The sequence below is a fragment of the Paenibacillus herberti genome (genome assembly GCF_002233675.1).
In the GTDB taxonomy this organism is placed as follows: domain Bacteria; phylum Bacillota; class Bacilli; order Paenibacillales; family Paenibacillaceae; genus Paenibacillus_O; species Paenibacillus_O herberti.
In genome coordinates, this window is the sequence record NZ_NMUQ01000003.1 from 94,698 (window position 1) to 204,095 (window position 109,398).

Genomic DNA, 109,398 nt, shown 5'->3' on the forward strand with positions numbered 1-109,398 from the left:
AGCTGTACAGCTGAAGCTGTTGCCAGACGCGCGGAACGGCGGGCCGTAATCCATAAAGGAACGCTTGTTTCAGGAGAAATTTAAACCTTTTTGCATGTTAAGTTTTCGCATGAATTATTGTCAAACGGGGATTTACATATTATAATGAACCATAGATAAGATGTAAGCGGTACCATGAAAGTTTTCTTTCTGGTACCGATACCATTATTCCGATTCCTTTATAGTAGAATAGAAATAGGCTCAAATTTTTTTATCGACTTATGGTATCGATACCAGAAATCTACCAAGCTTGAAGGCAGGGGGACGATGATGGCGCCAAAGATTAAAGATGTCGCTAAACACGCGGGTGTATCCGTTACGACGGTTTCGAGGGTGTTAAACGGCGAGAAATACGTCAAAGACGATTTGAAAGCCAGGGTTCAACGGGCGATCGACGAGCTCGGTTACACGCCGAGTCATATTGCAAGAAGTCTTGTACGGCAAAAAACGAACCTGATCGGTGTTATTGTCCCTGATGTTACTTCTAGCTTTTATTCCACGATTCTAAGCACGATTGAGAGAACCGCGAGTCTTAACGACTATAATCTGCTGGTTTGCAATATCATCGAGGATACGGACAAAGAACTCAAGTATTTACAAGTGTTTCAGCAGATGCGCGTAGACGGAATTATTATCATGCATGAAAAAATAAACGATGATATTCGCGATTTAATTCTCAAGCTTGATATCCCGATCATTTTTTCCAGCGTTAAACCCGTGGATCAAAAATTCATATCCGTTATTATTGATGACTATGCTGCGGCCTATGAAGCAACGCGCCATTTGATCCGTTTGGGTCATACACGAATCGGGTTTATCGGTGGAGATATGAGGGACGTCACCTCAGGACAAAACCGGTATATCGGTTACAGCCAAGCCCTTGCCGACTGTGGAGTGGATCAAGTGGACGATTATATCCGATTTGGCGATTACAAAACGCAAAGCGGATACGACAAGATGAAGGAAATACTGAGTGGCGAAACCTATCCTACAGCTGTATTTGCGGTTAGTGATGATATGGCGGTTGGAGCTATGAATTACATCCATGACCATGGGCTGAAGGTTCCGAATGATATAGCCGTAGTTGGATTCGACGGGAGCCAGTTGACCGAGCAGGTACGTCCACGATTGTCGTCGATGGAGCAGCCGATTTTAGAAATGGGTAAGGTGACGGTCGAGAAACTTCTCGATTTAATTACAGACAGCGAGGCTCCGCAGAGTGAGGATGTCATTCTTAAGCATAAGCTGGTCGTCCGGGACAGCTGCACGGCAGGGATCAAGAGCCAGAAAGCTTAATCATCTAGCAATCGGAAGAGGGAGAAGACATTGAGAATTTATGATGCGGTTGTAATCGGGGATGCCAATATCGATCTTGTGGTGGAAGGTTTCAGTCAAGTTCCTCAGCCGGGCCAGGAAATTTTCGTGGATAGAATGACGATGCATGTTGGTGGGGGAGCTGCTCTTTTTGCAGTCTCTCTCGCTAAGCTCGGCATTCGTGTTGCATTCAACGGAGTGCTGGGCGATGACAATTACGGACACTATATTCGGGAACGTTTTGAGCAATATGGTATCGATACCAGGATGATCCGAAATAGCGATATTAATAACACGGGCATCTCAATCGCATTTAATCCTGAAACGGATCGATCCTTCATCACTTATGCCGGATCGAATGCTGAGCTTCGGATGGACACCTTGGATTTTGATGAAATCGCTCAAGGCAGACATGTCCATATTACCGGTTATAGGGGCAGGAGAAATCATGATCAATACGTAGAAATGACGAAAGAGCTGAAAGAAAGAGGGGTCAGCCTCTCTTGTGACGTGGGCTGGGACGATTCCGGTGAATGGGACAATAGCGTATTTCAATTGATGCAAGATATCGACGTCTTTTTGATGAACGAAACGGAGGCTCAACATTACACGGGAATGAGCAACATTGAAGACTGTATTAGGCATATGGGGAAATATTGCGATCATGTGGTCATCAAGCTGGGAGCGGAAGGCGCGATAGCGCTAAAGGATGATGTACTGACTCGCCTGCCTGGGTACTCCGTCGTAGCGGTTGATACAACCGGAGCTGGCGACTCCTTCAATGCGGGGTATTTGTTCGGCTTTTTGAATGGAATGGACGTCGAAACGAGCTTGCAGTACGGTAATGCATGCGGTGCTCTATCCGTTGGCTCTCTGGGCGGAAGCACGGGAACGCCGGATTTGGAAGGCTTAAAAGCCTTTCTCCGAGAGCATGAAGATGAGCATGAAGTTCGGACTTAAGCCACCAGGAGAGGTGATGATCAAGCGATGAGGCTTCCACAATCGGTATCGACATTGCTGCAAGAGGCCGAGACTACGCTAACGGCTCATCCGCAGCTGCTGGATATGTTCAATAAATGTTATCCTAATACGCTGGAAACGACGGTAAAGCTTTTGCAGGATGAATCGGTATTCGTCATAACGGGCGACATTCCGGCAATGTGGTTAAGGGATTCCAGCGCACAGGTCAGACATTACCTGCCCCTTGCAGCCGGGGATGAGGATCTGCAGCACCTATTGGAAGGCTTGATCCGCCGACAAATCGCTTTTATTCATATTGATCCTTATGCCAATGCGTTCAACGAGGCGGCGAATGACAATCGCTTTGATTGGGATTTAACCGAGCTTAATGCTTGGGTATGGGAACGCAAATACGAAATCGATTCGTTATGTTATCCCATTCAGCTCGCTTACCTCTACTGGAAAGAGACCGGAGTGATGCGTCAGTTCGACGATTCTTTCCGCGCGGCAGTTCATACCATTTTATCTCTATGGAAAACGGAGCAGAGGCATGCTGAGCAATCGCCCTACCGTTTCGCCCGAGTGGATTGTCCGCCAAGCGACACTTTGCGCAACAACAGAATGGGAATGCCGGTCAATTATACGGGAATGACATGGTCCGCATTTCGCCCGAGCGACGATGCTTGTACATTCGGCTACCTGATCCCTTCTAATATGTTCGCTGTCGTCGCGCTCCGTTACATCGAGGAGATTGCCGAGGAAGTATGGGAGGACGCGGAGTTGGTTCGACTGGCGGCCGAGCTGCGGGAGGAAATCGACTTCGGGATTCAAACTTACGGCACTTATCTTCATCCTAAATACGGCAGAATCTATGCTTACGAAACGGACGGTTTAGGCAATTACAATCTGATGGATGATGCCAATGTGCCAAGCCTGTTGTCGATTCCTTATCTCGGTTACACGACTCATGATGATCCCATTTACCAGAACACCCGCAATTTCGTGCTGAGCAGCGACAACCCTTATTTCTATGAGGGCAAATACGCCAAAGGAATCGGAAGTCCGCATACTCCACCCGGTTACATTTGGCATATCAGCTTGTCCATGCAGGCGCTCACCTCACAGGATGATGCCGAAATCGCGGAACTGCTGAATATGCTTCAACGGACGGATGCAGGTACGGGATATATGCACGAAGGGTTCGATCCGAACCGTCCGGAGAACTATACTCGTCCTTGGTTTGCTTGGGCAAATAGTTTATTCGCTGAGCTGATTCACCGTTTGATGGGCAAAGGATTTTTCAGCTAAGGCATTCAGGCATTCGGGAGGTATAAAGATGAAATATATTGAAATCCAAGGTGTCGAGAAAAAGATTTCCCGGTTGTTCATGGGCACGGGGGACTTACGGAAGCTGGAAGAGCCGCATCGGATCATGCTGGAAGCGTACATCGAGGCAGGTGGCAATGCGTTTGACACTGCCCATCAATACCGTGGCAGAGAGCAAGTTCTTGGCGAGTGGCTAGCGGAAACCAACCTTCGTGAAAAGGTTGTCATCATGACCAAAGGCGCCCATCATGACGATGGAAGTCCCGGTCCACGCGTGAATCCTCAGGCGATCCGCCAGGATTTGACCGAGAGTCTAGAGCGGCTCGGCACCGAGTATGTCGATCTATATGCGCTCCATCGCGATGATCCAACCGTTGCGGTCGGACCCATTATGGAAGAGCTGAACGAGCATCTTCAAGCTAAGAGAATTCACGCCATCGGAGCTTCGAACTGGTCCCACCAAAGAATAAGAGAAGCTAACGAATACGCAGCAGCCCATGGCTTAACCGGATTTGCTTTCAATAGCCCGAATCTAAGCTTGGCCAAGCCGAAAGAACCTAGATGGGAAGGAACTGTCTCGGCAGATGGGGAAACTTGCCAGTGGCATGTCGGAACAGGGCTGCCGCTCCTCTCCTGGTCGGCGCAGGCAGGCGGTTTCTTCTCGGGTAACTTTGCTCCAGACATACAGACGGACCCAGAAATGGTCCGCGTTTATTACAGTGACAACAACTGGGAGCGGTATCGTCGCGCCGTACAACTGGCAGAAGAGAAAGGTGTTACAGCGATTCAAATTGCGTTGTCTTACGTTCTTTATCAGCCATTCCCGACATGTGCGATTATCGGACCTCGCAATCCGGAGGAGCTTCAATCATCGGTTGAAGCGATGAATCTAGAGCTGACCGCTGAAGAAGTTGCATGGTTGGATACAGCTGATAAAGCTTGATTAGGTGCTGTGAATCGACATTTGGGGAAAAGGTGAGGATAACATGTTGTTCACAGAAAAAAAGCTGGAAGCGAGACTGCGCGAGTTAAGCGAAGCTCGTTATCGCGACACCATTCCGTTTGACAGCTTCTTCGCCATCGAGGACGAAGCCGGCGCTACGGGAGCGCGGCCACCTGTGGGCTCTCCCGAGTTCGAATTGAAAACGGGCGAAACCTGGAAAGGACGCGACCGCTATATCTGGTTATCCCGCCAGGTTGAGGTTCCTCAGGAATGGGCGGGCAGATCCGTGCTCGGACGGTTTGATTTTGGCGAGACGGGCGGGGGCAATAACGACGGTTTTGAGTCTTTGCTTTACTGGAACGGTGCTCCTTATCAAGGCGTTGATTCCAATCACCAAGAGGTGTTTCTGCCGGATGAAGTCCCAGGCACTTCGGGCCGGATGGACATCCGTTTATGGTCGGGTCTGAGCGGCGGCGGCAAGCCGCGCGAAATGAAACATACCGTGAATCGAGCCGAGCTCTGCTGGCTGGACGAGAAAATAGATGATTTTTATTACACAGGCCGTGCCGTGCTGGGAACAATTGAAGTGCTTGAGGGCAACCATCCTGATCGGGCGGGTCTCTTAAAGGCGCTCGACCGAGCCTTACTGAAGGTGGATTGGTCCCAGATGGGCTCCGATTCGTACTACGAATCGATCTACGAAGCTCGCGAGTTACTGTTGTCGGAGCTTGATCGTTTCGAGAAGCATCATCCCGTAACGGTAACTGCTATCGGTCATACCCATATCGACGTGGCATGGCTGTGGAGACTGAAGCATACACGCGAGAAATGTGCTCGCTCGTTCTCTACCGTGCTGCGCTTAATGGAACGATTCCCGGACTATGTATTCCTGCAGACGCAACCGCAGCTGTACGCGTACATTAAGCAGGATTATCCGGAGATTTATGAGCAAATCCGCGAGCGCGTGCGCGAAGGACGCTGGGAGATCGGCGGCGGCATGTGGCTGGAAGCGGATTGCAATCTGCCCTCTGGGGAATCGCTCGTCCGGCAGTTCCTGTTCGGAACTCGGTTTATGCGTGAGGAATTCGGCGTGGAGAGCAAGTATTTGTGGTTGCCTGATGTGTTCGGATACAGCTGGGCATTACCGCAGATTTTGCAAAAATCTGGCTTTGATACGTTCATGACAACGAAGATTAGCTGGAATCAGTTCAACCGGATGCCGCATGATACATTCAAATGGCGGGGCATCGACGGGTCGGAAGTGCTGACTCACTTCATTACAACGCCTGACGATTGGGAAGAAGCTAACTCTTTCTTTTATACCTACAACGGTCTCGTGTCGGCTAAGACGGTCCAGGGAGCTTGGGAAGGTTATCAGGAAAAAGAAGTGAATCAGGAGCTGCTCCTATCCTACGGTTATGGTGACGGTGGCGGCGGAGTGAATCGGGAAATGCTCGAAATGCGCCGCAGGCTGGATAACATGCCTGGCTTGCCGAATGTGAAAACCGGTCGCGCGGATGAATACTTTGGGCGGTTGCAAGAAACGTTCAAGGAGACGGATCGCTACGTTCACACCTGGGATGGCGAGCTGTACCTGGAGTACCATCGGGGAACTTATACGAGCCAGGCTTACAATAAACGGATGAATCGCAAGCTGGAGCTGCTCTATCGGGAGACGGAATGGGTGAGCACTCTAGCCAGCGTGCTACACGGTAATTGGAGCCAGTATCGTCAAGAGCAGCTGAATCAAGGCTGGACGATTATTTTGCGCAATCAGTTCCACGATATTATACCTGGCTCCTCAATCAAGGAAGTTTACGAGGATAGCCGCGAGGAGTATGCCGAGGCGCTGTCGATCGCAACGGAAGCTTGGAGCGAAGCAGCTGCCGTTGTTGGTGGTATTGAAGTGGCGGCGGGGACGAATGCGCAGGGGACTTATACCGTGTTTAATAGCTCACCATGGGAGCGCGATGATCTGCTCGAAGTAGTGGCGGATGGCGTTGTTGCAGGAAGCGTCTGGACGGACGCAGAGGGCAACACTCTCGCTTCGCAGCAGCGTTCGGATGGCCGCTGGATCGTGGCGGTTCCGCATTTGCCTTCGCTAGGAATGGTTGCCCTTCATAATAAGGATGGAGCAGGGGCAGCTTCTGGGGCAGTGATTCCTTTCGAACAAGAGGGCCGTGTTCTGAAAACACCTCACTACGAGATCGAGTGGAATGAAGCCGGGCAGCTATCCCGGATTTACGATCTTGATCATCGCAGGAATGTTCTTGCGCCGGATAGTCGCGGTAACGTTTTACAAGTATTCGAAGACAAACCGCTCAACTTCGAAGCTTGGGATATCGATATTTTCTATCAAGAAAAAATGCGAGAAATTTCTGAGCTTGAATCCGTGCAGCTTGTAGATGCAGGCTCACTAAGTGCCGCTGTTGAATTCAAGTGGCGCTACGCCAAGTCTGTCATCACACAGACAATGACGGTGTACAAGGACAGCAGAAGAATTGATTTCTGCACTCATATTGATTGGCAGGAGCGTCAGCAGCTGTTGAAGGTCGCTTTCCCGGTTGACGTTCGTTCCACGGAAGCGACCTACGATATTCAATTCGGCAACGTGAAACGTCCGACGCATTGGAACACGAGCTGGGATTGGGCGCGATTCGAGACCGTTGGGCATCAGTGGGCCGATCTGTCTGAACGCGGCTACGGTGTTAGTTTGCTGAACGATTGTAAGTACGGGTATGACATCAAGGATAATGTGATGCGCTTGTCGCTGCTGAAGTCCGCTATTGATCCAGATCCAGATGCGGATATTGGGGAGCATGAATTCGTTTATGCGCTCCTTCCTCATGGGGGCGAATGGTATACTGGCGGCACCGTGCAGGAAGCGTGGTCGCTTAACAATCCTTTGACCTATTGCCAAGGGGCTCCGGTTAGAGAGGGCTTCTCGTTGTTCCGCTTATCCGTCCCTAATGTAATGGTAGATTCGATCAAAAAAGCGGAGGACGGAGATTATCTCGTGCTGCGTGTCCATGAATTTGCCGGCATTCGTTCATCGGTAGAGCTGAGCAGCGACTTGGAAATTGGATCCCTGCAGGAATGCAATCTGATGGAGCAGCCTCTCGGAGTTTTCCTATCGCCAGATGCAAGTTTTGAGCTGAAGCCTTATGAAGTTAAAACGTTTATGATTCAGCTTTAAAGCGGATTCGGCTGCTTCTACGGCTAGAGCTAGGGATACAGTGCCTTATACTACTATCAGTAAGACGGGAGGAGACTGAGCCCAAGCTCAGCTTCCTCCCGTTTTTTTGTGAAAGAAAGTTCCTATTGATTCTCCTCAACACTAGGGAAGCTCAGAGAACATCTGCCTCAAAACAGGGTTCGAGATAGCTAACGGGCCTGAGAAGCGTTATTTGGTTCAGAAATGATAATATTACGCGAAATTCCTTGAATAACATCTCTCAGTTCCGTTACGCTTCGAACCCCCTCCATTTTACCCGAATAAGGCTTCTCAGTTCCGTTACGTATGGAGGGAGGTGTAAGGACGACTTAGGGATGGCCTTTTTTTGCTTCCATTAGGGATCGATCTAAAATAAAGCTATGGAATCCAAAATGTATCTATTTTTTCAAACCATGCGAGAGGCTATATTGTCTTTAGGAATCGCTTACATCATTAGAGCGGGTTCCTATCCAAATCGTAGGGGAGAGATAGTTATGATCCGAAAGTTTTCGATCATGGTCTCAACAATCCTCATCATGGCAATATGCACAGCCGGCATAGGACCGGCAAGAGTCGCTTCGGCGGCGCCGCCTACAGGTGCTTGGACGTCGGACTGGCGGGTCAACGTGTTTCAGGACACTCCAATGCCGGCAACGTTACCAACTTCTATTGGTATTGTATCTGCTAAAAACGCTATCGAGCCGTTTCAAATTCTGTATCGCTCCAATCAAAGCTCGACCATAACCGGGGTTACATTCTCCAATTTTAAGTCGGGCAATAAGACGTTACCCAGCTCTAATTTAAACTATCATTTTGTCGACTATATCCTCACCGATCACAACTCGCAAAATGTGTCTGGTCCTGTCCGCACGGTGACAGCAGGCTCAACCGTCAATTTCCCCGAAATTCTGTTGAACGATCCCACAGTAGCAGTTGCAGCGAATACGACCCAACCTATCTGGGTTCGAGTCAAAGTGCCAACCGGAACGGTTAGCGGAACCTATACAGGAACAGCGACCGTTAAAACGACAAAAGGCAATTTTCCAATCAGCGTCAGCATCGAGGTGGCGAACGTAACTCTGCCTGATGCAAGCTCCCCCTCGGCATATAGCACCGAGCTGTGGTCACAGCTTGTAGGCAATTTTGATACGAATGCTAATCCGATCAATGATGCGTACGGGACGACAACGGGCTCCACGGCTTGGTGGAACATCATGGGCGAGTTCGCTAAGCTGATGAAAGAAAATCGGCTTAATGTGCTGAAGCTGAACCAAGCGGATCTGCTGCTCCAAGGACCGAACACAAAAGTGGATGCTGCCGGCAATGTGACGTTTGATTGGAGCTTCTTTGATTCCTTTATTCAATATTTTAAAGATAATGGGGGCATTCAAAAATTCGTTGGCGGGCCGCTATCCAAATATAAGGCGGACAGTGACGCAGCTAACAACGATTTCTCGAATACTTATGTGGAGACACTGGCACAGAACCCTGCAAACCCATCAGGCCCACCGATCACGAAGCTCATTCGTTATGATGTTGATCCTGCAGCGGTTACCAATTATTTGACTCAATATTTAACTTCCCTGAATCAACATTTAACGAGTAAAGGCTGGAACAGCATTTTTGAGCATCATGTCATCGACGAGCCTGGTCAACCGTTTCAACAAAGTTTGTATCCGATTCTAAGCAATATGATTGATACGTACAGCCCCGGCATGAAAAAGGAAGAAGCGGTTGTGGCGTGGAGCATGCAACCTTTGCAAGGAATGGTGGATACGTTCGCGGTTATGTTGGATAACTACCAAAACAACACAGCCGAAGTTGAAAGCTACCGAACGCCTGGGGATAAACTATGGTTTTATACATCCCTCCATCCTACCGGCGATAATTATTTGAATACGCTCATTGATCGGCCTGTATGGCACGGTGAGCTGTTTGGCTGGCTTGCTTCCAAATGGAATATGTCGGGATATTTGAATTGGGGCCTCAATCAATGGAATACGTGGAGGGCGCCATTCCCGGATTATCCGGCAGGTGACATGATGTATTCCACTGTGCTTGGAGACGGCAACTATGTGTACCCGGATAAGGCGAACATGAAGATTAGAAGCTCTATCCGACTTGAGTCGCTTCGTCAGGCTTCCCAGGAGTTTGAATTGCTGAAGTTGTTAAAAGCTAGCAACCCGACTGCAGCGAATAACTTGTTGAACAGCATCATCCGTTCCGGCAATGACTACGAAGCCGATTACACGGTTATCTCTGCAGCTCAGAAGCAGCTTGTCCGTGCTGCTGCGGGTGCATCCGGCCCCCAGTTGTGCAAGCCGGATAAGGATGACGATCGAGACGACGATAAGGGACGGAGTGACAACGGGAAAGGCAAAGGTAACGGCAACGGCAACGGCAATGGTCATGGCAATGGCAACGGCAATGGGAACGGTAATGGCAACGGCAACGGTAACGGCAATGGCAATGGCAATGGAGGCTGGAACAACTGCGGGAATAATGACGATGATGATGACGATCACGACGACGATCATGACGACGATGATGATCACGACGATGACGATCGATAAAATGGGAAATCATCATCTCTCCTGAAGGAAACGAACCAATTTTACAAAATGGGAAATAATCATCCACATTGAAAGCAAATGAATAAGTTAAGCCAGCAAGGCGCTGCCTTGCTGGCTTTCTTTTTGCCCAGTAGTATAGAAGAAGATGGTGGAAAGGGAGGTCGAGAGAGTGTTTATTAGAGCGCTTAAGGGGCAGGACAACGCAGAGATGGCCGGTATTACGCACAGTGTTATCTGGAGACATTGACGAGCATGGTAGCCGCTGCGCGCTTTTATGAGAAAAATGGCTTCCAACCGCTAGATGCTCCGCTTGCTGGATCAGAGCATTATGCTTGCGATGCTTGGTATATCATGAAGTTGCAGCGGCATGAATATCAAGTCGGATAAATACTTGAGCTGCCTTTTCCAATAGAGGGTACTTGCTCATTGCTCTCCCGCAGACTGGTCGCGATTAAAAATTGCGCCGAATAGTAAGTGAGCATGATGAGAGCATGCGAATAAGCAATTTCGCTGACAAACATATTCCAAGAGAGAATCGAGTCCGATAGGACGAACAACAGGCCGCCAGCGATGACGGTCTTATTGCCTGTCATGATAGCGGACCATGCCATCAAGGAGATGACGATAATATAAGCCATGACCGGAGCGATCAGCTCGGAGCGGCCATCCTCCAGCAGCGCTTCCACCAGCCGGGAGCCCATGAAGGCGGAATAAACACCAATTGGCAATATAGTTGCTAGTCGCAACGGGGAGAAGCGGAAGCGGCTGAAAAAGGCCGGAATATAAAACAGATGGCCGATTAGGAATGCGGATAGTCCGATTACGAACCAGCGTATAGTGCCATCGCCAATCGAGCAAATGAACAAACCAGCGAGCAAGATCCAATGCCATGGCTTGCGCTGCTTCGGCATCCGCAGCCAGCCATAAGTAATAATCAATGCCATAGGAATTAGCTTGAATACTAGCTTGATACCTTCCGGTTCCGCCGGAATCGCGAAAATGTAGATCAGCCCCATGAGGGCAATAAGCAGGGGAAGCATATACTTTGGCAAAGTTGAATTCCTCCGTTTCATCAGCATGCTGAACTTAGCAAACGCTTCCAGCAGAGCTCTATTATACAGCCGAAAGCCTGGCCCGGAATAGAGGAACGGGGGGATTATGCCAAGTTTATAGGCATTCCGGTCAGTTTCTAGCCTGTATCTGTGCGTCCACAAATGATTGTGCTAAACTCCTTGTTAATCTACCAGAATGCATATGCGCTGGACATCCAAATATGCTCGGCTCAGGAGGATAATCTATGTTCACGATACAGGCGGGACAACTGGCTATTCATATTAACGACAAAGGGATCATCGATGGCTTAATCGGTTCCACCGACAGTCTTCGTTACGAATCTTCTGCTCATTCATCACCGCTGCTTCGTTTGGTCGCTGACGGCGAATTGCATGCACCGGTCCGAGCTACGGAAGAGTCATCAGGAAAAATAAGGCTCGGTTTCCAAGGCGGTACGGAAGTGGTCGTCGCGGCGGCAAGCCAGAGCAGCTATATGACGTTTGAGGTGCTTCAGATAGAAAATGGCCGTCCAGACGCCGTTATTTGGGGACCCTATCTAACGACGATCGACAGCTCGATCGGGGAATCGGTCGGCGTCGTTCATGACGGACAATTCGCGATCGGCCTTCAGGTGCTTAATCCCAAGACGGTCGGCGGATGGCCGCTCGAAATCGCCAGGCATGAAGCGATGCCGAAATCGTACAGCCAGGGCGGTAAGCCGGATTCGAACAGTCCGGAAATGGGAGATAATAAATTTGAGCATCATGTCAGTACCGCCTGGCCGACTCTGAATGGAGGAAGCGGATTGCAGGCTTTTGCCCGCGACCGTTCAAAACGGGCAACCCGCCCGGTATGGAATGTACGGGCTGCCGAGGTTACTCCGATCGGCGGCGAAGATGCTGAGATTGTCGGCACACGAATTGCCCTATTCGGCTGCCCGGTTGATCGGGTTCTCGATACGATCGAGGCAATTGAGCTTGGCGAGCATTTGCCGCATCCCATAATAGAAGGCGTGTGGGGAAAGAGATCCCCGGCTGCCAATCAATCTTATCTCATTACCGATTTTACAGAATCGACCATTTCGGAAGCGCTTAAATACGCCAAAATGGCCGGTGTGAATTATATTTATCATCCAGACCCATTTGTGCAGTGGGGCCATTTCAAGCTGAAGCCAAGCAACTTTCCAAGTGGCGACGAAGGTCTCAAGGCTTGCTCCGAGCTCGCGGCGAGCGAAGGCATTCATGTAGGCATTCATACACTGAGCAATTTCACCACGTTAAATGACCCCTATGTAACTCCGATTCCTGACGAGCGTCTGCAGCCAGTCGGAACGTCAACGCTCACAGGATCGATGAGCGCGGATGACACAGTCATCGGGATCGGTGAGCCATTGGCTTTCACAGCCGCGCTATTCCGCAGAACGGCCAAAATCGGCGATGAGCTGATCGAATATGAGGCTGTGTCCGAAGCTGCGCCTTGGACCTTGCTTGGTGTTAAGCGAGGAGTGAACGGAACGTCCGCGGCAGCTCATGAAGAGGGTTCCGCAATTGCCCGTCTGTGGGATCATCCCTATGATGTTGTATTTCCAGGGATTGAACTGCAGGATGAATACGCCGATCGCATCACCGATCTGATGAACGGTGCGCAGCTCAAGCAAATCTCGTTTGACGGGTTGGAAGGAGTTTACGCAGCGGGACAGGATGATTACGGTGTTGTCCGTTTCGTGGAGAAGCAATTCAGAAGCTGGCAGCAAGAAGTAATTAACGATGCGAGCTTTGTTGTACCAAACTATTTATGGCATGTATTCACTCGCTTCAATTGGGGCGAGCCATGGGGAGCGGAAACAAGGGAAGGGCAGATGGAATCGCGGCTCAGCAACCAGCGTTACTTTGCACGTAATTTTATCCCGCCGATGCTTGGTTGGTTCCTCATTCGTTCGGCTTCCGACCGCTTTGAAGCGACAGCGCTTGATGAGATCGAGTGGGTGTTGTCGAAGGCTTCCGGATTCGGAGCGGGATTCGCGCTTGTTAGTGATTTTGTCGTGCTGAAGAGGAATGGGAATATCGATATTTTGCTGGAAGCAGTCCACCAATGGGAAGCGGCGCGTAGAGCCGGAGCGTTCACCGCCGAGCAGCGGGAGCGGATGTCCGATCCGAAGGGAGACTGGCATCTGGAGCCAGCGGGGCCAGGCGAATGGACCCTTTATCCTGTTCAGGTGACAAAGCCGTTCGTATGCAGTCCATCGGAGCTGCAGCCTGGTCAGCCAGGTGGCTCGGACTGGGCGATGTTCAACAAATTTGAGCCGCAGCCGCTGCGGTTCACTATGCGCGTTCGGCCGGTCTACGGCAATGAGGATGCATCGGTAAAGAGACCGACTTTTTATACCGACGGCGCTTATATGACCTTTGATACGGAGATCAAGGCCAATCAATATTTAACCTGTGACGGTGACCGAATCGGCCGGGTATATGATGCCAACTGGAACCTGCTGCATACCGTAGAAGCATCGGCAGACGCGCCAACCGTACGCCATGGCGGGCAAAGCCTTTCGTTCAGCTGCAAGTTCGAGGGTGATCCCAAGCCGGATGTTAACGTTAAAGTGTTCCTGCGTGGCATGCCGGAAACGGCAAGCGCAAATAGGTCCCGGTAATAGAAGAAGACGAGTAAACACATAAAATCGGATATCTTTACCAATCCTATCTGCATCAGACAGGAGGGAAGATTTTCCGATGGATCATGTTCAACTCGCTCGCTCCCTTTTTGGCTCTTCAATGGCCTTCCACATTATTTTCGCTACGCTGGGTGTAGGATTGCCCGTGATGATTATTGCTGCAGAGGTGCTATTCCACATCCGTAAGGATTCGGATTACGCAACGATGGCGATGCGCTGGACAAAAGGATTCGCCATCCTGCTTGGTGTGGCGATCCCATCCGGCACGATTGTCGGCGTCATGCTGGCGCTGTTATGGCCTGGTTTCATGGAAATTGTCGGCCAAGTGATTGCGCTGCCGTTCCAGATTGAGATTTGGGCATTTTTCCTGGAAGCTCTGTTCATGTCCATCTATGTGTATGCTGCCGACAGGCTGAAGCCCTGGATGCGCATTGTCAGTGTGATTTTTGTCTCGGTAGGGGCTACGGCTTCGGCCGTACTCATTACGGATGCGCATGCTTGGATGAATACGCCGCGCGGCTTTACTTTCAAGGATGGCGTTATTTCCAGTGTCGACCCTTGGGCAGCCGTATTCAACCCTAGCTTTTACACGACGGCGATGCATGTGGCCCTCTCCGGGTTCATGACCGGAGCATTCGCGGTTGCTTCTATTGCAGCATGGAAGCTGCTGAAGCGGGGAATCGATCCACGGGAAGCGGCCTATCATCGCAAAGGGCTGATGCTCGCGCTCATCATCGGCGGTGTCATGTCGCTGGCAACGGCATTCAACGGACATGGGACGGCTCAAATGCTGCAAACCTACGAGCCAGAGAAGCTGGCTGCAGCCGAAGGTCTGTTCGAGACTCAAGCCTATGCGCCTTTGTCCATTGGAGGAATCGTAGACGAGGAAAGGCAAGAGGTTCGCGGAGGGATCGAGATTCCTTGGGCGCTCAGCTTTTTGGCCGGTAATAGCTTTGACACGGTCGTGAAAGGACTGAACGAGTTCCCCAGAGAGAACTGGCCGCCGCTATTCGTGCATACGCTGTTTAATCTCATGGTCATACTCGGCTCGCTGCTGATTCTGATGTCATTCGGCGCGCTGATCTATTGGTGGAGAAGTAAAAAGCCACTGCCCAAATGGATGCTGCGGACACTTATGCTCAGCGGCCCGATGTCGCTCATCGGCATTGAAACGGGCTGGATTTTCAGCTGCAGCGCCCGCCAGCCTTGGACGATATACCACATTCAGCGCACCAGCGATGCGGCGACTTCCGCAAGCAATCTCGGTACGCTGTTTGTGCTTTTTATTGGCCTCTATGTGTTGCTGATGTGCGTAACAATTCTGGTGATGTGGTCTTACTTTAAGCGCAATCCTGTCAGCCGCGACCTGGCCGCGATGAATCAGGGGGCCTGATGCGATGAGCGACTCCAGCCTTGGCATCCTAATCATCTGGGTGTTTGTGTTTGTTTATTCCGTCCTAGGCTCGATCGACTTCGGCGCCGGTTTCTGGTCCATGGTATTCGCGGGGCAAAAGGGAATCAAGGCCGCCGACATCGCCAATCGCTATCTATCTCCAACCTGGAAAGTGACCAACGTTTTCCTCGTCCTGCTCGTCGTCGCTTTTGTCGGTTTTTTTCCTTTTGCGATGCCGATGCTCAGCTCATTGCTCGTCGTTCCGGTCAGTCTCGTGTTGCTGCTGCTCGCGCTGAGGAGCACGTTCATGGTGTATTCGCAAATGTCTTCCCGCTTCGTGCCGCAGCTGCGCATCGTATCGGGCATAACGGGGCTGCTCATTCCCGGCTTGCTTATCACCGTGCTGCCGGTTACGCTGGGCGGATTCGTCGAGCTGCGCGACGGGCATCTGTATGTACTCACTGCCGAGCTGCTGACAAGCCGCACCTTGTATGCTCATCTTGGCTTCGGAGTTGCCAGCGAGCTGTTCCTCTCTGCTGTGTTTCTCGCTGATTACGCTAGAGAGGCAGAGGATCGCGAGGCGTACAGAATCTACCGTATGATCGCGGTAACGATCGGTCCGCTCACGCTGCTGACGGGCATGCTGGCCGCCGTCGCCATGCATCCGGAAGCGCAGTGGATCGTGGAGCGGATGAAGGAAAACTGGATTTGGTTTGCACTGTCGGGTATTAGCTTCGTCGTCGGATTCAGTGCGCTGTGGTGGAAGGGGAAAGGCGGATGGACCGGAGTTCCGCGGGCAGCGGTCGTGCTGATCATCATTCAGTACGGCTTGGCTAGCTTTGGTTATGGAAGCGCCCATCTCCCGTATTTGATCTACCCCCATTTGACGGTGGAGCAGGGGTTCACGAACCATGCGATGTTCGTCTCACTGCTGATTGGCTACATCGTCAGCACGCTTGTTCTTGTGCCCGTGTTTATCTGGTTCTGGCTGCTTTTCCTCAAGGACAAGCGTTATTTGAAGCCTTGAACGCTATTAATGGGATTTCAGGTAAATCATCATTTTTGACTCAAATAACGCTAAAGCAATGCAATAGAACGTTTACAAAAAGATGGGAAGAAGCTGAGCTTGCTCAGTCTCTTCCCGTTTTGCTGTGCTGCAACATCGCAACGCTGAGCGGCGTTATGGAGGATACCAATTAAAATGAGGCTGCTTCAAACAAAAAGGCAGCAATCAAAAGGGGGATTGGTATGTTTAGAAACACAGCAGCAGTCAAAGAGTCGGATTGCCGGAAAAATACGTTTCAGCCCGGCGCAACAGCGAGAGTTGAAACAAAATCAACCTTTTTCATGAGCCCAATTTCTCTCGGCCTTGTTGCAGCTCTCTTACTTTTGACGGCAGGCTGCGGCTCAAATCCTGTGGCAGGCCCAGCCCCTGCGAAGAAGGGCGCGCTTACCGAGGAACAGGTAAAACAACAGGAGGACAAACGCCGCGCGGCTGCGGCCAAGCTTGACCCCGCTTATGTTGGGGCGTCCAATTCATTTGGGCTGGAACTTTACCGCATTATGGGGCAGAGGGATGATGCGGACAACCTCCTCCTGTCTCCCTGGAGCATCAGCGAAGCGCTTGGCATGGCCTGGCAAGGGAGCCGTGGAACAACTGCGGATGAGATTGCGGGAGCAGCCGGCTGGAAAGGAATAAGCCAAGCCGAAGGCGCCAAGACTGCCGGGGGCTGGCGCTCCTTTCTGGAGCTGCCTTCGGACGGCGCTGAGCTTAACATTGCCAACTCGGTCTGGTTCCGAGAGGGACTGCAGCCTTTGCCATCCTATCGGAAGCTGTTAGAGGAGAACTATGACGGCGAGGTCAAACAAGTCGACTTTGCTGGAAACGGCAGGGATCCACGAAACGGTGCTTGAGGTTGACGAAAAAGGCACGGAGGCTGCAGCTGCAACGATGATAGCCGTGGAATCTTCCGGTGGGACAAAGTCTAACGAGTTCAAGGCGGATCGGCCTTTTTTCCTGGCCATCGAGGATTCCGTAAGCGGTGGCTGGCTGTTCCTCGGCAGCATCAGCAAGCCGGAGGCGCTGGACTAGCGCCTCTTTTTCTTGCGGAGTTATAGCGGCTGGAACAGTAGCTTTACCTCTTCGCTTGCGGAATTATTTCCGCTGTATAACGATCAAGCTTCTGAAGCAGTGGGCAATCGCGAAGCGTAACTGCGGCAGCAGTCAGCTTTTAACCGCTCCAGCGGCAATATCCGAAATAAACTGTTTGCTGATGAACAGGAACAAGATGATTAGCGGCATAACAGCGAGCAGCGCCCCCGTAATGACCATGGAATAATCCGTGACGTAAATTCCATTAAGCGAAGATAAAGCTACCTGCAGCGTGAATTTGCTCTCGTCATTCAGAATAATAAGTGGCCAGAGATAATCATTCCATGCCCCGATGAAAGTTAATGCACCGAGGAAGGATAGCGCAGGCCGCAATATCGGCAAAGCTATATTCCAATAGAGTCGGAAAAAGCTGCAGCCGTCGATCCGGCCTGCATCCAGCAGCTCATTAGGTACAGATTCCTCCGCGTATTGGCGGATCCAGAAAATTCCGAAGGCATTGGCCATTCCCGGAATGATCAGCGCCTTGAACGTACCAACCCAGCCGAAGCCGGCCATGATGACAAAGGATGGCACCAACGACAGCTGAGCGGGAGCCATCATCGTGGCCAGCAGGAGGACGAACAACCACTTTTTCCCGGGAAAGTTGAATTTGGCGAACGTGAATCCGGCAAGTGAATCGAAGAACAGAATTAAGATGGTGCTGCAAGAAGCAACGAACAAGGTGTTCAAAAAAGCGCCGAAGAAATCGATATTGTCCATTACTCGTGAAATATTGTCCATCAGATTGGTGCCGAACCAGAATTGAGGCGGGAAGCTGTAAATTTCGGAGGTCGTCCGTGTGGCCATGACCACCAGCCAGTAGAAAGGAAAAACGGATATAAGTAGTCCAATGATCAGCCCTGCATAGAGTAGAATCGACTTATGTTTAGCCATTCCGTTCACCTCTTTTATTGATCTTTTGCGCCGCCGCCTTGAACGACTCGCCAATTGATGATCGAGAACAGGGCAATCAGAACAAACATCCCCCAGCCGACAGCAGAGCCATAACCAAAGTAATTATTCAAAAAAGCTTCCCGATACAAGTAGAGGACGATGGTCAATCCGCCTCCGCTAGGGCCTCCGTCGTTTCCAGCTAACACCTGCGGCTCGGTGAATACTTGCATACCGCCAATGGTGGATGTAATGACAGTGAACAAAATGATAGGACGCAAAGCGGGAATCGTGATGCGGAAGAAGGATTGGACGCTGGATGCGCCGTCCATTTTGGCTGCTTCGTACAGGACAGTTGGGATGCTCTGCAAACCTGCCAAATAAATGATGGCGTTGTAGCCAGCCCAGCGCCAGACGATCATCAAGGATACGGCAAGCTGCACGCCCCATGGTTTATTGAGCCATTCCACAGGCGACACGCCAATCAGGGAGAGCAAGTAATTCAACACTCTTAGTGTCAGGATTCTCCCGTCCTCTATAGGCGGGGGATGAATGACATGCTTGTAGGATAAGCTCCTCTTCCTTTGACTGTTCGCCTATGTTGCTGCTCTGAATATTCGGAGCAGGGCACTCGTCAGCGAGCCCCGGACACGGCGGGCAAAGCATTCGTGAACGGATAACGGTTCGTAAGGCTCAGCGTCGAAACCAGCATGCTTGGGCATTTGCACAGCTCTCTTTGGCAATGTGCCCGCACTGTGGACATTCTCGGCTTGTGTTGCGTGGATCAACGAGAACGACTGGCACGCCTGCAATCAAAGCTTGCCCGCTGCAAAATAATCCTCCCATGTCACCATCGCTGCATGAACCTCGTCGGGTTCACTCGGAAGTCCGGCTTGCTGGAACAGATCCGCTCTGTAAAACAAAGCGGTCGGTCCTGTGTCGATCGGCAGCGCGATCATCTTTCCGTCCGGTGCAACTCCAAGCTGCCATTTCCAGTCAAGAAAATCGGGCTCGATCTCTTTGGCGCCAAGCTCGTACAGATCATAAAATCGGTCGGAGTTCGGAAACATCTCCGCCACCCAGTCATTCATCGCAATGATATCCGGGCCTCCGGTGCCTGCGGCCAGCGTTGTTTTCAGCTTGGATTTAAAATCTCCACCGATCTTTTGGGCGTTGATACGGATGTTTGGAAATTGCTTTTGAACTGACTGAATCAGATTTTCATCTAGTGCCCGGTTCCAATACCATAAGGTAAGCGTTTTCATTTCATTGGGAGATTCATTGGAATCACCGCTGGAACATCCGCTGACTACGAGAACTACAAGCATCAACAACGTGAGCCTAATCCTGAGCTTTACCATCGTTTCGGCCTCCTATAGGAAATAAGAATCGATAACCCAAAGGATGCTTTTTGAAACTTTTTTCCACATAATGGAGTCATCAATGAAGGAGTCCAACAAAGGAGTAGGGGGAACTATTTTGTCCAATAAGTCAATGGGTGCAGCAGCAGTTATACTGGATTCGGAAGGACGCATTTTGTTGGTCAAACACAGCTATGGCAAGAACAATTGGGATCTTCCAGGTGGGAAATCGGAGGCGGATGAGTCCGCACAGGGCACCGCTAAGCGAGAGGTTTTGGAAGAAGTAGGACTGAGCGTTGAGATCGGGCAATTAACGGGCATTTATTATGACCCGAACTATGACATGCATCACTTTGTTTTTATTTCAACTAACGATGAGGATCAAAAACCTGAACCGAGCTCACCTGAGATTTTAGAATGTGGATATTACTGGATTGAGGATCTACCCAAACCGGTAAGCGACTTTACGTATAAGCGTATTCAGGATGCATTAAATCCGGATAGGGATGGGCTGTTCCAAACGATAGGACCGAGGCAGTGGATGGAGTAGAAGCTAGCTAACGAGCAACACGAACAGGCCGATGCCGGGAAATTCCCTGCATCGGCCTGTTCGATTCATCGGACTAGTTTCTCGCAGAAGCTATTAGCTCCGGGCTGCCAAATACTCTTCCAGACGATCCCAGGTTTGACGAATGCCTTCCTCCATGCCCATATCAAGCACGGTTTGCAGCTCCTCAGGTGATCCGTAGCGGGAGCGGTTGAGCACTTTTGTGGCGCCGTCCTGTTCTTTGAATGTCGTCATGATGAAGCTTGAAGGAAGCTCCTTATTGACCATGCCCTCGGCATCAGAGAAGTAGTCGGTGTAGGAGAAATACTCCTCTGGACGAACCTCCTCATAAACACCTTTGCCCCAGGATTCCATACCGAAGAAGTCTCCCAGGTTCTCATCAACGCACTTCATACAGTAATGCCAGAAGCCACCGGGCTGCAGGTCCAACGTACATTCCGTCACCGTCCAACCACGAGGGCCCCACCATTGCTTCAACTGCTCCGGTTCCGTGAAGGCTTTGAAAACGAGACTTTTTGGCGCTTGAAAAGTACGCTCCAATACTAACTCATTTCCTTCAACGCGCATTATCATGTTTGATGTCATCCTTATTTCCTCCTCAGGGTTGGTTGAGTTTCATGAACTGGTTTATGAAGATAATATATCTTATTATGAATATTCCTGTCAAGGAATATTCATAATAGAGTTAGATAAAGTGCAACACGGCATCTTGCCGGACGAACGAAAAACCGCGTCTCCGATCCTACCTGTACTCACGAGAAAGAACCGATCGATAGCTGCCTTGATCGGTCCTCTTAAGGTTGTTCCGAGGAGATCAGAGAGGTACATAGCCGCCCACCGTTGGGGCGGGTGGCTCTAGACCAGCTCCTTCAACACTCGCCGGAGCGTTTTGCCGGAGCTGTTTTTCGGCAGCTCCGTGAGAAACTCCACCTGGGTGGGCAGCTTGTATTTAACGAGACTGTTCCGGCAAAAGGCAATAAGCTCCTCGGCGGTCAGCGATTCGTCTTTCCGTACGACAAACGCCTTGACCGCCTCGCCGAGCGATTCATCAGGAACGCCGACGACCGCCGCTTCGAACACGCCGGGGTGCTGGTACAGCACTTCCTCAACCTCGCGCGGATACACATTGAAGCCGCCCACATTGATCATGTCCTTTATACGGTCTACGATGTAAATGTAACCTTCCTCGTCCATCTGAGCGATGTCGCCCGTATAAAGCCAGCCGTCCCTCAGTGCGGCTGCAGTCGCCTCCGGCATGTTGAAGTAGCCCTGCATGACGTTCGGGCCCTGAACGATGAGCTCACCGGCAACTCCCGGCGGCAAGTCGTTGCCATCATGATCGACGATCCGATTTTTAACCTGCGGAATGTCTACGCCTACGGAGCCCGGCTTGCGAACTCCGCCAAGCGGATTGAACGCTGTGACAGGGGAAGCCTCCGACAAGCCGTAGCCCTCGTAGATGACAACCTGAAACCTCTCCTCAAACTTCTGCAGTATTTCTACCGGGAGTGATGCTCCACCTGAGGAGCAGAGCCGGACCGTGGTAAAATCGGCAGCCGAAACTCCAGGAACCTGCAGCATATACGTATACATAGTGGGTACGCCGGAGAACATCGTCGCTTTCTGTTCGCGAATCGCCGTTATGATCTCCACCGGATGGAAACGAGGATGAATGAGAATTGCAGCTCCTACAGCCAGCAGGGCGTTCAGACAAACGGTCAGGGAGTAAATGTGGAACATCGGCAGCACGGCTACTGCGCGATCTTCCTTGGTCACTTGGAACATGGAGTGAACAGACTCCGCATTAGTGGCAAGGTTGCGGTGAGACAGCATCGCGCCCTTTGGCTTACCGGTTGTACCGGAAGTATAGAGAATGACGGCAGTGTCGTCCCCCTTAATGTAAGCGGATTCAATAAATCCCGTCCCACTTTGCAAAAGCTGCTCGAAAGAGTTGTCTCCTCCACCAGCGCCGCAATAGATCGAGCCTTGCAGCTCCGGCAACCGTGGTTGCAGCGCAGCAAACAGTGGCTGTAGCGGTGCCGCAGCGATGGCTGTTTTAGCTCCGCAATTGCCGATAATATAAGCGATTTCGTCCGCTGTGTAGGTCGGATTGACCGGGACGACAACTGCGCCAAGACGAAGCGCGCCGTACAAGGCAATAATAAATTCCGGGCAATTGCCGAGCAAAAGCACGATTTTGTCGCCTTTGCCAATGTTCCGCGCAGACAGCCCGGAGGCGAATTGCTCTACCTGATTCATTAGTTCAGTGTAGGTTGTGCTGTTGCCCTGGAATACATACGCTTCACGGTCAGGATAGCTGGCCGCGCTGTTTTCCAGTACTTCCACCAGATTCCAGCTCATGCATGGTCATCTCCTTTTCCTAAGTTAGGTGCGGGGGCCATGATGATTCACTATCCATCCTATTCGTGGAATCTGCAGCAAATCCCTACTGGTAATATATAGAAAATAAAAATAAGCGAATGGCTGACGCCATCCGCTTATCGGCTGAACTGGTCGCGATGAATACGATGATTAAGGCTAGACTATGCGGAAACCTGCTGGGAGTACGCCTGTGAGGCGAATCAAGCGGACCTGCGCAACGCTCAGGCGTTGGTTGGAGGAGATAAGGGACTCGACATCTTCGCCGCGAAGCAGATCTTCTAGCTCAGGCAAATTGCGGGCGGGGCCAAGGTAGATGCGGAAGTTGCCGCGAAAGGCCGTGCGGGTAAACAGGACGAGACAGGCGTTACGATTATCGGATAAGAAGCGGAGGCTTTCAGGGCCATCAAAAATGTTTTCGAGGTTGCGGATACCAAGGTTTCCACGTCCAATAACGAATTGTCCATTAAAAGATTCATCGGAGAAGAGGGTTAAGCGGGGAAATAAAACTTGGCTTACTTTTGCTTGTTCCATGCGGGGTATCTTCCTTTCAGATGGGTTATTTCAAAAGAAGTGGTTCAAAGTGATAGACTTCGGGATAGGGAGCTAAATCTCCCTGTCACCTTCAGGAAGCCGTCCTGTGCGGCCAATTTCGCGGACCTGCGCCTGAGTCAGGGGCTGATTGGTGGAAATTAAGGATCTGGCACGATCTCCGGCGATCAAATCGTTCAGATCAGCTACATTGTGAACGCCCCCCCGATAGATGCGATAATGGCCGCGGAATCCGGGCTCGGTGAAGACAACGAGCGTAGCACTGGAGCTCATAGAGAGAAATTGAAGGCTCCTTATATCATCCACGCCATCGCTCGTGTTCTCGATACCGATAGTTCCGCGCATAATACGGCTTTCTCCCGTGTAGAAAGCGCCGGAATAAACAGTCAGGCGAGGGGAAATTTGATTGGTTTGAATTGGTTTGATTCGGGGTCCCTCCTTTCATCAGGGGGTTGCTATATTCTATGAAGCTATTGAAGAAAGGTTCGTAGTTGCGAGTCACGGAGTTAGGAACGGATGGAAAAATAGACTCGCCTGCGAGGGATGCCATTCTTTACAGACGCAAAAAAAGCTGTCCGCATATGCGAACAGCCCTCCAAGTTAGGTCATTATTCCGCTTCGCCGACGACGGAGAAACGCTCGTTCCGATGTGCGGCCTGCTCGGCCTCATCTACAATTGCAATTGCATAATCGGCGTAGCTGATGTAGCTCTGGCCTTTGCTGTTGACGATTAGGCGGTCGCCACCCTTCGTATAGGAACCGGTGCGTTTGCCAGCAGGATCGAAAAATGCTGCAGGGCTGAGGAAGGTCCAACTGATGCCCTCTTCCTGCTGCAAGTCAGTCAGATTTTGTCCCTGGCTGGAAGCGGTATGGAGATACTCTTTCGGGAATTCCGCCGTATCCATAACACGAACGCTTTTTGCCTCATCTACATACAGGCTGCCAGCTCCTCCAACGACGATTAACCGAGTTTCCGGTGCTTCCTTGAGCGCTTTGATCAGCAGACGTCCGGCTTCGATATGCTTCTGCTCCTGTCCGTAAACGGCGCCGAAGGCGTTCACGATTACGTCGAATGGCTTCAGATCCGCTCCTGTGAGCTGGAACACTTCCTTCTCAAGGATGTTCAGCGAAAGATTCTTCACTTTGGATGAATCCCGCACAATCGCTGTTACATGGTGGCCGCGACGCTCAGCCTCATCTGCGATTAAGCTGCCCGCCTTGCCGGTTGCTCCAATAATTCCTATTCTCATGTTTGATTGCCTCCTTATAGTTTCAAAACTATTATTCCCAAAGCGACATTAAAAAAAGCCTTTGTTGTAACCATTATGATTACAACAAAAGCTTTTGTCAAACAAATAGAATATCAGCTCACCCGAATAACCGTATCTCCCACAGCAATTGTTCCTGGCTCCAACACGGAGGCATACAGCCCGAACTTCAAGCCAAATGATTCATTCACGGATCGCAGCAGCGATGGATCACGCTCCAGGCTTTCTGGATCGCAGGTAATCATCGAGCAGCGCTCGCAAAAGGAATTCACCTGAACCAAGGCATTGCCGATCCGCAGCTGCGCGCCGATCAGATCGTTTTCGTCCAACTGTGGATCATCCGTTCCAATAAACAGATTCGGTCTGAATCGTAAGGGGTCTACTTCCTTGCCCCATTTTTCTTTCAGGCGGCGCAGTGAAGCATCGGTTATGAGCAAAATGCTGGCTGCATCGACAGATTTAAGACTATTATCCTCACGTCCGGCCTCGCCTTCAACGCTCATAGACATGCGAATACCTGTGACCTGCTCCAGCTCTTCCTGCAGCTGACTATCCCAGGAGAAGGAGCCTCCATGAGGCGATTTTACCTTGATGCCTTCGTCCGTATAGGAGGCTTGATAAAGCAATAGCCCAGGCAGTTTACGGGCTGTATGATAGCTATTCCAGCCTTGCTTGGCCTCATCATAAAAAGAGCAAAATCGGTCACCGAGCAAGCCGTAGCTTTCTACAGCTACCTGTTCCAGGCGTTCTCCTCCCATCGATTTGACCGGATAGCGCCAAATCGCTTCCGTTACTCCAATCTTCATCTGTTGTCCACCTCTTTTTGGCTCAGTATACCGCGAAATATCTCTCGTTGACATTCTATAACGGGATGTTATAATTTGAATAAATTATTCCAGCCATATCCAGATAAGCTATGGAAGGGTGTAGTAACCTGCGGGAGTTGTCTCAGCGAGCCGGCGTTTGGTGTGAGGTCCGGCACAATCGATGCAGGCCAATGGTCCCTTCCGCTTCAGTCCGAACCCGGCATCCGCCGGCAGTAGGCGCTGACGGGTCGTTCTGCCGTTATCACGGGAACCGCGTTAGTCGTTTTGACGCGGATTCAAGGAGCGGCGCATAGCCGAATTTGGGTGGTATCGCGGAGTTACGCACTTCGTCCCTTTGGGGATGAAGTGCGTTTTTTGCGTTTTCTGGAATTTATATTTATATCTTGAGGGAGGGTTAACAATGGCAAACAGAATTGTGTCAGGCATCAAACCAAGTGGCGACCTGAATATTGGTGGATATGGAGGGGCGCTCAGTCAGTTCATCCAGCTTCAGCAGGACTATGACTGCTTTTTCTTCATCCCGGATCTCCATGCGATCACGGTGCCGCAGCCGCCGGATGTGCTTCAGCGTCGGACTCGTGATATAGCCGCACTATACCTTGCAGCGGGAATTGATCCCGGCAAATCAGTTCTTTTCCTGCAGTCCCAAGTGCCGGCCCATGCCGAGCTGGGCTACTTGCTGCAGACGTTAGCGGTTATGGGCGAGCTAGGACGGATGACGCAGTATAAGGACAAATCGGATGGGAAAAGCTCCGTCAGCTCCGCACTATTCACGTATCCGGTGTTAATGGCGGCTGACGTTCTGCTCTATCGTACTACCCATGTACCGGTCGGCGACGATCAGCTGCAGCATCTTGAGCTGGCACGAGACTTGGCGAGACGCTTTAACCAGCGCTTTGGAGTGGAGCTTTTTCTGGCGCCGGAGCCTATTATCGGAATGATCGGCAGCCGCATCATGGGGCTGGATGATCCTTCGGCCAAGATGAGCAAAAGCAATCCTAACACCAACAGCTGTGTCATGCTGATGGATTCTCCCGAGCTGATCCGCCGAAAATTCGCAAAGGCAGTCACAGATTCTGAAGGAATTGTTCGTTATGATTGGGAGAGCAAACCTGCGGTAAGCAATCTGGTCGAGATCTATGCTGTGTTCAGCGGATTGAGCGTAGAGGAAATTGAACGTCGTTACGATGGCAAAGGCTACAGCAGCTTCAAGAGTGAACTGGTCGATGTAGTTATAGAGAAGCTTGTGCCGCTGCAGGCTCGGTACCATGAATGGATCGGTTCCCCGGAGCTAGATCGGATTCTGAAGGAGGGAGCACAGCGGGCCGCTGCGGAGGCGGCCCCGGTGCTTGCTGAAGCCAAACGAGCAATGGGATTTGCGTCGTTTTGAGTTCGATTACGGGTAGCGCTCATTTTCCGTGTTATTTTGCTGAGCCGGACTGCAGATTTCCCGCTTAATAGGCTATAATGGGAGAAAAGGGCTTAACCAATGCAATGTGCGGGAGGGAACGACAAAATAATGACGGATAAAGTGAAAATTTTCAGTGGATCTTCCAATATTCCGCTTGCCAAGAGCATTAGCGATCAACTCGGTATTCCACTTGGCGAGGTGACGCTGAGCCAGTTCGACAACGGGGAGCTGTACGTTTCCTACGGTGAGCCGATCCGTACCTGCCATATCTTCATCGTGCAGTCATTGTCCGATCCGGTCAACGAGCACTTCATGGAGCTGCTCATTATGATCGATGCTGCGAAACGTGCTTCGGCGAAGACGATTAACATTATCATGCCGTATTATGGCTATGCTCGGCAGGAGCGCAAGCGTCATCCACGCGAGGCGATTTCGGCTAAGCTGGTCGCAGACCTGCTGGATACCGCAGGTGCTTCTAGGATCATTACGCTTGATCTGCATACTGCGGCGATTCAGGGCTTTTTCAACTTCCCAGTGGATCATCTGACCGCGCTTGACGAGCTGACTGAATACATCCGCAGCAAAAACATTGAGAACCCTGTTATCGTGTCTCCGGACGCTGGCCGGGCCTCCACGGCGGAAAAGCTGGCCAACTATCTCCAAGCTCCGTTCGCGATGGTGGTGAGCAATCACGACAACCATACCGGCGAGGAGAAAATGCATGTTATCGGTGATGTGAAGGACAAAACCCCGATCGTAATCGAGGATATCATCGATACGGGTCGTACGTTGTTCAACGTCGTTGAGAAGCTGGTCGAGAAGGGCAGCCGCGACGTTGTTGTTGCCGCTACACACGGTCTCTTTTCTCAGGATGCGCTGGAAGGCCGCTTGAACCATCCGCATATTCGAGAAATTATCGTGACCGACTCGATCCTTCAACAAGCGAGCCGGTCGGAGAAGCTGACCGTCATCCCGATGGCCAATCTGTTCACCGAAGCGATTCGCTCCAACATCTACGGCGGCTCTATCGCCACGTTGTTTAAGAACCGCGGGATTTAGATATTGTGGAAGTCTGCGTGCCCCGGGGGGCCGCAGTGAACGGAATAAACTCCGTTGACATCACATCAGAGAAGGAATAAAATAATGGTAATAGATCCCACCCGCGCCTCTTAACAATGCGAAAATAGGGTGGGACATTTTATTTTAGGGAGACTTTATATGACTAACTCGCCCCCAACCATTTTAGTAATTCTAATAAACATTTAAACTTCATAAAACCTCATAAAAGATTTGAATAAGATTATTGATAAATCGTTACTACTTAGGTACCTCTAAATTTAGCTAGGGCGCACTATTCGGATGACCGGATCCCGTTTGACAACAACAAGCGAAGCAAGAAATCAAGCGAAGCGAGAAACTAAGTGAAGCGAGAACCCAAGCGAAGCGAGACTTGTGATTGGCTGTTGTCAAACAGAAGGTTTCCGGGAGTTTTCGAACGACGGAAGGAGCCCGGCAATTCGCTCGAATGCGCAGTTTGGTTTCGACGATCATGAAGCAGTATCAGGAGCTGCTCCCTTCGCTTGTCTCAGCGATCATGAAGCAGTAGCAAGGAGCTGCTCCCTTCGCCTGTTTCAGCCTTGTCGGGGCAACTGCGGCTTAAATAGGCCTAAGTCGTAACCAAGTCAGTCTCCTATTGATGTGGTCATGCACAATTTGTATGATTTTTCACTCAACATGCATTCGGGCCGTGCTGATTTCTTGGATTTTGTACGATAAATCATTCAAAATGGCTGGGCATAGGCGACGAAAGCTGAGCTTTGTATGTTTTATCACACAAAGTATTGAAAAGAGGCGGCTATAAACCGAATTTTATACGATAAATCGTACAAAAAAAGTTGCGTTGCGCACGAAAGCCGAGTTCAAACCCTATTTAATTCAAATCGAGAGGAGAAGCACGCCCCGATAAATCTAAAGATCTATTTATACAAAACCGCTGTGCTCATTACAGTCGCCTTTATGACCATCCATTGAGTATTAAGCCCAAATTGTTTCATAAAGGCTCAATAACACGTGAAGATTGGACAGGTTGGGTAATAAAACTTGCAGCACTTGAAAAATATCCAGAAGTGGACGTCAATAGAATTGGTTTCCCATCGAATTAGGAAAAACTTTTGCTCAAACCCTAACTTGTTTAGGGTTTTTCTTTTAGGCTAGTAACAGCTTAGTCAAAAAAAGAAGGGAGACGAGGCCATGCTCATTTATTTTCTCATGCTGTTTTTGGCGGGCCTTGCCGCTTTACTTGGAAGGCCGAAGGAACCGATCAACCGCTGGGCAACTGCGTTTCTTTGGTTAGCCTCGATCGGCGGGATCGCGCCATGGGCGGAACAGAAGGGGTGGACGGACGCGGCCTCCGTGTTGGAGCTGCTCAATACTTGTTTGACGCCTTGGGCGGCGCTCATGTTCTGCCTGGCCTATAGCAGTTTGCTTCGCACAACCCGTGGTTGGTGGCTGGCTGCGCTCGGGATGCTTGTTCTGCCTGTGGTTTCGATGATGGAAGCGTGGAGGAGTGGGCATGAACCGAATTATATGCTGCTGCTACTATGGACAGCTCCATACTATATTGGAGCTTGTGCGAGTTTAATCCTCTCATTGAAGCGGGAACAGGACAGGTATAAACGGCGCTCTCGCATGATCATGGCGGTCATTATTGTACCGACGCTGCTGGCTGTTCTCATTTTGTTCAACATTGGGCGGACGGTGTCGCCGGAGTTTGATTTTTTCCGCTATGTATCGTTCTTCATCTTCTTCTCGATGGGGGCGGCGGTTGTCGGGTTGTTCCTATATGGTGTGCTTGGCATTCGGCTGAAGCTTGAGCGAGATCCTCTGGAGAGCGCAATACGGACGGCGAGTATGGGGGCATCAATGCTGAATCATTCTCTCAAAAATGAAATCGGCAAAATCAGTCTCGCCTCCGACCTGCTTCGGCGGCAGTTGGATCGGCTGGAATCGGCGCGTGAAGCGCCTGAGCTTCCAGGGAAGCCGGTGTCACAGATGGCTGCGTATGAAGCTGCCGAGCTTTCAGGGAAGCCAGTGTCGCAGATGGCTGCGCATGAAGCGAGTGAGCTTCCAGGGAAATCAGTTTCGCAGATGGTTGCGTATGAAGCGAGTGAGCTTCCAGGGAAATCAGTGTCGCAGATGGTTGCGTATGAAGCGAGTGAGTTTTCAGGGAAGTTAGTGTCGCAAGCGGCTGCGCATGAAGCTGCCGAGGAGCAGCTGGAACAGATCGCCCGCTCGACCGGGCGAATGTTGGAAACGGTGGGCCGCATCCAGTCGCAGATGAAGGAAATTATCTGGCAGGAGGAGCCACTGCAATTGCCTGAGCTACTGCAGCGGGCAATGGAACGGAGCAACCCGCTGGCTGAGGCGCGAGGTGTACGGCTGCAGCTGGAGCTGGCGGAATGCCCGGAGTGGCTGGCTGCGGATGCGTTTCATTTGGAGGAGACGCTTGTCAATGTGCTTACCAATGCCATAGAAGCGACACCGCCAGAAGGGCAGGTGCTACTGGACGCATTCCGGGGGCCGCGGTATGCGGTCATCCGAGTGTTGGATACGGGGAGCGGCATTTCGACGGATCGGCTTGCGCATGTATTTGATCCTTTTTTCAGTACCAAAAGCGGAAGGCTCAACTACGGCATCGGTCTGTCCTATGCTCATCAGGCGATGCGAATGGCCGGAGGCAAAATCAAGCTAGCACCCCGGGAAGATGGAGGCACGCAGGCCGAACTGCTGCTGTCGGTTCGCAAGCTGTTGACGGCTGAGTCGCCGGAAGAGGAGGCAGGGCAATGATGAAGGATAGCGCAAGGGAGTCCGGTGCTAGAGGTGGAAACGGAGAGTGCGGGGAAAACGGGGAGCATGGAGAACACGGAGCAAAAGGAGAGGATGGGGAGCAAGCTAGGCTCAAAGAGCACGGAGAGCACGGAGAGCACGGAGAGCACGGGGAGCACGGAGAGCATGGAGAGCACCAAGAGCACGGTGCAGACGGGAAACAACGAGAACATGGAGCAACGGTGGAGCGTCTAGAACAAAGAACACCCAGGGAGCGCCTAGAACACGAAACAACCGGAGAGCGCCGAGAACAAGGAACACCTGGGGAGCGCCGAGAACACGAAACAACCGGAGAGCAACGAGAACAAGGAACACCTGGATTGCCTTTACAACATAACTCGTCCAACATTCTGCAATCGAACCTTTCGCCGATCCGTGTGCTCGTCGTTGAGGATGATCCAGAGTGGGTTCGCTCATTAAGCCTCTATCTTGATGTGGAGCCCGATCTGCTGGTCGCCGGGTGGGCTCCTGGACCGGAGCAGGCGCTGGCAGCAGCTCGCTCGCTGGAATATGACGTAGTGTTGATGGATATTCAGCTTGGCGATGGGGTGCAGGATGGCATCGCAACGGCGGCTGACCTTCTGGAAATCCGGGAGGTTCCAGTCATCATGCTGACTTCCGTTGGGGAAGAGAAGGCAATGACGAGATCTTTTAGCGCGGGAGCGGTCAGCTATGTGGAAAAAAGCCGCTATGCCGACCTCCCGGCGGCAATTCGTATGGCAGTACATCAGCCGGTGCCGATGCAGGCGTTGCTCAAAGAATTTCGCCGGCTGAAACGGGAAGAGAAGCTCCAACCGCTTACCGCTGCGGAGAGGGAAGTGTTCGAGCTGATCGAGGAAGGACGCACCCAGCCAGAGATCGTCCGTCGCCTGTTCAAAAGCGAAAGCACGCTCAAAAACCAGGTGAACCGCATCCTCAAAAAGCTCGGCGCACGCAGCAGCCGGGAAGCGGTACGCCAGGTTCGGCGCGGTGATACGGACAGTGAGGCGGGTCATAGTGGAGATTTTAAGGAAGATGGAAAATCCTAATTTGTTCTACTCCAGTGTGAACTAATGGATGAATTGAATGATGACTCAAGTAGCCAAAGTTACTTGAGCGCGTCAAAAGCGGCTCCGACGAGTAAAGCAAGTAGTCGAAGTTACTTGAGCGCGTCAAAAGCGGCCCCGACGAGCCAAGCAAGTAGTCGAAGTTACTTGAGCGCGTCAAAAGCGGCCCCAATGAGTAAAGCAAGTAGTCGAAGTTACTTGAGCGCGTCAAAAGCGGCTCCGACGAGTAAAGCAAGTAGTCAAAGCTACTTGAGCGCGTCAAAAGCGGCCCCGACGAGTAAAGCAAGTAGTCGAAGTTACTTGAGCGCGTCAAAAGCGGCCCCGACGAGCCAAGCAAGTAGTCGAAGTTACTTGAGCGCGTCAAAAGCGGCCCCGACGAGCCAAGCAAGTAGTCGAAGTTACTTGAGCGCGTCAAAAGCGGCCCCGACGAGCCAAGCAAGTAGTCAAAGCTACTTGAGCGCGTCAAAAGCGGCTTCGACCAGCAAAGCAAGTAGTCGAAGTTACTTGAGCGCTCCGGAAGCGGCCCTGACGAGTAAAGCAAGTAGTGGAAGCTACTTGAGCGCGTCAAAAGTGGCCCCGACGAGTAAAGCAAGTAGTGGAAGTTACTTGAGTGCGTCAAAAGTGGCCCCGACGAGTAAAGCAAGTAGTCGAAGTTACTTAAAAGACGGCTCGCATCCACCTAAGGCTTACCCCACATCCCGGATGAAAGCTTCATCATCCCTTTCCCGACACTGTTAGGCCTACAACAGGTAGGCCTTTTTGGCGTTTCCAGGCCTACAAAAGAGGGGCCTGCCGCTAAATGCCTCTCAGAGTTACGATGAAAGCAGAACAAAGGCCTGGAGCAATTTCGAACAGTTTCGAGCAACTTAGAGGATCTCGGAGCATCCAAGCCGACAGGAGTTGAGAGGCCATGAACCATTCCATAAAAGCAGTTGCGTTAGTAGACGGAACTTGTGCGTTATGTAGCGGGCTGACTCGTTTCGCGGCGCGACGGGACCCGGAAAAGCAGCTGCGTTTTGCTGCCCTACAGTCGGAGGAAGGACAGTTGTTGCTGAAGAAGAGCGGTTTAGACCCGGATCGCCGGGACACCTTTGTACTGCTGAAAAACGGCCGAGGATACACGCGCTCCTCCGCTGCGCTGGAGCTAATGGGCCTGCTGCATGGAGGCTGGCCTCTGCTGCGCATGCTCAAAATCGTCCCGCTAAATCTTCGAGACGCAGTTTACAAGCTTATCGCAGCTTCGCGTCATAAGCTAGTTCCCAACTCGGCAAATGAGGGACACAGCTGTCAAATAACAGATGCTCGATTGCTTCAGGAACGCGTCCTCGACGGCGAACAGGCAACGAGAGAGTTTTGGCAGCAACAGGAAGCGTTAGCGGCGCATGAGCTAGAGGATGACCAAGGTAGGCGGTGACGAAAATGACGATTAGTATAGGCCGCCCCAAACCTATTTACGTAGAGCAATCCATGCGCTGCTCCATGGAACAGCTATGGCTCCATACCCAGCAGCCGGAGCTGCATGAGCGCTGGGATTTGCGATTCAGCTCTATTCGTTATTTGCCCCGAAAAGAAGGGGAGGCCCAGCGCTTTCACTATACAACGCGGATTGGTTTCGGATTGTCCATCAGCGGTAGCGGGGCCACCCGTGACCATGAGGAGCCCGACGGCTGCAAGGTTTCCGCCCTTCAATTTGCCTCGCCGCAGCCCATTTCACTAATTCGCAGCGGAGCCGGGTTCTGGCGGTATGAGCCATCCGATGATGATGGAATCCGCTTTTTGACTCGGTACACCTACACCAATCGGTTCGGCTTTGTTGGTTCGCTGTTGGACCATATTGTGTTTCGGCCGCTGATGGGCTGGGCAACTGCCTGGAGCTTCGATCGTCTTCGCCTCTGGCTGGAAAAAGGCTGGTCCCCGGAGCTAACGCTGCGAATGGCGCTGCTGAACGCGATTTCCCTCCTGCTGCTCTCTGGCTTATGGCTTTACGAGGGCCTGGTGCCAAAGCTGTTTCTGCCATCCCGCACTGAACTGGAGCTGCTCGCTAATCTCGGCTTCTCCCCAGAGGGCTCGATCTTCGCTCTGACAGGTTTAGGCCTGCTGGAGGCAGCAATCGGCGTCTCCTTACTTCTCATCCGCTCTACCATGTTGATTCGCCTTCAAGGACTGATGCTTCTGCTGTTGGTTGCCGGAGCTTTTATTTCAAGCCCAGAACAGCTTGCGGAGCCGTTTAACGCTTTGACGCTCACCGTTCCGATGCTTGGGCTGACGGCTGTCTGCTTGCTGGCACGGCCCTTTGCTCCTCAGGCGGGTCGCTGTCTCAGGAAGCCAGCTTCGCGCAGAACTTCGTGATAATTCCACCGATCCTTTTTTATTTGAAAGGAGAGTTTTATATGCAAAGTCTATTTGTTAGTGCTCCAGCCATGAAACCCGTGGAAGTCCCGTCCCCTCGGAACTCTTTGCTTCGGTTGTTGAATCAGCAATCCATTTATGAAAAAGCTCTTGGTTCACGCTTTAACGAGCTGCATCCGCTTATCCGCGAAAGATTCTCGCTCCACAGCGGTTCCGGTCTCGCCGCCAGAGGCGAGGGAATTATGCATTCGATCTGGTACAGCAAGCTTGCCGCGCTGCCGCTCCAGATCGGGACGTATCGCAATATTATGTTCCCGGAGAGCGGGACAGAGATTCCTTTTTCCATCGAAAACTACGCCTACCGCGACACTGTCGGCCGGGAAACGGTCACATGGGTTCGCAAGTTTCGCTTCCCGCATCGGGTTCGCCGCTTCGATGCTACGATGATATACAGCCGCGAGCGCGGCTGTATCGTTGATTACCTTGGCAACAGGCAGCATTTGGCGGTCGATATCGAGGCCGAGCCTTCATCGGAAGGTGGCATTCGTATCCGCTCGGGCTCTCAGCGGTTTTATGAAGGGTGGCTGGGGTTCCGTTTTCCCGATTCGTTCACGGGCCGGGCTGATGTGCATGAATGGTATGATGAGCGGCTGGAGCGCTTCCGTATTGAAGTAAGGGTGCGCAGCCCGCTAATCGGGGACGTTTTCCGGTATGAAGGCAGCTTCCGCAACACGATGTTGGTGCTAGGTTCGGCGGCTCCACCGGCAGATGTGCTGCCCCTGCGCATCGAGCGCCGGGAGTAGCGAACGGTCTTGCTGTTCGGAACAAAACGGTACTCCCTCCGATTAGATAGGCTCCAGGACGGCACGCCGCAAAGCTCAGCTCTTACCGTCCCCCGTGCCAGGCCCTCCTCTCAAGAGAAGGGCCATCTTCTATGTTCTATTCCTAATTACAAGTCGTAAATAGTCAATAGTGGCTCGAGTAGGGGGAACGATGACGACGTATCGAACGCTCCATTGGTAATGACGTCACTGAAATAAGTATTGATTCCTGCAAAACTCACCATCGAAAATCTGAGTCCGCCCACGTATTGGTTATTTACACTTGCGATGTAAGTAACGGTACCGGTGCTTCTAGTGAATGAAGAGGTCAAATTGAAGTGGATCTCGACACCGGGAGGAATCAGGCTCATGGGATAAGGTTGTGCCACGCTCCCCTCAATACTTACGCGGTCGAACGTTATATTTTGCGTGTTGTTGAGAATATCGAAACCTCTCGTGGCTGTAATGGAAGACGAGCCGTCGTCTGGCGGGGGTATGTTTACAGTATTTACAGCACAGGTAACAATGACCAGTAAAATAAACAGAACTAGAATGATCCCCATGTTGGATCCTTTTAACTTGTTGACTCCTTCGCGTTCATAACTCATGTCTATGTCTCCCCCAATAAAAGATTCTCGTAACATAGTATGAGAATGGAAGAGAAACGGACTATGGCAGATGCCCTGGTCGTTTTGATCAAGCCTTCATATGAATATGAGAGATCTCTTCTTCATCGTACAAAGACGAAAGTTTACAACTCTTTCCTGCGATAGCTTTCATAGAGCTAAAGAGAAGAAGTATGTATGATTGATGAGGGAGTTTTTATCTCATGACCGGAGGTCAGAGAACAATTTGTTTTATCCGGAAGGAGCGTGCCACTTGGAAAAGGTTTATTTTCAAAACGCTCCGTCTGTTTACGAGAAAGCCCATCAGCTTTATCTGACTGAATCCGCCCGCATCCGAGCGCTGCTGCCCGAAGCCGATTTGCAGCATATAGGTAGCACGGCCGTGACGGGAAGCTGGACCAAAGGGGATCTCGACATTCAGGTTCGGGTGACGAAAGATCAGTTCGACAATGCCGCGAGCATGCTCTTTCGCATGTATGACATTAATGAAGGCAGCGACTCAACCGACAGTTTCAGATCGTTCAAGGATGATGAGATGAACCCGCCTCTTGGTGTGCAGCTAACGGTCATCGGATCAGAAGTTGATTTTTTCTATAAAATACGTGACGTGATGCGCATCAACGACAGCTACAGACAGCAGTACGATGATCTGAAGCAGCGCTTCCAGGGCGGAGACATGGAGGCATATCGCGCTGAGAAGAATGAGTTTTTTGCTTGGCTGATGGAAACGCCGGAATATAGCAAGCTCGACGCAAAAAGGGATACGGGAGCGTAGAGGCAGGGACGGTAGATTTAAATCAAGATGGTAGACTTTCGGGTTATGATCAAGCGGAATCGTCGCTCTTTATTACGCCGACCAACTGAATCCGCTGCGCATCGAGCGCAGGGAACGAATGTCAAAGAACCGCCCTGGCAGCAGGGCGGCTTTAGGTTTTTACTCCAACGGAACCTGAACGGTGATGTCATAAGGCTTTTTGAAGTAGACTTCCTCGATATACAAATATTCCGGTTCTTCCTTCGTATCAAAGATAAGCGTCTTCTCGTAAAGGGATTTTCCATCCGATTGTTTGACATAATTTCCAGGCTTGGATGTTTTCACAGGCACAAGCCCGGATTTCGTTCCAAGGGATATGCCCTTTGGTATAATTTCAAACGTATCATAAGTAAGAGTCAACTGGACGTCGGCAGATGTTCGAGATAGATCCTTTACTCTTATTTGCTTACCTCCAACGTCAAATACCTGATCTTTAGACGAGGTGAGAGGAATGTTGCGTTCGATTCGCTTGTAGCTAGGCAGCTCCTTCACTTTAATTTCCAGCGAATGTAGCGGCTGTGGCAGCTCCTCGTATATCAGACTAATTCCGATTTTGTTATCCTTCAGTAAATTATTGATTTGCCTACTTGTGGAACTTACTGGAATCCCGTTGGCGATAAGCTCCATGCCATCTAGAGTACCGTCTACCATCATGAAATGATCCGTATCCTCGATAGCGGTGAAAGTTCCCTTGATTTCTGTCATGGTCGGAGTGGCAATAATGGATTCAATAGAAAGCGTCCCTATATCCGTCAGGAAATCTTTATTAAACGTCTGCTCAATATTTGATTTCAAAGCTTTATTGGGATCGTAAGTGAAGGTTATATTTTCTAATTTCCTTGTACCATCGTTGAATTCAATCCAGAATTGCATCGTAAGTTTTTTGGAGAATGGACTTACAGGGGTAAATTCATGATAACCCTTGTATTCCGTTTTATTTTCATTAAATCTGGAAGAGCCCCCTGTCGAGTCGGAATCCGTCAAAAGGCCCTTAACACGGGTAGGATGAAAATCGATACTATCAGGGGCATGGTCCTCTACCTTCAACCCATCCGAATTACGCAGCGTATAATACACAATCAATTGATTGGCGTCCGACATCAGCCTGTTAATCGTCAACGTAGTACCGTCCTCATAGGTTTTGCTTTCATTAAGGGACTGCCCCAGACCCTCTTCGTTCAGCTCCTTCAAGCTGCCGCCCACAATCCCGTCAAATCCGAGGAGCAGCTTCCCATAATAGGAGAATGCATTATATTGATTGCCCGACACGAGAAATACAATCAGCACAACTGCGACGATTTTCCAGAGCGATCCAATTCGTCTCGGCCTTACCGGAGCAGCTCGGTTCACTCTCCTGGTCAGGCTGCCACTCATCAACCAACACCAGCTTGTTTCGCTTATGTAACATGCTCTTGCAGCCATTCGCTAAGATCGTTTTGCTCCAGCTGTAAAAAACCTCTGGGTCTCTAAGCTGATCAATCTTTTCATAAACTCTTACAATCATGTCCTCCATGGCATCCATGGCGTCATTGGCGTTGCCCATATAGCTGAAAGCCAGCTTATAATAAGATTCCTTTTCCAAAAGGATTAAATGAAGAAGTGCTTCCTTATCTCCCTTTTTTGCTTTTTTTACGTAACGCATCAGGCTCATTCCTTAGCCTCCTTCCTCTATAAGAGTCATGCCCCCAAGGAAAAGTTCATTTCTCTGCGGTGATTTATTGCATATGGCGGTTGCGCGTAAGTACCTTTTATTTCATCGATAGAGTTGGGTTATACTAGAAAAAGATTGTTCAAGTAATTACATCTTCCGGGAGGTGCTCGGGTCAACTCATGGAAAAGGTTCTAACGTCTCTGGGCAAATTCCGGCTGGCGGCCGGGGTTGCCCTCTTCATGATGCTGCTGGAGCTAGCCGTAGAGCTATCTCAGCCTTACATCATCTCCCGCATCATCGACGACGGCATCCGCGAGGGAAACATATCCGTTGTCTGGTTATGGGGCGGCATCCTGACGGGAGGCGCGTTCCTGGCATTCGCCGCCGGAATCGTCGGCTCCTATTATGCGGCCTATGCTAGCCAAGGCTTTGGCTACGATCTGCGCGAAAGGCTGTATACGAAGGTGCAAAACTTCTCCTACGAGGTATTCAGCCGCTTCGCTTCCTCCTCACTCATCACTCGCCTGACGGGCGACGTGAGTCAGGTGCAGGAAACGATTTTCATGGGGCTGCGCTTTATGACTCGGATTCCGCTGCTCGTGGCGGGCAGCGTCATCATGGCGATGATGATCAACCTCAAGCTTGGACTTATTCTCGGAGCATCCGTCCCGCCGCTGCTGTTGTTCGTTTGGTGGATGATCCGCCGGGCGGGTAAGGTGTTCCGTATGGTGCAGCAGCGGCTCGACAAGGTCAATGGCGTCATTAGCGAAAATCTGACCGGCATCCGCCTTATCCGCGTGTTTGTGCGAATGGGCCACGAGAATCGCCGTTTCCAGGAAGCAAGCTCCAATCTCATGCGCGGCACAGTAGGGGCGCTGAAGCTGACCGAGTCGACGCTGCCTTTCATCATGCTGCTCGTCAATGCCGCGGTTATTCTCATCCTCGCGTTCGGGAGGATCGACATTGCCGCAGGCGCGGCTACCGAGGGCGAGACAGTCGCCGTCGTCAATTATGCGCTGCGCACTATTGGCGCGATGAGCATGCTGGCGTGGATCGCGGCGATGTTCTCGCGTGCAGGAGCTTCAGCGCAGCGCATCCGCGAGGTGCTGAATGCGGACGCCGACGGACCGCAGGGAGAAACATCCGGCGACGGGCCGCTGACTGGCTCCAGCGTGGAGTTTCGCGGGGTATCGTTTTCCTACCCCGAGAGCGATCGTGCTGTTCTGGAGGAGATCAGCTTCCGCGTCGGGGCGGGGCAGCGCATCGCCATCATGGGAGCGACCGGCTCCGGCAAGTCATCGCTTGTGCAACTGATGCTGCGTTTGTACGATCCGGATGAAGGGCAGATGCTCATCGGAGGCGTCGATGCCCAGCAGTTGGATGTCCGCTCGCTGCGCGGGGCGATCGGTTATGTTCCGCAGGAAGCAGTCCTTTTTTCCGGTACGGTTCGTGAAAATATCGCTTGGGGCCGACCCGACGCGACCGACGAAATGATCGCGCAAGCAGCCCACGCTGCTCAGCTGCATGAAACTATTCTCGGGCTGCCGCAAGGGTATGACACCCGGCTTGGACAACGCGGCGTCAATCTGTCCGGTGGACAGAAGCAGCGACTGTCGATTGCTCGTGCGCTTGTGCGCGAGCCGCAAATTCTCATCCTCGATGATAGCACGAGTGCGCTGGATGTGAAGACCGAGGCTGCGCTGCTGCAGGCGTTGGAGGGAATGAACTGCACCACCTTCCTCATTACGCAGAAGATCAGTTCAACCGCCTCCGCCGATATCATCCTGCTGCTTGAAGAAGGGCGATTGACGGAGTCCGGGCGGCATGAGGAGCTGCTGCGAGAATCCGGGCTCTATCGCCGCATCTATGAGTCGCAGTATGGAAAGGAGGCGCGCCATGCTTAAGGGACTTCTAGAGCCTTTCCGCGTTCCTAAGCCGGATACGGATAGTGTGGCCGCGTTGCCGGAAGTGGCGCAGGGCGGAGGGCATAAGGGGGGCAAACGCCCCAAGCAAAGGGCCAAAAACATGTCCGGCACACTGGAGCGCCTATGGGGCTATCTCGCTAAACGTAAGCTAAAGCTGTTTGCGGTGCTGGCGCTCGTTGCGATCAGCTCTGGCCTGGCCCTGCTCGGGCCGTACTTGATCGGTCAGGCGGTTGACCTTTACCTGAAGATGGGGGACAGCGCGCCGGGGATTCCTTGGGGCTGGTTCCTGGCTGCGCTTGGCGCGGTGTATGTACTGACTTCCGTTGTGTCCTGGACACATAATATCTGGATGATTTCGATCGCTCAGGAGACGGTTTATCGGCTGCGGACGGATCTTTTTGCGCATCTGCATCGACTTCCGATTCCCTTCTACGGGCGCAGGCAGCAGGGCGAGATCATGAGCCGTTTAACCAATGACGTCGAAAATGTCAGCTCAACCCTGAATAGCTCGGCGATTCAAATTTTTTCCAGCGTGCTGACACTAGTTGGCACCGTCTCGGTTATGCTGTGGCTAAGCCCGTTAATGACGCTCGTTACTTTCACGGTCGTGCCAATCATGGTCTTCGGGATGCGCTGGATCACCAAGCGGACCGGTCCGTTATTCAAAGTGCGTCAGCGCAGCCTCGGCGAGCTGAACGGATATATTGAAGAGACGCTTTCCGGGCAGCGCATCATTAAGGCTTTTTCACAGGAAGAACGGGTGCAGGGCGAGTTCCGCGAACGCAATGAGAGCATCCGAGTTGCCGGTTTCTGGGCGCAAACGATCTCCGGTTTCATTCCTAAATTGATGAACAACCTCAATAACCTTAGCTTCGCTCTCATCGCTGGCGTTGGCGGTATCCTTGCGGTGCGTGATGTCATTACAGTCGGCACGATTATCGTGTTCGCCGAGTATTCCCGCCAGTTCACCCGGCCGCTCAACGATCTCGCCAACCAATGGAATACGCTGCTGTCGGCTATCGCCGGTGCGGAGCGGGTATTCGAGATTATGGACGAGGAGCCTGAGGAGCGCGAGAACAGCGGAGCGGTGGCCTTGGAGCGTGTAGAGGGAGAAGTCCATTTTGAAAATGTCGGCTTCGCCTACGAAGAGGGCCGCCCGATTTTGTCAGGCGTAACCTTCCAGGCTAAGCCTGGCGAGATGATCGCCCTTGTTGGTCCCACTGGCGCGGGCAAAACGACGCTCATCAACCTGCTGTCGCGTTTTTATGAGCCGACCGAAGGACGCATCACGCTGGATGGACGCGATCTCTCGACGATTCGCCGCGACAGTCTGCGCTCGGGGATGGCATTTGTGCTGCAGGACTCGTTCCTGTTTGCAGGTACGATTCGAGAGAATATCCGTTATGGCCGGCTGGACGCTGCCGATGAAGAGGTCGAGGCGGCGGCGAAGCTCGCCAACGCTCATGGTTTTATCGTCAGGCTGAAGGGTGGCTACGACAAAATGCTGAGCGCCGACGGCAACGGCATCAGCAGCGGCCAGCGCCAGCTGCTTGCCATTGCCCGCGCCATTCTCGCTAATCCGTCCATGCTCGTGCTGGATGAAGCGACCAGCAGTATAGACACCGTGACGGAGATCAAAATCCAGGAGGGACTGCAGCGACTTATGAGCGGCCGCACCAGCTTTGTCATCGCTCATCGGCTCGGCACGATCCGCGAAGCTGACCGCATTCTCGTCCTGAAGGACGGACGGCTGCTGGAGCAAGGCTCGCATGATGAGCTTTTGAGTCAGGGCGGATTTTACAGCGAGCTGTACAACAGCCAGTTGAGACGCGAGACGGCGGGAGCTGTGGAGGGAAGCGGGGAGCTTGGCGGTAATGGAGCTAACAGCGGAGGTGCATCTCCGACCGGAGAAGCTGCTCTCGAAGCTACGCAGCATGGAGAACGTTGCAGTGAAGCTTTGCAGGAGGCAGTTGCGCCGCATGGCAGCGGAGCAACTTCCCCGGATGCTGCGGAGACCGACGTGGCTGCGAGTGCAGGGCCGAAAGCGTAGCTCGAGACAACCGACAAGGATTATTTACCATGCAGGCTCCTACATAAGGGGCCTGTTTTTTATTAGACACATCATTTACTTTTGAGATTTTTATTTTATTATCCCGATCAAACTTCGACGGGTTACAGCTATGATGCACAAGGAAACTACGTCGAAACGTCTACTGATGCTTCCGGCGTCGTAACTGTAACCAAGTCTGATGCGCTTGGCAACGTTCTGGAGCAGAAGGATGGAAAAGGTAACCTCACCGGATTCCAATACGACAAGCTTTCCAGACTTGTACAGGCAACAGAAGCGGACGGCAGCATGACCAACTATGGCTATGACCTGGTTGGCAATCTGACCGAAGTTAAGCTGAATACAAAGCCGTAGAAAGTCTCACTTATAATGGACAGAACCAGCCGCTCTCTTTTACGAACGCTTTAGGCAAAACAACGACTTATAGCTATGATGCAAATGGCAATCGGAAAGAGACAAAAACGCCTAACGGCGACAACATCAGCTATACTTATACGGCTCTGAATCAATTGGACATCAAAACAGCCGGTGAAATTAGCTGGGACTATGATTACGATACAAACGGAAACTTGAAATCGGTCAACAATAATTGGAGAAGCTTTTTGTATTTTGATGACGGTCAGGTCAAACAAGAAGTCGATCGCGGCAACACAAAAGGTTACCTTTATTACGACAATAATTGGCTGAAGAGCTTGACCTACTCGGCGCCTGGAAGCCCTGCATCAACGCTGGAGTACGTATACACTGATTCGGGCGAGCTGAAGACGCTGACGAAAGACAAGCAGTCTTTAATAACGTTCCACTATAACGATACGGGTAGCTTGACTGCTGCGGATAGAGCCAACGGCATATCGACGGCCGCGTCGTATGAAGCCGGTAAGGACCAATTGAGGTCATACGGTACCTACCAAAAAGACAAAACGCCGATTTACGAGCAAACCTTTACGTATGATCGCAATGGAAACGTCGAGACAATTCAGTCTCAGCAGGGAACAGTCCGTTACACGTACGATGAAAAAGATCAGCTTACCAAAGAGGTGCTGGCAGACGGTACCGAAATATCGTATACGTATGACAAGCTTGGCAATCGAACATCTAAATCGATTCTAAAAGCAGGACAAACGACAAGCACAACGTATACTTTCAACAACAAAGGCAGTCAGCTGAGTGCGGTTAATGGTCAGGCATACAGCTATGATGAAAATGGAAATCTTCTGTCCGACGGCAAAAACAGTTATGCTTACGATGTATTGGACCAGTTGACGGAAGTCAAAGATACGTCCGGTAAAGTAATCTTCAAAGCAAGCTACGACGAGCAGGGTCGCCGGATTCAAACGGTAACGGCAAAAGGAACAACCAACTACTTCTACGAAGGAAACCGTGTTCTGTATGAAACGGATGCCTCCAATCGAATCACGGTTCGATACATTTGGGATGAAGAAGACAACCCGGTTGCGATGGATGGGCAAACCTATTCTTATCACCTGAACGGCCACGGCGACGTCGTTCGGTTGACGGATTCAACAGGCAACGTAGTAGCCGCGTATGAATACGACGCATGGGGCAACATCCTGCAGCAAAGCGGAGCGATGGCGGAAGCCAACCCGTACCGTTACGCGGAGTATCAGTACGACTCGGCAACGGGACTGTATTATTTGATGTCCCGGTACTATAATCCGAACCTGGGCCGCTTCATCTCGACCGACCCGGCGTTTGGCCTTCCGGATCATCCGGTGACGCTGAATGATTATAGCTACGCGATCAACAACCCAGTAACGTTGACGGATGATAATGGGGAGCTTCCATTTTTCCTTGTTCCAGTTTTTATTATTTTCGTTAAAGTGGGCGGAAAATGGGTAGCTAAGCAAGTAGTTAAAAAAGTAGCTAAAAAACTATAAATGAGCAAATTCACTTCCAGTAAACTGTAAAACAAAAAAGAAGAGAGACAAAGCATTCTCCTTGTGGTAAAAAGTAGTCACCACAACTGATTTTCACCAAGGAGAAATTGCTATGTCTCATACTGCCATCCTACCCGATCATGCCGCGCTTCGCAATTACTTGTTACAACACCGGTTACCGCTGTATTTTTCTAAGCCGGTCGTGGCACATATCGAGACATACATGGCGGCGGCTGCAGCGAAAGGTTTTCGTGGCAAGGTAGTGGATCTAGCCGAGTATAGTAGCTGCCACCGTACGACACTTGGGCATTTTCTGGCCGAAGGCAAGTGGGATGAAGCGGTGTTGCAAAACAAAGTCAAGGTCGAATCACTTCGGTACGTGGTTCAAATAGCCAAGCAGACAGCAGAGCCGCTGTTTGTTATTCATGATGATACGATCTCCAAGAAGACAAAGCCTTCGTCACAGGCGCAATCTCCGATGGAGCAGACCGGGTTTCATCATTCTCACTTGGAAGGAAAAGTGGTTTGGGGCCATCAAGTTCAAGCGACGGTGGTCCAAAGTAACGACACTTCTTTGATCCATTCCATTGACTTGTACGACAAAACGAAAACGAATCCCGACGGCACGGTGTATACAAAAATAGATCATGTGTGCGATATAGCCGCTACGCTGCCTCTTCCGCCTCATGGCGGTTACGTGCTTGTGGATTCTTGGTTCACTTGCTCTCGCGTAATCGACAGCTACGCCTCTGCTGGCTACCATCTTATTGGTGGTCTTAAAACCAATCGGATTATCTACCCGCAAGGGATCCGTATCTCCCTAAAGGATTTTTCCGCCCATATCCGCAAAGAAGACGTTCGCCTTGTGACCGTGAACGGAACTTCATACTGGACATACCGATATGAAGGCGCCTTGAACGATATTGAAAATGCTGCCGTTCTGCTGTGCTGGCCGGAGCAAGCGTTTGGTGTGCCTAAAGCGCTACGCGCTTTTTTGTGCACGGATGTTTCCTTGGATACGGAAACGATTTCCATGTATTACAGCAAGCGTTGGCCCATTGAGATTTTTTTCCGCCAGTCCAAAAACAATCTTGGCTTCGATACCTACCAGGTTCGTTCAGCAACGGCATTTACCCGCCTGTGGGCGTTGCTGGCTTGGACACATTTGTACTGTACTACAGGGTTAGGGCAACCCTGCCCTTTTGGCGAAGGATTGCGTACGGTTCGGAAGCAAGTCCAACTGGACCGACTTCAGTTTGTCTACGATTGCGGCAAGAACGGCATTCCATTTCACGTAGTTCGTGAACAGTTCAAGTTGGCTTGACCTATTTTGGGATTTTTTGTATCCGTTTTTGCTCATTTATAGTAAAAAAGCTGTTCGGAAGTCAAGCAAGGGTAAGTATGCCCCGCTCAAGAATCATTCGACTATTAAAGGGAATAAGTTACCAATTAATGGAAGACCCGGCTCCTCAATGGATCGTGTCGATAATAATGGACAACTTATTCAACGGAGGTACTACGATAAAAATGGTAGGCCTAAAAAGGACGTTGATTTTACAGATCATGGAAACCCTAAACAACATCCTAAGGTTCCTCACGAACACTTATGGGACTGGAGTAATCCCAATAAACCAATAAGAAAATAGTAGTAGAGAGGTGAATATGTTGAAATATTCATTTGAAGAATTAGCTAATGATTTAAAAATAGGGCATGAAGTTGAATTTAGTTTCCAGGGAGACCAATACTCTATTAGTCATAATAAGAGCGAATGGCATTTCACAAAGTTCGGCGATGATAAATTCGAAACCTATCCAAACTGTATTTCTCTTTTAAAAGACGCTAGGATAAACTCGAAATCAATTGAAAATATTTGGGATGAAGTTGAAGTGAATTCAATTTTTTAGTTGATGAGGTCTAATTGTCAGTTTTATTGGGTCTGTCAAATATTTTGTGTAAACTCTCTTACTAGGCTTCTCCCCTCGGGGAGAAGAATGAAATTTATTTGAGAAAATGCCCGATGCGATCCGGGAAGAAGACGGATAGCTGGAGAAGCATTTGCCCCCAGTTTTGAACGCGGCCTGTCCATTTGCGTGTCACGTCCATCGTGGCCAAGTAAAGCATTTTGAGCAAGGAATCATCTGTTGGAAAGATACTCTTGCCTTTCGTCACCTTGCGCAACTGACGGTGGTAGCTCTCCATGATGTTGGTTGTGTAGATAATCTTGCGAATTTCTGCGGGGTACTTAAAGAACGTCGCGAGCTCGTCCCAGTTGTTGCGCCAGGATTTCACAATGAGCGGGTATTTGGTGCCCCATGTTTCCTCGAAACGATCGAGCTCTAGTAACGCCATCTCTTCGTTAACTGCCTTATAGATGGGCTTCAGGTCCGCAGTGACCTTTTTGATGTCCTTGTAGGAGACAAACCGCGTGGAATTACGGATCTGATGGATGATACACTTCTGGATTTCGGTCTGCGGATAACAGGCGGAGATTGCTTGCGTGAAGCCGTTCAAGTTGTCGACACAGGTGATGAGAATGTCTTGGACTCCGCGGTTTTTCAGGTCATTTAGGACATTAAGCCAGAACTTGGAGGACTCGTTCTCGCCGATCCACATGCCGAGTACATCTTTGCAACCCTCTAAGTCAATGCCAATCACCATGTAAGCCGCCTTGTTCACAATCGCCCCGTCTTGCTTGACCTTGAAGTGAATGGCATCGAGAAAGACAACCGCATACACGGACTGCAGCGGCCGGTTTTGCCACTCTTTGATGAGCGGAATAATCTTGTTCGTCACGTTCGAAATGAAGGTCGGAGAAAGGTCGATTCCATACAGATTCTGCAGGTGATCCTGGATCTCCCGAGTACTTACACCTTTGGCGTAAAGGGCAATAATTTGATCCTCAATGCCAGTTACGTTAGATTGGTGCTTCTTCACGACAAGAGGCTCAAACTCGCCATCACGGTCACGAGGGATGCTGATTTCCTGCTCGCCATACTCGCTTACGATGTTCTTCTTGCTCTTCCCATTGCCACTATTCTTCGTCTGCTTGTTCTGAATGTCATGCTTGGAGTAGCCTAAATGCGTATCCATCTCGGCTTCAAGCATCTCTTGAAGCGTCTCGGCAAACAGATCTTTTAGCGCATTCTGAGCATCCTGTGCGGAGACCAATTTGTTCTCCTTAATGAAAGCTCGTAGCTGCTCTTTCGTCCATAATCCCATGTGTACTCCCCAGCCTTTCGTATACGACCATTTTAATAGGTTTGGGAGTTTACACAATCTATTTTACAGACTCCAGCTGACCGAAGTCAAAGATGTCTAAGGTGAATTACTCTCCAAAGCAAGTTAAGAACGACAGGGCCGCCGTATTCAAATAAAGGGGATTATGGGTATAATTATGACCAAACGTTTATAATTAATTTACGTGATGAATGATTTATGTTGAACATAAATAAAGCCTGTTGAGAGAACCCAACAGGCTAACTGAATTTCTGCGGCTTTTTTCTTTGTATATCATCAAAAGTATTATCATTATTCTATTTTTAAGACGAGTTTTCCACCAGTTCCATTCTCTACAAAGATGGAACTGCTTGTTGTCAGCTCTATCGTTTGGTAGTTATACATATAATCTCTGATATCATAGATATAATCAAATACAAATTTTCCTTCATTCACAAAAACAATCCTACGTTTGATATCCGTTTCTAATCTGTCCAAATTACATTTGGCCCCAACAAGTTTATCTATAGCTTCTTCATAGAGAAAAGGATCTTCAATTATAAATGCCTTATCCCAATCAAAAGGAGTAATATCGGAAAATTTTGCAATTATATTTGTATTATTTAACTCAGAGATGTTTTGTTCGATTATTTTTGATTTGTCATTAGTGTTATCGCTAGTTATACGGGTGAATGCCAAATATCCTACTGAAATTAATCCAACGAATACAACTAATACGAGTATACGTAGTTTGCTTTTTTCCATATGTTCCTCCTCTTCAATTCTAGTAGTGAAGTATAACATATGCCTAAACCATACTCCATAATCTGTATTAAGCCTTTATCAGTATTGATTTCTACATCCAATTTGATTTCTTTTACACCCTCCAATAGGTTCTCAATATCCATGTTCAAATCTCCAAACGCTGAATTATCAAATTCAATCAAAATAAAATAGCTCTTCAAACTTCTTGTCTAAAGCAATACAAAGAATCAAGGCCAGTTTTGCTGTTGGGTTAAATTGTCCTGTTTCAATGGAACTAATCGTATTCCGAGAAACACCAACTAATTTTGCCAGCTGCGCTTGCGATAATTTTTTTTCATTTCGTGCTTCTTTTAAATAATTTCTCAGAATCAGTTCATCTTCCATCGGCTCACCCTATATACTTAATTATTTTCTATCAATTTAACAATATGGATAACCGAGAAAGTCAGCGTCGCAAGTGTATAGAGAATTGAAAGCACAATATCGCGCCTGCGTTTCATGCGAATTGCTTTGAAGATGAAGCCAGCGGCCGAAACAGAAAATATAATAGCATATAAGCCGAAATCCAAACCATCACCGACCAGACTTTGCGTCACAAAAAAGATGGTAGCCAATAATATCGCCGTAATAGAACCAATATTGCCCGCACTTGTCTGAACTTCTATATCATATAAGTCTTTATTTTTGTTTTCTTTTCTGCTTTTCGACAGAATTTCATCTTTGTTAATGAGGATCCCTCCTTAGTACTTGCCAAGTTTTCTTGTCTTGCTGTTAAATATATATTTACCAAATTTTCTTGTCAATTTTGGGCTCTAACCCAAAATCAGTGGTTGACCGTTTATCCAGACAGCTTATGTCGATTGCATTCGATTAATATACCAGCTTTGTAACAATCACGATTACGAGTGAAGTAATGTCGTCGTTGGTAGGCTTTGATGCGATTATGACGACCTTCTACCGTCGCATTGGTCCAACGACAACGGTGGTAATTCACGATCTCTTCTTCCCAATTACGCATGGTTTTCAAGGCGCTTCGCACCGCCTCATGATCGATCTGAGTGCCTTGCTGACACCAACGATTAAAACCAATCTGAGCAAGGCTAACATTCGCTGAATAATCATACCAACGAGAGAAGGACTCTTTCCATTCCCAGACGCTACGCAAAAGCGAAGAGTAGCCAAGCAGCGTATGAAGCATACTGAGTTCTTGTTCAGGCAGTGTTTCCGCTTGTGGATTCAGTAGTCTGTGGTGTCGCTTTAGCATTTCTTTGGCTTTTGGAGTCAATAGGAGTTGTACCGATTTACGCACAGCTTGAACAGCTTCTATGACATAACCATGGACATGAAATCGGTCGGCAATACGAATAGCCTTGGGAAAGCATTCGTTTATCCACGTGTGATATCCCTTGGCTAAATCCATAACAACGGCTTTAGGTTGAAGGCCAAGGAACTCAGGGTGCTGGCGAGCATAAGCACGCAAGTCTTCTAGCTTGCGGCCAGCAAGCAGATCTAGCATAGTTTCGCCCCGTAAATTGTGAATGCCGGTATTGTAGGTATGCCCTTTCTTGATCGCAAAATCATCGATTCCCAGCACCAAACCCTCCATCTGCTTGGCTTCATTCCAAGCTTGTTGCACGAGTCGCTCACTCTCTGCGGGAATAGCGTCTTGATGCATCCGCTGTACCGTGCTGGCTGGAGTCTCTTGCATTTTTGCGCTATGCGCTGCCGTGGACCCAAGCGCTTGCTCCACCGTTTGATTACGAAAGAGTCGACTGTAGCGCTGTTTAGGACCCACAAAATAATAGGCCCACACGAAGCCGATTCGACAACGTGAACAGGACAACCGGAGTGCTGGCACATGTAAATAACTCTTTTTGCCGAATAAGGACAAATGCCTAATTTTACGAGGTGTATTTTTGCCTTCTCGTTTCACGAAATGTTCAGAATGGCAAATGGGACAAGGCTGCAATCGGGCTGTTGGATATGCTCGAAGGTGCACCTCGTTTTCACCTATGGATAGAATTTCATGGATCTCTAGTTCTGGTAATCCTAGCATTTCGTTGATATACTGGAGTGGCATCTGTTTATCCTCATTTGTTGTTGGGTAGGACTTACAACAATACAGGATTTACGGATGTTTTTCTATTTTCAACCTCGATTTACCTCGTCAACCGCTGATCTCGAGCTAGAGCCCAATTTTGAAGGCAAAAACCCCCGAGCGACGCTCGCTAAAAGCGAGGCGACAGCCCGAGGGTGAAGGTTTTATTACAATGAAGCAGCCCTATGAAAACAGGAGCGGAGCCAAAGGTCGAGCTCGGAGAAGCGTCAGCGTTCGCATTTGAAGTCGGATTTCCACCTCTCTGGAGAGTTAAATTCAAGGAAATCTGAGTTCAAGAGCGATCGGAGGGCCGACCTTTGGCGCAGCCGATGTTTTCACTGGTCCCCGCACTATAAGCTCATCGACTCCATCTGCGAGCGCGGATTGTTGAACGTCGTGATCCAGTTACGGATGGCGGTGACGATAATGATAATGCCCAGCACCAGCATAATGATCGACAAAACCGCGTTCAGCACGTTGTAGCCGGCTGCGTCCGGATTGAGGTAAACGTTGCGAACCATCCAGTATCCCGCATAGTTGACCGTGACGAACAGATAAGCGAGCGGAATGAGGCAAGTGAGCATATAACGCCGCTTGTCCGCGATACGCAGAATGACGGTTGCGCCGATGATTAAGCCGATGGAGGCCATCAACTGATTGGATACACCGAACAGCGCCCATACCGAGCCTATATCACCCGAGAAGAGCAGGTATCCCCACATGAAACATGCGAGCGCACTGGCGAAAATAGTACCCGGAACCCAATCGACCCGTTTAAGCGGCTTGTACAGCTCGCCGAAAAAGTCCTGGATCAGGTAGCGGGAAACCCGCGTCCCGGCATCAATCGCGGTCAAAATAAAAACCGCCTCGAACATGATGACGAACTGGAAGAAGTACGGCGCCATATTTTCGAACCAAGGAATTTTCGTGAAAATGTACGTCATCCCTACGGCCAGCGTAACCGCACCGCCTGTGCGGCCTTCCAAGTCCAATCCAATTTCCTCGCTCAGCTGCGGCAAATTGACGACGGACATGCCGAGTGCCTGGAACACCTCCGGCTTGGAGTTGATCGCAAAATAATCGGCTGGGTGCAGAGCCGTTGCGGCGATCAGCGCCATAACGCCGACGAGACATTCGACGAGCATCGCACCAAAGCCGACAACCTTGATGTCGCTCCAGCGATTGAGCATTTTCGGCGTTGTGCCGGAGCCTATGAACGCATGGAATCCTGATATTGCGCCGCAAGCAATCGTAATCGAGATGAATGGCCATACGGGACCTGGCAGAATCGGCCCACCGCCGCCGATGAATTCCGTTACCGCCGGGAATTGAATCGCTGGGTTAATAATGAACACACCGATGATGAGCGCGATGAACACGCCAATTTTCATGAAGCTGCTCAAATAGTCGCGTGGAGCGAGCAGCAGCCAGACTGGCAAAGCCGCCGCGAAAAAGGCATAGATAGGCAGCATGATCGACAGCGTTTTGGTGTCAAACGTCAGCCATTCGCCGACGACTGTTTCCTGGACCCAAGGTCCAGCGAAAACGCCGATCATGAGCAAAATAAAGCCAATCGTGGAAGCGAGCTTCAGGTTGCCGGTCTTTTTATAAAACAAACCGACGCCCATGGCGATCGGAATCGTGATGCCGACGGCGAACGTCCCCCATGGGTTGTTCTCAAGCGCATGCAGCACAACCATGGAGAGGCCTGCCATCGTAATCGTAATGATGAAAAGCATCGCCAAGCCGGTGCAGAAGCCGGCAACGGGACCGAGCTCTTCTTTGGCAACCTCGGACAGGGACTTACCGCCCCGCCGCATGGACGCAAACAGAACGACAGCATCATGCACGGCGCCACCGATAACCGCGCCGATGAGCAGCCAGAGCAGGCCGGGCAGATAGCCGAACTGCGCTGCCAAAATCGGCCCGACAAGCGGCCCTGCCGCAGCAATTGCGGCGAAGTGATGGCCGAAGGACACCCATTTATTCGTTGGCACATAATCCTTGCCGTCCTGGAGTGTATGTGCTGGTGTAGGTATAGCATCGTTCAGCTTCAGCACCTTGACTGCCATGAAGGTTCCATATAATCGATAAGCGATCATCAGAAAGCATATCGAACCAATTACGATTGAAATCGCATTCATAAAAATGCCCTCCCCTTGAACCGTTGATCCTCTAATCATAAAAAATGAAAGCGGAGGGAGGCCGTTTTCAGGATAAAACGTAGCGGTTCAAGGATGAAACGCATTCATCAGGGGATGAATGGAAGCGTATTCAGCGAGGGACTACAGCCCGATAAGCTGTTTGAGCTCTTTGAGATGGGTGCGGCTGACCGGAACTTTAGAGCCGTTTTTCATAATTAACGTACAGGTTGAGTGGAACCAGGGCTGAATTTCCGAGATTCCGTCTACATGGACGAGATAGGCGCGATGCACGCGGATAATAGGTGTTCCTTGCAGTTTTTGCTCGAAGGCGACAAGCGGCTCAGTGACACGATAAGTCTGATCTTCCGTGACGAGCAGCGTTTTTCCCTCCTCTGATGCCAAATACAAAATGTTGCTGACCGCCACCAAAATGATGCGCTCCTCAACCGTTATCGCCAGCTTGCCCGTCCGCCCCGGGGCGGAAGCAGAGTGAAGCGGAACCGACGGCTGGCGCTGCCCCCGTCCCTCTTGCAATCGGACGAGCTTGTCCACCGACTGTTGGATACGGTCCTCATCATAGGGCTTGAGAATATAATCGATTGCATTCAGCTCGAACGCCTTGAGTGCATGCTCGTCATAAGCAGTCGCAAACACAATTTCCGGACGCCAGTCCAGCCCTTGCAGCTGCTGCGCCAGCTCTAGTCCGCTTTCTTCCGACAGCTGAATATCGAGAAACACCACATCTGGCTTCGTTTGCCCAATTCCTACCATGGCATCCTCCAGCGACTCGGCCTCGCCAATTACTTCCATCCGTTTCGTTCGCTGCAAAATATAAGTCAGCTCGTCTCTAGCGAGCGGTTCATCCTCTACGATAAACGCCTTCAGCATCTTGTTGTTCCCCCCATGTATGATGGATTAGCGGTACGGTCAACGTGACCTTGGTGCCGGCATTTCGCTCACTTTCCAGGTGAAAGCTGGCGTCACCATCGTAAATTTCCTCGATCCGTTTTTTAATATTGTGCAGCGCCGTTCCGGTTCCCGTTGTTGACTTAATCTTCTGTTTGCCGAGCGAGCCGAGCAGTTCCGGGGAAATTCCGACTCCGTTATCTTCCGTGATCAATACCATGCTGTCTTCCAGTCGATGCGCTCGAATTCTCACTTCTCCAACTCGTTTGCCCTTCAGGGAACCGAACCCATGTCGGACGGCATTCTCGATAAGCGGCTGGAGGGTGAAGGGCGGAATCAGTACCGGCTCCAGCGATGGATCAATATCAAGATGGACCGTGTATTTATCGGGAAAACGGGCTTTTTCTAGGGTCAAATAAGCCTCGACATGCTCCAGTTCTTTGTCCAGCGGGATGAGCATCTGTCTAGCGCCTTGCAGATTGCTGCGGAAGAATACGCCGAGCTTGAGCAGCAGCTTACGCGCCGTTTCTGGGTCTTTGCGGCATAGGACTGAGATCGTGTTAATCGCATTAAAAAGAAAATGAGGATGCACCTGCGCCTGCAGCGCTTTGATTTCCGCATCCTTGAGCAGTCTGCTCTGCTGCTCGGCTTCTGCGAGCTCGAGCTGAGTGGAGAACAGCTTGCTAAGGCCTTCCGCCAGCTCTTGCTCGACCCGATCCATATGGAGCGGGTTCGTAAAATACAGCTTCAAACTGCCGACAGTATGCTGATGCACTTTGAGCGGCAGCACTATCGCTGCCTGCAGCGGGCAGCCTTCATGATTACATTGGATGTCCTCCCGCGATTGCGCCTTTAATAGTCGTCCATGCTCCAGCACATTGCGCGTTAGTTGGGTGGACAGGCTTTGCAGCGGGATATGGTGATCGGAAGCGGCTCCAGCATGAGCCAGCACCTGATCGCGATTCGTAATGGAGATGGCATCCGCATGGGTCCAGCGCAGCATGATCGCCGCAACTTCTCGTGAAGAATTCACATTGAGTCCCTGACGGAAAAAGGGCAGCGTCTGATCAGCGATATGCAGAGCTTTATGTGTCTGTAGGGCGCGTGTCCGTTCTTCCTCTTGTACGATGGATTGCACGAGTAACATGAACAGCAGCGTCCCGAATCCGTTAATCACAATCATTGGAAGGGCGATCATCGTGACTAACTCCAGCGCAGTATCAAAAGGCCGTGCCACCAGCAGGATGATGCCCATTTGCACACATTCCATAATAATTCCGATGAGCACGGCCCACCAGGTCATATTTTTGCCCCTGCGGCGCAGATAAGAGCCGATTAGACCGGTGACAAATCCGGCAAATATCGTGGAAACTCCACAGGCGACCGCCGTAAATCCGCCTAATGAAATACGGTGCAGCCCGGCGATTAACCCGGCTCCGAGGCCGACAAGCGGTCCGCCGAGCAGACCACCCAGTGCTACGCCGAGCACTCGCGTATTCGCGAGAGCGCTGTCATAATCCACTCCGGTTTGCCAAGCTTGCGAGGCAACGATCCCGTTGCTTACTTTGATCCCGGTATAGTTGCTGATGATGCCGAAGATGCCGAATATGGCGATCAGCATGAGCTTTTCCTTGAGACGATGCTCGTGATGGATAATTTGGCGGAATGATCTCATGCGAGACAGCAGAAAAACGACAATCAGCAAAATGCCGACCCGCTCCAGCATGAGCGGCAGCAAATGCAGCATATGCAATCACCTGCTTCATAGGTAGTGGGTTGATTATACCTTATAGGAAGGTGGATGAATTAAGAGATTAATAATATGGAATTAAGAAATTAATTGGATGAAATTAAGAGGAATAAACTGGAACGGGTGATAAGCTGATTTCTGAGATTGATGGAGGGGGAAGATTTTTTGAGACAAAAATTAGGTAGTACGTTGGTTTTATTATTGTGTTTTTGTCTTTTAATGGCGTGTAGCAATAATGCTGAGCTGGATGAAAATACAGAAGCGGCAAGCATATCTGTTTTATATTACGATGAATCTTCCTTTTTTCAAATGTATGGTGATCTTATTCGAGCTGAATTTCCTAACTTAACGCTTGTGGTAATACCGACCAAAGGATTGGATACGAACCAAGTAGAGGAGTTAATGGAGCAAAAACAACCTGATCTTATGGTTATAGATAACTTGGGGTTATTCAGTAGGCTGATTAACGACGGAAAGCTTGCTTCATTAGAATTAGAGTCTGATAAACCGTTCAAATTCGCGGAGATAAACCCAATCATAATAGATTCACTGAAGGAAATAGCAAATGGAAAATTATATGGACTGGTTCCATTTTTCAATTCGAGAGCACTCTTTTATAATAAAAAATTGTTTGACGACAACGGAATAGACTATCCGAAAGATGGGATGACATGGCAGGAAGTTGTGCAGCTCTCAGCTAGATTTTCGGAAGCCAAAGATAGTTATGGTTTAGACCCTTGGTCGTCCGAGATTGATTTTACGTTAAATGTTGTGGGAAAAACGGCTAATCTATCGATCATGCAGGAACAAAGATTAAAAGTACATTTAAATACGAAAGAGTGGAGGGATGTTTTTGAATTAACGACAGAAGCGTTTAAAAGCGGGGCGTTATATGAAGCTGAAAATGGAGCAAGTAAACCGAATATTTCTCTAGAAGAATTAATAAATGGAGATGTTTTCTTAACGGGAAAGGCCGCTATTGCGTATAGAAGTCCCAATTTCATGGCTCAACTTGAGGGGACCGATGTTGAATGGGGAGTGGTTTCACAGCCTATCTCTGAATTGAATCCTGGTCGAGCAAGCGGCATGAGCTTTAACGAAATTATTGCTGTTAATAACAGGGCAGAAAATAAAGATCTTGTGATGAAAGTATTCAAATATATGAACGGTTCAGAAATGACCCGAATTAGATCGAGACAGCTGTTAGGACTTCCGGCTAGGACATTAGACACCTATGGTGGACGCGATATTTCATCCTTGTATCGTTTGAAACCTAACCTAGATATTGAAGACCAGAGTAACATTCCGATTGAATTCTGGGACGAGTTCTACATGAAATCCAATGAACTATTGGCGTTAGTGAAGCAAGATAAGGCTAGTGTCGAGGAGATGCTCACGCAATTGCAAAGCTGGACGGAACAGACAATTCGTGTGTATGTGAGAAGTGGTAAGATCAAGCAATAAGAGGCAAGATCAAGCAATGAGGCAAGATCAAGCGATAGATGTTCTTGTTTTTTTTCAAAATGGAAATTATGGTAAATTAATGGGGGTAGTGATAAGCTTAGAGCAGACGTTTTCCATAAAGGAGGGAGTAAGATGGCTTATAATCCTTACGAGGACAAGTCGCTTCATCTCACTGTTCCAACCGATCCAATTACGGAGCTGCATGATCGTGAAGCGTTCAATGATGTCATCCGTCATGGGGATATTGTGACTGGGTTCCGTATAAGCCGTTCGCTGCAGCATTTGCCGGCTTGGTTGGGTCGTCCTCTGCGTTTTCTTATTTTGGCCTACGTAATCGTGTTTCTTTCACTGGTGATCAAGGACACTGCAGCTTTGCTGCTTCCGTTCTTGCCTTGAAGTTAGAGTATATGCTCTGCGCTGCCGATCCGCCGAAAATGAACTCAAAACCGCCCTTGGGCGGTTTTTTTAAATAGGTTAATGTGACAAATCTACAATATTGTCTTTGACCTTATAAACCACATAATGACGATTCCATATTTGTTTGGCTGTGATGATACTTTCTTGACCCTTCTTTTCGAAAAAATAACCGGACCCTTCTTGACCGACAAAAGTCCATCCTAAACTTTTCATTTTTTCTTTGAGAATTTCAGCTTGATTGGTAGCTTTAGTTAGGTATTCCCCTTCTGTTTCCATCTGAAGTATGGATCGCTCATTTTTGTTTAGTTCGTATATGAGTTTTAAATTATTCCATCCAATATTATTGATATAGAGCCCTGCCGGAATGATTAGGAAAATAAAAGCAAGTCCAACGAAAGTAAGGCCAATTTTTCTTCTCTTCATAAAAATCCCCTCCTTATGCCTCAATCAATACTTACTTGATAATGGTCAGTAATCTTTTCTTGCGTATTCCGCGTCTGAGATGGTGAATGCGTATAACATGTAGCAAGAACAACCTACCCGCCAGCTAGCCAATTTGCTTCATATTCATATGAAGAAGAGCTGAGCCATGCGAAGTCTACCGGTAAAACACGAGTGTCTGCCAACCAATCGTAATCTAACTCTACCAGACACTTCTCTAATTTTTCCAGCTATCCCGCCGAGCAAAGCAAGTAGCCAAAGTTACTTGAGAGCGTCCAAAGCAGCCCCGCCGAGCAAAGCAAGTAGTCAAAGTTACTTGAGAGCGTCCAAAGCAGCTCCGACGAGTAAAGCAAGTAGCCAAAGTTACTTGAGAGCGTCCAAAGCGGCCCCGCCGAGCCAAGCAAGTAGTCAAAGTTACTTGAGAGCGTCCAAAGCGGCCCCGCCGAGCAAAGCAAGTAGTCAAAGTTACTTGAGAANNNGTAGTCAAAGTTACTTGAGAGCGTCCAAAGCAGCCCCGCCGAGCCAAGCAAGTAGTCAAAGTTACTTGAGAGCGTCCAAAGCGGCCCCGCCGAGCAAAGCAAGTAGTCAAAGTTACTTGAGAGCGTCCAAAGCAGCTCCGACGAGTAAAGCAAGTAGTCAAAGTTACTTGAGAGCGTCCAAAGCGGCCCCGCCGAGCAAAGCAAGTAGTCAAAGTTACTTGAGAGCGTCCAAAGCGGCCCCGCCGAGCAAAGCAAGTAGTCAAAGTTACTTGAGAGCGTCCAAAGCGGCCCCGCCGAGCAAAGCAAGTAGTCAAAGTTACTTGAAGCTCCTAGCACTCACCGTTACCGGCGTCCCCACTTCCCCTGCGGAAACCGCGCAAGGGCAATTTTCGAGAAGTTCATGCCTCCGAAAAACAGCTCAAAATCGCCCTTGGGCGGTTTTTTCATTAAAAGTTGCTAAATTAAGTCCGTTTTGGTTAAAAAGGAGATATAAAGCTACTCGTAGAGGAGAGAGATGGATGAAAGAATACAAATTGATGGATGGAAGCCTGCTGCTTGTAGATGGACCGTTGCTGCGCCTGAAACGTCCCGGAAGAGACCCCGAACCGGCAACTGCCGAGCAGGTGTTGCCTGAACTGCTGGAGCTGCTGGATGCACAGCGCATCAGCAAAGTAGCGCGCCTGCAGATGGAGCTTGCCCAAGCGCTGGACGAATCAATGAAGCTAGGGGCGGAAGCGGATGCCAAGGTGGTCATCGATGCTTATCGACCGGTGCTGGGAGAACGAATAGAACATAATGACCCGGTGTATTTTCGTTAACAATAAAATACGACCCGAAAGCTGCTTCAGCAGCTTTCGGGTCGTATTTTTGGTCACGGGTAAAGTATATCGCCCAGTGAAGCCGTATTGCGTAAGTGTAGCAAACTCAGTTTAACTTATTGCTCTTGCTCCTGGGAGAAAGCTTCGGCAGCGGCAGCTGGGTCATAGAACATAACTTCGAACAGATGCCCGTCGAGATCCTCGAAGCTGCGAGTAAACATGAAGCCCATATCCTGCGCTTCAATCGGCTCACTTGCTCCTGCTTCAAGCGCCTTACCGACAATCTCATGCACATGCTCACGGCTGTCAGCCGACAGAGACAGGATAAGCTCGCTCGTGCTGGAGTTGGCAATACCCTTGCGGATGAATTTGCTATAGAACGGGTGAGTCAGCAGCATGATATAGGTATTCTCGTTGACTACTAGGCAACCGGCTTCGTCGTTCGTCATTTCTGCCTTGAATTCCATATCGAGCGCGAGAAAAAACTTCTTGGATCTTTCCAAATCTTGTACAGGAATGTTGATGAAAGTCATCTTAGGGGAATAGGTCATTACAGCCATCTCCTTGTAGAAAAGTAGTATTGCTGCCAGACGGCAGCACAGCGAGAAACGGGTATGTTCCTAATGAGCACTCACTTGTTAGCTTGTCTTTATTTTAGCATTTTAACCGTCTTTTGGTTTCTTCTAGATTGCTATCATGTAGAGAATTTGGCGTAATTCATTGTATTCTGGACATAGCGCGCACTAATCGGAGCAAAGGGAGAGAAAACAATGAAGCTGGAGATTATTGCAACAAGACCTGAGGATGCTTTGGCTGCCGAACGAGGGGGAGCGGATCGCATCGAGCTCGTCACGGGCATGCTGGAGGGGGGACTTACGCCTAGCATTGGCCTAATAGAGGCGGTAGCGGATGCCGTAGCCATTCCCGTTCATGTGATGGTAAGGCCTCACAGCCTCAGCTTCCGGTATGACCGTGCGGAGCTGGAGCTTATGCGCGCGGATATTCGCGCCATTCGGCGCACCCGCGCCGCTGGCATCGTGCTGGGCGTTTTGACGCCGGACGGCCGCGTTGATGAGGTGGCGCTTGAGACACTGCTTGGTGAGGCGGAGCATTTGAACGTGACTTTTCATCGTGCCTTCGATGAAGCTGCTGATTTGTTTGCGGCGCTAGATACACTGACCCGCTACCCGCAGATCAATCGCATCCTCACTTCAGGCGGCCAGCCGTCGGCTCTGGAGGCTGTACCCATGCTCGCGAAGCTCGTCCACGCAAGCTCAGGAAGCGGCATTACCATCCTGGCTGGCAGCGGCTTGAAAGCTCCAGGCCTGGATGAGTTCATACGTGCAACGGGGGTGGATGAGGTGCATGCCGGCTCGGCCGTTCGTGTGGAGGGGCACCCCCTCCGTCCGGTGATGCCGGAGAAGGTTATGGAGCTGCGACATATTTTGGACGGGATTCGGACGCCGGGAAACGAGGGCTAGTCGAGGATGGAGGTGCAACGGAGATTAGTCGAGAATCGCGGCGGTTAGCGCACTTTAGACATAGCTTCAACAGCTGTTGGGCAAGACTTTGTCGAAGCGCAGGTTAACCTTTCCGAAAAATAGATCAAACCTACTACGAGATCGGGACTATATTCCTGATCTTGTTTTTTTTACAAAATTTCATCACTAGAGAACCGATGTGCATGCTACGATAGGGCCACAGCTCGTCCAAAGGGGCGACTGGAACTCAGCATTTCGGAGGAGGATCCGGATGAGGGAGAAACATATTCCCCGTAGATGGAGTAAAAGGCTGCTTAGCGCAATGCTGGTGGCAACGATTGCGCTGCCGACGCAGCTAGCATGGAACGCTGGATCGAATGTCGCGCAGGCGGAAGGAGCAGTCGACCCGGCGCCGTTCATCAAGGCCAAGGTGGTCAACGGCAACGCTGGCAAAAAGATTTTGTTCGACAATGCTCACTCGCAAACCGCAGGCGCGGCCGACTGGGTCATTGACGGAGCGTTCTCGGACTTCGGCAACGCGCTGGCCGACAATGGCTACGACGTGCAGGAGCTGCGCAAGCAGGGACCGATTACGCTGACGGACCTTCAGTCGTATGACGTGTTCGTGACCGCCGAGGCCCAAGTGCCGCTGAAAGCGAGCGAGCAGGCCGCGATGGCTCAGTATGTTGAGAGCGGCGGCAGTATTTTTTTTATCGGGGATCATTATAACGCGGACCGCAACAAAAATCGCTGGGATGGCAACGAGGTGTACAACGGTTACCGCCGCGGCGCCTGGACCAATCCAGCCAAAGGCATGAGTGCCGATGAAATCGCTTCCTCTGCCATGCAAGGCATTGTCAGCTCCGATTGGCTGGCGGACAACTTTGGCATTCGCTTCCGCTACAACGCGCTGGGTGATGTGGACGCGAATGTCGTCGTTGATTCATCGCAATCATTCGGCATTACTCAGGGTGTTGGCTCGGTTGCGATGCATGCTGGATCAACCCTTTCCATCATTGATCCTAACCGTGCCAAAGGACTCGTTTACGTTCCTAAGACGAACAAGAAGTGGGGCAATGCCGTAGACCAGGGCGTCTACAATGGCGGAGGAATCGAAGAGGGTCCTTATGTGGCTGTGTCCAAAAAGGGCGCTGGCAAAGCGGCTTTCATCGGCGATTCCTCGCCCGTTGAGGATGCGACTCCGAAGTATCTTCGCGAGGACACGGGCTCCCGCAAAACGACTTACGATGGCTTCAAGGAGCAGGATGACGCGAAGCTGCTCGTCAATCTGATGAATTGGCTCGCTGTTGACGAGAGCTACACAAGCTTTTCGCAGGTGGATGGGCTTCAGCTCGATCAGCCGACACCGCTGCTTGCCATAGAAGATCCGGCATCCTCTACGGAGCCACAGGCCGAGCCTTGGTCCGCGCCGAACGCCGGTTACAAATGGTATGATCCTGCGACTTACCGCGCCGGCTCCTTTGGTTATACAGGAACGGCGCCAACGCCAACGCCGACGCCGACGGTATCGCCAACCACATCTCCGACGCCGGTTCCGGGTACGGTCAACTACGGCTTCACGAACCAAGCCGTGTTGCCTAGCAGCGGCGCAGAGTTCCCGGTACGCATCACCGCGAGCGGCCTCACGCCGAATGCGAGCGTGTCGGGTTACAGCTTCGGCATCTACACGACGTCGAACGGCTCACAGGTCGCCCAACTGCAAAATGAAGACGGAAGCTGGCCGTCCGCCTATGGCTACAGCTCTGCATTTAGCCTGCAGGCTGACAGCTCGGGCTACGCCTCCAAGCTGCTTAACTTGCGGCTGAAGCCGGGTTCGAGCGGAGCAGCCAACATGCGGCTGCGATTATCCGGCTCGAACTTGAAAACAGTTGCTATCACGCTCGGCGACGTGCCAGCTGAGACGTTGCCGCCAGAGGCGACGCCTGCACCTTCTACAACTCCGATGCCAACGCCGGAGCCGACCGTCGCGCCAACGCCGACACCGGCTCCGACGGCTACACCGACTCCGACGGCTACATCGACTCCGACGGCTACACCGACTCCGACGGCTACACCGACTCCGACGGCTACACCGACTCCGACGGCTACACCGTCTCCCGGGCCAACCGCAACTCCGGCGCCTATCCTGACCATCGCTGAAGCGAGAGCGCTGGCTCCGGGCGCGACGGTTACGATTTCCGGCGTTGTTGCCAGCCAGCCCGGAATCTACGGCGGTGGCGAGTCCTTTTACATTCAGGATGCAACCGGCGGTTTGTACATCTTCCAAAGCACACCTGGTGTAAAACCAGGGGACCGGGTCGTGCTGACTGGCAAGCTGACCCTTTACAACACGGAGTTGGAACTGACCGAGCTTACCGCTATGAACATTGTTGATAATGGGCCGCTCCCGAGGGCTGCATCAGCAAAAACGGCAACTGCGGTCAACCAAGGCATGTTAATCAGCATCGGTGAGGCAGTCATTTCGAACTTGAAGAGTGCTACTCCAACCGGCTCTTTCGAGTTCGATGCGATTGCTGGAGACGTCACGACTCGAGTTCGCGTAGATGCACGTACCGGCTTGAGCTTGAATAGCTTCCCGTACGCCAATGGCGATCGAGTCATGCTGCAGGGAATCTCTTCGATCTTCAGGGATGTTTACCAGCTCAAGCCTCGCGGCTTGCAGGACATTGCCGCTCCGGCGGATCGGACTGCACCCGTCACGGAAATTGCGCTGTCTTCGGCAGCCAATGAAGCTGGCTGGCATAACGGGGAAGTAAGGTTTACGCTGTCGGCTACGGATGACCGAGCTGGCAAAATTACGACATCCTATGCCCTGAATGGCGGTAGCCCTACGTTATATGACGTTCCCGTCTCCATCGGGGAAGGTGTGACGTCGATCGTTTATAATTCCATGGATGCTGCTGGCAACCGCGAGTCCGCCAAAAAGCTGGATGTACGCATTGACCGCACCGTTCCGGTCGTGAAGCTGACGCAGTCCGGAGCTCCGGTAACGAATGCGTTGTTCACGGATACGCTGCGTTTCGAGCTTTCTGCAACCGACGCGTTATCCGGCGTGGTTTCGTCACAGCTCCTGCTGAATGGCCAGCCGCTGGCGAGCGGCCAGGAACTGCTGGCCGCCGACCTTGGCCTCGGCAGCCATAACATCCGCTACATCGTAACGGATGCCGCCGGCAATACAGCCGAACAAACAACGGCATTCCAGATTACCTCTGGCAGCAGCATCGCCAAAGGTGCTCCGGGGGCACCGGTACTGAGTGACAACAACGGTCACCGTACTGGGCTGAAGGACGGAAGTTATACCGTGACGATGAATATGTGGTGGGGCAATAACGGCACAATTTTCCGTCTCTATGAGAACGGCAAGCTGATCCGTACCTCCGTACTGAGCGACAAAACGCCTTCCGCTCAGTCACTGAAAACGGATTTGACCGGCAAGACAAATGGAACTTACATTTACACAGCCGAGCTCACCAACGTTCATGGCGTGACAAAGAGTGCATCCCTCGCTGTACAGGTAACGGACGCGAATCCCGGTAAACCTGCTCTTTCCCATAACAATTGGGATGGCGATGGCAGCTTCCGTGTAACGGCTAATCTGTGGTGGGGCACTAACGCTGCAGAGTATCGCCTGTTCGAGAATGGTGTGCTGATCGACACGCAAACGATGAAAGCTGCAACGCCAAGCGCCCAGAGCGCTTTCACCGATGTAGCGGGACGCGCTCCAGGTACCTACATTTATCATGTTGAGCTGGCCAACGCCGCCGGTATTACGACCAGCGAGATTTTGAGCGTAACAGTGAACAAATAAATGACAGTCTACAAGCGCGAGCGAGTAATCTCGCGGAAACGGAGTCAACACCGAAATTTCAATCCTAATGGGCTAATCGCCTATGAATCAAAACAAGCTGGAGCAGCGCTGCTCCAGCTTGTTTTGATATATTCGGTTTTATCTATTTACCCGGTCGGAACTTGCTTTTTCCGCCATTGCGACACTTCATCCGTCAGCTTGCCATCGTTGCGCTCCACAACCTTGAGGAAGTTCGAAAGCTTCATCAGCAGCGGGCTGGTTTTAGTATCGCCGGCGGCGATAGCCTTTTTATAGGCTTCAAGCGCATCCGGCTGGATCCCATTCGTATCATAATCGAACAGCATCGTGTTGTTGTCGCCGTAGAATACACCCAGTCTGGAGCTATCATAGTGGGCCTTCACCTGTTTGTAGCGATTAGAACCCTTGTAGCTGAGCAGAAACTTCTCCTGGTCCAGGTTGCGCTGGAGCAAATCAGCCCAAGAAATGACGACCGAATTATCTCTCCACACTGGAATACGGGTTTCAAGGGACATTATATCTATATACGACTTGATGTCGGATGAAACATGGGACTTCCATTTTTCATACATAGGGTAGTTGGGCACCAGGCTAAACCAGCCCTCCTCCGTATCAAGGACATATCCCTGATCGCGGGTATCCGATAACAACTTGCGAGTCGCCTCATCCTTCACCTGTTTGAGCAGAGTGGTGTAGGTTCCGCTGCCTCCCTTACTCCAGAGATCATCGAGAGGTGCCCCGACGAAACCTGCCTTTTTCCAGGCGTTACCGATAGATTTTTGCATCTTTTCATCGAATCGCAGACTAAGCTTTTTGAGCGCTGCATTTTGGGCATTTTCTAAGCGAAGCACCATCATGGAAGCGGTCCACCTATCAACCTTGGACAAATTGTTGTTCAAGTAAGCTATAGACTGGGCAAGCTTGCCCGAAGCGAGCAGCTTTATAAAATCCTTGTTGATTTTTTGAAGGGACGACGCATCCGATGGGGCTGCGGTAATAGCGACTTGACCGGGAGCGGGAGCCGGTTGGCCCTCCAAAGCGAATGCTGCGGTTCCTCCGCTTACGGCCATAGATAGTACGAGCAGTGAGGCTGCTGTATTTTTCAAACTCTTTTTCATGATGCAATTACCCTCCTCTGTGGAATGGTTGTGGAGTTGAATGATTACTGTCTCAGACGGTTCTTACGCGGGAATGTTGCAGGGGGAATAGCGGAGTCGGCTCCGCGCCTTGTATTCCTCGCCCCTTCCTATTCTGCATGACCAGCCCCGCTGTTCTCTTGTCCCGTCAATCATTAAGTGAGATAACTATACTTATCAGGAAAGGTTAGGGAGGTTAAAGGATGAACCATGATAAGCTCATTACAATTGGCCTTGGGTATCCCGGGACGAGTGTGAAGACGCCCTTTGAACCGGATCTGCAGGTGCTTTATGTAAAGGAGAAAATGTTCGCGCTGTTCGGCCACACCGGAGAAAACGAAAGCGTCAACCTCAAGACCAGCCCCGATGAGGCCTGGCTGCAGCGGGAAACGTATCCGGGCGCGGTGCTTCCGGGCTATCATATGAACAAACGCCATTGGAATACTGTCGTATTGAATGGGGAAGTACCGGAGGCAGTGGTTGAAAGCATGATGAAGGAAAGCTATCTGCTCGTCGTCGCTGGCATGACTAAAAAGGCACAAGCGGAGCTTGCCGGAAGCCTCAAACGTGCTTTTCCCGAGCTGGGTTGATGGGGATGACTACGCTTCCGAAAGGAGTTCAGGCATGGGCTGGATAGTTGCAATCGGATTTATCTGTGTCGTTGTTTATTTGCGATCCATTCATATCGAGCTGGTGAAGTTGAATGCGCGGGACAAAAATGATGAGGGGAACCAATAAACGTTGAGGGGTCTTTCTAGGAAAATGCAGCAAACATCAAAGTCAAAAAATGAGCGGGCAGCTAAGTCCGGGAAGGACTTGCTGCCCGCTCGATTGAAGTGAGCTTAAGCTTGGCTGGCTTTCTGCTCGGTTGTGATCATCCAGTTCACGCCATACTTGTCCGTCAGTTGGCCGAACAATGTACCCCAGAACGCCTTCTCCAAAGGTTGGCGGATCTCGGCTCCAACTGCGAGATTATCAAATGCGCGATGAGCCTCTTCATCCTCCTGGTATTCCAGCGCCAGGTACAAGGCGTTGCCGTTCTGCTGGGACAGGAAGCTGTCGGTCAAGAACAGCGGAACACCGGCTACTGTAACTGCCATATGTAACACTTTGTCCGGGGCGTTCTCTTCCGCGCCTGGAATATCCTTGTGCGTCATGACCGAGAGAACCTCGCCGCCAAGTGATTCAATATAGAAGTTCGCTTGAGCCCGTGCGTCCTCGCACATCAGATAAGGGGTTAATTTCGTCATTCCATATCATCCTTCCAGAAGGGGTTCGACTTGATTTCATCAGTATAGCATGCCCCATATTAGGATATTTCTTCTGGATTATCAAAATAACTGTTTATCTACTAAAATGATAGCGCTATCATAAAGCGAAGGCATGGTGATTGGCGAATGGAGGCTTACACCCGGGTACTCATTGAACGGATGGGTATGCTGCTCATTCTGATGTTTATAATGACGAGGCTGCCGTTGTTCCGCATGTTGCTGGACCGCGCCGTTACACTGAAAACGGGCGTGCTGTACGCCGTCATGTTCGGGCTCATCGGCATCGCCGGTACGCATGCTGGCGTGCTGGCCGGGCCGGAAGGCATGGATGCCCGCTTCTGGATTCGTGGAGTAGATAGCGGCCGATAATCGGCCTGTTGGCAGGGCTGGTGGCTCTATTTTTCTATGAGGAGCGCATTATAGCACCGATTAAAGCTTTTTTTATCGGCGTGTTCGCTCCGATTCTGCAGATGGGAATCATCCTGATTTACACGACCTCCTCGCCGGAGTCGATTCGTCTCGTCAATGAGATCGGAGTGCCGATGGTGCTGGCGAGCAGTATCGGTATCGCACTATTCGTCGCGATGATTCAGGTTGCGCTGAGAGAGCAGGAGCGGGCTGGAGCAGTCGAGACGCAGCGTGCGCTCGCTGTTGCCGGTACGGTACTGCCTCATTTGGAGCAAAAGCTTACAGAGGAAAGCGCTGCGGAGGCGGCTCGCGTGTTGTCCATGACGCTGAGCGTTGATGCCGTTGCGGTGACGGATATGACATCTGTCCTCGCTTACACAGGGCCGGGGATGGAAAGAAGCCGCCCGGAGCATCCAGCTGTATCCGCTCTGTGTCAAAAGGCTGTCCGTACCGGCGAGATTGTGGTGGCAGAGCTTGCGGCCTATGCGGACAGCTCTCCATCCCAAGCGGCAGGAGGGCAGCTGAAGCAGAAGCTGACAGCCCTCGCTCGCAGAGGGACGCTGGAGGGGAAACAAGGCCCTGGCGCGGTCGTACTGATTCCATTCCAGCAGGCCGGGCAGCCAGTCGGGATGTTACAGCTGTTCTATCGTAGCCGCAAGCATGTGTGCGCGAGCCGCTTGATCGGCGGTGTGGTGCAAGTATCGGTCAGACGAGAGGGAGGAGCAATCCGAATTGGCGTCCAGGACAACGGGATCGGCATTCGACCGGAGCTGCTGTCCTCCCTCGGGCTAATGCCTTTGGAAAGCGGCGAAGAATCGAGCGGAATATCGTCCACAGCGGGCAACGGACTTGGTGTGTACAACGTCAATGAGCGGCTGATTCGGCTCGTCGGAGCAGAGGCTGCGCTCCATTATAGGAATCTGCCGGAAGAGGGCAGTCGGGTGGAATTCCGTTTGCCCGGGGAGAGGAGGGAACATTATGAAGGAGAAGCTTACCGTGCTGATCGCAGACGATGAGCGGCTGGCGCGCGAGGAGCTGGTGTACTTGTTATCGCGGGAGCGGGATGTAGAGCTGTTAGAGCCGGCTTGCAGCGGGCGGGAGGTGATCGAGTCCGCACGTCGGCATAAACCGGATGCGATATTCCTCGATGTGGAAATGCCGGAGATGAACGGACTGCAGGCAGCGCAAACTTTGCGCGAGGAGTCGTTGCTTCCCATGATTGTGTTCACAACGGCTTATGAACATTATGCGGTGAAGGCTTTTGGTGTTGAGGCGGTCGATTATTTGCTAAAACCTTACGACGAGCAAAGGCTGGGAATCGCGTTGCAGCGGCTTAGGCAGCGAAAGGTAACCAAGCAAGCTGGGCTCTCGTCGGCTGGGGAGCAGGTTTCAAGTGATGATACAGCTGAGGCCTCCGGTGGCGAATACGCAGGGACTCCTTCATCCGAAGACGGCGCTGTCAAGCAAGAGCCTGTGTTTACGGACCGTGATGCATCCGCGATTTTTGCTGGAGCTTCGGAAGGGGACCGTCCTTCGGCAGTAACTGCGGGACAGATGCCCTCTAGCCGCAAGGTGCGCTTGCTTGTTGAGGATGGGGGCCGCATGGTCGTGTTGGACGGCAGCTCGCTGCTATTTGCGATGAAGGAGGACAAGCATACCCGTATCCGCATGGCGGACGGGACGGAGTACTCAGCGAGGCAGACGCTGCAAGAGCTGGAAGAGCGGCTTGGTCCGGATTTTTTTCGGCCGCATCGCAGTTATCTCATTAACCTGGACCAGGTTCGCGAGATCCAGCCCTGGTTCAATGGGGCGTACAACGCCGTTATGAATCATGCCGAGGAAATCAAGATTCCGGTATCGCGTACTGCGGCCAAGGAAATGATGCGTCTGCTGCAGGAAGGCAGCTAGGCGTATCCGACAGAAGTAATAATTTTCTTCAATAGCTCAAATGGAATAATGAATATAAAAAGATGACCCTCGAATCGAGGGTCATCTCCTAACCGCGTATCTCCGCGGCGGGTTGTTTAAATTTTCCAGAAAAAATGAATTGAACACAAAACACCGCCATGATATAATCTTCAGCGGTATTGATAAATTAAAATATGAGGTGTAGGTGTTTCATTCCTAATTTAATTCTACACCCGGAACTTTGATTTGTCAATTCTCTTTTTATCCCAAAAAAAGGGAAAAGGAGTGTGTTCAGAGAGATGAAATCGAAGGACTGGCAAGAAGAGCAGGGTCGGCTAGAACGAGTCAGAAACAAGCTGCAGGCGAGAATTACCGAGTTGGAGCCGGAGGTTACTGGATTACGTGATCAGGCTACGGACATGCGCAAGCGGTTTTGGGAAGATGTTACGATCAACACAAGTACGGACGAAGATTTCGAAGAAACTTTCCACAACATTAACCAGCAATCCGCGGTACTAGCCGAACGGGAGCGTGGCCACAAGCTGTTGACGCAGCAATGGAAAAACCTGAAACGTCTGCTTCCGTCTCCTTATTTCGGACGTATCGACTTTCAGGAGAATGGCTCGGATCCCATGGAGCAGATTTATATCGGCGTATCTTCCTTTGTTGACAGGGACGGATTGAGTTTTCTCATTTATGACTGGAGAACGCCGATAGCGAGCATGTACTACGATTACTCCCCCGGCCGGGCGTCATATGTTACACCTGCTGGAGGAATCGAAGGGACGATGGAGCTCAAACGGCAGTTTCAGATTCAAAACGGGCAAATCCGCAACATGTTTGACGCAAGTGAAACGATCGGAGACGAATTGCTGCAGCAAGTGCTCGGCACAGGCGCGGACTCGCAAATGAAGACTATCGTGGCGACGATTCAGAAGGAGCAAAACGCAATTATTCGCAATGACAAAAGCCGGATGCTGATCGTACAAGGGGCGGCTGGCAGCGGTAAAACTTCTGCGGCTTTGCAGCGGGTGGCGTACTTGCTGTACAGGCATCGTCAGACGATTAAGGCCGATCAGATCGTTCTTTTTTCACCGAATCCGATGTTTACCAGTTATATCTCCACGGTCCTTCCGGAGCTCGGTGAAGAGAATATGCAGCAGACGACTTTTCAAGAATATATCGACTATTGGTTAGGTTCCTCGTTAAGGCCGGAGGATCCCTTTGATGGGATTGAATATGTGCTGACCGCACAAGGAACGCCGGGTTATGAGGCTCGTCTTCAGGGGATTCAATATAAAACGTCGGAGGCTTTCCTGCAAGCTCTGCAGAACTACGGAACTTGGTTGGGGCGGGAAGGTATGCGATTCAAAGGAATTCGGATTCGGGACCGCATTTTGATTACCGCGAAGCAAATGAGAGAGAAATTTTACAGTTATGACCGTTCCCTGCCATTGTTCAATCGTGTTGTGCTCTTGCAGGAATGGCTGCTGAATGAACTGGCTGCTCTGGAACGCATGGAACGGGAAGCGCCCTGGGTACAGGAAGAGCTGAACTATCTCGACAGCGACCAGTACGCGGAAGTGTTCGGAACGCTGCATAGGGACCGGGAAGTATTCGACCTTGCGGAACATTACGCCGCAGTTCGCGAGAAAGTAATCAAAAAGCGCCGCGAAGATGAAGGCGACTTTGACTTTGCCCAGAAGGAGGAGGATCTGCTCCGGCGAACGATCGTGAAAGATATCTTTAAACCGCTAAGGAAAAGGGTGAGAAAATTCTCGTTTGTTGATTTCAAAGGCATATATGGCCAATTGTTTGACGACGAAGCTGCTTATCGGGAGAAAACGAATGAGGCTGTCCTTCCCTCACTGTGGCCAGAAATATGCAGACAAACCAAGGAAACGCTGACCCGGAACGAGTTGTTTCACGAAGATGCAACTCCGTATTTGTATGTAAAAGAACTGATCGAAGGCGTCCGGACGAACACGGAAATCCAGTATGTATTTGTTGATGAGGGTCAGGACTATTCGGCGTTTCAATATGAATATCTTAAAAAGCTGTTTCCTCGTGCTCGGATGACGGTGCTCGGTGATTTTGGGCAAGCGATTTTCATGCAGTCTACAAGTTTAGATGCACCGGATTCGCCGCTGGTGCGGCTTTATGGCGAAGCCGAAACAAGGTTAATCCGCCTTGTGCGTAGTTATCGTTCCACTCGGGAGATTGTGGAGTTCACGAGGTTGATGCTTCCAGGCGGCGAGGAAATTGCTCCGTTTGAAAGGGGAGGCCAGAAGCCCCAGTTGGTGGGACTGGACGGCGGGGAGGAGCGTGACGCGCAAATTATGGCAAACATCGCAGCGCTCAGAGCTGAGGGTTTCCATTCCATCGCCGTCATAACGAAGACTGCAGCCGAAAGCCGGGAGGCCTATGAATCGTTACGGGCTCATGGGGGCGAAGCTTTGCAGCTCATTACGAAGGAGACACAAAACTTTGAAAAAGGAGCCATGGTCATTCCCGTGTATCTCGCCAAAGGTGTCGAATTCGATGCCGTTTTGATCTATGATGCTTCGCCCGCAGCTTACGGCCGGGACAATGAACGCAAGCTTCTTTATACAGCATGTACGCGAGCGATGCACCGGCTTTATCTTTACTCAACGGGCGATTGGTCGCCTTTTGTGGGGGCATTGCCCCCGAATTTGTATGAAAAAGCGTCAAATTGACGCAAGCCATATACAGCTCGATGAGCAGAAAGCAGGGATCTATGTCAGCTCCTACAGGAACAAAATCGATGGCAGTCGGCGGGGACAACTTCTCGCTAAAAGCCATTCTTCCGCCGCTCCTGGCGATCATTGCCGGAATGATCATGGTCATTCTCGACAGCACCGTCGTTAATAATGCCATTCCCAATCTCGTTGATTACTTTGAGACCGATTTGAAGACGATTCAATGGACCGTCACCGGTTATACGCTGGCTTTATCCGCCGTTATCCCGCTTGCTGGGTGGATGACCGATCGATTCGGCTCCAAGCAAGTTTTCATGATCACGATCGCCCTGTTCACGATCGGCTCCGTGTTATGCGGCATCGCGCAAACGCCGGAACAGCTGATCATTTACCGCATCATCCAAGGCTTGGGCGGCGGCATGGTGGCCCCAATCGGGATGGCCATGGTGTTCAAGCTCGCGCCTCCAGAGCGTCGCGGATCAATTATGGGCCTGCTCGGCATCCCGATGCTGATGGCGCCTGCGTTCGGTCCGGTGTTATCCGGCTGGCTAGTCGAATCGGTCAGCTGGCACTGGATTTTCATTATCAATCTGCCGATCGGCATTATTGCTTTTATTTTAGCGTATAAATATTTGCCGAAATCCGATCGCCATGCGGCCCCTCATCTGGATATAATCGGCATGTGTCTCGCGCCGATCGCCTTTTCCATGTTGGCATACGGCGTAAGTGAAGGCGGCACCAGCTGGTCCTCCACTTCGACGATTACGGGTTTGACCGTTGGCGGCATCGCGCTCATCCTTTTCATCATTGTGGAACTGAGACAGAAGCATCCGCTGCTGGAGCTAAAAGTGTTCAAATCATCCGACTTTACTCGCAGTATTATCCTCACATGGATCGTACAGCTTGCGTTGTTCGGCGCTATGCTGATCGTGCCGCTATACCTGCAAGGGGTCATGAAATATACTGCGCTTGAAGCAGGCTGGATTTTGATGCCGCAGGCGTTATGCGCGGGGCTCGCCATGCCGATTAGCGGCAGGCTGTTTGACAAGATCGGTGCGCGTCCGCTCGCTTTCGCCGGTCTTACCGTCATTTCCGCGTCCCTGTTCACCTTGTCCCGCATATCGGTAGATACTTCGCTGTGGGTTATTATCCTGTGCATGTGCGTCATCGGACTTGGCATGGGTTTCACCATGATGCCACTTAACACGCATGTCCTGAACTCTGCGCCTCGCCATCTGGTGGGCCGGGTTACACCGCTCACAACAGCGGCTCAGCAAGTCGTCGTTTCGTTCGCGGTCGCAGGCTTAACGGGTTATCTGACGACACAAATCGCTGCCCACGTTGCAAGCGGGGGAGCAAACGCCAATCCGCTGACCGCCGCCGTCGCGGGTTATGGCGACACGTTTTTCCTGTCCGCATGCATCGTGAGCGCTGGCGCCGCATTTACACTAATTCTGCGTAAACCGAGGCAGCAGGCAGAAGCGGGAACAGCAGCCGGTGGCGACAATCCGGACCCGGCGATGATGGCGGGTCACTAATCGCGAATTATAAAATAACTTTTATAGAAGAGGTGCGGATGACAATGGATTCGAATGAGCTCGTAAACAAACAAATTACTGATCTTGCCAGCAACAACGAACAAACGGCATTCGCGGCCATTAAAGAGCTTAAACGTACGGGCAAGGAAGCCGTTCCTTCGCTGATCCATGCCCTCGGAGAACCGGGATCGCTTCGTACGATGGCGGTCGTTGTGCTCGGCGAATTAGGCCAGGATGCTGCTGAGGCTGTTCCTGCTCTGGCGGAACTACTGCTAGAGGATCATGAGGAAACCCAAATGGCGACAGCTTTAACGCTGTTCCGAATCGGCGCATCGAGCCTTCCGCCTTTGTTCAGTCTCGTCCAGCGGCAGGAAAGCGGAACTGCCTTCTGGGCTTCATGGGCGATCGTCATGATTGATCCGAAACAGGCCAGCCCTGGCATGATCGAAGTTTTGAATAAAGAGCGCGAGTCGTCCACCAGTAGGATTAAACCTTTTGCAGCTGAGGAAGCGCTCGGTAAAGCAATCGCGGCGGAGCTGGAGAAACAAGGGGAGCTGGAGTAATCCGAGCCCGGTGAGCTGGCCGGAACAAGGGGGTGTCCCAAAAGCCCCCTTCAATCTAAACGTAATTAATATCAGAAAAAAGGGGAGAAGACTGAGCTTGGCTCAGTCTTCTCCCCTTTTTTCTGTGACTCGGCGGGAGCCGCATTCGGCCCAAGCAAGAAACTACGACTACTTCCGCCCTGAACTCTCCAGAATTAGGGGGCCAACCCGCTTTAACCATTCAGCGCCGAATATCATCCTTTCAAGGAGCGGATTCAACGTTTCGCGCCAAGTCGGTTTCAGAGGGGGAGGGGAGGCGTGTATAGTCATTATAAAGCGTTTACATGAGGAGGAACACCGGTGTCCAAAACTCCCCTGACTTACACGGATGTGGCCCATTCAGAGTCTTTCCGCAGGCTGCTTCGCAAGAAGAAACGATTTTTGCTACCGATGAGTCTCTTTTTCCTCGCCTTCTACTTCACGCTGCCGATTATGACCTCTTACTCTAAGGTGCTCAATGAGCCCGCACTCGGACCGGTCTCCTGGGCCTGGCTGTTCGCCAGCGCACAATTCATTATGACCTGGACGCTCTGCATGATCTACTCCCGCAAGGCAGCCAAGTTTGACGAGATGGTGGAAGAAATAAAGGCCGAGATCGCGGAGCGCGGTAAAGCCCCTCAGAAAGGACGGAAAACCTCATGAATACCGCCTTCCTGCTATTCCTACTTATCGTGCTCGGCACGTTAGTCATTACTTATTACGCCTCCAAAAAAACAAATACAGCAAGCGAGTTCTACACCGCAGGCGGCGGGTTGACCGGCTGGCAAAACGGACTGGCCATCGCGGGTGATTATATGTCCGCAGCCTCATTCCTTGGCATCGCCGGCATGATTGCGCTGTATGGCTTTGATGGATTCTTTTATAGCATCGGCTTCCTGGTCGCTTATCTCGTTGTGCTGTATTTGGTAGCAGAGCCACTGCGCAACCTTGGTCGTTACACGATGGCCGACATGATCGCGGCACGCTTCAATCAGTCGCAGATTCGCGGTGTCGCCGCGCTTAACTCGATTGTTATCTCGATCTTCTATATGATTGCCCAGCTAGTCGGAGCGGGTGCACTTATTTCGCTGCTTATTCCAAGTCTGGATTACACGGCTTCCGTGCTGATCGTCGGCGTGCTAATGACTGTTTACGTCGTCTTCGGCGGCATGACGGCTACGAGCTGGGTGCAGATCATTAAGTGTGTGCTGTTGATCGTGGGTACGCTGATCATTTCCCTAATCGTATTCGCCAAGTTCGACTTCAACATCGGCCATATGTTCACGGAAATGAAAACGGCCACCGGGCTCAAGGAAGCTTTCCTCAATCCCGGCAACAAGTTCACCAGCGGGCTCGACACAATCTCGCTCAACCTGGCTCTCGTTCTCGGCACCGCCGGGCTGCCGCATATTCTGATTCGCTTTTTCACAGTTAAGGACGCGCCTACCGCGCGCAAATCGGTCGTTGTTGCCACATGGGTCATCGGTATCTTCTATGTTATGACGCTGTTCCTCGGCTTCGGTGCGGCGGCATTTGTCGGCGAAGCTGCAATTATTGAAGCCAATGCGGCTGGCAATATGGCGGCGCCGCTGCTGGCCAAAGCGCTCGGTGGAGAGTTCCTGTTCGCGTTCGTTTCGGCAGTCGCTTTCGCCACGATCCTTGCGGTCGTAGCCGGTCTAGTCCTTTCGGCGGCTTCTGCCTTCGCTCATGATTTTTATAGCCATATTTTGCGCAAAGGCAAAGCGAAGGAAAAGGAGCAGATGCGCGCAGCCAAGCTTGCTTCCGTCGGCGTTGCTGTCATCTCCATCATTCTAGCGCTGTTCGCGCAGAAGATGAATGTGGCTTTCCTTGTGGCGCTCGCCTTCGCGGTCGCCGCCAGCGCCAACTTGCCCGTACTGCTGTTCACCGTTTTCTGGAAAAGATTCAATACCGCAGGCGCCATCACCGGCATGCTGAGCGGCTTGATCAGCTCGTTGTTCCTAGTCGCTATTAGCCCGAATGTATGGAATCCCGTCGCAGGCAAAGCCATTCTCGTAGGCGATCCACTGATCGATCTGACTAATCCGGGCATCATTTCCATTCCGCTCGGCTTCCTCGGCGCCATCGTTGGCACATACTTGTCGTCCAAGACGAACGAGGCCAAATTCGACGAAGTGCTCGTCAAAGCCAACACCGGTATTTCGGAGCTGCCGACGTCGTAAAATCTGCCGATGAGCCGCATGTTTGTCATCCTATGATGGCGGCATGCGGTTTTTTCAGCGTTGGACGAGCTAAGAAGCGATAAGGAAACTTCGCATTTGCTAATGCATAATTTTTCCGATCAAAACCACTCTAAGGAGCGACGACGCCGGAGTGATCTCATTTACCACCAATTGTGAAACTTGCACTAGCAGAGCTTCGGTTGTCATAACACTGCAGGGAGTGGTAGGAATGGCAACGGATAAAAGGCTTGCAGGCGCACTCAAGCCGGCTATGCTGATGGCTGCATCGGCAGCAATTATGCTCGGCGGTTGCGGAATGCAGGGCGAGCGGCCCCATAGTGACTCGAATATAAAGTTGAAACAGCAATCTCAGCAGGAGATGCAGCAGCTTTCCCAGCAATTGAGAGCAGGCTCCATTGTAGTTGGCAAAACTCGTGAAGCTGGCGTGTCGATGACATCGGATGCGGACGGACAGGTATGGGTGCCGCTCGAGCTTGCCGCAAGGGTAATGAACATGAAGCTTAAGGAAATGCGCGACGGTTATGCAATTGGGGATACGGATGTAGCGTATCGGCTTCGCATCGGCGAACGCAACGCCAAGTCGGGCAGCCGGAACGTCCAGTTACCAGACGCTCCACGCTCCGTCAGCGGCAAACCGAGCGTCACGACCGAATCTCTGACCACGCTGTTAGAAACACCCGTTCGCTGGAACGCTTCCACCCGGGAGCTGAACGTTACCCCGATGAAGGATACCGCGGATTCCAGCACGCAGCGCGGCATTTCCATGCAGATGACGGATTCCACTCGGGCGGAGTCAATTGATGAAGATGAAAATGAAGATGAAGATTACAACATGCAAGCAAGCAATTCCGCAACTAAGGTTGTATCTGCAGCTCGCAAACTTCTGGGAGCCCCCTATGACTTTGGAGCGGCAAGTTATTCGGAAACAAAAAGCTTCGACTGCTCTTCCTTTACGCAGCATGTGTTCGATAAGGTAAGTGTTTCACTTCCACGTACCGCGCGCGAGCAGGGCCAACTCGGCAAAAAAGTCTCACAGAGTAACTTGAAGCCGGGCGATATGCTGTTCTTCTACACCCCTGGCCGCTTTGAGAGTAACCGTGTTGTAGGTCATGTCAGCATCTATATCGGTAATGGTAAAATGATTCACACCTACGGAGAGCCAGGCGTCGTTGAAGGCCAGTTTAATAGCTATTGGAAAGGGCGCTTCTTATTCGCTAAGCGGGTTTTGTAGGAGGGGCGGGGGCGGATACAGGGCATAATGAATGCTGAATGCAGCCCCCTTTTTCATGCAGCGGTAGTTATAGTTGAACAAGTTCAATAAGTGCTTGACAGGTGCTTCCAAATCATTTATTTTTAATTTAAGATATTTGAAGTAAAGACATATTGAGAGCGAGGAGGTCAAAGCCGATGGGTAAAAATCAGAATGACAGCGAAGCGAACACAAACGAGGTTCATGGTTTGGAGCCGTTGCAGAAGCAGGAGAGGGAATCACTGTCGGATGACATGGAGCTGTCGCTGAAGTTGTTCGTCGTGCTCTCCAAAGCTTATCGCTCGATTATGGATCAGGCGATCCGTGACATGAAGGGTCATGGCCTGTCTCCGTCGGAGTTCACTGTACTGGAAGTGCTCTATAATAAGGGGCGCATTCCTCTGCAACAGATCGGCGAGAAGATTCTGGTCACTAGCGGCAGTGTAACGTACAACATCGACAAGTTGGAGAAAAAAGATTTACTGCGACGGATTCCATGTCCGGAGGACAGACGAGTAACGTTCGCAGAGCTGACAGATGCAGGGCGAGAGCTGTTCGACTCCATTTTTCCGAAGCATGCCGAGCAGATTCACCGCCTGACAGTCGGTTTGAACCCAGCAGAGAAACAACAGGCAGCCGAACTGCTTAAGAAATTAGGCAAGGGAGCGGATGCGGGATAGACCGCATCTTTCACATAAATCATGATCGCAGATCAAATACTTTAACTTTAAGATAATTGAGGAGGATTTATTATGAAACCAGTAACTGCCGGCATTCACCACATTACATCTTTCGCGACAGATCCGCAGGGAATTGTAGATTTTTATGGGGGTGTACTGGGACTTCGGATGGTGAAAAAAACGATCAACTTCGATGCGCCAGAGGTGTACCATCTGTACTTCGGCGATGAGCATGGCACCCCGGGTACAATTCTTACATTTTTCCCTCATCCCGGTTCCCGCAAAGGGACCATAGGCGGCGGCCAAGTCGGCATTACGACTCTAAGTGTGCCTCCTGGCGCGCTCGGTTACTGGGAAGAACGGCTTGCCGATTTCCAGGTGGAGCTGCAACGGAGTGAACGTTTCGGAGAGACGTTCCTGCAGTTCACAGATCGCGAAGGCATGGGCCTTGAAATTGTAGAGCGCGAGGAAGGTCCGCTGAACACTTGGGGTTTTGCAGGCATTCCAGCCGACAAAGCCGTCAAAGGATTCGGAGGAGCAGTGCTGCTCAGCACAAACTCCGCATCAACGCGCCGCACTTTAGCCGAAACGCTTGGACTGAAGCCTGATGGAGAAGCCGATGGTTACGCGCGATTCCGCGGGGACGGCGAGCTTGGTAACGTCATCGACATCCCAATGCAAGATCTGGAGCGGGGCACCGGCGGCGCCGGAACTGTGCATCATATCGCATGGCGGGCAAAAGATTTCGACGAGCATGAGGCATGGCGTCAAGCGGCAGCGGGGGCAGGTTTCCAGCCGACTCCGGTCATCGACCGGCAGTATTTCAATGCGGTATACTTCCGCGAAGAGGGCGGCATTTTGTTCGAAATTGCTACGGACCCTCCGGGTTTTACAGTTGATGAGCCTGCTGAGGAGATGGGTTCCAAGCTGATGCTGCCATCCTGGTATGAGCCGCATCGTGCTGGGATTGAAGCAGGACTGCTGCCGATCGAGGTACGCAAATTGAAGGGGGCTAACTCATGAGTTTGGATATGATCCATGTTTATCAGGCAGGGAAAAACTCGCAAGCACCAGTGCTCGTGCTGCTGCACGGTACTGGCGGCAACGAGCATGATCTGCTCGGCTTGGGAGCGATGATCTCTCCGGATTCGGCAATGCTGTCCGTGCGCGGCAAAGTGCTGGAAAACGGCATGCCCCGCTTCTTCCGTCGCTTGGCGGAGGGTGTGTTCGATGAGGAGGACCTCGTTTTCCGTACGGGTGAGCTGAAGGCGTTTCTGGATGCGGCGGCAGCAGAATATGGCCTTGATCGCAGCAATATGGTTGCGGTAGGTTACTCTAACGGTGCTAATATTGCGGCCAGCCTTATTTTTCACGAACAGGAGTCGTTCCGAGGAGCGGTGCTGCATCATCCCATGGTGCCGCGTCGTGGCTTGCAGCTGCCCGAGCTGCCCGGCATGCCGGTGTTCATCGGCGCAGGCAGGAATGACCGGATCTGTCCACCGCATGAAACAGAGGAGCTTCAAGTGCTGCTGAGCGGCGCCGGAGCGGAAGTTGAGCTGCACTGGGAGAACTTCGGGCATCAACTGACGTCAACGGAAGCCCAGGCGGCTGCCGATTGGTTTAAGAGAACGTTTAATACGTAATAGCTGTGAAGAGGGGGAGCTCAATATGGCGAGCGGATTGAAGGGGATTCACCATGTATCGGCGATGACGGCGAAGGCTTTGCGCAACTATGAGTTTTATACGCAGGTGATGGGCATGCGGCTCGTCAAAAAGACGGTCAATCAGGATGACACGAGCATGTACCATCTGTTCTACGGGGATGACAAAGGCAGTCCCGGCACGGAGCTGACGTTTTTCGAGCTGCCGATAATGGGCCGCAACCGTCCCGGTTCAGCGAGCATTTCCGCTTACTCGCTGCGAGTGGCTAGCGATGAGGCGCTGAGCTGGTGGGAGCGGCGGTTCGACGAGTTGGGTGTCGATCATGACGGCCTGTTGGAGCGAGCCGGCCGCATGACGCTGGCGTTCCGCGATCCGGAGGAGCAGCGTGTGCTGCTCGTATCCGACGAGCATAACGCTGGTGTGGCAGCCGGAAACCCGTGGAGTGGAGGACCGGTTCCAGTGGAGTACGGAATCACCGGCCTCGGTCCGGTGCAGCTGACGGTTCGTAACGCTGCTCCTACTCTGGCGACGCTGACGGATTTACTCGGCTTCCGCCGTAAAGGAGCTTATCCTTCCCATATGCCAGGGCAGCCTGATGTTGTCATTATGGAGGTAGGCGAAGGCGGCAGCGGAGCAGAGGTCCACGTCGAGGAGCGCAATGACCTGGAGCGTGAGCGGCTTGGCCGCGGCGGCGTTCATCATGTAGCGTTCCGCGTAGAGGATGAGCATGAGCTGCGGGAGTGGGTGCAGCGGATTAGTGAGGCTGGTTATGGCAATTCGGGGTACGTGGACCGGTTCTACTTCCGGTCGTTGTATTTCCGTGAGCCGGGCGGCATCCTGATCGAGCTAGCGACGGATGGTCCGGGCTTCGACACCGACGAAGAACAGGATCGGCTCGGTGAAACGTTGTCTCTGCCGCCGTTTTTAGAGCCTAATCGCGAGGCGATTGAAGCCCGGTTGAAGCCTCTGGTGACAGAGCTGGCAAGGTAACGAACGCGGTATGCGCAAGGCAGTGAGCGAAGTGAACCGGGCGAGGCAATAGGCGAGGCCATGAGCAAGGTAACGAGCGAGGTATGCGCAAGGCAGCGAGCGAAGTGAACCGGGCGGGGCAATAGGCGAGGCCATGAGCAAGGTAACGAGCGAGGTATGCGCAAGGTAGCGAGCGAAGTGAACCGGGCGGGGCAATAGGCGAGGCTAACGGAGAAAGATAATGAGCAAAGTCACGAACGCTCCCGATTAGGAAAAGAAAACGAAAAGAAGACGAAAAGAAGACCCGCAAGCAGGACACTTGGATGTTAAAGTGATCCTCTGCGGGTTTTCCTTTTGTATATTGGTTTTGACGGGTGAGGTTAATCGGCTTAACCTCACCGCGATGCGGTAGTTGTCAGTTCACTTTATCCGGTGTTCAGTGGATGATCATACTAATGGATGTACTGTTCGCAGGCCGCATTCAGCCCAAGCAAGTAACTTCGACTACTTGCATTGTTCGGCGGTGCTGCTTTTGTCCCAAGCAAGTAACTTCGACTACTTGATTAGCTCGGCGGTGCCGCATTCGTGCCGAGCAAGTAACTTCGACTACTTGATTAGCTCGGCGGGGCTGCTTTTGTCCTAAGCAAGTAACTTCGACTACTTGATTTGCTCGGCGGGGACCGCATTCGTCCCAAGCAAGTAACTTCGACTACTTGATTTGCTCGGCGGGGTTGCTTTTGTCCTAAGCAAGTAACTTCGACTACTTGCATTGTTCGGCGGTGCTGCTTTTGTCCTAAGCAAGTAACTTCGACTACTTGATTTGCTCGGCGGGGTTGCTTTTGTCCTAAGCAAGTAACTTCGACTACTTGATTAGCTCGGCGGGGCCAGCCCGTTATCAGTAGCAGTCTACTATCAGTTGCTGCCTATCAGTTACTCTCTATCCGCATAAGCTCCAGCATAGCCACCACTCGCTCAACCGCCTCTGCCACCGGCAGGGTTTCCTTCTGGGAAATGCTGCTCCGTTCCGCGTACTCGACGATGCCGTTCCCGGCTTCGCGGCCAACGATGATGCGCACAGGAATGCCGATCAGGTCGGCATCTTTGAATTTTACACCGGGACGCTCGTCTCGATCATCCAGCAGCACCTCGACGCCAAGTGCAGCGAAGCGCTCGTACAACTGCTCGGTTAACTGCTGCTGTTCGGCATCCTTTGGCGAGATGGGAATCAGATGTACGTGAAAAGGCGCCAGAGCGATCGGCCAGGCAAGGCCCTGCTCATCGTGAAACTGTTCAGCAGATGCGGCCAGGACACGAGAAACGCCGATGCCGTAACAGCCCATGAGGAACAACTGCTCTTTGCCGGATGCATCCAGGCAGGCAGCGCCAAGCTTTTCGCTGTACTTGGTGCCAAGCTTGAATACATGGCCTATTTCAATTCCTTTGCTCATCGTCAGCCTGCCTTCAGCACAACGGGGGCAACCGTCACCCTCGGCTACATTGCGGAAATCTCCGACTAGGGATAGTGGGAAATCCCGACCTGGAACGACATCCAGCAGATGAAAATGCTCCTCCCCCGCGCCGGTGAAGGCAAAGGAGAGCGTTGCCGCTTCACGATCGACAAGCAGTGGAGCTGCAATTCCAACCGGTCCGGCAAAGCCGGGCAGCGCGCCAGTGACCCGAAGCACAGTGTCGGGATCGGCAAGTGTAATGGCATCATCGGCCTCCGCGAAGCCTTCCTGCCGCATCCGTTCCAATACCTTAATCTCGTTAATTTCATGATCGCCGCGTACCACAACCGCAACTGGTTTGCCGCCTGCCGTGAACAACACCGTCTTAAGAATCGAGGTGGCGGGCAGGTTGAGAAATGCTGTCAGCTCCGCGATTGTGCGAACATCTGGAGTATGCAGCTTGCTTGGAGCTTTCGAATGGTCAGCAGCTTTGGTGCTGGATTTAGACTGGGACTGGGATTCAGACTGAGATTCAGACTGAGATTGGGACTGAAATTGAGCCTGAGCCTGAGTCTGAGTCTGAGCCTCGGACTCAATCCGGGAGGTTTCTTGCTCCGCCATCCTCCCCTCGGCCTTTTCCAAGTTGGCAGCGTACCCGCAGCACTCACAGGTGGCAATTGTATCCTCGCCAATGTCGGCCAGTGCAATGAATTCATGCGTACCGCCTTCACCGCCAATCGCGCCTGGGTCCGCTTCAACAGCTCGATAACGCAGGCCAATTCGGGAGAAAATGCGATGGTATGCCTGAAGCATTTTCTGGTAGGAAACATCCACTCCGGCCCAATCCGCATCAAAGGAATAGGCATCCTTCATCAGGAATTCCCGGCCGCGAAGCAGGCCGAAGCGAGGTCGCCGCTCGTCGCGGAATTTGGTCTGAATCTGATAAAGCGTTAATGGCAGCTTACGGTAGCTGTTAATCTCGCCGCCCACCAGCGCCGTTATAACCTCCTCGTGAGTTGGTCCAAGGGCGAATTCCCGCTCATGACGGTCGAGAAGACGCATCAGCTCCGGCCCATACACCGCATAACGACCGGACTGTTGCAAAAGCTCAACTGGCTGAAGCGCAGGCATAAACATTTCTTGGGCTCCAGTCCGGTCCATTTCTTGGCGGATCAGCTCCTCGGCCTTGCGCAGTACTCTTCTGCCAAGTGGCAGATAAGTATACACACCTGCGGCAAGCTGGCGGATATATCCGGCGCGCAGCATCAGCGCATGGCTGGCTGCCTCGGCCTCGCTCGGAGTTTCCCTTAGAGTTGGAAGCAGCATTTTACTTTGGCGCATAAATATCACACTCCTCGAATGATTGACCCCGTTAAAAAAACAAAAAGACGCATCCGTCAGGGACGAATGCGTCGTGGTACCACCCTGGTTCCGGCTTCCCGCACGCGGCGGAAGAAACCCTCAAAATGGATAACGGCCCAAAGGCCGGCGGCATACCGGAGCGCATTGAAGCGCAAGGCATGCTGCAGCTCGCAAGGTGGGGGACCATTCCTCCGCGCGGAAAGCCTCTCAGCCGATGGGCTTTCTTTCTGGACGGCGGTGCGGGAATGGGGTGGCCTTGGTCAAAGCTGATTGCAATTATGTGGTAGTCGTTGGATTAGTCCATACCATACCTCAGCTTGCCTGTGGCGGTCAAGAGAGCTTAGGAGGAATTATCCTTACGGCGCTTGCCGAATACCGAGTGTAACGAGCGGGCCGAAATTGACGGTGCTGGACATGATTTTGGCCATTTTCTCCGGCGGAATCGACATCCCGGTTTCAATCCAATGCAAGACAACGCCGAAGTTGGCCGAGGTCAAATAGGCAACCAAATAATCCATCGGAATGGACAGCTTGTCCGGCATGTTCAGCTGCAAGTTATGATACATGCGGGCCGTAAACAGCTCTCGCAGCCGAATGACATAGGTAAGGTCGCCGCCTGGCCCCAGCATCAAACGAAGAAACTCCGCATGATTGGCAATTTCCTCAAATAATTTCACACTGACGGGATAAGGCTCCTCCATGTCGGCGTAGCGCATCGCATCGGCAAGATTAAGCTTTTCGATGCGTTCGCTAAGATGCTCGCACACCTCGTCCTTTAATTGCTGCAGCATATCCGCGACATCCTTGTAATGCAAATAAAACGTGCCGCGGTTTACATTCGCGCGCTCCGCGATCTCTGTCACGGTAATTGTGTCCGCGCTTTTCTCTGCCAGCAGGGACATTAGCGCTTGGTACAAATGCTGTTTTGTCTTCGCTTTGCGGCGGTCCAGTTTCTCGGCCATTGCCCCTCCTGCCTTCCATCAATCATTTTTTGTGTTATTAAACATTTGTAGCGGGCTTTGTTGATTACGAAACAATAGGGCCCCCCTTTGATGATTGAACTCTTCTCTAACGTCATTATAATCAACAGTATGAACATTATTCAACATGATGTTGATTATAGGTAGAACAGAGGAGTGAGGATCGGATGGGGCTGTTTAAGCAAAAAATGACGTTTGTCAGCGTATTGCTTGTGCTCGCTGTACTGGTCGTATTTGGTGCGGCGATGATGGGTTCTGTCGTAAGCATCAAGCCGAAGGATGTGCCGGTGGCACTCGTTATGTTGGACCAAGGAGCCGACATGCCCGGCGGGGCAAGGCTTGAGGCAGGCAAGCAGCTACAGGAACAGCTGACCGGGAACGCCAAGTTGCCGTTTAAATGGACGATCGTTAAGTCCGAGCAGGAGGCTCGCGCCGGCATCGATGATCGTACGTATTACGGCGCGCTTGTTCTGCCTGCGGATTTAAGCGCGGGAGCGGCTTCGCTAGCGGGACCGTCGCCAAAACCGGCAACCGTACGCATTTTGACAAGTGAAGGCGCAAACTCACAGGCAGCTGCTGCGGTTAAGCAAGGGCTCAATGGGGCGATGGCGCTGGCGTCACAGGGCATGGCCCAGTCTATGCTGCAGCAGCTCAGCGCCAAGAGCGAGCAACTGCCAATCGGAACGGCGAAAGCATTGCTTGCGCCGATTGTAGTTCAGGAAGAAACGCTGCATGCGGTTGGCGTCAATAACGCGGGCGGCAACGCGCCGGGACTGCTGGTGCAAATTATGTGGATGGGCAGTCTCGTGACGGCGGCTTTACTGTTTACTGCCGGGACGGCAGCGATGAAAAGCGGAACGGGACGACTGTCCGCCGTGCTTGGTCAACCGGTAATCGGCGCGGTCATCGTAGGCATCGCCGCCGCGTTCCTCGTCTGGATGGCTTCGGCGTGGTACGGCATGGAGTTATATGATGCTGCGGGGGCTTGGCTGTTCCTATGGCTGGCCGGCATGATGTTTTATTTGATTCAATCCGCGTTGCTGAACTGGCTCGGCATGGCGGCGATGCCGATTTTGGTTTTGGTGATGTTCTTCTCCATGCCGGTGCTGAACATGGCTCCCGAATTTTTGACGGAAGCTTCGCGAGACTGGATCTATTCCTGGACGCCGCTGCGCTTTGCAGCTGTTGGACTGCGCGAGGAGATGTACTTCGGCGGGCTGGACGCCGCGACTGCCAACATCGCCGTCATCGGGAGTGTCGGAGGAGCATTCCTCGTGCTGCTTGTTTTGGCGGGTTTACGCCGCGGCAAAGGGTCCTCTTCCAATCTTGAAGCTGCCACTGAAACGGCATAACTGGCCGCAAGCATTCCTTCGTGAAGCGGGGAACCGTCCGTGCACAATGAAATAAATACGGGGGGATTTCCGGAAGAAGAGCTGAGTCATAGGGCGGACCTTTGACAGAGCTGCCACCTTCATCGGGTATATATCTTCAACCAGTCCATTCCTGCGAATGGACTGGTTTTTCTTGTATAATGATAGATTTATATCGCTAGTAAGACTATATTCATAGTCCATAATCACTATTTCGAATTTGTTCATCGTAGTCGATAGATTAAACGAATTACTTTATTGATATTAACCGGAAGGGAGTGGTAATTCCTCGTTTTAACAACAAATTTATGGAGAAGAAAGGAAGTTAAGCATTGTGAAACAGACAGAAAAAAGGATAGGAAAAGAGTCTCGTTTACGTAAATTTTTCGCCGTCCTGCTTGCGGCAAGCCTAATTATCGCCGCTGTGGTCATCCCACCAGCTCATGTTCCAGAAGCTCACGCCGAAGGAGCTGACCTGTCAGCCTTTCAAGCCTCGACCGGCTTCTCAAGCAAGCAAGGCCAGAACAATTGGAGATACCAGTACCGGATATTTGAGGCGACTGAATTCCAGGATCTCCCGGTGTACTCCGGAGGAAACTGGTGGCGGAAAAATCAGAGCTGGGACTGGGGCACCGTGTCGGCGAGCGGCATAACCCCGGGTTCAAGCGCCGATACATCACGCACGTTCAGCGCCCCGGAATCCGGGAAGGTAACGATTTCAGCCGGACTCATTACGTTTAATCCGAAATCATACGGCAGCGCCAGGCTGAAGCTGATGAAGAACGATACGCAGTTATGGCCACAGACGAGCGAATGGCAATCAATTAGCGCAAGCGGGCCGGTTGCTTTTCCTGAAATGGAACTAACGCTTGGCAGGGGAGACCGCCTGTATTTTATAGCCAACAGCGGAGCGGATCGCAGCAACGGGCAGGATGATATCGTCTGGAATCCCGTTGTGACGTATACGAATGTTGTGAATGAGACTGCTGTCAGCAGCGTTTATATGGACAAAAGCGAGCTGCGGCCCGGCATCGGCGAAACAGTAACGCTGCAAACGTACGTCGCTCCATCCAACGCAGCCAACAAAAAGCTGCATTGGAGCACCAGCAATCCGCAGGTCGCGACTGTGAGCAACGGGCGTGTTACCGCGACAGGTCCGGGCACGGCTGTAATTACCGTCACAACCGCAGATCGCGGCTTGACCGATCAGGCAAATGTAACCGTAGACGGAGCCGGGGCGATTACGCGGGAGGAGCTGACCTTTTTGCTGGAGCAGGCTCTGAAGCTGCCCTTCGACATAAACGAGGACATGCTTGGCGGCACGCCGCCAATTCCGCCCGGATTCCCCTCGCAATCAGCGAGCTTAAGCGGGCCAGCCGGCGTCAGTGATAATGACAGCCTTTCGGAGCCGGTAACAAGAGAGGCTGCGGCGTCGATGTTTATCCGGGGCTACAATCTGGCGATGGAGCAAGATGCGGTCCGGGGAAATATAAGCGGGGTGACCGATCGGAACGAGATCAGCGGCTGGGCACTTCCCTACGTGGAAGCGGACAGCAGACTGGGCATCGTGGAGCCGGATTCGCCCTACCCGGCGGAGTTTGAACCGCAGGCTCCCGTGACGAGACTGGAAGCACTCGACATGGTCAAAAGGCTGCTCGCCTCGATGGATATTAAAGGCATGATTGCCTCCGCCATCAACGGTAAAAAGGGCAGGCTGGTCATTCCGCCCAATACGTACCGGCTCGGAACCCAATCGGGCAACACCATTTTAAATATTGCCAATGCCAACAATTTGGAAATCGTTGCCGACGGCGTGACCGTTATCGCCACGAAGCTGACCCGAGCGCTGTCCGTTTCCAACAGCTCTAACGTGACGATTAGCGGCATGACGATTAACTACGATCCGCTGCCGTTTACCCAGGGCCGTATCAAGGCGGTTGCGTCCGACCTGTCCTATCTGGATATCACGCTGGACGCGGGTTATCCCCGCCAGCTGTTCTCGCGACTGACGATTTACGATCCTGTAACCCGTTTCCAAAAACGCGGCATCAATCATCTGTGGGGGACAAAAGCGTCCTGGAACGGGGACGGTACGATGCGCATTACGCTAAAGGGAGTAGGCAGCAACGCCGCTGTAGGCGACCCCGTCACGATGGCTGGAGGCCCCGAGGAAGGAGGCATCCCGCATGCTATCACGGCTGACGGCAGCAAAGGAATTGTGTTCAAAAACATTACGCTGCACACGGCGCCAGGCTTCGGTTTCCTGGAAGCGGGAGGGGAAGGCGGCACGGTGCTAAACGGCTTTAAGCTCATTCCTGGCCCGGCTCCAAAAGGCGCAACCGAAAAACCGCTGCTCACCGCTGTTTGGGACGGCATCCAGTTCAAAACCGCGCGTAAAGGCCCGATCGTCGAAAACTCCATCATTCAAAGCGCAGGCGACGATTCGTTTAGTATTCAATCCGGAGATTACGGGGTTGTGAAAGTACAAGGCGACGAAATCGTTATCGTGCTGCGTGATGGAAGCCAGGCACCGCGCGTCGGCGAGCGGCTGAAGCAGTTTAATTCCTCGCCGGAAGCGATTATCGTCTCCCAGCAGAAAGTGCCGAAGGCATCGGCGGGAATCGACGCCGCGATCCTGCAAAAGATTAGTGCAGCCGGGGAATGGACATCTTGGCGATACACCGAAGAAACCTATTATAAAATTAAGCTGGACCGCCCGGCTCCGTTCAAGCAGGAAAGCTTTATTTTCAGTCCGGACCGGATGAGCAACGGCTTTATTTTCCGCAACAATAAGATCTACAGTCCGGGGCGCGGCATGCTGCTCAAAGCGGGCGATGGCCTGATCGAGAATAACGAGTTCCGCGGCGGCGACAAGGCGATTGTCGTCTCGCCGGAGGGTGTTACCGATACGCATGCCGGAGCAGGCAGTAATTTGGTCATCCGGGGCAACCGAATCATTGGTACCGGATATCATCATTACATGCCCTGGTCCGATCAGGCTGGCGCCATCAGCTTCTCCAGCGGCAATATCAAAAGCGTCAAAGCATTCAGCAACATCCGAATTGAGAACAATACATTTGACTCGGTCAACGGGCTTAACCTTAACCTGAGCAGCGTAAGCGGCGCCGTTGTCACCGGCAACAAGTTCCTCAACACACATCTGACGGCTCCAAACAATAACGGAGCGGAAAAAGCTATCGATGCCAAATCCGTTATTTGGGTGAAAAATACGACGAATGTGACGTTTTCGGGCAACGAGATCGACCGCATGGGGCCGTTTTCCAAGGTGGCGATCAATGTGCAGCAGCCATCCTCGGGCATTAAAGGAGCGGATACCGGCGTTCGTGTTCTGAATCCGAAATAAGCAAGGTTTTAGCGGCCCTAAGGGGCCGTTATTTTTATATCGAAATTATGATACAAATAAATAATTTAAGGGTAAAGGGTACCAAGGAGGTGTATGCGCTTACCAAAATAATGAATCAGGCTGTATGAAATCCAAATCGAGGAAGGAGTTTGGATTAATGAACATGAGCCTTAAAGGCACGCTTGGCAAATTCGGCGTCGTTTTGCTGGCGGTCGGGATGTTTATGGGAGGTGCCAGCGGGTTCTCGGGTTTAAATGCGTCTGCAAATGAAAGCGCTTCAAATTTGGCGGAAATTGATATCCAGGACATGATTACAACGGCGATTGCGCAAAATCAGGCCCAGCTGACGATTCCGCCCGGCACTTACCGAATTGGGCCGAAGTCGGGGCAAAACACGATTTTGAATATCGAAAATGCTAATAATTTAGAAATAATCGCTAACGGCGTAACAGTCGTCGGGACGACGCTGACGCGGGCGCTTTCCATATGGAACAGTGCCAACGTAATTATTAGAGGCATGACAATTAACTATGACCCGCTGCCTTTTACCCAGGGCAAAGTTACGGCTGTGGCGGCTGACAAATCCTATGTTGATATTGCAATCAGCGCTGGTTATCCTCATGAGCTATATACGAGGCTGACGGTGTACGACCCGGCTACCGGCTTTCAGAAGCGAGGCATCAATCATCTATGGGGCACAACAGCGGCTTGGAACGCGAACGGTTCGTTGCGCATTTCGTTGGCGGGCGTCGGAAACAATGCCGCCGTAAACGACCCTGTAACTGTTGCGGGCGGACCGGGCGCGGGCGGTATTCCGCATGCAATCGCGGTGGAGCGAAGCAGTGGGGTGGAATTCCGCAATGTGACGGTTCATACCGCCCCCGGCTTCGCTTTCATCGAAGCGAACAGTGACGGTGGAACGGTGCTGGACGGTTTTAAGCTTATTCCCGGGCCGGTTCCGCCTGGAGCTGCCGAGACCCCGCTGCTTACTTCCGTATGGGACGGCATTCAATTCAAGACGTCCGGCCTTGGCCCCACCGTCGAAAATTCAATTATTAAAAACGCAGGCGACGATTCCTTTAGCATTCAGTCCGGCGATTATGGCGTTGTGAAGGTGCAGGGAGATGAAATTACCGTTGTGCTCCGCGATGAATCGCAAATCCCCCGCCCCGGTGATCGCTTGAAACGGTTCAACAATTCGCCGGAAGCCGTCGTTGTATCGCAGGAGAAGGTGCCAAAAGCTTCGGCTGGCATCGACCCCGCCATTTTGCAAAAGATCGACACGGCGGCTCAGTATACGCTATGGCGCTTCTCGGGCGACAATTATTATAAAATCAAGCTGGACCGGACTTCGCCGTTTCAGGCGGAGGATCTTATTTTCAGTCCCGACCGAATGAGCAACGGCTTCACGTTCCGCAATAACGAGGTGTACAGCCCAGGGCGCGGCATGCTGCTCAAAGCCGGCGGCGGCCTCATTGAAAACAATATTTTCCGTGGAGGGGACAAAGCGATTGTTGTATCGCCGGAGGGAGTGAGCGACTCTCATGCCGGGGCGGGTCAAAATCTGACCATTCGCGGCAATCAGTTTATCGGCACGGGATATCATCATTATATGCCATGGTCCGATCAGGCCGGCGCTGTCAGCTTTACTAGTGAAAATGTTACAAACATGAAGGCGTTTGACACGGTTGTCATCGAGGACAACATATTCGATTCCATCAACGGACTGAACTTGAACCTGACCAACGTGAACAACGCGACGGTGAGCGGGAATCAGTTCCTCAATCCACATCAGACGACTCCGAACAATAATGGCGCGGATAAGGGCATTGATGCTACATCGGTTATTTGGGTGAAAAATGCTACGGGCGTGACGTTTACGGGCAATGAAATCAATCAGTTGGGACCGTTCTCTTCGCTTACGGTCAACGTTCAGCAGCCTTCCGCTGGAATCGTCGGCGCTGACACAGGTGTTATTGTCGTCAATCCGATCACTGACACGGAATGAAAGGTGGATGGTATACTTGGATTAGAAGAAAAGATTTCCATCCAAGGAGGCTCACCTACCGATGTCCATGTCTTTTGATGCGCTCTATCATCCTTATCCATCCTATCGAATGCCGTCTTATGCCCGGAGCGGCATGGTGGCCACCTCTCAGCCGCTAGCCGCACAGGCTGGGCTGGACATTTTGCGCCGTGGCGGCAACGCCATCGATGCCGCTGTGGCAACCGCCGCTGCGCTCACTGTCGTGGAGCCTTGCTCCAATGGCATTGGGGGCGACGCTTTTGCCCTTGTCTGGACCGGAGGCCAACTGTACGGACTGAGCAGCAATGGCCCTGCTCCGAGCAGTGTTTCCGTTCAAGCGTTGCAGGAGCGGGGACATGAAAGCATGCCGCGCCTCGGGGCCATTCCTGTCACCGTACCGGGCGCGCCTGCGGCATGGGCGGAGCTAAGCTCGCGCTTCGGGAAGTTGGAGCTGGATGAGCTGCTTGAACCAGCGGCGAATTATGCCGAGCGGGGTTACCCGGTATCACCGACTGCGGCGCTTAATTGGGAACGGGCATACAATCACTATACGTCTCAGCTCAGATCGACCGAGATCGAGGCATGGGTGACAACATTCGCCCCTTCGGGCCGCGCACCGCGTGCGGGAGAGCTGTGGTCGTCGCCGGATCATGCCCGGACGTTGCGCTCGATCGGACGGAGCGGCGGCAAGAGCTTTTACCAGGGCGAGCTGGCAGAGCGTATTGCGACTTGCATGAGAGAGCTTGGTGGATACTTGAGCGCGGCGGATATGGCTATGTTCGAACCGGAATGGGTTGAGCCGATTCATACACGCTATCGGGATTACGAGGTATGGGAAATTCCACCGAGCGGACAGGGGCTGGTCGCGCTGCAGGCGCTGACCATTCTGGACGGCTTTGAATTTCGACGGGATGAGCTGCTGAACGCCGAGACGGCGCATCGTCAGATCGAAGCAATGAAGCTCGCCTTTTCCGACGGCTTGCGTTATATTACAGACCCACGGCGTATGAACGTGTCCGTCGAGGAGCTGCTCTCCGCAGCCTATACGGAACAGCGGCGCGCGCTGATTGGGGAGAAGGCACGTTTGCCCGAGCCAGGCCAGCCTGGAGGTAGCGGTACGGTGTACTTGGCGACGGCCGATGGAGAAGGCAATATGGTATCGTTTATCCAGAGCAATTACATGGGCTTCGGCTCCGGAATCGTCGTACCGGGCACGGGTATTGCACTGCAGAATCGGGGAGCGGACTTCTCCTTGGATCCGCAACATGCCAACGTACTGGAACCGGGCAAAAAAACGTACCACACCATCATTCCCGGCTTCCTCACGCGGGGCGGCGGCCAGCCGGTAGGTCCATTCGGGGTAATGGGCGGTTATATGCAGCCGCAGGGCCATGTGCAGGCAGTTATGAATTTGGTCGACTTCGCTCTCCATCCCCAAGCGGCGCTGGATGCTCCCCGCTGGCAGTGGCATCGCGATCTGTCGGTATCGGTTGAGCCTCATTTCCCATTGGCGACCGCGCAGGCGTTGGAGCGGATGGGCCATCGGATTACGCGGGAGAACAGCTCCGGCTCATTCGGCCGGGGGCAGATCATTTTACGTGATCCGGCGACGGGCGTGCTTTGCGGCGGAACGGATTTCCGAACGGACGGCATTGTTGCGGGCTGGTAAATAATTGAATTAAAAAAACCGGAGCTGGTTTCCCAGCTCCGGTTTTTTTGAATGGTGTAGAATGTCAGGACAGAGCGGCTTCAGGCGAATCCGAGCTGCTGCTGTGGCGTTGCTTCGCTTGGCGGAAGCGGATTCCACGCTCCGTCGAGCGTGCGTGTCGTAACAAGACGCAAGACGAATTGGCCAAGCTCATCGAAGCTCAGTTCTTTTAGGCTCAAGATGAATTCATCCGTGAGCACACTGTCACCGAGCACCTCTTTGACGACCTCGATAACGGTATGCAATCTTGCTGTATGTTCAAGCTCATTAATGTTTCTCATCCTAAAAAGACCTCCCGGGGTGAGTATCAAAACTAGGCTGCAAGGCCGGAGCGGACACGGCGGGCAAGCCACGCTGGACGAATCTGTAAAAAAATCCGCTCGTTCGATCTTAGCATGCTGACCGTTGGGGTAAGGCAATACTGAAGGAATTATAATCTCGTTATCATTTTTCTCATGGATGGGACTTTTGGTATACTGGTATAACCAGTACGGAGGAATGAGGTTGAACGATGAGCAATCAAGATCTGTCGAATGAGGAGCGCATGGCGATTTTAAAGGCTCTGTCCAATGAGACAAGGATGAATATTCTTTGTTGGCTGCGCAACCCCGAGGAACAGTTTAATTTGGAGCCGTCTAAGCTTCGCGAGGATTTTCCAGGCAGTGTATGCGTCGGCAACATTCAGGAGAAGTCAGGACTGACTCAGTCGGTCATTTCCTCTTACCTGGCCTCGATGCAAAAGGCTGGTTTGTTGGAGTCGCGGCGTTTCGGCCAATGGACCTACTATCGTCGCAATGAGGCCGCCATACAAGCATTTTTGAAGTCAATTGCATCGGACTTGCAGGCATCTGAAAAATAGGAGCTTGCTTTTGTCTTTATTAATCTATATATTCATAAATATAGATTAACTAATTGCAGATTCAAGTTTGGTGCAACTTACATTAGATAAGTTTTTAGGAGGAGATTTCATGTCTACTGATCATACGGTTGAACCGCTATTCCGCCCCTTTGAAGGCGGCAAGCTTAAGTTAGCTAACCGCATCGTAATGGCTCCGATGACCCGCAGCTTCTCGCCGGGCGGAGTTCCAGGAGCGAATGTGGCCCAATATTATCGTCGTCGTGCGGAGCACGGGGTCGGACTTATCATTACAGAAGGTACGGTTATTAATCATCCGGCTGCAGCAGCGGATCGGGATGTGCCGCATTTTTATGGTGAGGAGGCGCTTGAGGGTTGGGCCCACGTCGTTCGTGAGGTGCATGAGGCTGGCGGCAAAATCATTCCTCAGATCTGGCATGTCGGCATGTCCCGCTCCAAGGAAAAATTCCCGGAATCGGACGTTCAGCCGGTAGGTCCTTCGGGACTGTCGGGGGCGGGAGAAAAGGTATCGGAGCCGCTCAGCGTGGAAGAAATTCGCGGTTTGATCAACGGCTACGCTCAAGCGGCAGCCGACGCGAAGCGTATTGGCTTCGACGGTGTGGAAATCCACGGCGCGCATGGTTATCTCATCGACCAGTTCTTCTGGGATAAAACGAACAAACGCGAAGATGAATATGGCGGCGACTTGGTGGGTAGAACGCGTTTTGCGGTAGAAGTTATTGAAGCGGTACGCCAAGCCGTTGGCCCCGACTTCCCGATCGTATTCCGCTTCTCCCAGTGGAAGCCAGAAGATTATACCGCTAAGCTGGCTCAGACGCCGGAAGAGCTGGAGTTGTTCCTTGCACCGCTCAGCGCTGCAGGGGTAGACATATTCCACAGCTCGACTCGTCGCTTCTGGGAGCCAGAGTTCGAGGGTTCGTCGCTTAACCTGGCCGGATGGACGCAAAAAATTACCGGTAAGCCGGCAATTACGGTTGGCTCCGTGGGCTTGGATTCTGAATTCACGAGCCTGTTCACGGAAGGCAGAGGCGGCCAGAACGCGAGCCTTGAACAGTTAACCGAGCGTCTCGAAAAAGGCGAGTTCGACCTTGTGGCTGTCGGCCGCGCGCTGCTGACAGATGCTGCCTGGGCGGAGAAAATTCGCGAAGCCCGCACGGAAGATCTGCAGCCATTCACCAGAGAATCACTGGGTAGCTTGAGCTAAGACTGAACAAGGCAATCGGGCAGCTGTAGCTGAACAGAATGATCGCCGCCATGAGGGAATCACTAGTGATCCCCCTCATGGCGGTTTTTTTGCTGTGCGGCTAGGTGAAACAGCCAATATGAAAAAATGGGAATGTACCTGAAATCCAGTGCCTATCCGGTGCCGTACCGGCTTTGATAAGCTGAAAAGGAAGCATCTGTAAGTCAAGTCATCGGAGGAACGACCGAAAGGAGAGTGATTACCAAATAAAATGAAAGCGGTTTCTTTGGTGAATGAAGCTGCTGCGATTTCCCGGAATCTGCATCCGGACATCCCCGATTAAGGAGGAAAAGAATGAAAAAACATAACAAAAGGAACGAAGTCCGCTAAACGTCTTCTTGCCCGCCGCAGACGCAAAGAAGCCCGTTTCTCCAGGGACGTGAATCACTGCATATCCAAGCATATGGTAGAGAAAGCCAACAGGCACCGTTCGCTGCTTGCATTAGAAGACTTAACAGGCATTCGTGAACGGATAACGGTTCGTAAGGCTCAGCGTCGAAACCAGCATGCTTGGGCATTTGCACAGCTTCGCTCGTATATCGAATACAAAGCATGGATTGCAGGAGTGCCTGTCGTTCTCGTTGATCCACGCAACACAAGCCGAGAATGTCCACAGTGTGGGCACATTGCCAAAGAGAACCGCAAAACGAGAGATTGGTTCCATTGTCAGGCTTGCGAGTACGCTGCTCCAGCCGACAATGTTGCTGCTCTGAATATTCGGAGCAGGGCACTCGTCAGCGTGCCGAACGTAGGAGTCGCTATCTAAGGACTACTTACAAGCACCCACCTCTAAGCGTAGCGAAGGTGGTGTGTAGTTGAATATTAATTGGCTTAGCTTTGCAGCGGCTGGCGGCGGTACGTTGACCTATACAACGGCGGATTACACCGCAACAGTGACAAAAAACGGTACATCCGAGACGATTACGTTCACACCAACGACGGCGGCACAATACGTGGATCTTCACTACCTGGTGAATGGAGCGGAGCAGCAGAACTTTCGAATGACGAAAAGCGGTGCGAGTTGGACGTACAAGATCCCGAATCTAACTACGGGCCAGTCGCTAGAAATCTGGTTCACCTATGAAAAAGGCGGACCGCAGTACGACTCGCCGCATTATACGTACACACATTAAATGGGGTAATCTGGGGTTGCCCCACTAAAGAAGGCCCCCTCCCGAAGTGGAAGCTTCGAGAGGGGGCCTAATTTTCACCTGAAAATTTAGCCTTGCAAATATTCACGGTACGGCTTTGTTATCCCATTTTCTCCCCATTGTCGATGACAATCTGGCCTTCGAATGCGTAGGCATTGTTCATGCGCAGCACATCTGTGAAGAAGGAAAGTGGGACGTAAGTGGCGCCTTCCACCAGAGCTGGGGAGGTTCCGAGTTTAATCGGAGCCATCTTATTGTATACATAGTAGTCTTTGCCGATCTGCAGCGAAGTGGAAATTCCGATACGCGTTGATTTTGTAGCGGCTTCCCAGGTCAGCTTTTGATTCAAAGCTTCCACAATGGCACGAAGCGGTACCATCACAGTTCCCTTTTTATCCGTATATGCAGCAGGGGTTTTGATCGTTTTTCCTTCAACGACGATGCTGTGTCCCGCTACATCAACCGACGATACTGGTTTCGGATGTTCATTTTCCGGCATCACTCCGACCGGAGGTTGGACGGGCTCGGACAGCACAACGATTTGCTCCGGCGTCGTTTGTGGCGGAATGCTGAACGTAGCGATGCTGTATTTAACCGCGAGAGTCCTGCCTTCCAAGCTGCCTGCAAAAGGAGTTCCATCTTCAAGAATAATTTTCGTCTGGTCGGATGGAAGGATAATCAGGGATTTGTCGTTGCTTACGAGACCGAGTTTACGATCCGGATCAACCGTGAAGCGATCGACCTTCCAGGTTACGGCTTCTTCTGCGGGCACGACAACTACAGCCTCGAATTGCGGTGGATAGATTGCGATCATCGGTTTCTTGGCGTCGTAGAACGCCGTCAGCTTCGCGCCGACTTTCAACTGGTCAGGACTTGCGACATAAGTATTGCTCGTTACGGTGACGTTGGCGATAATTTCGCCGGCATCATTTTGCAAGGAAACGATCTTGGCTCCCTTCAGCGACTGGCTTTCGTTAATCTCTTTTACTGCGCCGGTGACGCTGTTGTAGTTCAGCATAGGTTGCTGTTGATCCTGATTGTTCCCGGAATTTCCAGGCAGCGGAGCTGAGATCGGGACCGCCGTTGAACCAGGGCTGAGCGCAAAAGCGGAAGATGTAGCGAGAGTCAAAGCGGCAACGGACAGAGTAGCAGCGGACAGTAAAGCAGGAATTTTATTGGCTCGGTTTTTCATGGTTAGTTCACTCCTGTTTATCGTATTTCATAATTCTCGGTGGTTATCCGTTTCTATGTACCCAAACGCATCGCTGCGTCCGAATGTTGCCTATTATTGGATACAATTTATCGAGACAAATACTATAATTCCCTTTTTGATGATAATTACAATGCGACTCAAGAAATACGGACAATGAAAGTAAAAAATGACAGGATAGACTTTCTTTGCAGAATTAATTAGATTATAATCAAATTAGATATTTATTAAATTAGAGGGGGGATAAATCATGCATTCATTGAACCTATTGCCGACAGATTGGGAAACGAAACGGTTCCGAATCCGCAGGATACAAGCAGCGGAAGCGGGACAAGTACAGGATTTTTATGAAAAAGTGATGCCCTCAACCGGATGGAATGAAGGAACGTTCAATCCGACTTACATCAGCGATGCGATGGCGGGAAAGCCGGAATTGCCTCCGAATGGAGAGGTGGGACGCGTATTGATGCAGCTTGCTGAACGGAAGGAAAGTGGCGAGGAGCAGGACATAGCAGCATTAATCGAAATGTACCACGGTTATCCCGGAGAACAGGATTTGTATATTGGGTTGTTCGGTATTGATCCGAATTATCGCGGACTTGGATATGGCAAGGAGATCGTTGCAGGTATTGTACAAGCGGCTTCTGAGCTCGGTTTCGAGAAGGTGCGAGTGGCAGTTGATCTCAAAAACTGGCCGGGACTGCGATTCTGGATTGGCTGTGGTTTCACCGAGGCGGTCAAAGTGAAGGGTGAATGGGAGCATGGGGAGGAGGCCATTGCAGTTATTGAGCTGGCCATGAGTATAGAGAAGGGCTGAGCTGTATCCACTTAAAAAAGCCGCTTCTGGCGATGACTCATGTTGCCGGTGTCATCGTCCTGGAAATGGCCTATTACATGCTCTATATGAAAGCTCTGTCTGAACCAAAACTTACAGTGGCGGTATTATACAACGAGGCATTAGCTGGCTTGATCAATGATTAGAATTAAATTGCCCTCAGAGTCAGTGACATGAAAACCAAAAGATTGCGCGCCATATTGGGCGACTTCATCCACCTTGGCGCCACGAGCTTTCAGTGCTTTGTGCGCTTCTTTGATGTTAGGAGATTGAAGACTAAATAAGGCCCCATCACTGATTGGTTTATGATTCTCGCCCCAATTCATCAGTAAAAGTCTCACACCATTCTCCATTTCCAAATTAGATAAGCCTAAAATGTTGGAGTACCAATCCCGAGCCCGAGCATCATCCTCGCAAGAAATATAAATATCGACGATACGATTCTTGATAAGACCATGCTCTGTCAAAAAAAACAACTCCTCTCATGTTATGAGTAAATAATATAGATCTTAGGTATAGTGTGAAGTGTATTCAATTATGGTCTTATACTTAGCCATGCTATAATGTTGCGGATTATTTAATTGGAACCATCTCAATGGCTCCTAAAACATATACAAAATAGGCAGAACGGGAGGAGACTGAGCCAAGTTCAGCTTCCTCCCGTCTTCGTTTATCCGCTGCAACGGCATTTTCCAGCAAATTATGCGCAAGGCAAAGCCATCTGAATAGGGAAGAGCTGACGATTGGAGGAGAGCAGGCGCTCAGCCGTCGAGCTGCAGCGAATAATAAAAAGCCAAGCAACCTCAGTTACGAGGTTGCTTGGCTTTACGGATGCCGCCCCTTGGGCGGCAACAAAACCGATTAACGGATAAGCCAAAACCTTATCCGTTTTGCTTAGCCAGCTCGCGCCGCACGATCGGCGCGACCTTTGTGCCGAGCAGCTCGATCGAGCGCAGCACTTCACGGTGAGGAATGGCGCTGACATCGACATGATGGAAGAAGCGCGTCACGCCGAGATTGCGATGCAACAGTAATATTTTCTCAGCGACATATTCTGGATCTCCGACATACAGAGCCCCTCTTGGATCGCAGGCTGCATCGAAGTTCTGACGGGTAAACGCAGAGTTCCAGCCGCGCTCACGCCCAATCTTGGTCATCTGCGCCTGATACGGATCAAACAACAAGTCGCCTGCGGCCCCTTTCGTATCCGCGACAAACCCATGCGAATGCGTGGCGATTTGCAGCTTGGATACGTCGTGACCAGCTTGGGCCGCAGCTTTTTTGTACAGCTCCACCAGTGGAGCGAAGCTCTCCGGCATACCGCCGATAATAGCGTAGGCCACCGGCAATCCCATCAGGCCGGCGCGGATCGTCGACTGCGTGTTGCCGCCGGTAGCGATCCAAACGGGAAGCGGCTCTTGCACGGAGCGCGGGTAAATACCCGTATTGGTGATGGCCGGGCGATGGCCGCCGCGCCAGTTTACCTTTTCCGAATTGCGGATCGCAAGCAACAGCTCCAACTTCTCGTCGAACAATTGCTCATAATCTTCCAGGCTATAGCCGAACAGAGGGAATGATTCGGTAAACGAGCCCCGTCCCGCCATGATTTCCGCGCGCCCGTTCGAGAGGCCATCCAGCGTTGCGAACTGCTGATACACACGCACAGGATCATCCGAGGAGAGCACAGTTACCGAGCTCGTGAGGCGAATGTTTTTCGTTTGCGCAGCTGCCGCTGCTAAAATAACAGCCGGAGCAGAACCCGCATAATCCGGCCGATGATGCTCACCGATGCCGTACACGTCCAGTCCGACCTGGTCTGCCAGGACGATTTCTTCAACTGCCTCGCGTAACCGCTCGGCGTGATTTTTAGACTTGCCGGCTACCGGACTTGCCGTTGCCTCCAGAAAAGTACTAATGCCGATTTCCATTGTTTGTGCCATACGTTTCATCTCCATTTCGCTCTTCATCCTCAGTGCCCTTATTGTACTATAAAATGTTTCGTTCCTCAACTATAGTAAGTAAAATTTTTGAGAGACGATAACCGTTGCAGGCTTTTTTAGGACGCGCATCGAAGACCAGTTTAATGAAGCTTAAATTATTATCTTCTCGAAGGAGGAACCAACATAAAAAGTCCATATATTCAGCCTTGGACACCGGACTGGGCTCAGCGGTACCGCCAGGAAGAGGCGCAACTGAGCATACTTCTCGGAGCAGATATCATCGCCATTCATCATATTGGCAGTACCTCCGTGCCTGCAATCGGTTACGCCAAGCCGATTATTGATCTATTAGCGGTCGTGCGTGAGCTGGAGGCAGTCGAGCGGCATGATGCCGCACTTGCGGAATTTGGGTATGAAGCGAAGGGGGAAAATGGCATCCCGGGCCGGCGCTTTTACAGCAAAGGCGGTGAGGTTAGATCGCATCATCTGCATGTTTTTAAGGAGGGGGCGAGGGAAATCGATCTCCATCTGCATTTCAAGCACTATCTGTCGGCGCATCCTGAGCGAGCATGCGCTTATGGCGAGCTGAAGCTTGAGCTTATGCGGCGCTGGCCGGATGACAGGAAGCTTTATCAAGAGGGCAAACAGCCCTTCGTAAATGAGCTTGTGCAAGAGGCGGAGGCTTGGGCAGCGACGGAAAGAAACAACAAGGATGGAGGGATGCTGTCATGAGAAATGAAGCTGAAATGATGGAGCTGATCTTGGAGACGGCACGGCAAGACGAACGAATTCGTGCGGTCTGCCTAAACGGTTCCCGTGTTAATTTTAATGTGCCACCGGATCGGTTCCAGGATTATGATATCGTTTATTTGGTGCGGGAGCTCTCATCCTTTCTGGAGGATGACGGCTGGATCGACCGTTTCGGGGAACGGGTCATTCTGCAAATGCCGGAACGAATGCATCTAATACCGCCGGACAACAATCGCCAATTCCCTTATCTCATGTTATTCGAGGATGAGAACCGCATCGACTTGCGGCTCATACCGGTCGAGCAGGCGATGGATTATGTGAGAGAGGACAAGCTCACGAAGGTGCTGCTGGACAAGGATGATATGCTGCCGCCGCTGCCCGAGCCTACGGACGAGGATTACCGGGTGAAACAGCCGGATGCGAAGCTTTTTGCAGATTGTTGCAATGAATTCTGGTGGGTGTCCCCATATGTGGCCAAAGGGTTGTGGAGAGGCGAGCTGTTGTACGCGCTGGATCATCTGAACGGTCCCGTCAGGGAAATGCTTATGGGGATGCTGAACTGGCAGGCTGGTTATAGGACGGATTTCTCGGTTAGTACAGGCAAAAACGGCAAATATTTGGACCGTTATTTACCGCAGGAAAGCTGGCAAGCTCTGCTCTCGACTTATCCGGCGGCGGAACCGCGGTCGATTCAACTGGCTCTTCGGGCAATGGCGGATCTGTTCAGCACAACCGCACAAACGGTGGCCGAAAAACTCGATTGTCACTACAATGCGGAGGAGGAGCTTCGGGTGCGGCGGTATTTGGATCGCGTTTTCCAGGACGCGGAGCAGGAAGAGCGATTGGGAGAGGGATAGTAGGATAGCTGGAACCTTTCGCCCTGGTATGCCGTCTGTTTGGGCAGAAAGGGTGAAGTGTTTTTATGTTAAATACGATTCTCATGACCTTACGGAAATCATCTGTCATGCTCCTGCTCGCGGCGCTGCTGATGAGCGGCTGCTCAAACGAACCACCGACAACAGAGCCAAAAGAAGATAAACCGGGCAGCATCGCCGAAGCCGGAGTCATTATTAACCGGTCGTTTGATTTTGGTCGGGGAGCTTCTATTCCATTTGGCGTATTACGGGAGCCGGAGAAAGTAGAGGCGTTCAGATTGGCTTTTGAAAGCGCTGAATTGCTGCCAGGCATCGCTGATGTAACGGAGCCAGACTTTGAAATCATCATTCAAAACGATAAAGGTGAGGGCCAATCGTACTATCTTTGGCTGCCTCTGAGGTACGATTCGGAGAAGCAGAAGAAACTTCAAGGTATGATGATGCTGACCACCAACACACATGAACGTTACAGCCTGTCGCTCGAAGCGACAAAGCATTTGAGCAGCATGGTGATGCGAATGATTTATTCCCGTGAGCAAGCCATGCGTAACGGCGATGTCATGAAGGTAAACGACGAAATTCTCGAGACGGAAGCGTGGCTCGAATTTGCAGATGCAGTAAGCCGTGGAGAGAATGCTGCTGTGCAGTTGACCTCCTATACGAAAGAGGGCGACCCTATATTTGAGAATTTATTTTATCGCAACGGCTCCATCCGTTATAGTCAAGATTCAACCTACGACTCGTTCGGCTCAGGTGGGAAAATCAGCTTGACCTGTAATGCCCTGCTGAAGAAGAACACCGGCGAAGAAGTTGAGTACATGCTTGGAGGCTGCGACGATTCCGAAGGGGAAACATCGTTTGTACTAAGAGTGAAAGAGTAGTCTAGAGGAGGAAAATGAACATGATGGAGCATCTCGTATCGTTCCGCTTTAACGGACCGTTGGAGCCTCAAAAACAGCAGGAACTGCTGGCTCTGCTGCATGGCTTAAAAGAACAGGTGCCGGGCATCGTTGAACTGACGGCGGGTTTTAATGAAACAGAGGAAACGGGTAACATCCATGGCTACACGCTTGGATTACGCGTAACTTTCACGGATCGGGAGGCGCTGCGCGCTTACGGCCCACATCGGGCCCATCAGGCGTTCGTCGCCAGTCTCGAAGGATTGGTGGAAAAGGTCGTTGTGGTCGATTATCCAATCGCTCCATGAAGACTATTTATCTCATCCGGCACGTCCAAGCCCTCGGTCAGGAACCGGAAGCCGAGTTGTCTCCCGAGGGTTTTCTTCAGGCAGAAGAGTTATCCCGCTTCCTAACGGGGAAAAAAATCGAAAAGATCGTTTGTAGTCCTTTTCGACGTGCTGTACATACGATTAAACCATTTGCCGACGCAGGGGGAATGCCCGTGCAGCTTGATGCGCGACTGTCAGAGAGAGTTCTCAGCTCGAATCATCTCCCGGATTGGCTGGACAAGCTCAAGGCTACATTCCATGACCCGGACCTGAAGTTTGATGGCGGAGAAAGCTCATCTGAGGCGCAACGCAGGGGCATTAAAGCTATATCCGACCTGGAAAAAAGCATTGAGCATGTTGGAGCCGTTGTGTCGCATGGCAATTTGCTTTCGCAGATCATCCGGTACTACCGGGCGGATTTCGGTTTCAAGGAGTGGAGCGAAATGCGGAATCCAGATGTTTTTGAACTTTCGATCAATCGAGATATGACTACGATCAGGAATGTCTGGAGGCAATAGTATGGTGGATTAGAATATTAATTAACGCTCTTTAGAAAGTAGTGGTGAAATGTTCGAATACAAATATACATTGTGTTTAATCAGACAAAATAATAGATTACTAATGCTGAATAGAGAAGCTGCTCCCACGAAGGGATTATGGAACGGTGTTGGAGGCAAGATCGAAGCTAAAGAGACTCCGTTTGAATGTGTTTTGCGGGAAATTTATGAAGAAACGGGAATTGAACTGAAAGACGCTAAGTTTAAAGGACTTGTTACTTGGGATGTGGATGAAGCCTACTCAGGTGGAATGTATGTATTTTTAGCAGATATTCCTCAGGACTATGAATATGAAACGCCTCTAAGAGTAGACGAAGGTATCCTCGACTGGAAGTTCATAGATTGGATATTATCGGATGGTAACTTAGGCGTAGGAGAGATGATTCCTCACTTCCTACCGTTAATATTGAATGATGAGGATTGTTATGAACATAAATGTGTATTATCGAACAATAAGCTAACTAATTATTCTGCAGTCTGTATATCTAATATGATTAATGTTGACGGGTTATAGCCTATGTGGTGAAATGTGATCTAAACTATCCGTTGGAAAAGATATTAAACGATCATTCGGAACGCGGGAATTAATGCGCTAACTGAATCAGCATTTGAATCATTAGGATTGCGAATGATCAACTGAATTAAAACATTAAGTACAAATAGAGTTTTTGTAATTGCTCATGATGGAACGATAACGAATTATCGGATCTTGTTAGGTGAGAGCGGGTTGACTCGGTCGGACTTCTTCGGAGAAGCCGGTTGGTATAGGGTAGAGATATAGTCCATATGTCGCCCTTCCGTCATGCTACGGTTCAATTCGAGGTGTACGCTCCTCTTATGGTAGCGAGGCAACATTGGAAGTATGTCGTTGGAAGCGACCACACGATGGATGCTTGGAACGAAGCTTCACGAAGGTACATCACGATTGATGTGGAAAACTACGTTCCGAATCCGGTTGATTGGCGAAGCAAGCCAGAGAACTCCAAGCAGGGAAGCGGAGAGCCAGTTGCGGCGTCGATAGGCCTTGAGGCTACAGAGCGTCTGCTCCGCCAAATCGAGCAAGGGCTGAAAGAGATTATGAGTGGGCATTAAACAAAAATATCGCCCCTGAACAGGCGCGTTTACTTATTCCTTCCGCTTACGGGATGTACACAGCCTATTATTGGACTGCATCCCTCCAGTCGGTTTGTCATTTTATCAACCAAAGGCTTGCCCATGATTCACAATACGAGATCCAACAGTACGCAAAGGCTGTTCATGAGCTGGTTAAGCCGATTTTCCCTGTGTCCTTGGAGGAGCTGCTTAAGGAGTGAAACTATGGTGTTAGGCTTTCGTTGATTGATTTTCTAGTTTTCATCAATTCGTTCACAAATTTAACGGCGTCATTCCACTGTTTCATAGCGGTTTGCATTTTAAGATTCACGTTCTGCATCGAGCTGGATGACGTTTGGATATTGCTTGTTATAAGCTGGTTGAGTGCGTCGAGCTCGGCTTTATTTTTTGGTTCTTGTACAGGGAGCCCGGCAGCAATGAGCGCATTCGTCAACTCTTGGTTTGGTTTTACCACTGTATCGTTTGTGGCATTGGGTGGCAAATCATTTCGCATGGATTGAACTAGGTTGAGAGCGATGTTTAATTGGCTGCTCTGGTTCATGTTTGCCTCTAACAAGCGGATTTGCTCCTTCACTTGTAGTTCAAGGGATACAGCTTTTTTCTCTTGCACCTTCAGCGTCTTGTCAATCGATTCTCTGTCCCGCACTATGACGGACGGCATTTGACTCTTATTTGAAGTAGCTTGGAAGAGGTCGGATTTACTTTTCGTTTCTTGCAGAGGAAGTCTGGTCGCGGGTTTATTTACTAAAACTCCGAATATAACCAATGCCGATAACCCTGCCACAATCAACGCACTTTTTCTCAATCTCATGAAATCTCCTCCTATATGGACTCTCAGTATTATCCTTTCTTCTTATTCATTTTATTCATTCATTTTGATTGAATGGAAGCGATTGGAATCCCATATGCTTTACCATGTATCCAAAAATAGGAGAGTGAATAGATGTTCGGCGCCGGGACTCATCTGGTTAATTGCCGTAATTTTCCTCTTTATTTCCCTGTATGGCCGAAAAGAGCGGGAGGAGCCCTATCTGCTGTTAAAGCTGATCGGGTATTTTCTGCTCGGTGGTTTTATATTCTATCTTAACTCGATTCCGATTCCGGTCGGCTTCATCATCTATTGGCTCGCGCTGCACGGTAAACCCAAGCCTAACCGCGTGATTAAGGAGAGCGCGGCAGTCTGGGGTGTTGGGCTACAGCTCATTCAACTGTTTCTCCGCCTCATTTTCTAATCGAAGGCAGTCCGGGTCTTTGAGAAACGCCCTTCAATTGTTAGATGCCAACTATCTAGCAATTGGGGGGCGTTTCAGTTTTGATTGGGCTGTCCCTTGTTTAATTTGATATAATTAACATCATATCCATGAAAAGGAGTTTTTCTTATGATCGCTCTACTAGTCTTCTCATCGTAGGTTGCCTCGGCAACTTTTTTGCGGGAGGCTAAATGCTAAGCCTTCAAGGTTCCTCCATTTTCAATAAAAGAAAATTTCTCCACAATTAAATCTATATGTGGAGAAAAATGCTTCCTAACCTTGGAAGCGTTTGCTATACTAGCGGTGACTTAACGAAATCTCCATACTTTTCACCACAACTGGTATCTGCCGCATGATTTTTCACTCCTGAGGTCTCTACAGAACTTGTTTAACAAGTTACAGAAATCAAGAGAGGGTGGTTCATGTAATGGTCAAACAATCCAGCAGCAAAAGGCTGAACCTGGCATCCCCGGCATCAGATTGTTCTAAGCTCGACACGCTTCCTGCCAACCGTCTTTACCCGACCCGCCAAATGAAATCCTTACATCCCGTTCGTCTCGCTTCCACTGGCGCACTCGTAGCGCTACTACTTCTGTCGGCAGCTTGCGGCAACGGCGGCAATGGCAACAACGCCAACAATGGCGCAGCTTCTCCCGATCCGAAAGCAAGCCCAGGCACAGGTTCAAGCAGTCCGGCTCCGTCTGTCAAAGAGGTCAAGCTGGAGTTCTGGACGATTTCCCTCCAGCCGAAATTCAATGATTTCTTCAACAAGCTGATCGCTGATTACGAGGCAGCCAATCCTGGTGTCACGGTGGATTGGAAGGACTTTCCCTATGAAGGCATTCAGACCAAGCTGCTTGCAACGGCTGGTGGCAAGGACGCCCCGGACGTCGTCAACCTGAACACGGAATTTGCCAGCCAGCTGGCGTCGAAAGGTGCGCTTGCCGATCTGGGTGGGCTCATCAGCGATGAGGTGAAGGGCAGTTATTTTGCAGGAATCTATGACTCAACCGTATTCGATGGCAAGCCTTATGCGCTTCCTTGGTACACGGGCACCCATGTGCTGTATATGAACAAAAAGCTGGTGGAAAAAGCCGGCCTCGATCCTGCCAATCCACCTAAAACGAAGGAAGAACTGTACGAATGGTCCCGCCAAGTGAAGGCGAAAACGGGAGCTTCCGGCTACGCGACTCAATTCGGTGCCAATTTGCTGCCAAGCGAAGGCGTGCCGATTCTCGATGAGGCCCGCAAGAGCGCCGCATTCAATAATGAAGCCGGCATTGCCGTTGTAGAGCAGCTCAAAAAGCTGGTCCAAGAAGGGGTTATCGTGAAGGACGATGCCAAGTTCCAGAAGCAGGTTGAGTATTATGCGAGCGAACAGGTCGCCTTCGAGCTGTCGGGTCCTTCTTTTATCAACTTCATCAAAACAGCTGCGCCTGAAGTGTATAACAATACGATCGCTGTCCCACTGCCGACAGGCAAAGCCGATTTGCGCTATTCTAACTCCATGAATCTCGTTGTGCCAAAAGGCTCCGAGGACCAGCAGGCTGCTGCGGACTTTGCTGCATTTATTACGAACGGGGAAAACCAAACGGCATTCTCCAAAAATTCCAACACGCTTCCATCCACTAAAAAATCCATCGAAGATCCATTTTTCACGCAATCAGACAATACGCTAGAGTCTCAAGCTAAAATCGCTTCCGCACAAAGTCTCGACAAGGCGCAAGAGTATTACCTGGGCATACCTGCTGCAGGCGACGTCAATACGGCTATCGCTCGCGAGCTGCAAAACATCATTCTCAATGGTAGTGACGTCAAGGCGGGCGTAGCGGCAGCCGCAGCTAAGGTGAACGAGGCTCTGGCGCCCAAATAACCCTGCAAGGGCGGTGAATTCCATGCGCAGAAGAACGCTGGCTTCCGACGCGCTGCCGGCCTGGAGCTTTATGGCTCCGGGCCTTCTCGTTATCGCTGTATTCGTGCTTTTTCCCATTGTGTACAGCATCCCGCTTGCACTTACGAACTACTCCGTTCTTGGGGAAACGAAGTATGTCGGGCTGGACAACTTCACGAGGGCTTTTAAGGATGACAGCTTCGTGACCTCACTTAAAAATTCAGTGCTCTATATTATCGTTGTGCCTGTGCTGCAACTGTTTTCGATTCTGATGGCAATCCTTGTGAACAGCCGGATTCCAGGTATTCAGGCTTTTCGAACCGCCTATTACATTCCTGTTGTGACCTCGATGGTCGCAGTCGCGCTGATGTGGAACTGGCTGCTCAGCCAAAACGGCGTTGTGAACTACATCCTGATCGAGCTTGGCTTGACCAACGAAAAAATCGGTTGGCTGACTAGCAGTGCAACTGCACTGTATGTGCTCATGTTCATCACGTTATGGAAAGGGCTTGGCTACTACATGATGCTTTACCTCGCAGGTTTGCAATCGATCCCGTCCGATCTGTACGAGGCGGCGATTGTGGATGGGGCCTCCTGGACCCAGCGAGTGCGGCATATTACCGTTCCGCTTCTGCGGCCTTATATTTTCTTCTGCACTCTAATTTCGCTTATGGGCGCGATCCGCGTCTTTGACGAAATGTTCGTACTGACAAACGGCGGACCGGGAACCGCTACGCTGACTTCCAGTCTTTACATTTATCAGCAGGGCATTACACAGCTCAACTATGGCTACGCGTCCGCACTTGGGCTAATCGTCAGCGTCATTATTGGGGCGTTCAGCATTATTGTGTTCCGGTTCAACCGCAGAGGCGGGGTGAATCCCTACTGATGATGGATCCCTCTATGAAAAAAAAGCCGTCCGGACAGCCCGTCCGCATGGCGGGCATCCGCCGAAGCACGCTGAAACGGATTCCGACTTTGGCGGCTGGATATATCATGCTCCTGCTGCTCGCCCTGTTCATGATGGGGCCGTTTCTCTGGCTGCTGAGCGTTTCGCTCATGCCGGGCACTAATGTGTTTGCGTTTCCTCCGGCTATTTTTCCAACCTTCATCAAGTTCGACAACTATGTGGAAGTATGGAGCTTCATCGACTTTCCAAAGTTTATCGGCAACACGCTAATCATTACCGGGCTAGGGCTTGTGCTGAATATCGTGCTGTCGCTGTCGACTGCATATCCATTGGCCAAAATGCGCTTCAAAGGCCGCTCGCTCGTCTTCACAATTCTCGTCTCAACCATGATTATTCCGTCTTCGACGGCGCTTGTTGTCCACTACCTGACGATTAGTTGGTTCAATCTGCTGGATACCTTTGTCGGCATCGTGCTGCCTTCGGCTGTGTCGGTGTTCAATATTTTTCTGATGCGGCAGACGTTCATGGGCATTCCCGATGATATTCGCGACTCTGGTAAAGTTGACGGCGCATCCGAGTTTCGGATTTGGTGGCAGCTGATGGTGCCGATGGTTCGTCCTGGCATCGCGGTTATCGCGTTACTTGAATTCATGTCCTATTGGAACAGCTTCCTTTGGCCGATCGTGGTGCTGAATGACCCTGCGAAGTATCCGCTCGCTTCGGCGCTGACGTACCTGAATGGTCAGTTCTCGTACAATTTCGGCTGGATCGCCGCCGGTACGATTCTATCGGTTCTACCGATTATTATCGTGTTTCTCTTCACTCAGCGCTATTACATGGAGGGCATTTCCGGCGCGGTAAAAGGGTGAGGAGTGGTGGGCTTCGAGCGAAGCGAGTAAGATTGGCTACTTGCTTGCAGCTGCGAGGCTGATGAGGAACGGAGCAAGTAGCTTTGACTACTTGGTTGCAGCTGCGAGGCTGGTTTGGAGCGGATCAAGTAAGTTCGACTACTTGGTTGCAGCTGCGAGGCAGATTTGGAGCTGATCAAGTAAGTTTGACTACTTGGTTGCAGCTGCGAGGCAGATTTGGAGCGGATCAAGTAAGTTTGACTACTTGGTTGCAGCTGCGAGGCTGGTTTGGAGCTGATCAAGTAAGTTTGAC

The 109,398-nt window shown here is 51.3% G+C and carries 104 protein-coding genes and 1 pseudogene (1 of these 105 cut by a window edge); 70 read left to right on the top strand and 35 right to left on the bottom strand.

Annotation, left to right across the window (positions count from 1 at the left end; all coding sequences use genetic code 11):
- From CGZ75_RS19900 to CGZ75_RS26295, 8 genes are all read left to right on the top strand, one after another.
- On the top strand, window positions 1-84 hold the end of the coding sequence (locus tag CGZ75_RS19900; RefSeq protein ID WP_176444931.1) for a sensor histidine kinase. It extends 1,323 nt beyond the left edge of the window; the window shows 84 of its 1,407 coding nt (coding positions 1,324-1,407); its start codon lies off the left edge, out of view; its stop codon occupies window positions 82-84.
- A gap of 222 nt (window positions 85-306) precedes the next feature.
- Entirely contained in the window at window positions 307-1,335 is a 1,029-nt protein-coding gene (locus tag CGZ75_RS19905) for a LacI family DNA-binding transcriptional regulator (protein WP_245850980.1), read from the top strand.
- Window positions 1,336-1,365: 30 nt separating this feature from the next.
- Window positions 1,366-2,313, top strand: coding sequence for a carbohydrate kinase family protein (locus CGZ75_RS19910; RefSeq protein ID WP_089526046.1), 948 nt, complete (start codon window positions 1,366-1,368; stop codon window positions 2,311-2,313).
- 27 nt (window positions 2,314-2,340) lie between these two features.
- Window positions 2,341-3,621, top strand: coding sequence for a glycoside hydrolase family 125 protein (locus CGZ75_RS19915; RefSeq protein ID WP_089526047.1), 1,281 nt, complete (start codon window positions 2,341-2,343; stop codon window positions 3,619-3,621).
- Window positions 3,622-3,649: 28 nt separating this feature from the next.
- Window positions 3,650-4,582, top strand: a complete 933-nt coding sequence (locus CGZ75_RS19920; RefSeq protein WP_089526048.1) for an aldo/keto reductase — start codon at window positions 3,650-3,652, stop codon at window positions 4,580-4,582.
- Window positions 4,583-4,625: 43 nt separating this feature from the next.
- Window positions 4,626-7,778, top strand: a complete 3,153-nt coding sequence (locus CGZ75_RS19925) for an alpha-mannosidase (RefSeq protein WP_089526049.1) — start codon at window positions 4,626-4,628, stop codon at window positions 7,776-7,778.
- Between the two features lie 512 nt (window positions 7,779-8,290).
- Entirely contained in the window at window positions 8,291-10,369 is a 2,079-nt protein-coding gene (locus tag CGZ75_RS19930; protein ID WP_176444932.1) for a DUF4091 domain-containing protein, read from the top strand.
- A gap of 252 nt (window positions 10,370-10,621) precedes the next feature.
- Window positions 10,622-10,756 carry a hypothetical protein gene (locus CGZ75_RS26295; RefSeq protein ID WP_281255128.1) on the top strand — a complete coding sequence of 45 codons (135 nt, stop codon included), beginning with the start codon at window positions 10,622-10,624 and terminating at the stop codon, window positions 10,754-10,756.
- Here CGZ75_RS26295 and CGZ75_RS19935 read toward each other — a convergent pair.
- Window positions 10,744-11,421, bottom strand: coding sequence for a lysoplasmalogenase (locus CGZ75_RS19935; protein ID WP_245850982.1), 678 nt, complete (start codon window positions 11,419-11,421; stop codon window positions 10,744-10,746). The two genes, CGZ75_RS26295 and CGZ75_RS19935, sit on opposite strands and share 13 nt — an antisense overlap.
- 245 nt (window positions 11,422-11,666) lie before the next feature.
- Here CGZ75_RS19935 and CGZ75_RS19940 point away from each other — a divergent pair, with 245 nt between their 5' ends.
- The 5 genes from CGZ75_RS19940 (at window position 11,667) to CGZ75_RS19960 (ending at window position 17,578) form a co-directional block, all read left to right on the top strand.
- Window positions 11,667-14,072, top strand: a complete 2,406-nt coding sequence (locus tag CGZ75_RS19940; protein ID WP_089526051.1) for a hypothetical protein — start codon at window positions 11,667-11,669, stop codon at window positions 14,070-14,072.
- Between the two features lie 79 nt (window positions 14,073-14,151).
- A complete protein-coding gene (locus tag CGZ75_RS19945) occupies window positions 14,152-15,486 on the top strand; it encodes a cytochrome ubiquinol oxidase subunit I (RefSeq protein ID WP_089526052.1) in 1,335 nt (444 codons plus the stop codon).
- A gap of 4 nt (window positions 15,487-15,490) precedes the next feature.
- Entirely contained in the window at window positions 15,491-16,513 is a 1,023-nt protein-coding gene (locus CGZ75_RS19950) for a cytochrome d ubiquinol oxidase subunit II (protein ID WP_089526053.1), read from the top strand.
- A gap of 221 nt (window positions 16,514-16,734) precedes the next feature.
- Window positions 16,735-17,400, top strand: a complete 666-nt coding sequence (locus CGZ75_RS19955) for a serpin family protein (protein ID WP_089526054.1) — start codon at window positions 16,735-16,737, stop codon at window positions 17,398-17,400.
- Window positions 17,393-17,578 carry a serpin family protein gene (locus CGZ75_RS19960; protein ID WP_176444933.1) on the top strand — a complete coding sequence of 62 codons (186 nt, stop codon included), beginning with the start codon at window positions 17,393-17,395 and terminating at the stop codon, window positions 17,576-17,578. Before CGZ75_RS19955 ends, CGZ75_RS19960 begins: the two co-directional genes overlap by 8 nt.
- Before the next feature lie 132 nt (window positions 17,579-17,710).
- Here the strand turns inward: CGZ75_RS19960 and CGZ75_RS19965 are convergent, their stop codons facing one another.
- The 4 genes and pseudogenes from CGZ75_RS19965 to CGZ75_RS19980 form a co-directional block, all read right to left on the bottom strand.
- Entirely contained in the window at window positions 17,711-18,532 is an 822-nt protein-coding gene (locus CGZ75_RS19965; protein WP_089526056.1) for a carbohydrate ABC transporter permease, read from the bottom strand.
- Window positions 18,533-18,546: 14 nt separating this feature from the next.
- Window positions 18,547-19,038: pseudogene (locus tag CGZ75_RS19970) on the bottom strand (carbohydrate ABC transporter permease); the annotation flags it as partial.
- 184 nt (window positions 19,039-19,222) lie between these two features.
- The gene (locus tag CGZ75_RS26070; RefSeq protein ID WP_245850984.1) at window positions 19,223-19,375 is read right to left on the bottom strand and encodes a transposase; all 153 of its coding nucleotides are present in this window, start codon (window positions 19,373-19,375) and stop codon (window positions 19,223-19,225) included.
- Complete coding sequence (locus CGZ75_RS19980; protein ID WP_089526057.1) at window positions 19,342-19,890, bottom strand: ABC transporter substrate-binding protein; 549 nt, start codon at window positions 19,888-19,890, stop codon at window positions 19,342-19,344. The genes CGZ75_RS26070 and CGZ75_RS19980 overlap by 34 nt, the downstream gene beginning before the upstream one ends.
- A 118-nt stretch (window positions 19,891-20,008) precedes the next feature.
- On the opposite strand from CGZ75_RS19980, the gene CGZ75_RS19985 reads away from it, so the two are divergent.
- Window positions 20,009-20,440, top strand: a complete 432-nt coding sequence (locus CGZ75_RS19985) for an NUDIX hydrolase (protein ID WP_176444934.1) — start codon at window positions 20,009-20,011, stop codon at window positions 20,438-20,440.
- A gap of 93 nt (window positions 20,441-20,533) precedes the next feature.
- On the opposite strand, the gene CGZ75_RS19990 is transcribed toward CGZ75_RS19985, so the two are convergent.
- The 6 genes from CGZ75_RS19990 to CGZ75_RS20015 form a co-directional block, all read right to left on the bottom strand.
- Window positions 20,534-21,043, bottom strand: coding sequence for an SRPBCC domain-containing protein (locus tag CGZ75_RS19990; RefSeq protein WP_089526059.1), 510 nt, complete (start codon window positions 21,041-21,043; stop codon window positions 20,534-20,536).
- Window positions 21,044-21,313: 270 nt separating this feature from the next.
- The gene (locus tag CGZ75_RS19995; RefSeq protein WP_089526060.1) at window positions 21,314-22,819 is read right to left on the bottom strand and encodes a long-chain-fatty-acid--CoA ligase; all 1,506 of its coding nucleotides are present in this window, start codon (window positions 22,817-22,819) and stop codon (window positions 21,314-21,316) included.
- Window positions 22,820-22,996: 177 nt separating this feature from the next.
- Window positions 22,997-23,371, bottom strand: a complete 375-nt coding sequence (locus CGZ75_RS20000; RefSeq protein ID WP_089526061.1) for a hypothetical protein — start codon at window positions 23,369-23,371, stop codon at window positions 22,997-22,999.
- A 72-nt stretch (window positions 23,372-23,443) separates the two neighbouring features.
- The gene (locus tag CGZ75_RS20005) at window positions 23,444-23,734 is read right to left on the bottom strand and encodes a hypothetical protein (protein ID WP_245850986.1); all 291 of its coding nucleotides are present in this window, start codon (window positions 23,732-23,734) and stop codon (window positions 23,444-23,446) included.
- A gap of 263 nt (window positions 23,735-23,997) precedes the next feature.
- Window positions 23,998-24,639, bottom strand: a complete 642-nt coding sequence (locus CGZ75_RS20010) for an NAD(P)-dependent oxidoreductase (RefSeq protein WP_089526063.1) — start codon at window positions 24,637-24,639, stop codon at window positions 23,998-24,000.
- A gap of 113 nt (window positions 24,640-24,752) precedes the next feature.
- Window positions 24,753-25,463, bottom strand: coding sequence for an MOSC domain-containing protein (locus CGZ75_RS20015; RefSeq protein ID WP_176444935.1), 711 nt, complete (start codon window positions 25,461-25,463; stop codon window positions 24,753-24,755).
- Between the two features lie 421 nt (window positions 25,464-25,884).
- Between CGZ75_RS20015 and trpS the strand changes: the two genes are divergently transcribed.
- The 5 genes from trpS (at window position 25,885) to CGZ75_RS25650 (ending at window position 31,808) form a co-directional block, all read left to right on the top strand.
- Complete coding sequence (gene trpS / locus CGZ75_RS20020) at window positions 25,885-26,874, top strand: tryptophan--tRNA ligase (RefSeq protein ID WP_089526065.1); 990 nt, start codon at window positions 25,885-25,887, stop codon at window positions 26,872-26,874.
- Between the two features lie 126 nt (window positions 26,875-27,000).
- The gene (locus CGZ75_RS20025; protein ID WP_089526508.1) at window positions 27,001-27,954 is read left to right on the top strand and encodes a ribose-phosphate diphosphokinase; all 954 of its coding nucleotides are present in this window, start codon (window positions 27,001-27,003) and stop codon (window positions 27,952-27,954) included.
- Window positions 27,955-29,145: 1,191 nt separating this feature from the next.
- Window positions 29,146-30,741 (top strand): sensor histidine kinase, encoded by a 1,596-nt coding sequence (locus CGZ75_RS20030; RefSeq protein WP_089526066.1) that lies wholly within the window; start codon window positions 29,146-29,148, stop codon window positions 30,739-30,741.
- A gap of 33 nt (window positions 30,742-30,774) precedes the next feature.
- Window positions 30,775-30,975: a hypothetical protein gene (locus CGZ75_RS26075; protein ID WP_141136838.1), complete on the top strand. Its 201-nt coding sequence runs from the start codon at window positions 30,775-30,777 to the stop codon at window positions 30,973-30,975.
- 125 nt (window positions 30,976-31,100) lie between these two features.
- Window positions 31,101-31,808, top strand: a complete 708-nt coding sequence (locus CGZ75_RS25650; RefSeq protein ID WP_245850988.1) for a response regulator transcription factor — start codon at window positions 31,101-31,103, stop codon at window positions 31,806-31,808.
- Here the strand turns inward: CGZ75_RS25650 and CGZ75_RS24775 are convergent.
- On the bottom strand, window positions 31,786-32,505 hold the full coding sequence (locus CGZ75_RS24775) for a hypothetical protein (protein WP_141136839.1): 720 nt from the start codon (window positions 32,503-32,505) through the stop codon (window positions 31,786-31,788). The genes CGZ75_RS25650 and CGZ75_RS24775 overlap by 23 nt on opposite strands.
- A 231-nt stretch (window positions 32,506-32,736) precedes the next feature.
- Between CGZ75_RS24775 and CGZ75_RS20040 the strand changes: the two genes are divergently transcribed.
- From CGZ75_RS20040 to CGZ75_RS20050, 3 genes are all read left to right on the top strand, one after another.
- The gene (locus CGZ75_RS20040; protein WP_089526067.1) at window positions 32,737-33,240 is read left to right on the top strand and encodes a thiol-disulfide oxidoreductase DCC family protein; all 504 of its coding nucleotides are present in this window, start codon (window positions 32,737-32,739) and stop codon (window positions 33,238-33,240) included.
- A 5-nt stretch (window positions 33,241-33,245) separates the two neighbouring features.
- Window positions 33,246-34,175 (top strand): DoxX-like family protein, encoded by a 930-nt coding sequence (locus tag CGZ75_RS20045; protein WP_089526068.1) that lies wholly within the window; start codon window positions 33,246-33,248, stop codon window positions 34,173-34,175.
- Between the two features lie 71 nt (window positions 34,176-34,246).
- A complete protein-coding gene (locus tag CGZ75_RS20050) occupies window positions 34,247-34,978 on the top strand; it encodes a DUF4166 domain-containing protein (RefSeq protein WP_089526510.1) in 732 nt (243 codons plus the stop codon).
- 146 nt (window positions 34,979-35,124) lie between these two features.
- Here the strand turns inward: CGZ75_RS20050 and CGZ75_RS20055 are convergent, their stop codons facing one another.
- Window positions 35,125-35,604 carry a hypothetical protein gene (locus CGZ75_RS20055; RefSeq protein ID WP_089526069.1) on the bottom strand — a complete coding sequence of 160 codons (480 nt, stop codon included), beginning with the start codon at window positions 35,602-35,604 and terminating at the stop codon, window positions 35,125-35,127.
- A 271-nt stretch (window positions 35,605-35,875) separates the two neighbouring features.
- On the opposite strand from CGZ75_RS20055, the gene CGZ75_RS20060 reads away from it, so the two are divergent.
- Window positions 35,876-36,397 (top strand): GrpB family protein, encoded by a 522-nt coding sequence (locus tag CGZ75_RS20060; RefSeq protein WP_089526070.1) that lies wholly within the window; start codon window positions 35,876-35,878, stop codon window positions 36,395-36,397.
- 159 nt (window positions 36,398-36,556) lie between these two features.
- Here the strand turns inward: CGZ75_RS20060 and CGZ75_RS20065 are convergent, their stop codons facing one another.
- Together CGZ75_RS20065 and CGZ75_RS20070 are read right to left on the bottom strand one after the other, a co-directional pair.
- Window positions 36,557-37,723 carry a DUF4179 domain-containing protein gene (locus CGZ75_RS20065; protein WP_176444936.1) on the bottom strand — a complete coding sequence of 389 codons (1,167 nt, stop codon included), beginning with the start codon at window positions 37,721-37,723 and terminating at the stop codon, window positions 36,557-36,559.
- Window positions 37,686-38,087: an RNA polymerase sigma factor gene (locus CGZ75_RS20070; protein WP_089526072.1), complete on the bottom strand. Its 402-nt coding sequence runs from the start codon at window positions 38,085-38,087 to the stop codon at window positions 37,686-37,688. Before CGZ75_RS20070 ends, CGZ75_RS20065 begins: the two co-directional genes overlap by 38 nt.
- A 179-nt stretch (window positions 38,088-38,266) precedes the next feature.
- On the opposite strand from CGZ75_RS20070, the gene CGZ75_RS20075 reads away from it, so the two are divergent.
- The 6 genes from CGZ75_RS20075 to CGZ75_RS20110 all read left to right on the top strand — a co-directional run bounded on the left by CGZ75_RS20075 (window position 38,267) and on the right by CGZ75_RS20110 (window position 45,883).
- Window positions 38,267-39,991 (top strand): ABC transporter ATP-binding protein, encoded by a 1,725-nt coding sequence (locus tag CGZ75_RS20075; RefSeq protein WP_089526073.1) that lies wholly within the window; start codon window positions 38,267-38,269, stop codon window positions 39,989-39,991.
- Window positions 39,984-42,062: an ABC transporter ATP-binding protein gene (locus tag CGZ75_RS20080; protein WP_089526074.1), complete on the top strand. Its 2,079-nt coding sequence runs from the start codon at window positions 39,984-39,986 to the stop codon at window positions 42,060-42,062. Before CGZ75_RS20075 ends, CGZ75_RS20080 begins: the two co-directional genes overlap by 8 nt.
- A gap of 81 nt (window positions 42,063-42,143) precedes the next feature.
- Window positions 42,144-42,434, top strand: a complete 291-nt coding sequence (locus CGZ75_RS20085) for an RHS repeat domain-containing protein (protein ID WP_089526075.1) — start codon at window positions 42,144-42,146, stop codon at window positions 42,432-42,434.
- A gap of 155 nt (window positions 42,435-42,589) precedes the next feature.
- Complete coding sequence (locus CGZ75_RS20095; protein WP_089526076.1) at window positions 42,590-43,978, top strand: RHS repeat domain-containing protein; 1,389 nt, start codon at window positions 42,590-42,592, stop codon at window positions 43,976-43,978.
- A 112-nt stretch (window positions 43,979-44,090) separates the two neighbouring features.
- A complete protein-coding gene (locus tag CGZ75_RS20100; RefSeq protein WP_089522685.1) occupies window positions 44,091-45,302 on the top strand; it encodes an IS701 family transposase in 1,212 nt (403 codons plus the stop codon).
- Between the two features lie 338 nt (window positions 45,303-45,640).
- Window positions 45,641-45,883: a hypothetical protein gene (locus CGZ75_RS20110; protein ID WP_089526078.1), complete on the top strand. Its 243-nt coding sequence runs from the start codon at window positions 45,641-45,643 to the stop codon at window positions 45,881-45,883.
- 94 nt (window positions 45,884-45,977) lie between these two features.
- Here the strand turns inward: CGZ75_RS20110 and CGZ75_RS20115 are convergent, their stop codons facing one another.
- The 8 genes from CGZ75_RS20115 to CGZ75_RS20155 all read right to left on the bottom strand — a co-directional run bounded on the left by CGZ75_RS20115 (window position 45,978) and on the right by CGZ75_RS20155 (window position 54,855).
- Window positions 45,978-47,198 (bottom strand): IS256 family transposase, encoded by a 1,221-nt coding sequence (locus CGZ75_RS20115; RefSeq protein WP_089526079.1) that lies wholly within the window; start codon window positions 47,196-47,198, stop codon window positions 45,978-45,980.
- 309 nt (window positions 47,199-47,507) lie between these two features.
- Window positions 47,508-47,960 carry a hypothetical protein gene (locus CGZ75_RS20120; protein WP_089526080.1) on the bottom strand — a complete coding sequence of 151 codons (453 nt, stop codon included), beginning with the start codon at window positions 47,958-47,960 and terminating at the stop codon, window positions 47,508-47,510.
- A 174-nt stretch (window positions 47,961-48,134) separates the two neighbouring features.
- Window positions 48,135-48,344: a helix-turn-helix transcriptional regulator gene (locus CGZ75_RS20130; RefSeq protein ID WP_089526082.1), complete on the bottom strand. Its 210-nt coding sequence runs from the start codon at window positions 48,342-48,344 to the stop codon at window positions 48,135-48,137.
- A 17-nt stretch (window positions 48,345-48,361) separates the two neighbouring features.
- Entirely contained in the window at window positions 48,362-48,694 is a 333-nt protein-coding gene (locus tag CGZ75_RS26550; protein ID WP_425436552.1) for a DUF6442 family protein, read from the bottom strand.
- A gap of 104 nt (window positions 48,695-48,798) precedes the next feature.
- On the bottom strand, window positions 48,799-50,040 hold the full coding sequence (locus CGZ75_RS20140) for an ISL3 family transposase (RefSeq protein ID WP_089522867.1): 1,242 nt from the start codon (window positions 50,038-50,040) through the stop codon (window positions 48,799-48,801).
- 368 nt (window positions 50,041-50,408) lie between these two features.
- Entirely contained in the window at window positions 50,409-52,202 is a 1,794-nt protein-coding gene (gene cstA / locus CGZ75_RS20145; protein ID WP_089526084.1) for a carbon starvation protein CstA, read from the bottom strand.
- A 141-nt stretch (window positions 52,203-52,343) separates the two neighbouring features.
- On the bottom strand, window positions 52,344-53,090 hold the full coding sequence (locus tag CGZ75_RS20150) for a LytR/AlgR family response regulator transcription factor (RefSeq protein WP_089526085.1): 747 nt from the start codon (window positions 53,088-53,090) through the stop codon (window positions 52,344-52,346).
- A complete protein-coding gene (locus CGZ75_RS20155; RefSeq protein ID WP_089526086.1) occupies window positions 53,062-54,855 on the bottom strand; it encodes a sensor histidine kinase in 1,794 nt (597 codons plus the stop codon). Before CGZ75_RS20155 ends, CGZ75_RS20150 begins: the two co-directional genes overlap by 29 nt.
- Before the next feature lie 168 nt (window positions 54,856-55,023).
- Here CGZ75_RS20155 and CGZ75_RS20160 point away from each other — a divergent pair, with 168 nt between their 5' ends.
- Entirely contained in the window at window positions 55,024-56,322 is a 1,299-nt protein-coding gene (locus CGZ75_RS20160) for an extracellular solute-binding protein (protein WP_176444937.1), read from the top strand.
- Between the two features lie 132 nt (window positions 56,323-56,454).
- On the top strand, window positions 56,455-56,718 hold the full coding sequence (locus CGZ75_RS20165) for a hypothetical protein (RefSeq protein ID WP_089526088.1): 264 nt from the start codon (window positions 56,455-56,457) through the stop codon (window positions 56,716-56,718).
- A 78-nt stretch (window positions 56,719-56,796) separates the two neighbouring features.
- Here the strand turns inward: CGZ75_RS20165 and CGZ75_RS20170 are convergent, their stop codons facing one another.
- On the bottom strand, window positions 56,797-57,162 hold the full coding sequence (locus CGZ75_RS20170) for a hypothetical protein (protein ID WP_089526089.1): 366 nt from the start codon (window positions 57,160-57,162) through the stop codon (window positions 56,797-56,799).
- A 1,015-nt stretch (window positions 57,163-58,177) separates the two neighbouring features.
- On the opposite strand from CGZ75_RS20170, the gene CGZ75_RS20175 reads away from it, so the two are divergent.
- Entirely contained in the window at window positions 58,178-58,477 is a 300-nt protein-coding gene (locus tag CGZ75_RS20175; RefSeq protein WP_089526090.1) for a hypothetical protein, read from the top strand.
- Window positions 58,478-58,593: 116 nt separating this feature from the next.
- On the opposite strand, the gene CGZ75_RS20180 is transcribed toward CGZ75_RS20175, so the two are convergent.
- Window positions 58,594-59,028, bottom strand: a complete 435-nt coding sequence (locus CGZ75_RS20180) for a VOC family protein (protein ID WP_089526091.1) — start codon at window positions 59,026-59,028, stop codon at window positions 58,594-58,596.
- A gap of 219 nt (window positions 59,029-59,247) precedes the next feature.
- Between CGZ75_RS20180 and CGZ75_RS20185 the strand changes: the two genes are divergently transcribed.
- Window positions 59,248-59,958 carry a copper homeostasis protein CutC gene (locus CGZ75_RS20185; RefSeq protein ID WP_089526092.1) on the top strand — a complete coding sequence of 237 codons (711 nt, stop codon included), beginning with the start codon at window positions 59,248-59,250 and terminating at the stop codon, window positions 59,956-59,958.
- A gap of 271 nt (window positions 59,959-60,229) precedes the next feature.
- Entirely contained in the window at window positions 60,230-63,787 is a 3,558-nt protein-coding gene (locus CGZ75_RS26080; protein ID WP_425436529.1) for a chitinase N-terminal domain-containing protein, read from the top strand.
- 146 nt (window positions 63,788-63,933) lie between these two features.
- Here the strand turns inward: CGZ75_RS26080 and CGZ75_RS20195 are convergent, their stop codons facing one another.
- Window positions 63,934-64,923 (bottom strand): hypothetical protein, encoded by a 990-nt coding sequence (locus tag CGZ75_RS20195; protein WP_089526093.1) that lies wholly within the window; start codon window positions 64,921-64,923, stop codon window positions 63,934-63,936.
- A 221-nt stretch (window positions 64,924-65,144) separates the two neighbouring features.
- Here CGZ75_RS20195 and CGZ75_RS20200 point away from each other — a divergent pair, with 221 nt between their 5' ends.
- On the top strand, window positions 65,145-65,531 hold the full coding sequence (locus tag CGZ75_RS20200; RefSeq protein WP_089526094.1) for an MmcQ/YjbR family DNA-binding protein: 387 nt from the start codon (window positions 65,145-65,147) through the stop codon (window positions 65,529-65,531).
- A 252-nt stretch (window positions 65,532-65,783) separates the two neighbouring features.
- Here the strand turns inward: CGZ75_RS20200 and CGZ75_RS20205 are convergent, their stop codons facing one another.
- Window positions 65,784-66,191, bottom strand: coding sequence for a VOC family protein (locus tag CGZ75_RS20205; RefSeq protein ID WP_089526095.1), 408 nt, complete (start codon window positions 66,189-66,191; stop codon window positions 65,784-65,786).
- A 147-nt stretch (window positions 66,192-66,338) separates the two neighbouring features.
- Between CGZ75_RS20205 and CGZ75_RS20210 the strand changes: the two genes are divergently transcribed.
- From CGZ75_RS20210 to CGZ75_RS24790, 14 genes are all read left to right on the top strand, one after another.
- The gene (locus CGZ75_RS20210) at window positions 66,339-66,581 is read left to right on the top strand and encodes a hypothetical protein (RefSeq protein ID WP_141136842.1); all 243 of its coding nucleotides are present in this window, start codon (window positions 66,339-66,341) and stop codon (window positions 66,579-66,581) included.
- Between the two features lie 20 nt (window positions 66,582-66,601).
- A complete protein-coding gene (locus tag CGZ75_RS20215) occupies window positions 66,602-67,636 on the top strand; it encodes an ATP-binding protein (protein WP_176444939.1) in 1,035 nt (344 codons plus the stop codon).
- On the top strand, window positions 67,599-68,528 hold the full coding sequence (locus CGZ75_RS20220) for a LytR/AlgR family response regulator transcription factor (protein ID WP_089526098.1): 930 nt from the start codon (window positions 67,599-67,601) through the stop codon (window positions 68,526-68,528). Before CGZ75_RS20215 ends, CGZ75_RS20220 begins: the two co-directional genes overlap by 38 nt.
- A gap of 299 nt (window positions 68,529-68,827) precedes the next feature.
- Window positions 68,828-71,245 (top strand): RNA polymerase recycling motor HelD, encoded by a 2,418-nt coding sequence (helD, locus tag CGZ75_RS20225; protein WP_089526099.1) that lies wholly within the window; start codon window positions 68,828-68,830, stop codon window positions 71,243-71,245.
- Window positions 71,246-71,286: 41 nt separating this feature from the next.
- Window positions 71,287-72,786 carry a DHA2 family efflux MFS transporter permease subunit gene (locus CGZ75_RS20230; RefSeq protein ID WP_089526100.1) on the top strand — a complete coding sequence of 500 codons (1,500 nt, stop codon included), beginning with the start codon at window positions 71,287-71,289 and terminating at the stop codon, window positions 72,784-72,786.
- Window positions 72,787-72,830: 44 nt separating this feature from the next.
- Window positions 72,831-73,349, top strand: coding sequence for a HEAT repeat domain-containing protein (locus CGZ75_RS20235; RefSeq protein ID WP_089526101.1), 519 nt, complete (start codon window positions 72,831-72,833; stop codon window positions 73,347-73,349).
- A 354-nt stretch (window positions 73,350-73,703) separates the two neighbouring features.
- Window positions 73,704-74,030: a DUF485 domain-containing protein gene (locus CGZ75_RS20240; RefSeq protein WP_425436553.1), complete on the top strand. Its 327-nt coding sequence runs from the start codon at window positions 73,704-73,706 to the stop codon at window positions 74,028-74,030.
- Window positions 74,027-75,568 (top strand): solute symporter family protein, encoded by a 1,542-nt coding sequence (locus CGZ75_RS20245; RefSeq protein WP_089526103.1) that lies wholly within the window; start codon window positions 74,027-74,029, stop codon window positions 75,566-75,568. The genes CGZ75_RS20240 and CGZ75_RS20245 overlap by 4 nt, the downstream gene beginning before the upstream one ends.
- Window positions 75,569-75,797: 229 nt before the next feature.
- On the top strand, window positions 75,798-76,820 hold the full coding sequence (locus tag CGZ75_RS20250; RefSeq protein WP_089526104.1) for a C40 family peptidase: 1,023 nt from the start codon (window positions 75,798-75,800) through the stop codon (window positions 76,818-76,820).
- 272 nt (window positions 76,821-77,092) lie between these two features.
- Window positions 77,093-77,518 carry a MarR family winged helix-turn-helix transcriptional regulator gene (locus tag CGZ75_RS20255; protein ID WP_089526511.1) on the top strand — a complete coding sequence of 142 codons (426 nt, stop codon included), beginning with the start codon at window positions 77,093-77,095 and terminating at the stop codon, window positions 77,516-77,518.
- 72 nt (window positions 77,519-77,590) lie between these two features.
- Entirely contained in the window at window positions 77,591-78,541 is a 951-nt protein-coding gene (locus CGZ75_RS20260) for a ring-cleaving dioxygenase (RefSeq protein WP_089526105.1), read from the top strand.
- 8 nt (window positions 78,542-78,549) lie between these two features.
- Window positions 78,550-79,161 (top strand): alpha/beta hydrolase, encoded by a 612-nt coding sequence (locus CGZ75_RS20265; protein ID WP_089526512.1) that lies wholly within the window; start codon window positions 78,550-78,552, stop codon window positions 79,159-79,161.
- A gap of 25 nt (window positions 79,162-79,186) precedes the next feature.
- Complete coding sequence (locus CGZ75_RS20270) at window positions 79,187-80,170, top strand: ring-cleaving dioxygenase (RefSeq protein ID WP_089526106.1); 984 nt, start codon at window positions 79,187-79,189, stop codon at window positions 80,168-80,170.
- A 418-nt stretch (window positions 80,171-80,588) separates the two neighbouring features.
- Window positions 80,589-80,792, top strand: a complete 204-nt coding sequence (locus CGZ75_RS24790) for a hypothetical protein (RefSeq protein ID WP_141136843.1) — start codon at window positions 80,589-80,591, stop codon at window positions 80,790-80,792.
- 14 nt (window positions 80,793-80,806) lie between these two features.
- Here the strand turns inward: CGZ75_RS24790 and CGZ75_RS24795 are convergent, their stop codons facing one another.
- The 3 genes from CGZ75_RS24795 to CGZ75_RS20285 form a co-directional block, all read right to left on the bottom strand.
- The gene (locus CGZ75_RS24795) at window positions 80,807-81,001 is read right to left on the bottom strand and encodes a hypothetical protein (protein ID WP_141136844.1); all 195 of its coding nucleotides are present in this window, start codon (window positions 80,999-81,001) and stop codon (window positions 80,807-80,809) included.
- Between the two features lie 74 nt (window positions 81,002-81,075).
- Window positions 81,076-82,938 carry a proline--tRNA ligase gene (locus CGZ75_RS20275; RefSeq protein ID WP_089526107.1) on the bottom strand — a complete coding sequence of 621 codons (1,863 nt, stop codon included), beginning with the start codon at window positions 82,936-82,938 and terminating at the stop codon, window positions 81,076-81,078.
- A gap of 377 nt (window positions 82,939-83,315) precedes the next feature.
- Entirely contained in the window at window positions 83,316-83,921 is a 606-nt protein-coding gene (locus tag CGZ75_RS20285) for a TetR/AcrR family transcriptional regulator (RefSeq protein ID WP_089526109.1), read from the bottom strand.
- Window positions 83,922-84,106: 185 nt separating this feature from the next.
- Between CGZ75_RS20285 and CGZ75_RS20290 the strand changes: the two genes are divergently transcribed.
- From CGZ75_RS20290 to CGZ75_RS20305, 4 genes are all read left to right on the top strand, one after another.
- A complete protein-coding gene (locus CGZ75_RS20290; RefSeq protein WP_089526110.1) occupies window positions 84,107-85,291 on the top strand; it encodes a YhgE/Pip domain-containing protein in 1,185 nt (394 codons plus the stop codon).
- A 352-nt stretch (window positions 85,292-85,643) separates the two neighbouring features.
- Window positions 85,644-88,673: an Ig-like domain-containing protein gene (locus CGZ75_RS20295; protein WP_141136845.1), complete on the top strand. Its 3,030-nt coding sequence runs from the start codon at window positions 85,644-85,646 to the stop codon at window positions 88,671-88,673.
- Between the two features lie 157 nt (window positions 88,674-88,830).
- Complete coding sequence (locus tag CGZ75_RS20300; protein ID WP_141136846.1) at window positions 88,831-90,681, top strand: hypothetical protein; 1,851 nt, start codon at window positions 88,831-88,833, stop codon at window positions 90,679-90,681.
- Between the two features lie 67 nt (window positions 90,682-90,748).
- A complete protein-coding gene (locus CGZ75_RS20305; protein WP_089526514.1) occupies window positions 90,749-92,368 on the top strand; it encodes a gamma-glutamyltransferase family protein in 1,620 nt (539 codons plus the stop codon).
- Window positions 92,369-92,448: 80 nt separating this feature from the next.
- On the opposite strand, the gene CGZ75_RS20310 is transcribed toward CGZ75_RS20305, so the two are convergent.
- Entirely contained in the window at window positions 92,449-92,688 is a 240-nt protein-coding gene (locus CGZ75_RS20310; RefSeq protein WP_089526112.1) for a hypothetical protein, read from the bottom strand.
- Window positions 92,689-92,918: 230 nt separating this feature from the next.
- On the opposite strand from CGZ75_RS20310, the gene CGZ75_RS20315 reads away from it, so the two are divergent.
- The 4 genes from CGZ75_RS20315 (at window position 92,919) to CGZ75_RS20330 (ending at window position 95,660) form a co-directional block, all read left to right on the top strand.
- Entirely contained in the window at window positions 92,919-93,266 is a 348-nt protein-coding gene (locus CGZ75_RS20315) for an ArsR/SmtB family transcription factor (protein WP_176444940.1), read from the top strand.
- 109 nt (window positions 93,267-93,375) lie between these two features.
- Window positions 93,376-94,488, top strand: a complete 1,113-nt coding sequence (locus CGZ75_RS20320; protein ID WP_089526113.1) for an NADH:flavin oxidoreductase — start codon at window positions 93,376-93,378, stop codon at window positions 94,486-94,488.
- Between the two features lie 343 nt (window positions 94,489-94,831).
- Window positions 94,832-95,293: an RNA-guided endonuclease TnpB family protein gene (locus CGZ75_RS20325; RefSeq protein WP_281255131.1), complete on the top strand. Its 462-nt coding sequence runs from the start codon at window positions 94,832-94,834 to the stop codon at window positions 95,291-95,293.
- 49 nt (window positions 95,294-95,342) lie between these two features.
- Window positions 95,343-95,660, top strand: a complete 318-nt coding sequence (locus CGZ75_RS20330) for a hypothetical protein (protein ID WP_089526114.1) — start codon at window positions 95,343-95,345, stop codon at window positions 95,658-95,660.
- 118 nt (window positions 95,661-95,778) lie between these two features.
- On the opposite strand, the gene CGZ75_RS20335 is transcribed toward CGZ75_RS20330, so the two are convergent.
- Window positions 95,779-96,870, bottom strand: a complete 1,092-nt coding sequence (locus tag CGZ75_RS20335; RefSeq protein WP_089526115.1) for a copper amine oxidase N-terminal domain-containing protein — start codon at window positions 96,868-96,870, stop codon at window positions 95,779-95,781.
- Window positions 96,871-97,138: 268 nt separating this feature from the next.
- Between CGZ75_RS20335 and CGZ75_RS20340 the strand changes: the two genes are divergently transcribed.
- Window positions 97,139-97,705 carry a GNAT family N-acetyltransferase gene (locus CGZ75_RS20340; protein WP_089526116.1) on the top strand — a complete coding sequence of 189 codons (567 nt, stop codon included), beginning with the start codon at window positions 97,139-97,141 and terminating at the stop codon, window positions 97,703-97,705.
- Between the two features lie 140 nt (window positions 97,706-97,845).
- Here the strand turns inward: CGZ75_RS20340 and CGZ75_RS20345 are convergent, their stop codons facing one another.
- Both CGZ75_RS20345 and CGZ75_RS20350 read right to left on the bottom strand, forming a co-directional pair.
- Window positions 97,846-98,190 (bottom strand): VOC family protein, encoded by a 345-nt coding sequence (locus CGZ75_RS20345; protein ID WP_089526117.1) that lies wholly within the window; start codon window positions 98,188-98,190, stop codon window positions 97,846-97,848.
- A gap of 414 nt (window positions 98,191-98,604) precedes the next feature.
- The gene (locus CGZ75_RS20350; RefSeq protein ID WP_089526516.1) at window positions 98,605-99,672 is read right to left on the bottom strand and encodes an LLM class flavin-dependent oxidoreductase; all 1,068 of its coding nucleotides are present in this window, start codon (window positions 99,670-99,672) and stop codon (window positions 98,605-98,607) included.
- Between the two features lie 189 nt (window positions 99,673-99,861).
- On the opposite strand from CGZ75_RS20350, the gene CGZ75_RS20355 reads away from it, so the two are divergent.
- The 8 genes from CGZ75_RS20355 to CGZ75_RS26380 all read left to right on the top strand — a co-directional run bounded on the left by CGZ75_RS20355 (window position 99,862) and on the right by CGZ75_RS26380 (window position 104,386).
- Window positions 99,862-100,395 (top strand): GrpB family protein, encoded by a 534-nt coding sequence (locus tag CGZ75_RS20355; protein ID WP_281255132.1) that lies wholly within the window; start codon window positions 99,862-99,864, stop codon window positions 100,393-100,395.
- Complete coding sequence (locus CGZ75_RS20360; RefSeq protein ID WP_089526119.1) at window positions 100,392-101,270, top strand: aminoglycoside 6-adenylyltransferase; 879 nt, start codon at window positions 100,392-100,394, stop codon at window positions 101,268-101,270. The genes CGZ75_RS20355 and CGZ75_RS20360 overlap by 4 nt, the downstream gene beginning before the upstream one ends.
- Before the next feature lie 65 nt (window positions 101,271-101,335).
- Window positions 101,336-102,169, top strand: a complete 834-nt coding sequence (locus CGZ75_RS20365; protein WP_089526120.1) for a DUF4362 domain-containing protein — start codon at window positions 101,336-101,338, stop codon at window positions 102,167-102,169.
- A 20-nt stretch (window positions 102,170-102,189) separates the two neighbouring features.
- Entirely contained in the window at window positions 102,190-102,495 is a 306-nt protein-coding gene (locus tag CGZ75_RS20370; RefSeq protein WP_245850992.1) for a Dabb family protein, read from the top strand.
- Window positions 102,492-103,034: a histidine phosphatase family protein gene (locus CGZ75_RS20375; RefSeq protein WP_089526122.1), complete on the top strand. Its 543-nt coding sequence runs from the start codon at window positions 102,492-102,494 to the stop codon at window positions 103,032-103,034. The genes CGZ75_RS20370 and CGZ75_RS20375 overlap by 4 nt, the downstream gene beginning before the upstream one ends.
- 49 nt (window positions 103,035-103,083) lie before the next feature.
- Window positions 103,084-103,587 carry an NUDIX hydrolase gene (locus tag CGZ75_RS20380; RefSeq protein WP_089526123.1) on the top strand — a complete coding sequence of 168 codons (504 nt, stop codon included), beginning with the start codon at window positions 103,084-103,086 and terminating at the stop codon, window positions 103,585-103,587.
- Between the two features lie 323 nt (window positions 103,588-103,910).
- Window positions 103,911-104,165 carry a hypothetical protein gene (locus tag CGZ75_RS26375; protein WP_342745699.1) on the top strand — a complete coding sequence of 85 codons (255 nt, stop codon included), beginning with the start codon at window positions 103,911-103,913 and terminating at the stop codon, window positions 104,163-104,165.
- A gap of 8 nt (window positions 104,166-104,173) precedes the next feature.
- Window positions 104,174-104,386, top strand: coding sequence for an FAD-dependent thymidylate synthase (locus tag CGZ75_RS26380; RefSeq protein WP_342745708.1), 213 nt, complete (start codon window positions 104,174-104,176; stop codon window positions 104,384-104,386).
- Window positions 104,387-104,388: 2 nt separating this feature from the next.
- Here the strand turns inward: CGZ75_RS26380 and CGZ75_RS20395 are convergent, their stop codons facing one another.
- Window positions 104,389-104,997 carry a hypothetical protein gene (locus CGZ75_RS20395; RefSeq protein ID WP_089526124.1) on the bottom strand — a complete coding sequence of 203 codons (609 nt, stop codon included), beginning with the start codon at window positions 104,995-104,997 and terminating at the stop codon, window positions 104,389-104,391.
- A 124-nt stretch (window positions 104,998-105,121) separates the two neighbouring features.
- Here CGZ75_RS20395 and CGZ75_RS20400 point away from each other — a divergent pair, with 124 nt between their 5' ends.
- The 4 genes from CGZ75_RS20400 (at window position 105,122) to CGZ75_RS20415 (ending at window position 109,106) form a co-directional block, all read left to right on the top strand.
- Window positions 105,122-105,418 (top strand): hypothetical protein, encoded by a 297-nt coding sequence (locus tag CGZ75_RS20400; RefSeq protein WP_089526125.1) that lies wholly within the window; start codon window positions 105,122-105,124, stop codon window positions 105,416-105,418.
- A 445-nt stretch (window positions 105,419-105,863) separates the two neighbouring features.
- Window positions 105,864-107,309, top strand: coding sequence for an ABC transporter substrate-binding protein (locus tag CGZ75_RS20405; protein WP_245850994.1), 1,446 nt, complete (start codon window positions 105,864-105,866; stop codon window positions 107,307-107,309).
- 22 nt (window positions 107,310-107,331) lie between these two features.
- Complete coding sequence (locus CGZ75_RS20410) at window positions 107,332-108,216, top strand: carbohydrate ABC transporter permease (protein ID WP_089526126.1); 885 nt, start codon at window positions 107,332-107,334, stop codon at window positions 108,214-108,216.
- Between the two features lie 47 nt (window positions 108,217-108,263).
- Window positions 108,264-109,106, top strand: coding sequence for a carbohydrate ABC transporter permease (locus CGZ75_RS20415; RefSeq protein WP_245851062.1), 843 nt, complete (start codon window positions 108,264-108,266; stop codon window positions 109,104-109,106).
- The last annotated feature ends 292 nt before the right edge of the window (window positions 109,107-109,398 follow it).

What these genes read in the sequence shown, in the direction of transcription:
- CGZ75_RS20350 (WP_089526516.1), bottom strand. Translation starts at nt 99,672, where the DNA reads ATGAAACGTATGGCACAAACAATGGAAATCGGCATTAGTACTTTTCTG.
- CGZ75_RS20300 (WP_141136846.1), top strand. Translation starts at nt 88,831, where the DNA reads ATGAACATGAGCCTTAAAGGCACGCTTGGCAAATTCGGCGTCGTTTTG.
- CGZ75_RS26080 (WP_425436529.1), top strand. Translation starts at nt 60,230, where the DNA reads ATGAGGGAGAAACATATTCCCCGTAGATGGAGTAAAAGGCTGCTTAGC.
- CGZ75_RS20375 (WP_089526122.1), top strand. Translation starts at nt 102,492, where the DNA reads ATGAAGACTATTTATCTCATCCGGCACGTCCAAGCCCTCGGTCAGGAA.
- CGZ75_RS20410 (WP_089526126.1), top strand. Translation starts at nt 107,332, where the DNA reads ATGCGCAGAAGAACGCTGGCTTCCGACGCGCTGCCGGCCTGGAGCTTT.
- CGZ75_RS20200 (WP_089526094.1), top strand. Translation starts at nt 65,145, where the DNA reads ATGAACCATGATAAGCTCATTACAATTGGCCTTGGGTATCCCGGGACG.
- CGZ75_RS20000 (WP_089526061.1), bottom strand. Translation starts at nt 23,371, where the DNA reads ATGGAACAAGCAAAAGTAAGCCAAGTTTTATTTCCCCGCTTAACCCTC.
- CGZ75_RS20260 (WP_089526105.1), top strand. Translation starts at nt 77,591, where the DNA reads ATGAAACCAGTAACTGCCGGCATTCACCACATTACATCTTTCGCGACA.
- CGZ75_RS19965 (WP_089526056.1), bottom strand. Translation starts at nt 18,532, where the DNA reads ATGGCTAAACATAAGTCGATTCTACTCTATGCAGGGCTGATCATTGGA.
- CGZ75_RS19925 (WP_089526049.1), top strand. Translation starts at nt 4,626, where the DNA reads ATGTTGTTCACAGAAAAAAAGCTGGAAGCGAGACTGCGCGAGTTAAGC.
- cstA (WP_089526084.1), bottom strand. Translation starts at nt 52,202, where the DNA reads ATGAATGCGATTTCAATCGTAATTGGTTCGATATGCTTTCTGATGATC.
- trpS (WP_089526065.1), top strand. Translation starts at nt 25,885, where the DNA reads ATGGCAAACAGAATTGTGTCAGGCATCAAACCAAGTGGCGACCTGAAT.
- CGZ75_RS20180 (WP_089526091.1), bottom strand. Translation starts at nt 59,028, where the DNA reads ATGACCTATTCCCCTAAGATGACTTTCATCAACATTCCTGTACAAGAT.
- CGZ75_RS20360 (WP_089526119.1), top strand. Translation starts at nt 100,392, where the DNA reads ATGAGAAATGAAGCTGAAATGATGGAGCTGATCTTGGAGACGGCACGG.
- CGZ75_RS20230 (WP_089526100.1), top strand. Translation starts at nt 71,287, where the DNA reads ATGTCAGCTCCTACAGGAACAAAATCGATGGCAGTCGGCGGGGACAAC.
- CGZ75_RS20265 (WP_089526512.1), top strand. Translation starts at nt 78,550, where the DNA reads ATGATCCATGTTTATCAGGCAGGGAAAAACTCGCAAGCACCAGTGCTC.
- CGZ75_RS20015 (WP_176444935.1), bottom strand. Translation starts at nt 25,463, where the DNA reads ATGAAGATTGGAGTAACGGAAGCGATTTGGCGCTATCCGGTCAAATCG.
- CGZ75_RS20175 (WP_089526090.1), top strand. Translation starts at nt 58,178, where the DNA reads ATGAAAGAATACAAATTGATGGATGGAAGCCTGCTGCTTGTAGATGGA.
- CGZ75_RS20045 (WP_089526068.1), top strand. Translation starts at nt 33,246, where the DNA reads ATGACGATTAGTATAGGCCGCCCCAAACCTATTTACGTAGAGCAATCC.
- CGZ75_RS20365 (WP_089526120.1), top strand. Translation starts at nt 101,336, where the DNA reads ATGTTAAATACGATTCTCATGACCTTACGGAAATCATCTGTCATGCTC.
- CGZ75_RS20340 (WP_089526116.1), top strand. Translation starts at nt 97,139, where the DNA reads ATGCATTCATTGAACCTATTGCCGACAGATTGGGAAACGAAACGGTTC.
- CGZ75_RS19945 (WP_089526052.1), top strand. Translation starts at nt 14,152, where the DNA reads ATGGATCATGTTCAACTCGCTCGCTCCCTTTTTGGCTCTTCAATGGCC.
- CGZ75_RS19955 (WP_089526054.1), top strand. Translation starts at nt 16,735, where the DNA reads ATGTTTAGAAACACAGCAGCAGTCAAAGAGTCGGATTGCCGGAAAAAT.
- CGZ75_RS19905 (WP_245850980.1), top strand. Translation starts at nt 307, where the DNA reads ATGATGGCGCCAAAGATTAAAGATGTCGCTAAACACGCGGGTGTATCC.
- CGZ75_RS20040 (WP_089526067.1), top strand. Translation starts at nt 32,737, where the DNA reads ATGAACCATTCCATAAAAGCAGTTGCGTTAGTAGACGGAACTTGTGCG.
- CGZ75_RS19930 (WP_176444932.1), top strand. Translation starts at nt 8,291, where the DNA reads ATGATCCGAAAGTTTTCGATCATGGTCTCAACAATCCTCATCATGGCA.
- CGZ75_RS20110 (WP_089526078.1), top strand. Translation starts at nt 45,641, where the DNA reads ATGTTGAAATATTCATTTGAAGAATTAGCTAATGATTTAAAAATAGGG.
- CGZ75_RS20050 (WP_089526510.1), top strand. Translation starts at nt 34,247, where the DNA reads ATGAAACCCGTGGAAGTCCCGTCCCCTCGGAACTCTTTGCTTCGGTTG.
- CGZ75_RS20195 (WP_089526093.1), bottom strand. Translation starts at nt 64,923, where the DNA reads ATGAAAAAGAGTTTGAAAAATACAGCAGCCTCACTGCTCGTACTATCT.
- CGZ75_RS20130 (WP_089526082.1), bottom strand. Translation starts at nt 48,344, where the DNA reads ATGGAAGATGAACTGATTCTGAGAAATTATTTAAAAGAAGCACGAAAT.
- CGZ75_RS20405 (WP_245850994.1), top strand. Translation starts at nt 105,864, where the DNA reads ATGGTCAAACAATCCAGCAGCAAAAGGCTGAACCTGGCATCCCCGGCA.
- CGZ75_RS19950 (WP_089526053.1), top strand. Translation starts at nt 15,491, where the DNA reads ATGAGCGACTCCAGCCTTGGCATCCTAATCATCTGGGTGTTTGTGTTT.
- CGZ75_RS19995 (WP_089526060.1), bottom strand. Translation starts at nt 22,819, where the DNA reads ATGAGCTGGAATCTGGTGGAAGTACTGGAAAACAGCGCGGCCAGCTAT.
- CGZ75_RS20220 (WP_089526098.1), top strand. Translation starts at nt 67,599, where the DNA reads ATGAAGGAGAAGCTTACCGTGCTGATCGCAGACGATGAGCGGCTGGCG.
- CGZ75_RS20335 (WP_089526115.1), bottom strand. Translation starts at nt 96,870, where the DNA reads ATGAAAAACCGAGCCAATAAAATTCCTGCTTTACTGTCCGCTGCTACT.
- CGZ75_RS20245 (WP_089526103.1), top strand. Translation starts at nt 74,027, where the DNA reads ATGAATACCGCCTTCCTGCTATTCCTACTTATCGTGCTCGGCACGTTA.
- CGZ75_RS20030 (WP_089526066.1), top strand. Translation starts at nt 29,146, where the DNA reads ATGCTCATTTATTTTCTCATGCTGTTTTTGGCGGGCCTTGCCGCTTTA.
- CGZ75_RS20320 (WP_089526113.1), top strand. Translation starts at nt 93,376, where the DNA reads ATGTCTACTGATCATACGGTTGAACCGCTATTCCGCCCCTTTGAAGGC.
- CGZ75_RS20080 (WP_089526074.1), top strand. Translation starts at nt 39,984, where the DNA reads ATGCTTAAGGGACTTCTAGAGCCTTTCCGCGTTCCTAAGCCGGATACG.
- CGZ75_RS26375 (WP_342745699.1), top strand. Translation starts at nt 103,911, where the DNA reads ATGGTAGCGAGGCAACATTGGAAGTATGTCGTTGGAAGCGACCACACG.
- CGZ75_RS26295 (WP_281255128.1), top strand. Translation starts at nt 10,622, where the DNA reads ATGGTAGCCGCTGCGCGCTTTTATGAGAAAAATGGCTTCCAACCGCTA.
- CGZ75_RS20275 (WP_089526107.1), bottom strand. Translation starts at nt 82,938, where the DNA reads ATGCGCCAAAGTAAAATGCTGCTTCCAACTCTAAGGGAAACTCCGAGC.
- CGZ75_RS20395 (WP_089526124.1), bottom strand. Translation starts at nt 104,997, where the DNA reads ATGAGATTGAGAAAAAGTGCGTTGATTGTGGCAGGGTTATCGGCATTG.
- CGZ75_RS20140 (WP_089522867.1), bottom strand. Translation starts at nt 50,040, where the DNA reads ATGCCACTCCAGTATATCAACGAAATGCTAGGATTACCAGAACTAGAG.
- CGZ75_RS26070 (WP_245850984.1), bottom strand. Translation starts at nt 19,375, where the DNA reads ATGGGAGGATTATTTTGCAGCGGGCAAGCTTTGATTGCAGGCGTGCCA.
- CGZ75_RS20055 (WP_089526069.1), bottom strand. Translation starts at nt 35,604, where the DNA reads ATGAGTTATGAACGCGAAGGAGTCAACAAGTTAAAAGGATCCAACATG.
- CGZ75_RS20185 (WP_089526092.1), top strand. Translation starts at nt 59,248, where the DNA reads ATGAAGCTGGAGATTATTGCAACAAGACCTGAGGATGCTTTGGCTGCC.
- CGZ75_RS20315 (WP_176444940.1), top strand. Translation starts at nt 92,919, where the DNA reads ATGAGCAATCAAGATCTGTCGAATGAGGAGCGCATGGCGATTTTAAAG.
- CGZ75_RS19940 (WP_089526051.1), top strand. Translation starts at nt 11,667, where the DNA reads ATGTTCACGATACAGGCGGGACAACTGGCTATTCATATTAACGACAAA.
- CGZ75_RS20380 (WP_089526123.1), top strand. Translation starts at nt 103,084, where the DNA reads ATGTTCGAATACAAATATACATTGTGTTTAATCAGACAAAATAATAGA.
- CGZ75_RS19990 (WP_089526059.1), bottom strand. Translation starts at nt 21,043, where the DNA reads ATGACATCAAACATGATAATGCGCGTTGAAGGAAATGAGTTAGTATTG.
- CGZ75_RS20210 (WP_141136842.1), top strand. Translation starts at nt 66,339, where the DNA reads ATGGAGGCTTACACCCGGGTACTCATTGAACGGATGGGTATGCTGCTC.
- CGZ75_RS20005 (WP_245850986.1), bottom strand. Translation starts at nt 23,734, where the DNA reads ATGCGCGGAACTATCGGTATCGAGAACACGAGCGATGGCGTGGATGAT.
- CGZ75_RS20370 (WP_245850992.1), top strand. Translation starts at nt 102,190, where the DNA reads ATGATGGAGCATCTCGTATCGTTCCGCTTTAACGGACCGTTGGAGCCT.
- CGZ75_RS20150 (WP_089526085.1), bottom strand. Translation starts at nt 53,090, where the DNA reads ATGCTGAAGGCGTTTATCGTAGAGGATGAACCGCTCGCTAGAGACGAG.
- CGZ75_RS20415 (WP_245851062.1), top strand. Translation starts at nt 108,264, where the DNA reads ATGGCGGGCATCCGCCGAAGCACGCTGAAACGGATTCCGACTTTGGCG.
- CGZ75_RS20305 (WP_089526514.1), top strand. Translation starts at nt 90,749, where the DNA reads ATGTCTTTTGATGCGCTCTATCATCCTTATCCATCCTATCGAATGCCG.
- CGZ75_RS20170 (WP_089526089.1), bottom strand. Translation starts at nt 57,162, where the DNA reads ATGAAGAGAAGAAAAATTGGCCTTACTTTCGTTGGACTTGCTTTTATT.
- CGZ75_RS19920 (WP_089526048.1), top strand. Translation starts at nt 3,650, where the DNA reads ATGAAATATATTGAAATCCAAGGTGTCGAGAAAAAGATTTCCCGGTTG.
- CGZ75_RS20205 (WP_089526095.1), bottom strand. Translation starts at nt 66,191, where the DNA reads ATGACGAAATTAACCCCTTATCTGATGTGCGAGGACGCACGGGCTCAA.
- CGZ75_RS20120 (WP_089526080.1), bottom strand. Translation starts at nt 47,960, where the DNA reads ATGGAAAAAAGCAAACTACGTATACTCGTATTAGTTGTATTCGTTGGA.
- CGZ75_RS20115 (WP_089526079.1), bottom strand. Translation starts at nt 47,198, where the DNA reads ATGGGATTATGGACGAAAGAGCAGCTACGAGCTTTCATTAAGGAGAAC.
- CGZ75_RS19915 (WP_089526047.1), top strand. Translation starts at nt 2,341, where the DNA reads ATGAGGCTTCCACAATCGGTATCGACATTGCTGCAAGAGGCCGAGACT.
- CGZ75_RS20075 (WP_089526073.1), top strand. Translation starts at nt 38,267, where the DNA reads ATGGAAAAGGTTCTAACGTCTCTGGGCAAATTCCGGCTGGCGGCCGGG.
- CGZ75_RS20010 (WP_089526063.1), bottom strand. Translation starts at nt 24,639, where the DNA reads ATGAGAATAGGAATTATTGGAGCAACCGGCAAGGCGGGCAGCTTAATC.
- CGZ75_RS20235 (WP_089526101.1), top strand. Translation starts at nt 72,831, where the DNA reads ATGGATTCGAATGAGCTCGTAAACAAACAAATTACTGATCTTGCCAGC.
- CGZ75_RS20270 (WP_089526106.1), top strand. Translation starts at nt 79,187, where the DNA reads ATGGCGAGCGGATTGAAGGGGATTCACCATGTATCGGCGATGACGGCG.
- helD (WP_089526099.1), top strand. Translation starts at nt 68,828, where the DNA reads ATGAAATCGAAGGACTGGCAAGAAGAGCAGGGTCGGCTAGAACGAGTC.
- CGZ75_RS20070 (WP_089526072.1), bottom strand. Translation starts at nt 38,087, where the DNA reads ATGAGCCTGATGCGTTACGTAAAAAAAGCAAAAAAGGGAGATAAGGAA.
- CGZ75_RS19980 (WP_089526057.1), bottom strand. Translation starts at nt 19,890, where the DNA reads ATGGTAAAGCTCAGGATTAGGCTCACGTTGTTGATGCTTGTAGTTCTC.
- CGZ75_RS20255 (WP_089526511.1), top strand. Translation starts at nt 77,093, where the DNA reads ATGGAGCTGTCGCTGAAGTTGTTCGTCGTGCTCTCCAAAGCTTATCGC.
- CGZ75_RS20165 (WP_089526088.1), top strand. Translation starts at nt 56,455, where the DNA reads ATGGCTTATAATCCTTACGAGGACAAGTCGCTTCATCTCACTGTTCCA.
- CGZ75_RS20155 (WP_089526086.1), bottom strand. Translation starts at nt 54,855, where the DNA reads ATGCTGCATTTGCTGCCGCTCATGCTGGAGCGGGTCGGCATTTTGCTG.
- CGZ75_RS20290 (WP_089526110.1), top strand. Translation starts at nt 84,107, where the DNA reads ATGGGGCTGTTTAAGCAAAAAATGACGTTTGTCAGCGTATTGCTTGTG.
- CGZ75_RS20100 (WP_089522685.1), top strand. Translation starts at nt 44,091, where the DNA reads ATGTCTCATACTGCCATCCTACCCGATCATGCCGCGCTTCGCAATTAC.
- CGZ75_RS20250 (WP_089526104.1), top strand. Translation starts at nt 75,798, where the DNA reads ATGGCAACGGATAAAAGGCTTGCAGGCGCACTCAAGCCGGCTATGCTG.
- CGZ75_RS20285 (WP_089526109.1), bottom strand. Translation starts at nt 83,921, where the DNA reads ATGGCCGAGAAACTGGACCGCCGCAAAGCGAAGACAAAACAGCATTTG.
- CGZ75_RS20310 (WP_089526112.1), bottom strand. Translation starts at nt 92,688, where the DNA reads ATGAGAAACATTAATGAGCTTGAACATACAGCAAGATTGCATACCGTT.